Below are 85875 nucleotides of genomic sequence, written 5' to 3'. Positions count from 1 at the left end.
GCTCGACTTGCATGTATTAGGCACGCCGCCAGCGTTCGTCCTGAGCCAGGATCAAACTCTCCATAGAAAAGTTATCCTTAGCTTTTGTACGCTTTCGCTTCGTTCAGTTTTCAAGGAACATCTTTGCTTTTTTGCGACTTTTTTAATTTAACATATCGCTTTTTTTGTGTCAAGAACAATTTTCTTATATTTTTTATTGTCGCACTATAACAGCGACGCTTTAAAATATAACACGTTCTTTTTTAAAATGCAACCACTTTTTTTAAATTCTTTTTACATGTTTTCCGAACATATACACTCCTATTCCCACAATGATAAAAAAAGAGCCGATTGCTTGCGATAAATAAATTTTTTCACCTAACCATATATAAGCTAATACAATTGCTCCAATCGGTTCAAATAAAATAGCCATCGACACCATTGCAGCATTTACCCATTTCATCGCCCAATTAAAAAGAGAATGGCCAAACAATGTTGGGATTACAGCTAACAAAATAAAATAACTCCAGTCATCCACATCATATGAAAAAAATGAATATCGAAATAATACTACATATCCACTTAATACAATGGAAGCAATACCATAGACGATATACGTATATGTAATTAAGGAAAGTTGCTTTCGTAAATGTTGACCAACTAGCCAATAACCTGTTACCATAGCACATGCTATTAATGCAAGCATATCCCCATAAAGCGCTTTGCCACTTATTTGAAAATCTCCCCAACTAATAATGACACTACCTACAATTGCAAGTAGCGCACTTACCCATTCACTTATTGTCATTTTTTCTTTAAAAAAGAGAAACCCACCAACAAAAGCGAATAATGGTTGCAACGTCACTAAAACAACTGAACTTGCGACTGATGTGTAACGAAGTGATTCAAACCAAAGAATAAAATGAAACGCAAGCAACGTTCCAGATAGGGTAGCGAAAGCCCAATCTTTTCGATTCATCCCTTTTGTTTCTTTTCTGTGCCTTACAACAAACAGCGGTGTCATCAAAACAACTGCAAAAAAAAGACGATAAAAAGCTGTAACGGCTGATGGGGCATCTGTAAATTTTACAAAAATAGCTGATGTAGAAATTGAAAATGCCCCAATAATTAATGCAATATATGCTTTCATGCCCATCATCCTTTCGAATATACTTATTGAAAAAAGGGGGAGTGTCTCGTGGATGCTCATGTGTTTATGAAACTTGGAATCTCTGCCATCCTTGGACTTATTATCGGTTTAGAACGGGAACTAAAAAGAAAGCCAGTCGGTCTTAAAACATGTCTTGTCATTTCGATTGTGAGCTGCTTACTAACAATCGTATCAATCGAATCAGCATATACATTTCCAAAAGCCGAACATATTAACATGGACCCGCTTCGCCTCGCAGCCCAAATTGTATCAGGTATCGGTTTTCTCGGAGCAGGTGTTATTCTTCGTCGTGGAAACGACAGCATTTCTGGTTTGACAACCGCTGCGCTCATCTGGGGAGCGGCGGGTGTCGGCGTTGCTGTCGGAGCAAATTTTTATATTGAAGCCATTCTCGGTGTTGTCTTTCTTATCGCTAGCGTCGAGCTTATCCCGCTCGTAACAGCCGTTTTTGGTCCAAAACAACTGAGGGAAAAAGAACTCCTTGTCAAACTGATCGTATTAGACGCAACAAAAATTTCAGACGTAATACAAGTTATTAAACACCAAAATATTCGCATTAAAACCGTGCGCATTAAAGATTTAGATAACGGGAACCACTTCGTTGAATTGAAAGTATCTGTCGATCAAAAACGAGCAACAACAGATGTATACGAGTTTATTCATCAAATTCCTGCTATTCGTGGGGTGGATATCGAGAACTTTTAACTTGAAAATCATTATCATTTAAGCTAGCATATATGGTGAAACTTACAATCAAATCAAATAGGTGGCGAACTACATGTCCTCTATTATAAAAAATATGGAGCTTTGCTTTCTCATGCGCCAACTCTCAGCAAAGGACGAGCTCACTTTTCTTCATTCATATCGCGTGACAAAAATTGCTCTGTCTTTTGCTTCGTTTTTAAAATTAGCCGATGAAAAAAAACGTGAGCTTCAATTTGGAGCACTTATTCACGATATCGGCAAATTGCACGTTCCTGCTCATATTTTAATAAAAAAAGGGAATTTATCAGAAGAAGAATTTGCTGAAATAAAAAAACATCCGCTATTTGGCATACATATATTACAAAATTATCATGTTTCACCTGAAATTTCCCATATCGTTTTATATCATCATGAACGATGGGACGGAAAAGGATACCCACACAAAAAGAGAGGAGAGAATATTCCGTTTCTTGCTCGTCTCGTCGCTTTAGCCGATTCACTCGAAGCAATGACTGGTATTCGACCATATCGTGCACCTCTTACATGGGAGGACGCTTATAAGGAAATAGGAAAAGGAGCAGGTACACAATTTGATCCACGATTGACAACTTCCTTTTTGTTATGGATGGAAAATCATGTGATTCCAATTGAACAAAACACAGAAACAATCATACAAACAATCCCGATCATCTCATAACATCCATTGACGAAAAAACAAAATGTTTTTACAATAAGAGAGAAAAGGGGCATTAGCTCAGTTGGGAGAGCGTCGTGCTGGCAGCGCGAAGGTCACCGGTTCGAGCCCGGTATGCTCCATAAGAAAAACCCTTGCGTTGCAAGGGTTTTTTCGTTTTACTCCTCCGTTAATTCTTCCACTGGAACGATGTGGCGTTCATGTTCCCGCCCACGCATATGTACGGTAGCTGTGCGCCTTGATTCATCGTACCCATCAATCCAAACAGATTGACCATGATAAGATACACGAATATCGTCCGGCGAAGAAATGATTTGTTTCACGCGATTCATATCCAATATGACTCCCTCCTTTCATTTATATCGTTTGTTTTTATAAAGAAAAATATGTAAGAAATTGCACCATCTCGTCTACAATGAATAAAAACAGGAGGGAAAATAAATGAGATGGTATGAATTTCTCGCTTCATATTGGCGGCTTTCCCCGCTCGTACGCATCATTTTAACAATTACAACCATTATTTTTTTATTCGGGATCACTATTCATATCGTTGAACCAAAAACATTTTCAACCGCATTTGACGGCGTATGGTGGGCATTAGTGACAACGACAACGATTGGTTATGGTGATTTCGTACCGCAAACAACGGTAGGGAAACTTGTCGCCATCGCTCTCATTTTAATCGGTACTGCATTCGTCTCTGCTTATTTTGTCGCACTATCTGCCAAAGCCATTTCGAGAGAAAACGCTTTATCTGCTGGCGAACTTCCTTACACAAAAGGCAATCATGTCATTTTAGTCGGTTGGAACGAACGCATTCGCCAGCTGCTTGCTTTCATACCTTCTAACATGCCATGTCTCGTCATCGACGAGACACTAAAACGTTGGGATGTGCCAAAACATATTCATTTCATTAAAGGAAATCCGACTCATGACGATATATGGGAAAAAGCGAACGTGTTTGAAGCTCACACCGTCATCATTACCGCCAATCAACATAAAAATGAAACAGAAGCAGATTTAGCGTCCATCGTCACTCTTTTGACAGTAAAATCGCTTCATCCATCCGTATATACCATTGTAGAAATATTGACCACACCACAAGTCGATAATGCGAAACGTGCTGGAGCAGATAAAATTATTGAGACAAATAAATGGACAAGCTTTTTAATGGCAAATTGCCTTTCATCTCCAAGTGTGTTAAACGATATTGAGGAATTCAAAAAACATCCGTTAAAACGTTTAACTGTGCGCGAAGAATGGATCGGTATGTCTTTCGCCTCCATGCTGACTGAATTAAAAAAAGAAGATGTATTACTAATTGGTATTGCAAACGATCAACACATCGCAATTAACCCGCCATCGCATACAATCATTCAGTCGAAAGATGAGCTTATCGTATTAGTGCAATAGCCGTTCTTCTAAATCTTTGATTAGTGTTTTTGCCATTGCTACATATTGATTAGGCACCGTTGCATCCGGGTCTTCTGGTTCAGAAAACTGATTAAACGACGCAGTCACATTTCCAATATGCACGTTGTCGTCTAATCCGCGCTGATATTTATGACATAAGACGTATGGGCGTTTCAATTCAACTGTTGTTCCATACGAATCAAGCTGCCCATCTACAGCAACAAATGGAAGACGCAAAAATTGATAGCCGACATCATCTGCCATTTTATAATCAAACGAACCGTGATCATAATCCCAATTTCCACCGATTACGTAACCGAGCGGTTTTAATTGTTGTTCTAACACGTTTAACAAAAATGCTTTTCCTTCTAATCTAGACGGAATTTCAATCATGTTTATCACTCCTCCTCTGCTTGTATTATGTCCAAAAAAGAGCTTTCCCTGCATTCAAGGAAAGCTCTTTCTCGTTGCGAAACGACTGTAAACTATTGAAAATGTCTCACTTCAAAGACAATACCTCGATTACATTTTCTGTATGACTTCTCTTTACTTCAATCGTTTTTCAAGTTCTGCTTTTTTCTCTTCGTATCCAGGCTTGCCAAGAAGGGCAAACATATTCACTTTGTACGCTTCAACACCCGGTTGGTCAAACGGATTGACTCCAAGTAAATATCCGCTCATGGCGCACGCTTTTTCAAAGAAGTAAACGAGATAACCAAACGTATATTCATCTAAGCGCGGTAGTGTAACGACTAAATTCGGTACACCTCCATCTGTATGCGCCAACAATGTACCTTCAAACGCTTTTGTGTTGACAAAGTCGACTGTTTTTCCTGCTAAATAATTTAAACCGTCTAAATCGTTATCTTCTGCATCAATCGTCAACTCATGACGCGGTGTTTCTACTTTTAGCACCGTTTCAAACAAGTCGCGACGTCCTTCTTGCACGTATTGACCTAATGAATGGAGATCTGTTGAAAAGTTTGCTGAAGCTGGGAAAATACCTTTTTGATCTTTTCCTTCGCTCTCACCAAACAATTGCTTCCACCATTCCGCAAAATATTGTAATGCTGGCTCGTAGTTAATGAGCATTTCAATTGTTTTTCCTTTGTTGTATAGCACGTTACGCACCGCAGCATATTGATAAGCGATGTTTTCCTCTAACTCCGATTTACTGAAATCTTCGCGCGCTTGTGCCGCACCTTTCATCATCGCTTCAATGTCCGCCCCACTTACAGCAATCGGCAATAATCCAACCGCTGTTAAAACGGAGTAGCGTCCACCGACATCATCTGGAATGACAAATGTTTCGTATCCTTCTTCTGTCGCTAACGTTTTTAACGCTCCGCGCGCACGGTCTGTTGTTGCGTAAATGCGTTTACGCGCTTCTTCTTTTCCGTATTTTTCTTCAAGAAGCTTACGGAAAATACGAAAGGCAATCGCAGGTTCTGTCGTCGTTCCTGATTTCGAAATGACATTGATCGAAAAATCTTTCCCTTCAAGTAAATCCATGACATCGCGCATATATGTAGAACTAATATTGTTACCAACGAAAATAATTTGTGGCGTTTTCCGTTTTTCTGTTGGAAGCGCATTGTAAAATGAATGTTGCAACATTTCAATTGCTGCACGAGCGCCTAAATAAGAGCCACCAATGCCGACAACTAACAGGACATCAGAGTCTTCTTGAATTTTTTTCGCTGCTTGTTGAATGCGAGCAAATTCTTCTCGGTCATATGCGATAGGAAGATCAATCCATCCTAAAAAGTCGTTCCCTTGTCCTGTTTTTTCATGAAGCGCATGATGTGCTACTTTTACTGCGTCACGCAAATACGTTAGCTCATGTTCACCGAAAAAAGACAACGCTTTTGAATAGTCAAACTGAATATGCGTCATGTACGTTTCCTCCTCAATGATAGTATCCTCTTTCACTTTAGCGAAACAATTAGCGAGAATCAAGTTGACAGAAATGATGTAAACGGATTCATTATGACATTTTTCGCACTTTACAACGAGGCTTGTAAAATCGTCATGACATCGTGATGATGCAACTTTTTAAAATTGCCAAACGGCCCGAATGCCATTGCTTTTTCAGCGATAAGTGGCAATGAGTCTTCACCAATGTCATAATCGGCTAATCGGCTCGGAGCGCCTAAGCTATTCCAAAATGCACGAAGCTTTTCAATTCCTTCTAACGCGATTTCACGGTCTCCTTTCCCTTCTGGATACACGTTAAACACGCGAACAGCTAGTTGCTTAAACCGCTCGACATGTTCATCAAGCACATGTTTCATCCAGTTCGGGAATAAAATAGATAGTCCACCTGCATGTGGAATATCGTGCACCGCTGATACAGCATGCTCAATATTGTGCGTTGCCCAATCGCCACGTAGCCCCATGCGTAAAATCCCATTTAAAGCCATCGTTCCACAGTATAAAATCGTTTCACGATGATCTACATTTTTTAAGTCTTCGATAAGTTTTGGTGCTGTTTCAATAACCGTTCGTAAAATCGCTTCACACATTCGATCTTGTAGTGGTGTATTTGGGGCATGATGGAAATATTGTTCTAATACGTGTGACATGATATCAACGACGCCGTATACTGTATGATCTTTCGGAACAGTTGTTGTATACATAGGATCTAAAATCGAAAACTTTGGAAAAACAGCTGGGCTACTCCAACCGTATTTTTCTTTCGTGTCCCAATTAGTAATGACAGAATTTGCATTCATTTCTGACCCTGTCGCAGCTAACGTTAATACCGTCCCGAGCGGGAGAGCCTGCTGGACCGTTGTCTTTCGCGAAATAAAATCCCAGGCGTCTCCATCGTATAAGGAACCAGCTGCGATCGCTTTAGCACAATCGATGACACTTCCGCCACCAACCGCTAAAATGAAATCAACGTTTTCTTTGCGACATATGTCAATACCTTTTTGCACCGTAGATAAACGTGGGTTTGGCTCAACTCCTCCTAACTCCGACCAAGACTTGTTCAATGAACGCAAAATAGATACGACATCATCATATACTCCGTTTTTCTTAATACTTCCCCCACCGTATACAATTAAAATGTGTTCATACGCAGTGAGTTCTTTCTTCAATTGCTCAATTTGTCCCTTACCGAAAATTAATTTCGTTGGATTATGAAAAACGAAATTTTCCATGTTGATCCCTCCTTCCTTTCATTATTTCCAAAAGAAACAAATAAGTAAAGAAAATTGTATTTTTTATGTATACTTCTCTAACAATGATTCATTCTATAAATGAATACGATGTTTTAAAGGAGGATGAACATGAGTACGTTACAACGAATCGCACTATTGCTTACTGTTATTGGAGCACTTAACTGGGGGCTCATTGGCTTTTTCCGCTTTGATCTTGTTGCAGCCATTTTTGGTGGGCAAGCATCAGCATTTGCTCGCATTGTTTATGCTCTCGTCGGCATTGCAGGGCTCATTAATCTCGTACTTCTGTTTAAACCGACGGAAGAGCTCGGACGTACAGAGCCAAAAATGTCAAGAACATAAACATAAACGAACAACTCACCGATCGCTCGGTGAGTTGTATTTTTTCTTAGCTTCCGCAATCCATTTTTCAAGTTGGATTTTTAACGGTTGAAATCCTAAAGGGGTCTCGATATGTGTTGTGTCATGATCGACGTCCCGTAACGATAAGCTAATTCGCTTTGTTTTTTCATCAATAGCGATAATTTTTACCCGAACAGACTCCCCTACATTTACATAGTCATAAATATTTTTTACATACCCATCGGTAATTTCCGAAATATGAATAAGCCCTTGTGTTCGTTCATCAAGCGATACAAATATACCGTATGGCTGTATTCCTGTGACAATGCCAGTAACGATCGCACCCTCTTTCCAATTCAAATGAAACACTCCTCGTTTTTTGAAAAATTGTAACATAATTCGCTTAAAAAGTGTTAATTTTGTAGGTGAGTATAAATCAGAACATGGTATGATAAACATGTAAACGAATTTCGGAGAGGTGGGAGAATAAATGAGCACAATTGGTGAAAATATTCGCATGTACCGTGAACAGCGAAATATGTCACAACAAGAATTGGCGATGAAAGTTCGTGTAGGGGTAGCGACGATTCAAAAATATGAGTCAGGTGAGCAAGTTCCTGACACGCCAACGATTTTAAAACTTTGTACTGCTCTTGATGTTCCTGCATCAGAACTGTTAGAACGGGCAGATTTATCCAACTCATCTAGTCTTGACCCAGAAATTGAATACTTAATTAAAGAAATTGGCATTAAGCGCGCAAAACTCATTTTACGAAAAGCAAAAGAATTTAGCGAGGAAGATTTTTTGCGCGTCATGCAAATGTTATATGAACTCAAATACAATAAAGAAAGCTGACGATCGTGTCAGCTTTTTTATAGTCGCTCAAGAAATCGCTTCATGCGCCGAATGGCCTCCTGCAGCTGTTCGAGCGATGATGCATATGAACAACGAATATATCCTTCTCCACTTGCTCCAAACACATGGCCAGGAACAACAGCAACTTTTTCCTCTAACAATAAACGCTCAGCAAACTTTTCTGATGTCATGCCTGTTGACTGAATGGACGGAAATGCATAAAATGCTCCACCTGGCATATGACAGGAAAGGCCAATTTCATTTAATGATTGAACAAAAAAGTTGCGTCGTTGTCGGTAACTTTTTTTCATTTCTTCGACATCTCCTGCTCCGTTTTGCAACGCTTCAATAGCTGCATATTGAGCCATCGTTGGGGCGCACATCATTGTATATTGATGAATTTTTAACATGGCTGTCGCTAAATCTTTCGGTGCCGCGATAAAACCTAGTCGCCATCCCGTCATCGCAAATCCTTTTGAAAATCCATTAATTAAAATCGTCCGTTCTCGCATATGTGCAATGGCAGGAAAGCTTGTGTATTGTTCGTCGTAACATAACTCCGCATAAATTTCATCTGAAATGACAAGCAAATCATGTTTTGCTACGATGCGTGCGATTTGTGCCAGCTCTTCCCTATTCAGTACCGTTCCTGTCGGGTTGTTTGGAGAACAAATAATTAATGCTTTTGTTTTCGGTGTCACGACTTGTTCAATTTGTTCAGGCTGAAGCTTAAACTGATGTTTTCCACTCGTTTGAATTGAAATTGGCACACCTCCTGCTAACGCAACAAGCGGTGCGTACGAAACGAAACTCGGCTCAACAACAATGACTTCATCCCCCGGATTCAAAATCGCTCGAAGAGAAACATCAAGCGCCTGACTTGCTCCGACCGTCACAATAATTTCATTCGCTGGATCGTATAATACTTCAAAACGACGCGCTAAATAATCGCTAATTTCTTTTCGTAATTCCCATAAACCTGCGTTTGCTGTGTATGATGTATATCCTTGTTCTAATGATAAAATACAAGCTTCTCGTACACTCCAAGGGGTAATAAAATCTGGCTCACCAACCCCTAGTGAAATGACTCCTTCCATGCTTGCTGCTAAATCAAAAAAACGACGAATACCGGATGGTTGTAAACGCGACACGGTATCAGATACGTACGTCTTCGTCTTTTGCATCACGGAGCCACCACGATTCTTCGATCTTGATCACCTTGTTCGAATACGGTGCCATCATGTTTATACTTCTTCAAAATAAAATGAGTTGTCGTTGAAATAACGGAGTCAAGCGTTGATAATTTTTCAGAAACAAAATGAGCGATCTCAGACATGGAACGTCCTTCAATAACAACCGATAAATCATATGCACCCGACATTAAATAGACGGATTTGACCTCCGGGAAGCGATAAATACGTTCTGCTACTTCATCGAATCCGACACCTCGCTTTGGTGTTACTTTCACATCAATCATAGCCGTCACACCTTCATGCCCATCAACTTTTCGCCAGTCAACGATCGTTGCATATTGCACAATGACTTTTGCTTCTTCTAGCTTTTTTATAATATGCTCCACTTCCGAAACAGAAAGAGACACCATTTTCGCCATTGTATCGATCGGCAATCGTGCGTGTTTTTCTAGCAGTTCAACAATTTCAAGTTCTTTTTCACTTAGCTTCATATGAATCCCCCCTGCCATAAATTTTCACATAATTTAGAAAAAAATGCACGCATTTTTTCAAAAAAAGAAGCAAGACGACACCGCTTGCTACTACCGTTTTTTTATGATACCGCATGCGATTCGCTTACCTGCATTTCCTGCTGGCTGAGACATCCCATCATCTTTCCCTTCATGGATCACAATGGATGTTCCTTCTTTTGTAAATAGACCATTTTTCTCTTCTGATAAATTGACATTTGGAGCTATTAATTGTACTTTGACCGTTCCATCTTCTTTCACGATCAAATTCGGTAAATCACCTGCGTGCGCCCCTTCTGGATGAAGAAGACCATGTTCTTTTCCTTCTGGATTAAAATGTTCCCCCGCTGATTTAAATTCAGGCGGTTCGCATGTTCCTTTGTCATGAATATGCATCGCATGCTCCCCTGGTGGAAGTCCTTTTAAATCAATATCTAATTTTACTCCTTGAGGTTGTTGGGACATTTTAATCGTTCCAAGCGAGTCCCCGTCTTCATTAATCATATTGACATTGACGTTTTTTACTTGTTGTTCCATACAACCGCTTATAAGTAATAAAACGAAACATACAATGACTTGGCGCACAATAAGCCCCCCAACTACATATTTACCACTTATTATGCCCCTTCTGTGTTCATTTAATCGTCTACTTGTTGTTTTTTCAACTGTTCTTCTAATTGTTTCGCTTTTTCCTCTTGACGCTTTGAAATTTTTATAATCAGTCTCATCGTCAACACCGCAGCGATAAAAAATGCTGTAAATGAAATCGCCGCAGGAATGTATTCTGTTTTATCTTCTGGAAAGTATAGAAACAATCCAAATATGATGTTAGCCATACGATCAACCTCTCCATATGTCATCTCACTCATTATATCATAAAGGCAATTGTATCACTTTGCAAAAAGGAATATAATTGGATTCGTAAACAAAAAAGGGAGGCGTATTCGTTTGAAAAACGTCGTAATCCACAAAGTCATTACATTTGTATTCACAGAGGCACAATTGAGGGGGTATTGGAACGAAAAGAAACAAAAAATTCCATTTGAATCTTTAACAAATGAGCAGTTGATGGCATTAGCTGAAGACATGTTAGCAAACTCTTCTCATAGCCAGCTCGAGCAACATATTTTAGATCATGGCTGGCGTGTAAAAGAAGAAATAGAAGGACAAGTGCTTGCAGAAGATGACTCACGTGAACATGTGCATGTGGAAGTGATCGATACAACGAAACAAGGGTCGCCATCGACGAAATTGTTTATCGATCGTTTATCACAAATCGAATGTTCACAATGTGGATTTTCTTTTTATGTTCGCAATGTAAACGCTGACACAACACATTTAAAATGTCCAAGCTGCCTTCAGCTACTAAAAAACTGAGAGAAGAAAGGAATGACAGATCGTGCATGAGGCAATGACTCATGAAGTAAATAACTTCCAATATTATGTGGCCATTGCAATCTTTTTGATTACATACGCCATTATTATTTCAGAAAAAGTGAACCGAGCTGTGATTGCTTTATTAGGTGCCGCTTTTATGATCATTTTCGGCATTGTCGATTTACATCAAGCGTACACGCATCATATCGAATGGGGAACGATTACGCTTTTAATCGGAATGATGATTCTTGTTAGCATTACGAGTAAATCAGGCTTTTTCCAGTATGTTGCGGTCAAAGCTGCAAAAATGGCAAAAGGAAGCCCAATTCACATTTTAGTCATTTTATCATTGCTAACAGCTGTTCTTTCTGCCTTTCTGGACAATGTTACAACTGTTTTATTAATCGTCCCGGTTACATTCTCTATTACACGCATGTTAGAAGTAGAGCCTGTTCCATTTTTAATTTCTGAAGTCCTTTTCTCAAACATTGGCGGAACAGCGACATTAATTGGAGATCCACCAAACATTATGATTGGCTCTGCCAATAAACATTTGACGTTTAATGATTTCTTATTTAATTTAGGTCCTGTTGTGTTAATCATTATGCTCGTTATTGTCGTTATTTTGTATGTCTTTTATCGCAAACGCCTTCAAGCAAATGCGGAACTCATCGAACGGCTGATGAAAATCGATGAAAAACAATATATTAAAGACGCGGTCCTATTGAAAAAGTCTGTTTCTGTTCTTGCGTTAACCATTTTAGGTTTTACACTTCATTCAATCATTCACGTTGACGCAGCCGTCATCGCGATGACGGGAGCTGTCTTTTTGATGCTTATTGGGGTAAAAGAGCACGATTTAGAGGAAGTATTCGCTTCTGTTGAGTGGACAACCATTTTCTTCTTTGCCGGATTGTTTACACTCGTCGGTGGGCTTGTTGATATTGGGCTGATTAAAAGTTTGGCAGAGAAAGCTTTAGAAGTCACAGGGGGCGATATTCACTTCGCATCTTACTTAATTCTTTGGGTATCTGGCATCGCTTCTGCAACGATCGACAATATCCCATTCGTTGCAACGATGATCCCGCTCATTCAAGATATGGCTGTTGGCATGGGGTTATCGCCCGACTCTGCACAAATTGATGTATTATGGTGGTCATTAGCACTTGGCGCTTGCTTAGGCGGAAATGGAACGTTGATCGGAGCATCAGCAAATGTGATCGTAGCAGGAATTGCGTCACGTGAAGGACACGGGTTCAGCTACTTTGATTTTCTGAAAATTGGAGCGCCACTTACGCTCATTTCTTTACTGATTTCACACGCTTATATTTTCATTCGTTACTTATAAAACGCTCGCCTTTGAGCGTTTTTTTCTTTTTGTCATATACTGCTTGCAAGGAGGGAAAAAGATGTATCCAAATGTTGATATTACGCAATTTACACAATCGGCAAAAGCGATACAAAAGCTCTTTAAAGACGCGACTGCTATTTCTACAAAAATTGAAAAAGATCCGACCTTTGCAAAACAATTGATGGAGAAAGCGCAACAATCAAAACAAGAAGAAGTACAGAAACAACTTCAATCTATTGGCATCGAATCAGAAATAAAAATTTCTTTTAATCCAAATACAATCCATATTACGCTTTCTCCAAAAAAAGGAGAGTCGCCTTGTTGCCAACTCACCTTTTTTCTTTACTGGCGATAATTCGGTGCCGCCATTTGTTTTTCACCAATATACGCTGCATCGCGCAAATCATGCCCATCATCTGTTTCGCTGACATGAATAATATCTTCTTTTGCACCTAATCGATTTGCGCGAAGCAGTTGTTCTTCTTCTCTCATTTTCATCCCTCCATATCGTTATGTTGTACAAGTACATCCCACTTATGTATTGACTTGTTTTGTTTTATCATATACCATTTCGTTAACGAATAAAAAAAGGGGGTTAACAAATGCGTGCGAAAGATTTAACGTTTATTGCTATGTTTGCAGCATTAATGGCGATTGGAGCAAATATTACATCATGGGCTCCTTTTCTCATCATCGGGGGCGTTCCGATTACGCTACAAACATTTTTTTGCGTATTAGCCGGCGCCATTCTCGGAGCAAAACGCGGCGCGATCGCTATGACGGTTTATATGCTAATTGGATTGTTCGGCGCACCTGTTTTTGCACGTTTTAGCGGAGGATTTTCAACAGTGATCTCTCCAACATTTGGATTTATTCTTTCTTTTATTCTCGCGGCATACGTAACTGGCTTACTTATTGAAAAAAGCAAAAATCGTTCGATCGCGCGTTTTGTGATCGCAACAATCATCGGTATGGTCATTAACTACATATTCGGCACAAATTGGATGTATATGGCATTTAAATTATGGGCTGAAGCACCTGAAGGTTTCTCGTATCCAATGGCATGGAGCTGGATGCTCGTTCCGCTTCCAAAAGACATCATTTTATCAATCGTCGCAGGCGTCATTGCACCACGTATTTATCGAGCGTTAAACGATCAACAAACATATAACAAATATGTTGCCTAAAGAAAAAAGGAAGTTCGGTTATAGCCCGACTTCCTTTTTCTTTATATATTGTTGTCGAAACACTTGCATCGATTCATTTTCGTTTAGTGCGATCATCTCTTGCTCCGATAATTTTCCGTCTCCACGTTTAACAACATACACGTTTACTTTTTTCTTTCCCCAATGCTTATACACATCATCTACCGTTTCGTAATACAAATCAATTTTATGGCCTTTAATTGCCGAACCCGTATCTGCAACGACACCATATCCGTATCCCGGGATAAATAAAATCGTTCCAATGGGGAAAACATTCAAATCTGCAGCAATCGTCGAATACAAATCACGTTTCACACGCACACCCGAATATGTAATGCCGTAACTCGGGTGATCGGGCGTTTTTCCCGTTGACTCCACTCCTGCTGTATATCCTGTCGCTACAACCGTAACAGACGGATATTGTGACCAATCAAATGCTTCTTCTAACGTCAGCGATTCGTTCGTTGTTTGTCTTGACGATAGCTGTGTCACTTGCTTTTCATGTTTTCGAAAGCGATCGGTGACATATTCATACGTATGTGATGAAAATAACGATTTAAACGAGAAAAAAGAAAAACGTGAAGGTGAAAACCAATCAGATAACATCTTTGCTTCAACGCCCGATATAGATTGAAATGTCGTCATGAATGCACACAAAAACAGCACAACCATGGTCGTTCGTCTTAACCATTTTATACCCATTTATTCACTCCTCCCACGGTTGTATTTCTTTCCAACATTCAAAAAAAATATACATCAACCGTGAGGGAAATAAAAAAACCTCCACAACTGTGAAGGTTTAAAACATCCGGTATCCTTTTTTTCGTAACGTCTGAATGACAACACCTGAAACAATGGCACCAACAATACCGCTACTTAAAATCATTAAATCAGCACCCGCTAACGATCCAATGCGCTCTTTCACATGCGCAAAGGAAGCAGATGGATTTGTCACGTAGTCCATTACAGAAATTTGATCGATCCACAATAATAAAACAAATGGGCTTAATATCGCCATCGTCCACGTTGTTCGCAAAATCATATTTAATAAAAAGCCAATGCCGAAAAATAAAACGAAAAACAATAAAATAGAAATGAATAAAACCGGGATGCTCATCTCCATACGTTCTCACCTCCAATACACCATTTTAAGTGTACTGAAAGCGAAAACACGAGTCAATTATTGCTTTATCACCACTTCATCTTTTTCTATCCCCGTTCCCTCGCAATAGTGACACGTTTCCGAACCACCGACTGCAACATGAACATAACCGTTCCCCGAACAATATTGGCACGTTGTTTTATTCATAACACTTTCCTCCTTTTCTTAATTTTCTGATAATTATACATAAAGATAAATGATTTGTAAAGAAAAAACGAGCGAAACATTACTTCGCTCGTTTTATAGTAGTTTGAATTTCCCTTTTTTCGCAACAAGTGTTGGGCCACCAATTAAGTAAAGCGCACGGTTGTCAATGACTTTTTTCATGACGCTCGCTTTTGTACCCCAAATTTTCTTGCCAAATACGACACCAATCGCATCGTCATGACCAAGCGAACATACTGTTCCTTTTAAGTCTGGTTTAAACGGTTGTAGTTCACCTTGACCACGAATTAATACAGCTAAGTTTTTCGCGCAAACTTCCCCTTGTTGCATCGCAATTTGGGCTGTTGGAGGGTATGGACGGTTCGTTTCTTCGTTAATCATTAACGCACAGTCCCCGACAACAAATACATCTTCATGTCCTGGGGCACGTAAGAACGGATCGACTTTGACACGACCGCGCATCGCTTCAAAACCCGATTCGTCAATGACGCGACTTCCACGTACTCCAGCTGCCCATACAACCGTTCCGGCCTTAATTTCTTCAACTTGGTCATCTTTGCTAACGATAATGCCTTCCGGTGTACATTCTTTAATTGCTGTGCCGATTTTAAACTCAACACCTTTTTTCTCAAGAACATTTACCGCATACTCAACAAGTTCTGGATCAAAGCCAGGAAGAACGGTTGGAGCCGCTTCTACGCAAATGATGCGCACTTTATTCGGATCGACATCATATTCACGGCAAAGTTCAGGAACACGGTTAACTAGTTCCCCTAAAAATTCGATTCCTGTAAATCCTGCACCACCAACTACAATCGTCAAACGCTCATCACGTTTTTCTTCTTCCGTGCTATATGTCGCAAACTGATACTCAATATGCTCGCGAATTTGACGAGCGGCATTGACATTGGCAATTGAAAAAGCATGCTCTTTCAGTCCTTTAATGCCAAACGTTTCTGATTCAAAACCAAGTGCAACAACTAAATAATCATACGTTAATGGCTCATGATTTTGAAGCAATACTTGTTTTTGTTCTAAGTTAATTTTTTCAACCGTATCTTGAATGAATTTGACTTTACTTTGGTCAATGACATCAGCAATCGCATAGCGGACACGTTCATGATGCAACGTTCCTGCTGCCGCCTCATGCAACCATGTGGATTCATAATGGTAATCATTTTTGTTAACAAGCGTAATGCTTGCTTCATTGACGCCAATCATTTTTTGTAAACGCGTCACTGTCATTAATCCACCATAACCTGCACCTAATACAACGACATTTGGCTTCTTCAAGCGAATCACTTCCACCTTTTCTTATTTTTTTTAGCTTGTACTTTTTGAACGATTTTTATCGTTTAGAAAGTTTGTGAATTTATTCACGAAATAGACCAAAAAAATACAACGTTTTGTAACAAAGTTGTCATTTCTACGTTAACATCTTATTCTTTTTTTCTCTCTTTTTCAAGAGGTATTTGTTCAATTTTTGGCCATAATTTTTGTCGAGCGTATGTCGAAATTTTCAAAACAACAAAAGCGCGCAACCAGTTTTTATGGTATGATAATACATGAAAATTTGCGTTTTAGGAGGAATGAACGTGAAAGAAGATCAAAAATTATACGATATTACCATTATCGGTGGTGGACCTGTCGGCTTGTTTACAGCGTTTTATGGTGGTATGCGTCAAGCGAGCGTCAAAATTATCGAAAGCCTTCCACAACTTGGCGGACAACTTTCCGCACTTTACCCTGAAAAATACATATATGACGTAGCTGGTTTCCCGAAAATTCGCGCACAACAACTGATTGACAACTTGAAAGAACAAATGAGCAAATTTAACCCGACCGTTTGCCTAGAACAGTCTGTTGAAAAATTAGAAAAACTAGAAGATGGTACATTCAAACTAACAACAAATAAAGAAATTCACTATTCAAAAGCGGTCATCATTACTGCTGGAAACGGTGCATTTCAACCTCGTCGGTTAGAACTCGAAAGCGCAGCACAGTACGAAGGTAAAAACTTACATTACTTCGTTGATGATTTAAATAAATTCGCGGGTCAAAATGTGCTCATATGCGGTGGTGGCGACTCTGCAGTTGACTGGGCACTTATGCTTGAACCGATTGCTAAAAAAGTGACGATCGTACATCGTCGCGATAAATTCCGCGCACATGAGCATAGTGTCGAAAATTTAATGAACTCATCTGTTGATGTAAAAACGCCGTTCGTTCCTGTCGAATTGATCGGAGATGAAAACGGGATTAAACAAGTCGTTCTAGAAGAAGTAAAAACGAAAACACGCGAAACGATGGACGTTGACGCAGTCATTGTTAACTATGGGTTCATTTCTTCACTCGGTCCGATTAAAGAATGGGGACTTGAAATTGAGAAAAACTCCATTAAAGTAAATTCCAAAATGGAAACAAATATTCCAGGAGTATATGCTGCAGGCGATATTTGCACATACGAAGGAAAAGTGAAATTAATTGCTTGCGGATTTGGTGAAGCACCAACAGCAGTCAACAATGCGAAGTCATACATCGATCCAAACGCAAAAGTGCAACCACTTCATTCTACATCAATGTTTGAGTAACTCGAAGCCCCTCTCTTAAGAGAGGGGCTTCGAGTTATCATTTTGATTTGTCACATTTTGAATCGTCGTAGCTATTTCCTCATGTAGCACGGAAGATGCTCGTAATTGCTCCATCTCTAACTGTAACTTTTTTGTATAATTTCTCATCTTCACAAACTTCCATCCACCAACTAGAAAAACGATAAGTGCTCCAAGAGTAACGGAGCCTAAAATAACAATAACTAATGGGGTCTCGAAATAACCAACAATATAATTTACTTCAACATTTTGGATGTTTGCGATAGAAAATAGCGCGACAAGTAATGCAAACATAAGAGCAAAGATAATATTTCTTTGTCCTTTCATATTCTGTCCCCTCCTAACATTCTTCCGGCGTTCCAGCATGAGTCGCTGTACGGAACGATGAACCGCAGCCACATGAAGCAATAGCGTTCGGATTATGAATCGTAAATCCCCCACCCATCGCTCCTTGTTCATAATCAATCGTCGTTCCTTTTAGTACAAGCGCGCTCTCTTTATCGACTAATATACGTAAACCATCCTTTTCAAACTCATGATCATCTTCACGCTTATGATGATCGAATCCCATCGCATAGGATAATCCGCTACATCCTCCACCATAGACGCCAACACGGAAATAAGCGTTTTCTTCTCCGCTTTCTTTCATCATCTGCTTCACTTGCTCCACTGCTTTTTCTGTTAACAACACGATTTGTTCCATTCGACTTCACTCCTTTTTAATAATAGTATACACCTGTACAAATCGTTTCTGCAGCACCGCGCATCAACACATCTCCATTTTCCTTCCATGTAATATACAAATCGCCACCAGCTAAATGCACAACCGTTTCTTCATTTCGCTTCGTTTTTCCGTTTAACACAGAGGCCACAACCGCTGCACACGCCCCTGTTCCGCACGCTTGTGTCACACCCGATCCTCGCTCCCATACACGAAAATGAAGTTCACGCTCATTGACCACTTCCACAAACTCGACATTAACCCCTTCTGGAAAGCGAGCATCTTTCTCAACAATCGGTCCAAGCGTTGTAACCGGCGCATGTTCGATATGATCAACATAAAACACCGCATGAGGATTTCCCATTGATACACCTGTCACATAATACATATGCCCTTCAAATTCGATTGGTTCGCTAACAACAACGTCATCCTCTTTTCCTATCATCGGTATTTCGGCGCGAGATAAACGAGGCTTTCCCATGTTTACCTCTACACTATTGACCTTCCCATCTTCAACAAAAACACGAGCTTCGACAAGACCTGATAACGTTTCAATTATAAACTGTTCTTCTTGAACGATTCCGTGTTCATATGCATATTTCGCTACACACCTCAACCCGTTACCACAGTTTTTTCCTTCTGATCCATCGCTATTAAAAATACGCATTTTCACTGGAGCCACATCGGACGGACAAATTAAAATGAGCCCATCTGAACCAATTCCTGTATGCACATTTGATACACGTTTTGCAATATACGATAATTCCTCTTCTGCTAAACGCTCTTTGAACATATTTACATAAATATAACTATTTCCAAGACCATGCATTTTTGTAAACAAAAAACTTCTCATACTTCCCCTCCGCATACATCTTTAATAAAACTATACATCGTCATCATAACCGTGACAACTTTTTTACAAATACATAAAAAGTCACAGTCCATATAAGAAACATATAGTATAATGTTACTATCAAACAATATAAGGCAGGGAACATCATGGACATTTTGTATGATCGTACCGTCACGTGTCTTGTTTGCAAACAAACATATACAACGAAAAAGGTTCGCTCACGTTTCATCCGTCCGATTCAACATGACACTGACTTTTGTTCATATTATGCAAGCGAGGAAGCAAATCCTCTTTTGTATTACGTTCATGTTTGTCCACACTGTGGATTTGCGGCAACAGAGGAGTTTTCGACATATTTCCCACCACAAACATTGGAAGCAATCCAACAAAATATTTGCGCCAATTGGCGTGGGAAAAACTACGGTGGAGCTCGAACATTTGCTGAGGCGATTGATACATACAAACTCGGTATTTATTCAGCCACATTGAAAAAAGAAAAACATATTGCACTCGCTGGACTTTATATGCGCCTCGCATGGTTGTATCGTTCAAAACAACAACATGAAGAAGAACAACGATTTATGCGATTAGCGCTCGAGCAATACAGCGCTTCTTATGAAGCAGACGATTTTGTTCACACGCATATGTCCGAAGTACGCTTATTGTACTTAATCGGAGAGTTATATCGTAGACTAGGAAAAGAAAAACAAGCAATTATTTACTTTTCACGCGTAATCGCTCGAAAAAAAGAGACGATTGAACAAGGGATCGTCAACATGGCTTACGACCGTTGGCAAGAAATTCGCGAAGAAAAAAAGGGGGCACAGTAGCCCCCTAAAACATTGGATTTTCCTCAATGTATGCATACACTCGTTCCACAAGTTGTTCCACATCTTCTGCTGTAACAATATCCCCATTTACCATCGCAAACAACGTATTGGCGCATTTCCCACAGTACCCTAAACACCCATATTCAATAATATCTAAATTAGGATCTTTCTCCAATTGCTCTAGTGCACGTTGAGATCCGTTTGCTAAATTGCTTATACAAAATTCAACGATTGGTTTTAACAATGTATTCACCTCAATCCTAATATTATAACACTTTTAATAAAAATGATGTAATATTGACATGTAAAAATCAGCTTAATTATTCATGCTTCTCGAAAAAATGTTGTTATTTTGTCACAATTTCGTTATACTTTTAATGGTCGAATTTTATCAAAAGGGGAAAGCTTCCATGAGAAACCTCGTGCTACTTGGTGGCGGATACGGAAATATGCGCATCTTGCTCCGCATCCTTCCAAATTTACCAGAACATATTCATATTACATTAATTGATCGCGTTCCATACCATTGCTTAAAAACAGAATATTACGCTTTAGCTGCTGGAACAATTAGCGATCAACATATTCGCGTCCCGTTCCCAGAACACCCTCGCCTATCTTACGTGTTCGGTGAGGTCAAAAAAATTGATTTACATCATGAAGTTGTGCATCTTCAAGATGGGACATGTATTCCATACGATGACTTAGTCATCGGTTTAGGCTGCGAGGATAAATATCACGGTGTGCCGGGTGCAGACATTTTTACTTATAGCATTCAAACAATCGATAAAGCAAGAGAAACGTATCAAAAACTAAGCAACCTCCCACCGCATAGCATCGTTGGTGTCGTTGGAGCTGGATTAAGCGGTGTAGAACTGGCAAGTGAATTAGTTGAAAGCCGTCCAGACTTACACGTAAAACTATTTGATCGAGGCACACGTATTTTATCCATGTTTCCTGAACGACTAAGTCATTATGTAGAACAATGGTTTCATTCACATGGTGTTGAACTCATTCGTCAATCAAACATTACAAAAGTCGAAGAACATACGCTGTATAACCACGATGAAGCAATCCACTGTGATGCGATTGTGTGGACTGCTGGTATTCAACCGAATCGTGTCGTTCGCGAGCTGAATGTTGAAAAAGACAACCAAGGTCGCGTCGTGTTAACACCGCGACATCATATTCCGAATATAGAAAATGTATACGTTGTTGGGGATTGCGCGAGCTTACCGCATGCCCCGAGCGCTCAACTCGCTGAAGGTCAAGCAGAACAAATCGCTCAAGTATTGCAAAAACGGTGGAAAGGCGAAGAACCACCGAGTGAATTTCCACCAATTAAATTAAAGGGTGTTTTAGGGTCATTAGGTAAAAAACATGGATTCGGTCTTGTTGCTGATCGTCCACTAACCGGGCGTGTCCCACGCCTTCTTAAATCAGGCGTTTTATGGATGTACAAGTACCATAATGGATATTAATTCGACGCACCGTTTAAGTCAAATCCATAAGGGCGAGTTACTTCGCCCTTTTTTCAATCGCTTCATAAATATTTTTCAGTCTCGGGTTTCCTTCGTCAACGATCTCACCATTGATGACAACAACAGGGTAAAACAAGTCCTCATCAATGACCTTTTGCGCAAATTGACGTTTTTCTTTATCTTCGGGTGGCGAAAAAATATCGACATACACGAACTGAAATGAATCATCTGGATATTTGCGTGAAATAGCCGCTTGAAGCCATTCATACGTATCTTTTGATGATGGTGCACCGACACAAGAAGGACAAATGATATCCGCCCCATACACACATATTTCGATCATATTCATTCTCTCCTCTGGAAAAAAGTTAAGTAACGTGAATAGATTTTTTTTATCATGATGATTATAATAAAATTAATGAAAGGAGTCGATGAAAATGGCAGATCAAGATATTAAACAACAAGTACAAGAAGTATTAGATAAACTTCGTCCATTTTTACTTCGGGATGGCGGAGATTGTGAGTTAGTCGATGTGGAAGATGGCGTTGTTAAACTTCGCCTTCTCGGTGCATGCGGAAGCTGCCCAAGCTCAACGATTACACTAAAAGCCGGCATTGAGCGCGCATTGCTTGAAGAAGTTCCTGGCGTCGTTGAAGTTGAACAAGTGTTTTAATAAGAAAAGGGTGTCCCAAAAATGCTTGGGCACCCTTTTTATTTTTCTAACGCCATCCGATATACACAGCTACCTGTCGTCTCTACGGATAGTATGCGAACATCGCAATGCGGAAAAGCTACTTGTAACGAAGCATATACTTCTTTTCCTCTCCCTCGTTCTGCAAAACAGAGCACCGTCGGACCAGCGCCACTTAACGCAACACCAAACGCTCCATTCCGCTTCGCTACTGTGCGCACATGTTGCAATTCAGGCACGAGACTTTCCCGATACGGTTGATGAAATACATCTGCATCCATCATTTCACCAACAAGCGACCAGTTGTGCGTTAACAATGCAGCGACGAGCACGTTACTAATGGCGCTTGCCTCTACTGCCTGTTCACGCATAAATACACTCGGAAGAACGGTGCGAGATTTTTTCGTTTCCAATTCATATGTTGGAATGACAGCAATTAAATCAAGGGGTATGTGCGGAATATGCACGACATGTGTACGTTCTTCTAAATGGCTACCAATAACTAATCCCCCGTACAAAGAGGCACCAACATTATCAGGATGACCTTCATACATGCTAGCTACCCGCATTTTTTCCTCTTTCGACAAACCGAGACGTCCAAGCTCATTTGCTAGTTCAATAGCCGCTACAATCGCTGCAGCACTGCTGCCAAGCCCGCGAGTAAACGGAATATTACTTGAGACAAATACGTGACAAGGCGGCAACGTCACACCATACTCGCTCGCTAATTTGCTTGCTACTTGATAAATTAAATTGTTTTCCCCTGTTGGAATGCTTTTTACTTCATTTGTTTTCGGTATAAATTCCCACGATTCTGCACGCACGACTTCCAACGTTAAATGTAGCGATACAGCTAATCCGATCGAGTCAAAGCCAGGACCGAGATTGGCTGTGCTTCCTGGCACGACAATTTTTAACATCTCCCCATCATTCATTGAAGAACAGCTCCTTGAATATGTGCAAACACCGCTTCTTCATCATTCGGCAAAACGATCGGCTGTATATTCGTTGCTTCCATCGCGACATTCGGATCTTTCAATCCATTTCCTGTAAGAACAGCAACAACACGGCTTCCTTTTGCAATTTCCCCACTTTCTACTTGTTTCATCACACCGGCGACAGATGCGCACGAAGCAGGCTCTGCAAAAATTCCTTCTTCGCGTGCAAGTAAGCGATATGCATTTAAAATTTGTTCGTCTGTTACTTCATCAATTTTTCCGCCCGATTCGTTGGCGGCTTGAACAGCATATTCCCAACTCGCTGGGTTACCAATTCGAATTGCTGTCGCAATCGTCTCAGGATTTTCAATCACTTCATTGCGTACAATCGCTGCTGCTCCTTCCGCTTCAAACCCGCGCATTTCTGGTAGCTTCGTCCCATGCTTTTCATGAAATTGCTTAAACCCTTTCCAATATGCTGTTATATTCCCTGCGTTTCCTACTGGAATCGCAAGAATATCAGGCGCTTGCCCTAGTTGTTCACAAATTTCAAACGCTGCTGTTTTTTGCCCTTCAATCCGATACGGATTGACCGAGTTGACAAGCGTGACAGGGGCAATCTCACTCAAACGACGCACCATTTTTAACGCGTGATCGAAGTTTCCTTGAATCGCAACAATTTCTGCCCCATACATGACCGCTTGCGCCAACTTCCCGAGCGCAATTTTCCCATCAGGAATAACGATAATACAACGCATATTTGCCCGAGCAGCATATGCCGCTGCTGCTGCAGACGTGTTACCTGTTGAAGCACAAATAATCGTATCGCTTCCTTCTTCCTTTGCCTTAGCTACAGCCATCACCATTCCGCGATCTTTAAACGATCCTGTCGGGTTAGTTCCTTCTGTTTTGACGTATAACTCGACACCAAGCTTTTCGGACAAATGAATAAGCGGAATGAGAGGCGTATTTCCTTCATTTAACGATAACATCGGCGTTTGATCTGTCACTGGTAAATAGTCACGATAATGATGCAGCAACCCTCTCCACATTACAATGCACCTTCCCCTTCTACCCGATACGAACTTTTCACTTCTTCAACAACTTCTAAATCACGCAACTGCTGCAATACATCACGATAATCTTTTAAAGAGGCTTGATGTGTAACGAGCACAATTTCAGCTAAGTCTTTTTGTTTTAAAGGAAGTTGTAAAATTTTTTCAAAACTCACTCCCCGTTCTGAAAAGAGCGATGTAATTTTCGCAAACGCCCCCACTTGATCTTTCACATGGATGCGTAAGAAATATTTAGAGTATATTTCGCTATCGTCTTTTAAACACTTGTCATATTGCGGAGTAACCGCACTTCTTCCGTTCACACCGAGGCGCATATTTTTCATAACAGCAACTAAATCGGACACAACAGACGTTGCTGTCGGCAAGCTTCCTGCCCCCGGACCGTAAAACATCGTCTCTCCGACTGCTTCACCGTAAACGTAAACCGCATTATATTCATCGTTCACAGACGCAAGTGGATGCGTTTCAGGTAGCAATGTTGGTTGTACGCTTACTTCTACTTTGTCACCATCTCGATGAGCAATACCAATTAATTTCATCGTATAACCGAGTCGTTTACTGTAGTTTAAGTCTTCCTCTGTAATCCCTGTAATTCCTTTCACATACACATCTTGTAAATCGATATGCATCGAAAAGCCGAGCCGAGCTAAAATTGCCATTTTCCGCGCCGCATCTAATCCTTCCACATCTGATGACGGATCCGATTCAGCATATCCAAGCGCTTGCGCCTCCGCCAATACTTCTTCATATGGTCGATTAAATTTGCTCATTTTTGTTAAAATGTAATTCGTCGTTCCGTTCACAATCCCCATCATTTTCGTAATTCGATCGGAAGCTAATCCGTCCACGAGGCTGCGCAAAATCGGAATACCTCCAGCTACGCTTGCCTCATAAAACAAATCGCAACCGTGTTCAGATGCAACCGAAAGCAACTCTGTTCCATATAAAGCCATTAAATCTTTATTCGCTGTAACGACATGCTTTCCATTTTTTAATGCTTGTAATATATGTTGTCGCGTTTCTTCAATGCCCCCCATCACTTCAATAACAACATCAATGTCCGGGTCATTAATCACTTCTTCTACATGTGTTGTTAATACCGCCCTTGGCAAAATGACATCTCGTTTTTTGCTAAGATCACGAACTGCAACCTTTTTTATTTCAACAGGACAGCCAATTTGATGCATCAATTTATCTTGATGGTTTTTAATAATTTTAACTACCCCACTGCCAACCGTTCCTAATCCTAACAATCCAACTGATACGCTTTTTACCATCTTCCCCACCTCTGTTTTTCTGTAATGAACATTTGTTTTTGTATAGTAGACATTATAGAGGATCTCTATTTCTTTTACAATCCTTATTTTCATTATCGTACCACATGAAAACGTTTTATGTTTAAAAATTTTCTAAAAAAAACAAAAAAGAGCCTATTGGCTCTGTATGGCTGTATAAGGTTTCCTCCCTTCTAAGACAGCGATGACGTTTCGACAACATAGCTGCATCATCGCGTATCTCGTTTCTTTCGTTGCGCTTCCGATGTGCGGTAACGCAACAACGTTTGGCAATTGTAAGAGCGGATGATCCGAACGAATCGGCTCTTGTGCAAATACATCCAATCCCGCACCAGCAATACGCTCATGTATAAGCGCCTCATATAACGCTTCTTCGTCAACAACCGCTCCACGTCCGACATTAATAAAGATTGCTGATGATTTCATTTTCATAAATGCCCTACTGTTAAACAATTGATACGTTTCGTTCGTTAACGGAGCTAAACAGACGACAAAGTCTGCTTGTTCTAGCAATTCATCAAACGAACAATACGTCGCATCGAGCGCTCGTTCCGCTTCTATATTTCGCGAACGATTATAGTATAAGACGCGCATATGAAACCCTTTTGCTCGCTGCGCAACCGCTTGACCAATTTTACCCATTCCGACAATCCCAATTGTTTTATGGTGAACATCTGTCCCTGCAAGTAAAAGCGGACTCCAACTTTTCCATTTTCCTTCTTTTATAAACTCAGCTGCTTCAATTAATCTTCTTGCCGTTGTTAACAGGAGAGCAAATGTTAAATCCGCCGTTGTTTCTGTCAATACATCTGGGGTGTTACAAACAATAATCCCTCGTTTTGTCGCTGTTTCTACATCAATATTGTCGTAACCGACAGCTACATTCGCAATAACACGAAGCTTTACACTTTGTTTCAATAACTCCTCATCAATGCGATCAGATAGCATCGTGATCAACGCTTCCGCTTGATTTGCTTCTTTGAACAACACATCGCGCGGTACGGCAAGATGCTCATGCGGCCACATGTTTACATCATATTTGTCGTATAACGGAGCAACAATATCGTCTGGTAGTTTTCTTGTAATAAATACATATGGTCTCCCCATATTTTTGACCCCTTTCGCACATCGTCCTCCGCTTCATTGTAACATATTTATAACCAATCAAGACGAGGAATGGAAACAGTAGTCATGTCATGAAAATGACGAAGCTTTTGTTCATATATATCGATCTCTTCAAACACTTTGCGTAATTGCTGCTCATATCCTTGTCTTATGTCTCCTTCAGCTCCATAATATTTTTCAATCGCTTGAAAATAATGAAGCGGAAAGAGCAAACGAGCATAAATCATTCGCCAAAAAAACTGGCTAAGCGGTTGCACCTGTTCGTACGTTCGTAAAAAAAGGACAATCGTTTCGTCTGATTGTTTCATAAGCCATTGCTTTCGTATCCATTCGGAAACATCGCGACTTGCATGATCAAACACCCAATCCGTCGGTATTTTCCCCATTGCCCATGTTTCAGGAGCAAATTGCTCATGACAAATCGTCGGTAGATCACTACGCAACGGAACTTCATCTAACTGCGTATCCATAACATACTGAATCGCATTTTCAACCAATCCGACATAATACGGAAACGTTTCAATAAACTGTTCGTCTATTTTACTCTTTTCATAAGATCTCACTTGCAATTGCCAAAATTGTTCTAATTGATCAATCCGTTGCCCCCATAGCTCTCCCCATTGCCCAAATCGACTACGCGATGAAACTGCATACGGATATGTGCGTCCACGCTGGTGAAATAATGCGAGCTGGTGTGCAATATCACCCGTTTGCATCCGATTTTCAATTTTCCATACACTCACTTGTTTCCCTTGCAGCACACCAGCAAACCGCCCCGTTTTCGTTGGTAGCAACGTGGCGATCGTGTCGTCACCTTGTGCCCGCATATACATCGCCATGTAATATAATTGTTGCATATCGCTTTCTTTTTCATTTGTTGGCACCACTATATATATGTCATTTCCACTTCGAACAAAAAAACGATCTCCTACTGCCTCCATATGATCAACTTGAAAATAATAATCCATGCACATCCCTCCTTCTTTCATGTATATGTTTAAAAAATACGTATAAACTTCATATGAGAGAAGAAATCAACGCACGTTTCATAAAAATCGCACATACATTGTAAAAAATAAAAAATGAAATAGGTGAAGTTGGAATGGAGGAAAAAAAGATAGGAAAAATGGAGAAAATCGCACGACAATGGCTTGCGGATCGCGGGGTAACAATCGAACATATTGCTGAACTCGTTTATTATTTACAATCGAAATATCATCCGAACTTACAAATGGACGAGTGTATTTATAACGTGAATCGAGTTATTGCGAAACGCGAAGTGCAAAATGCATTATTTACAGGCATCCAGCTCGATATGTTGGCAGAGAAAGGGTTACTACAGGAGCCGCTTCAATCATTTATCGCAAAAGATGAAGGATTATATGGAGTAGATGAAATTTTAGCGCTTTCGATCGTCAATGTGTATGGTTCCATTGGTTTTACGAATTACGGTTATATTGACAAACAAAAACCAGGTATTTTAAAACAATTAAATGATAAATCTTCTGGTTACTGTCATACATTTTTAGATGATATCGTTGGGGCGATTGCCGCTGCCGCTTCAAGCCGTTTAGCACATCGGGCGGCTCACGTTGAATAAATATAAAAGGTGCCTGCACTAGGCACCTTTTATATGCGATCCGTCCATTCTTTTAATGAATCAACGACATACGTTGGTCGTTGCTCATACGTTTGTAACATTTCTCTCGTCGTCACGCCTGTATGAACGAGAAGCGTATCAATCCCGGCATTCATTCCCGCCATAATATCCGTATCGTAGTTATCCCCGATCATTAAAGTCTCTTCTTTCGGCACACCAAGCACTTCAAGCGCTTGTTCCATAATAATTTTTTCTGGTTTCCCAATAAAAATAGGTTTTGTTTGCGTCGACACAGCAACAACCGATGTAAGCGAACCGTTTCCAGGTAAAAGTCCGCGCTCCGTCGGAATCGCAATATCTCCATTTGTCGAAATAAACAGCGCTCCGTTGCGAACAGCTAAACAGGCAATGGCCAATTTTTCATAGTTAATGCTACGATCAATGCCCATCACAACAACCTCGGCATCTTCATTCGCAAATGTAAACCCTTTTTCTTCAAGCGCTCGGCGAATACCATCTTCTCCGATGACATAAACTGAGGCATTTGGCTTTTTCTCATAAATATAATTTGCTGTTGCTTGGCTTGTCGTAAATACTTGATCCTTCGTAGCAGGGATGCCAAATTTCCGTAGCTTTTCAGCCACTTGTTCTGGCGTGCGGGAAGAGTTATTTGTTACAAATAAGTATGGAATACCTTTTTCATAAAGACGATGCACGAAAGCGCATGCCTCTTCAATGCGTTCTGTCCCACGATACATCGTACCATCTAAATCAATTAAATATCCTTTATACGTTTTCACCTTTGCCACTCCTTTTGACAACTTGCACGTTCACACTTTAACGCAAAACAACTGCACTTGTCAAAAAGAGCGCAACGAATGTCAACGATTGTTCATTTTTTTCGCTTAATATGGTAACGACACGCATCATCCCCATCAGCTAAACACGTCTTCGGCACAATTTCTGCCTCGTGAATGAGCGTTTCAAACAAATTTCGTTCGCACTCACAAGCAATCGGATACGCTTGTGCGACTTCTGCGATCGGACAGTTATGTTCCACTAATTCAAATGAACCATCGTCGTATTGTAACAACTCCGACATATATCCATGCTCATTTTGTACCGCTACAAGTTCTTTTATTTTCTCATCAAACGATTTATCGCCAAATTGTTGCTCATATAGCTTTCTCATTCGCTCTTGTCGATTTTGAAACAACTCTGCTACGATTTGTTTTCCGCCCATTTGTTCTAAATCAGCTAAAAAATCAAGCATTGTTTGCTGATAATGGCGCGGAAACCGCTGATGTCCTTTCACGCTTAATTGATACACGTTTGTCGGTCTCCCCATCGGTTGACGAACAAGCGTCGATTCAATGAGTTCTTCACGTTCTAACGCACTTAAGTGACGGCGCACAGCCATTTCTGTAATTTGTAATTGTTCCGCCATTTCACCGACAGTTAACCGCTTTTGTACTTTTAACATTTTCAAAATTTGCTCTTTCGTAGAAGAGGTTTTTTTTCGCATCACTTTTCACCCTCTTCCATTTTATACGATTTTCCCTATACACACAATTTTTAAACATTTTCATTTAAAAAGGCGGACACGGGCCCGAGTTCATTGTGTAAATACGTGCGAATAGCAAGTGGAAATGACTCGAGTACTTGTTTATGTTTCTGCAGTACTTCAAACAATTCGTCATGCGGCACCGCGATGTATTGTTGAACGAGCTTTTTACGAAAATGAATGACTCGTTTTAATGCTTCTCCATCTTCAACTGACAAGACACGTTCATCAACTAAAATGTCAATAATGTCCTCATAACTTCCCGGGTCGCGCATAATAAAACCGTCAATCATTGCGTTGCCAACGTCAATGATCGATTCAATAATAACATGCCCTATACGTTCAAGCGCCAATTTCTCGACCGGTGTATGAAACGATGGTTGTATATAAGAAACGACGTTCTCCATATATTGCAATGTCTTCTCAATTTTTTGACGATCAACAAAATACATCATTCATCTTCCTTTCTGCTTTTTATTTTATTGTAGCATAGCGCTTTCTTTTACACAGCTAACAGAAATTTGTTAAGATGAAGAAGCAAACAAAAACATATGGAGGTTTAAGTATGGAGCGTTTCTTTTTATATGATGATACAGTCGACACAAAAACACGTTTTGTCAGCTTCGTTGGTAAAAATGAGCGATTTGATTTAGCGATCGTCCAAACAGACCGTTTTTATGGAAAAGTGCTTGTGCTTGATTTACAAAGTAATCGATATGCAATTATCGGCTCAGATGACTTACAAGAATCTGGATATATTGAGCACGTATACAACTTAAACGAAGAAGATGCAAATGAGTTGCGAAGCTTCTTACATGAAATTGTCGGTTAAGTGGCACGCTATGTAAAAAAACGAAAGGAAGAGCGTGACATGACCGATGAAACATATCATGATTTCTCAACGGTAGAAGCAAGGAGAAATTTTCTCGTTCCAGAAACATTGCCTGAAGGTCCATATGGTGCGCCACGTGGTGAACATGAACCAGTACAAAACAAAAGTACGCCATGGCAGAAAGGACAACGATATTACAGCGCATTTAATTATGAATACAAATCACTACATCAAGACATTCCGCGTCAAGATCCAGGTGCACATCCTGTTCACGATGACCCAAATAAAAATGGACAACAGCCATATTCATGAAAAAATAGGTCAGCTCGTCTGACCTATTTTTTCACTTTACGCAACACAAAGTATGCACAACCAAAATTGCAATATTCAAATAAATATTCCGATAATGTGCTAATTTTCGTATCATATGTCGCTTTTTGATTGTGATCATCAAAAAACCCACGCAAACGAAGTTGGTTATATCCCCAATCACCAACAATGTAGTCATATTTATTTAAAATGTCTGTGTAGCGGGCACGAAACGCTTCTTCATTGAACCCATTGCGCACATTTTCAACAAGCTCATAACATATATTATGAACGCAAATCATAGTTCTCACCTCTTCTTTCCATTTCTATCATAAAACATGTCTTTCTCCCAAGCAATCACCATTATGATCCTTTCCATAAAACGAATAATAAAAAAGAAGGGGGGAGTTCATTTGCGGAATACGTGGCTTATAACAGGAATCAGCGTCATCTCCTTATTCTCTGGCTGTGCTCAAATGAACGAATCAACATCTTTGTATGAAAAAAGCGGAACAACCATCAATGTTCGTTCACGAAACGATTTATATAACGAACATGGTGTGCGAAATGGGATGGATTCGCGTTTAACAAATTTCGGTTACGTTCGTCATCAGAAAAGTCCGATTCCAGGAGACACGACACAATATGCAACCATTCCTGTGTTAAATCGTGAAAATGTTGCTGATTTAATCAGTAAGTTATGTACACAACTTCCGAACGTTTATGACGTTGGAACACTCGTCACAGATGATACCGTCTTTGTTGTTTACAAAACAGATAGCGCAAATCGCTTTGAAACGGCCGATCAAGTAAAGAAAACGGCTATCTCTGTCGTACCGCGCTATTATCACGTGTACGTTTCGGACAACCCACGCATGTTCCAAGACATTGAGCGGTTCGGCCGTTTAGACGCAAATAGTCAAAATGTTGATCAAATTTTACAACAAACCATTAACGACATGCTGAAATCGCCACAAGGGAGAAAAATAAGTAGCGGTGAAAACGAAAATGGTGTACAACGAGAAGAAATGAATATGATGCAATAAATAAAAAGGATGTCCCGCCTACATGAAAGGGGGCATCCTTTTTTATTTATTTACTCATTCGCTTTTGCCGATTGTACTTGTTCATCTGCATGATAAGAAGAACGAACGAGCGGACCAGATTCACAATGACTAAATCCTTTCGCTAACGCAATTTCTTTTAATTCCATAAACTCATGTGGATGGTAATATTTTTCTACTTTTAAATGCTTTTTTGTTGGCTGTAAATATTGTCCAATTGTTAAAATATTCACTCCGACTGCACGTAAATCGTCCATTGTCTCTAAAATTTCTTCCTTCGTTTCACCAAGACCGACCATTAAGCTTGATTTTGTTGGAATATCCGGTTGCATTTCTTTTGCACGACGCAAAAATTCGAGTGAACGTTCATATGTGGCACGTGCACGAACGCGCGGAGTGAGACGACGAACGGTTTCGATATTATGATTTAAAATATCCGGACGAGCGTCCATTAACGCTTTTAAGTTTTCATATACTCCGCCCATATCAGACGGTAATACTTCAATCGTCGTTAACGGATTTTTACGTCTAATGGCGCGTACCGTTTCGGCAAATACTGCAGCCCCACCATCTTTTAAATCATCGCGCGCTACAGCTGTCACAACGACATGTTTTAAATTCATTAAACGAACCGATTCAGCGACACGTTCCGGCTCTTGCCAATCTAATTCCGTTGGCAAACCTGTTTTCACAGCGCAAAAACGGCAAGCGCGCGTACATACATCGCCTAAAATCATAAACGTCGCTGTTCGGCGAACCGCCCAACATTCATGAATGTTTGGACAACGCGCTTCTTCGCATACGGTATGCAATTGTTTTTCGCGCATCATTTTTTTTAAGCCTGTATAATGTTCATTCGTATTTAACTTTATTTTTAACCATTCTGGTTTGCGAAGGTGTTGTTCTTTTGTTGACATCTTTTTCACGCTCCACTCGTTAATGTACATTACCCATTATACGAGTTATTGACTTATAATACAAAACAGTTTGTTTTTCCAACATTTTTTATTTATGAAAACAGCCGATTACCTCAAACTAATGATATGAATATCGGTGAAAGGAGAAAAAGTGCGTGAAAACATTATGGTGCATCATCCTTCTTCTTTTCATTCCGCTACAATCATTCGCTGCTGCACCAAATGATCTATATAATAAGCGAATGGAGCTTTATAAAAAAGCAGAAGCGATTTCGTTGATCCCATGGTATTATTTTGCAGCGGTCGATCAGTATGAACGAAACATTCGCCAAGCGCGTCGAGATTTGCCAAAATTAACAGGAGTGATTGGCATTTACATTCCTCCTGAGCGCTGGGCAGGACCGCTCAATAAAAATCAGGAAGATCAAAATCCTTTTACCATTAGCCAATTTGGTGGCATCGGCATAGATGGAAACGGGGACGGCATCGCCGATCGAACAAACGATGAAGACGTATTATTCGCATTTGCTCGCTTTTTGCGATCATATGGCACAGACCATACACATATTAAAATGGCGTTATGGGATTACTACGAACGAAGCAAAACCGTCGATATTATTTTAGGGAAAGTAAAGCTATATAAACATTTCGGAACAATAAAACTTGATCAATATGCCTTCCCGATTCCGCGACGATTTGAATATAGTTACCGTAGTACATGGGGAGATGCACGCGGCTGGGGCGGACGACGTATTCATGAAGGAACAGACATTTTTGCCCATTATGGTACACCGGTTCGCTCAACATGTTACGGCATCGTTGAATTAAAAGGATGGAACAAATATGGGGGATGGCGTATCGGTATTCGAGATATAAACAACACGTATCATTACTTTGCACATCTCAACGGATTTGCCAATGGCATAGAAGAAGGTTCCATTGTAGAACCTGGCATGTTAATTGGTTCCGTTGGAAGCTCTGGGTACGGTCCACCTGGAACATCAGGCAAATTCCCACCGCACCTTCATTACGGCATGTACAAAGATAACGGCTATACAGAATGGTCGTTCGATCCATACCCTTACTTAAAACAATGGGAACGACAAGAACGCACGAAAAAAAGATGAGGCTTCTCGCCCCATCTTTTTTACGATTAACGGCTTTTCTTTACCGCATGAGCAACGCTCGCTGCAAAGCCTCCCCAAATAATAATCATACCAACAATCATCATAATGAGTGCACTTGTTTCCATCAGCTCGAAACCTCCTTATCCGTTGGAACAGAAAGTACGCCGTCTTTCCAACGTTTTACTGAAAGAACAAAACCGAGAACGATAACAAGCGCTGCAATCGTCCATCCATACTTCACAACAAATAGTGTATCGTATCCACCATAATTTTCTTTCAAGTTCGTTTTAATGCTATCAAACATCATATAACCTAATACGATTGGTGTAACGACAGAGAGCGAAACTTTCCACCACGCGCCAACCATAATATCCGATACGCTGTTTGCATGCGTTTGAAGCGCGTTCAGTTCTTTTAATACCCAAGCGACTGTAACTACCTCAACTAAACCAACAAGCGCAACGCCAAAGTTGTTGATGAAGTAGTCGACGACATCTAAGAAATATAATCCACCGTTCGAAGCAAATACGAGAGCGATGAGCGCAGCGACTCCACCACCGCCAAGAACCGCTTTTGTGCGTGATATACCGAATTTTTCTTGAACTGCTGAAACGTACGTCTCTGAAATAGAAATAAGCGATGTAAGTCCTGCTAACGTTAATGAAAGGAAAAATAACACGCCGAAAAGCTCATTAAACGCAGGAAACTGATTAATGATTTGCGGGAAGACAACGAACGCTAATCCAACGCCACCCTTAACGACTTCGCTTACTTCTACACCTTGTTGTTGTGCTAAAAAGCCGAGGACGCTAAATACGCCAATACCGGCTAATAGTTCAAACCCAGAGTTTGCAAAACCTGTAATAAATGCGTTATTTGTAATATCAGATTTCTTTGGTAAATAACTAGAATAAGTAATCATAATGGCGAACGCAATCGATAAACTAAAGAAAATTTGGCTATATGCCGCAAGCCATACTTTTCCATTCATAATTTGATCCCAGTTTGGTTTAAAAAAGGCATTTAATCCTTCAACCGCTCCATCTAACGTTACTGCACGAATGACAATGATAAAGAAAAGAACAATGAGCGTTGGTAAGAAAATTTTATTTGCTGCTTCAATTCCTTTACGAACACCTTTATATAAAACCGCCAAGTTAATAACCCAAACAAGAAGAAGTGGAATAAGGACAGCTGGGACTAAACTTCCGAACGTACCTGGTGTTTCTGCTAGTTTCAAATACTCACCGAACAAAAAGTCTCCCGTGTTTTCTCCCCATTTTGATGTAAAAGCAAAATACGTATAAGACATCGCCCACGCAATAACAACAGAATAGTACGTCGAAATAACGAATGAAATGAGTACTTGCCACCAACCAATCCATTCCGTTCCTTTGCTTAGACGAGCGAACGTTAATGGCGCTGAGCCACGATACTTATGCCCGAGCGTAAATTCCAATATAAGAATTGGAATCCCTGCTGTTAATAAAGCGAATAAATACGGGAAGAAAAACGCCCCTCCCCCATTTTCATATGCGACAGCCGGAAACCTCCAAATGTTTCCCAATCCAATTGCCGAGCCAGCTGCCGCTAAAATAAAACCAGCACGCGTGCCCCATTGTTGACGATTTTCCATAGTATAATACCCTCCTTAGTCAGTTTCAATCTTTGTAATATGGAAACGCAGAAAAAATGCAAGCACCTCCTTATTCGATTATTTTAATTTTTCAGACTTTTTTGTTTCATTTTAGTTTTAAGTATATCAACGGACAAGCTTTTTGTCAAAATAATATTTTAAAAAATAAAATTTTCAGAATTTTTTATTATTCAACAGGCAGCTCGATCGATGTATTTCCCTCCCCACCTTGGTTATAAAATTGCGGAACTTCCCCTTGAATAATTTGAATCGCTACAGGGATGTCGTTTTGAATCGTTGCCGTTTTTGTCGCAAATGGAATAATAATTTGCACGTTCACTTCAATATGAATTGCTATTTCTATCAAAGCATTATTAATTCCAAATGAACGGATGTTTTTATTGACATCGGAGTGAACATCGCCAATGACATAAAAACGAACCGGTATACGCGGTCCTAAATTTCCTAGCAATACGTTATTCGTTGCTTGTCCGAGAGGAATGTAATAAATAATTCCTTTTTCCTTTTCTGTTTCAACTTGAACGTCAGGAAACTCAAGCGCCGATAATTTTCCTTCTGAAGCAGCTTTTAAATTTCTCTGTACACGATTTGTCGTTTTTGCTAATACCCGATTTACGACAGTCGCATTAAAATCGATGGCAGAAATTTTCCCTTGTCCATCTTTTTCAATTTTAATGAAATTTTCAACATTAAAATCATCTTCGGCAATTTGTTGACTAATCGCATTATTAATGACCAAGTTCGCTAAACGGCGCGTTTCTTTTTCGGCGATTGCCATAAGTGTCGGCTCGATTCCTCTATTAATAAACCAAAGGCTTCCGACAGTTGAAATGATAAAAAAAACAAACGTAATTAAAAAAATATAGCGGACGGGTAGCGGTTTTCTTCGTTTACGTAGTTGTTGGTACAACAAAAATCCCCCCTCTCACGCTATATGTATGCGATCAAGCAGGGGATTATTATTTTATTTCATAAGAAGCAAAGCGTCTTTTCCTTTCATTCCACGCGAAATACCTAATTGTTCAGCAGCGAATGTAACAGACTCAAGCGGTGCTTCTAATAGCTGGTCAATTGTTCGCACCCCTACCGCTCTTCCTGCGATAATGCCTCGATCACGCAATTTTTCATTTAACAGCGCCACATCTAACGCTCCACACATAATATATCCTTTATCATTGGCAACAGCTAATAGCGTTGTTTTAGGCAATTGAACAGAAATAGCTGTAAAAGGTTCTCCGCTAATCCATAACGGTTTTACCTCAATCATATATTCACGCTCCTTTCCTTTATTCAATGTATGAATAAAGGAACGAAGGGTGCCTATTGTTGATACATGTTTTTTAACTTCCAAGCAAGCACATCACGCAACATTTCTGGCATATAATATTTCTTTTTCGCGCGATATATTTCGGGATATAAGTGACCAAACGTAAACATATCAATCGTCGCTACCGCATACGTTTTTTGCTCTTCAATTGGTTGATGATTAATGAAAATGCGACGCACATGTGCTTGACCATCAATCATTTGCTCTTTTTCAACAGTAATACGATCATACACCATTTGTCCCATGACTTCACCACGAAATCCGAATCCTTTCATCCGTAACTGTTTCATTTGTTCCGTTTCTGCTTGCAAAATGACTTCTTTTAATTCGCTTCCACGCAAATATACTTTGCACGGATTAATCGGATGTGGACAAATGCGATGAATATCTCCTTTTGTCACAACACCTTTCGGGAGCGAAGACAGTAGTACCCCTGCATTCACCATCGCCACATCGCCTTCACACCATTCGTTTAACGCTTGAGCAAGAAGGGAAGCAAATGGTGACGGTGAAAACCAATCGATCGTCAGCGACTCAGGCAAATATACAATCGGTTTTGCTAGCGCATGAGTTGCTTGCCGAATCATATCATTTAACTTTTGCTTCGTTTCCTCGCATGCATATTCAAATACATCCATATGTTGTACATATGCATGTGTATCAACTTTTCGACCGTTTTTATCGATCGTCAATGTTAAACACCCAACATAATGTCCAAATTTTCCAGCTCCACAAAGCAACGTTTCATTCACTCGTTTTCCGTGTTCAAATACATGATGCGTATGACCACCTAAAATCGCCGCTAATTGTGGAAATGTTTCCGCCATTTTTTCGTCATCGTTTACTCCTAAGTGAGATAATAAAACGATCGCATCCACTTTTTCCGAAAGCTCTTCAACAAGCTGAGCGACCGTATCGAACGGATCGGCTACGCGCCATCCAAGTAGCTCATAAAACGTCTGAAACGGAACCGTCACCCCAATAAACGCAACGCGAACGTGCCCAAACGTCATAATGACGTACGGCTTCATCCAGTGCGGACGATCTCCATTTTCATCAAAAACGTTTGCGACAATAACAGGGAACTTGGCATGTGCATATAACGTATTAAGTTGTTCGTGACTAAGTGTAATCCCTTCATTATTTCCGATTGTGACCGCATCGTATGCGGCATCGTTTAAAAGAATGACGTTTGCCTTTCCGTCTGACGCCTCTGTCAGCGGATGAAACCGATCAATAAAGTCACCGATATCAAGTAACACCATATGCTCGCGATTTTTCTTATGCCTTTTTCTCTCGTTTTGTAAATAACGAACAATTTTCGGCCATCGTTCAAAATGGCTATGCACATCGTTTGTATGATAAATATGTATTGTCTCCCTCAACGTCTGCAACACACCTTTCTTTTTACAATCCGAGCCCTTGCATAATTAAACGAACACCGAGTAAAATAAGCACAATTCGCAATAGCGTTACGACCGTTTTTCCTTTTAATCGTCGATTAAACCATGCTCCACATTTCGCTCCAATCCATACGCCCGGAATAAGCGAAAGCGCAAATGTCCATGCAACATTTCCTATAAGCACATGAGTTAGTGAACTAACAATGGAAGATAAAAAAACGATAAACATCGATGTAGCAACGGCTACGTGGGGAGGAAACAAAAACAATAAAATCATCGCAGGCACCATAAGCGATCCACCACCAATGCCGAAAAACCCGCCGACGAATCCAACAACAAATGCAATAAATGTGGCGATGAGCGGATGATACCCGTACGTCACTTCCTCTCCTTCATTCGTAACGTATGTCCGTACAACAGGAAACGTACGTCTGCTGGACGGTGATAGCCGAGATTGAAGCATAAGCAAAAACGAAACAGCAATTAAAAATAATCCGAAATAAAGCGAAAAATGTTGTATATGCACATGTTGATTCACCCATGCACCAAGCATTGCACCTGGCCCACTGCCGATGAAGAAAAATAAACCGCTTTTATAGTCCACCATTTTATGCTTCATATATGTTAAAGTTGATGATAACCCATTAAAAATAATAACGACAAGCGATGTGCCAACCGCTACTTGTGGTGAAATGGCTGGCAATACATGGGCCGCGCTTAAAAAAAGAAGCGTGGGAACGATAATCACCCCTCCCCCTAAACCGACAAGGCTTCCGATCGTTCCTGCTAAAAAGCCGATCACTAAAAGAAATATATATTCCATTTTCATCCCCCATTATGAAAATAAGTCTAATTGCCGCGGTGCTAAGTTCGTATACTCAATGTCTAACATCCGCAGGAGCTGCTTTGCATTATGAGCGGCATCTCCACCCGAGTTATTGTTAAATAAAACGTACATGTGTTCACATTTCGTTTGTAACGTGCGAATATGCTGTACCCATTCTTGTAACTCTTGCTCATTGTATCGATATAAATAACGAACGGCACGCCAATTTTCATCATCTCGTTTATTCCAGCCAGCTACATTTCGGCCATGTAAACGAATGAGTGTTTTATGCGCATCAGTTGGATGAAGAACGGTCGGTACCGATCCTTCCCCTGCTTGCGGTTCGTCACAAATGCTATGAATCCATCGTTCTTCTTCCATAAAGCGTAACGTCTTTTCGTAAAAGGAAGGCGAAAACCACGATTGATGGCGAAATTCAAGCGCCACAGGGACATCTCCCATTCGCTCCCGACACCAACGCAAATAGTGAACATGCTTTTTTTGACAATCGAACCACGGTGGAAATTGGAATAATACCATCCCAAGCTTATGTGCCTGCTGAAACGGCTCAATCGATTGTAAAAATGCTGTAAACATCTCATCTTTATTTGCATACGGAATATCACCACGTTGATGACCCGTCATTCCTTGATACGCTTTAACGATAAATTGAAAACATTCCGGTGTTTCCATCGTCCATTTTTCAACGTTTTGGCGTGGCTGAATCGCATAAAAATACGCATCGACCTCAACGGTTGGAAAATGAGCGGCATACGCTTGTAACTTATCTTTTGACGCAAGCCGCGACGGATATAAACTGTCATGGTCGCCCCATCCCGTTAATCCGACATAAATCATATGCATCACCTACATTTATCTTACCATAACATACAAAAAAAGCCGATGATCTGCCGCACGCAGATCATCAGCTGTTGATTAACCAATACTACCTTCCATTTCAAACTTAATGAGGCGGTTCATTTCAACGGCGTATTCCATCGGTAATTCTCTCGTAAACGGCTCAATAAAGCCCATGACGATCATTTCTGTCGCTTCTTGCTCGGAAATTCCGCGACTCATTAAATAAAATAGTTGTTCTTCTGATACTTTCGACACTTTTGCTTCATGCTCAAGCGAAATGTTGTCGTTTAAAATTTCGTTGTATGGAATCGTATCAGATGTCGATTGATTATCCATAATGAGCGTGTCGCACTCAATATTTGAGCGAGAGCCATCCGCTTTCCGTCCAAAATGAACGATACCGCGATATGTGACTTTTCCACCTTGTTTCGAAATTGATTTTGATACGATCGTCGATGACGTATTAGGCGCTAAGTGGATCATTTTTGCACCTGCGTCTTGATGTTGTCCTTTGCCAGCAATCGCAATCGAAAGTGTCAAACCACGCGCGCCTTCTCCTTTTAAAATGACTGCTGGGTATTTCATCGTTAATTTTGAACCGATATTTCCATCGATCCATTCCATCGTTGCGTTTTCTTCGCAAACGGCACGCTTTGTCACAAGGTTAAAGACGTTGTTTGCCCAGTTTTGAATCGTCGTATAACGGCAATACGCACCTTTTTTCACGATAATTTCAACGACTGCGCTATGAAGTGAGTTTGTCGTATAGACAGGCGCTGTACAGCCTTCCACATAATGAACATGCGCCCCTTCATCAACGATAATTAACGTCCGTTCAAATTGTCCCATATTTTCCGAGTTAATGCGGAAATACGCTTGCAACGGTGTGTCGACTTTTACACCTTTTGGCACGTAAATGAATGAACCACCAGACCAAACGGCAGAGTTCAGTGCCGCAAATTTATTATCTGTCGGCGGAACGACTTTCGCCCAATGCTCGCGAAATAAATCTTCGTTTTCTTTTAACGCCGAGTCTGTATCTTTAAAAATGACACCTAGTTTCTCTAGGTCTTCTTTCATGTTATGGTATACAACTTCTGACTCGTATTGCGCCGATACCCCAGCTAAATATTTTTGTTCTGCTTCTGGAATACCGAGCTTATCGAACGTTGCTTTAATTTCTTCCGGCACCTCATCCCAAGAACGACCGGATTTTTCCGATGGTTTGACGTAATACGTAATTTCATCGAAATCTAAACTTGATAAATCGCCGCCCCATTGTGGCATCGGCATGCTGTAAAAAATATCTAACGCTTTTAAGCGAAATTCGAGCATCCACTCTGGTTCATTTTTCATGCGCGAAATTTCTTCTACAATTTCGCGCGTTAATCCGCGCTCAGCACGGAAAACAGATACATCTTTATCGGCGAAACCGTACTTATATTCACCGATTTCTGGCATTTTTTTCGCCATCTCGTTCGCCTCCTTTTTTATGACTAATCTTGTTGCTCATGCAATCCTTTTTCCATTGCTTTCCAAGCTAACGTCGCGCATTTAATGCGAGCTGGGAATTTTGACACTCCTTGAAGCGCTTCAATATCACCTAAATCGATGGAATCGTCATAATCTTTTCCTTGCATCATGTCGGAAAAAATCGTTGATAGCTTAAGCGCTTCTTCAATTGTTTTTCCTTTAATCGCCTCTGTCATCATCGATGCAGAAGACATCGAAATAGAACAGCCTTCTCCTTCAAACTTCGCATCGACAATTTTCCCATCTTCTACTTTTAATGTTAAGTGAATGCGATCGCCACACGTCGGGTTGTTCATATTTATATCGACGTGCTCCCCCTCTAACACACCACGATTTCTCGGATTTTTATAATGATCCATAATGACTTGTCGATACAGCGTATCTAAATGGCTATTAAAAGACATAGCTAAAATACTCCTTCGTTTTCTTTAATGCTGAAACAAGTGCGTCAATTTCTTCTTCCGTATTGTATAAGTAAAAACTTGCCCGTGCAGTCGCTGTCACGTTCAGCCATTTCATGAGCGGCTGCGCACAATGGTGACCAGCACGAACAGCAATGCCTTCAGCATCTAAAACGGTCGCAACATCGTGCGGATGAACACCGTCAATATTAAATGTCACGAGCCCTGCCCGTTCTTTCGGACCGTAAATCGTTAACCCATCAATCGTTGACAACTGTTCAAGTGCATATTGTGCTAAACGATGTTCATGCTCAGCAATATAATCTAACCCAATTTGTTCAAGGAAATCGATCGCAGCTCCTAAACCAATCGCTCCAGCGATAATTGGTGTACCACCCTCAAATTTCCACGGAAGCTCTTTCCATGTTGACTCATACAAACCAACGAAATCAATCATTTCGCCACCAAATTCAACAGGCTCCATTTGCTCAAGTAAGCGTTTTTTACCGTATAATACGCCAATACCTGTCGGCCCGCACATTTTATGGCCTGAAAACGCATAAAAATCGCAATCGATGTCTTGCACGTTCACTTTCATATGCGGCGTACTTTGCGCCCCGTCAACAACAACAACGGCACCGTTTTTGTGCGCGATTTGCGCAATTTCTTTTACTGGGTTAATTGTACCGAGTACGTTTGATACGTGCATCACAGCCACAATTTTTGTGTTCGACGTGACTGTTTGTTCCACATCTGCTAAGCGAATCGTGCCGTCTGGTTGAAGCGGAATGTATTTTAACGTTGCCCCTGTTTGTCTGGCAACTTGTTGCCATGGGATAATGTTGCTATGGTGCTCCATGTACGTAATGACAATTTCATCGCCTTCACGCACGTTAGCGCGACCGTAGCTTGCCGCCACTAGATTAATCGCCGTTGTCGTCCCGCGTGTAAAAATAATTTCTTCTATCGAGGCGGCACCAATGAAGCGACGCACTTTTTCGCGCGCCCCTTCGTATGCATCGGTTGCCTTCGTACCAAGCGTATGCACGCCGCGATGAACGTTTGAATTGTATTGACGATAATAATTGTCAATCGCTTCAATGACCGACAACGGTTTTTGTGACGTCGCCGCGCTATCTAAATAAACGAGTGGCTTGCCGTTTACTTGTTGATCTAAAATCGGAAATAGTTGACGAAGTTCTTTTACGTTCATCATTTAACTTTCCTTTCGATCACTTCGATTAATTGTTTTTTCACACGTTCAATCGGAATTTCATTGACGACTGGCGCTAAAAAGCCATGAATAATTAATCGCTCTGCTTCCGTTTTCGAAATACCACGGCTCATTAAATAATACAATTGCGTCGGATCAACACGACCGACAGATGCCGCATGACCGGCTGTCACATCATCTTCGTCAATTAATAAAATCGGATTCGCATCCCCGCGTCCTTTTGGGCTTAACATAAGCACACGTGATTCTTGTTCTGCGTTTGATTTCGATGCCCCGTGCTCAATTTTACCAATACCGTTAAAAATGGAAGTCGCTTCATCTTTCACAACGCCATGTTTTAAAATGTAGCCTTCTGTATGCTTTCCGTAATGGATGACGCTTGTCGTAAAGTTTTGTACTTGCTCTCCACGGCTTACCACAACCGTCTTCGTGTCGCCGAATGAGCCGTCGCCAATGAGGCGCGTGACGTTTTCTGAAATCGTATTTCCGTCGTTCATTAAACCGAGCGCCCATTCAATGCGTGCATGACGCCCCGTAATGCCGCGACGGTTCACATATGTCGTTGTCCCTTTTGCTAAACTATCCACGGCGCCGAAAAATACTTGCGCGTCGTCTAATGCAAACACTTCCGCAATGATGTTAACGATCGCTTCGGAACGTTCACATGTTGAAATGTAGTTTTCGACATACGTTACTTTACTACCGACGTCCGCAACAATAATGACATGGTTAAATAACGCTTCCGCTTTTTCATGCACATATACCGCTTGCAACGGCACATTCACTTGCACGTGCTTTGGTACGTATACAAACATTCCGCCGTTTACAAGTGCAGCATGAAGCGCAGCCAGGCGATGTTCGTTTACTTTCACGCCGTCCATAAAATATTTTTGCACAAGCTCGCTATGTTCACGGACAGCTGTCGCTAAGTCTGTAAAAATGACACCTTTTTCTTTTAATTCATCAGCAAGCGATACGTATGCACATGTATGATCGCGTTGCACATATACGTTTTTTTGCTCTTCGTCGATATCGATTAGCACTTTCACTTCTTCTGGCAACTCTTCTAACGAAGAAAGTGGCGCACTTTCAACGAGATGAGTAGAAAATTGCGTGAAATTCCAACGATCAATTTTTGTTTTATCTGGCTTCGGTAAAGGAAGTTGTTCCGCTTGTGCAAGAGCTTGTAAGCGAACATGTAAAAGCCAGTCCGGTTCTCCACGCCCTTCAGAAAAAGAGCGTACATACTGTTGGTCGAATGGTAGTTTCGTCTCAATCATCACAAATCCTCCTAACGCTTACGCTTCTTGCTCAACGACTTCATCTTCAATGCCTAGCTCTTTTTTAATCCAATCGTATCCTTCCGCCTCAAGACGTTGTGCTAACTCTGGACCACCAGATTTTACAATACGTCCTTGCATCATGACATGCACATAATCTGGTGTAATATAGTTTAATAAACGCTGATAGTGCGTAATGATTAAACAGCCGAAGTCGCTGCTACGCATTTCATTAACACCTTTTGCAACAACTTTTAATGCATCAATGTCAAGACCTGAGTCAATTTCATCTAAAATTGCAATTTTCGGTTGTAACATCATTAATTGCAAAATTTCATTTCTCTTTTTCTCTCCGCCTGAAAATCCTTCATTTAAATAACGATGCGCCATATCTGGATTCATTTCTAAAAACGCCATTTTTTCATCTAGTTGACGAATAAATTTCATTAATGAAATCTCGTTTCCTTCTCCACGACGCGCATTAATCGCTGAACGCAAGAAGTCGGCATTTGTCACACCGCTAATTTCGCTCGGATATTGCATCGCTAAAAACAACCCAGCACGAGCACGCTCGTCTACTTCCATTTCTAATACATCTTGACCATCTAATGTAATGCTTCCTTTTGTTACTTCATATTTTGGATGACCCATAATGGCCGCAGATAATGTCGATTTTCCTGTTCCGTTCGGTCCCATAATTGCATGAAACTCGCCGCCTTTAATTTCAAGGTTAACACCTTTTAAAATTTCTTTTCCGTCAATTGCAACGTGAAGATCTTTAATCGTTAATGTTGCCATAAAAAAATACCTCCAGTTTCACTTATATTCATAAAACGTAATTCTCATTTTATTCTCATTACAATTTTATAACAGATGAAAAGTATTAGCAACCTTATTGCAAGCATTTTGATACTTTTTTGTTTCTAAAGTTTGTTCGCTTAATCACGTATGTAAAAAAGGATAGGAGACCTCCCTATCCTTTTAATGCATGCGAGTAAATTCATCAACACATTGCCGAACGAGCGTAACCGCTTGGCTCATCGTCGCTCCACCCGCTAAAGCAGCCGCAACGGCGCACGCTTCAAATATTTCTTCTTCTGTCGCTCCTTCATCAATGCACCCTTTCGTATGATAGATGGTGCAATATTCATCTTGTTTGGCGACGCTAATGCCTAATGCGATCAATTGCTTTTCTTTTTTCGACAACTCACCTTCTGCAAAACATGCTTCTGTAAACGCGTTAAACGTTTGCCCAACTTTCGGCATATGTTGCGTAAACGTTCCTAACCCTTGCTTATATTCGTGCAAAAATTGTTCCATCGACATATGCACTCCTCCTTCCTTTTTATCATGCGTCGTTTTTCAAAAAATATAAAAGGATGCCCGATTGGACATCCTTATTTTGTCGCTGGAATAACTGCGCCATTATACTTTTGTAAAATGAAGTCTTGAATATCTTTTGATTGCAATACTTCTACAAGCGTTTGAATTTCTTTACGTTTTTCGTCACCTTTGCGAACGGCAATAATGTTCACATATGGGTTGTTTTCTGGCGATTCAACCGCAATCGGATCTTTTGCTGGATCTAAACCAGCATCTAACGCATAGTTTGCGTTAATTAATACTGCATCTCCTTCGTTGTTTTTATATACTTGTGGAAGCAATCCTGCTTCGACATCTGCTTCAAACACTAAATTTTTCGGATTTTCAACGATATCATCAACAGTTGCTTTCGTTTTGTCGACACCTTCTTTTAACTTAATTAACCCTTTTTCTTCAAGCATCGATAAAATGCGACCGTGGTCAGCAACCGAGTTGCTCATAATAATTTTCGCACCGTTTGGTAGCTCTTCAAGGCTTTTATATTTTTTAGAGTATACGCCGATTGGCTCAATATGAATGCCACCAGCATTTACAAAGTCATAGCCATGTTCTTTCATTTGTGCTTCTAAATAAGGAATGTGTTGGAAATAGTTTGCATCTAACTCTTTATCTGCTAACGCTTTGTTCGGTAATACGTAATCTTGGAATGTCACAATTTCTAATTCAATACCTTTTTCTTTTAAAATCGGTTTTGCTTGTTCTAAAATTTCCGCATGTGGCACGTTTGATGCCCCAACGACAAGCTTATTCGTCTTTTCTTCCGCACTTTCGCTTTTTCCGCAAGCAGAAAGCGCTAAAACAACCATTGCAACAACAAGTAGAGAAATCCATTTTTTCATCTGTTTCTTCCTCCTTTTTATCGTTTATCTATTTTAGAAGTGACAAAGTCACCAATAAACTGAATAATAAAGACGATGATTAAAATGAGCACTGTCGCAACAAACGTGACGTCGTTATTGTTGCGTTGAAATCCTTCTAAATACGCTAAGTTTCCAAGCCCCCCAGCACCAACAACTCCTGCCATCGCTGTGTAACCAACGAGCGCGATCGCTGTTACCGTAATCCCAGATACAAGGGCAGGGAGCGCTTCTGGAAGAAGCACTTTCCAAATGATTGTTGTCGTCGTCGCTCCCATCGCTTTTGCCGCTTCAATGACACCTTTATCAATTTCACGAAGCGCAATTTCAACCATGCGTGCATAAAACGGTGCAGCACCAATAATAAGCGCTGGTAGCGCAGCATTCGCTCCAAGAATCGTGCCGACAACGAGCTTTGTAAACGGAATGAGCAAAATAATTAAAATAATGAACGGGATGGAACGGAAAATATTGACGAACGATGCGATCACACCGTTAATCAAACGATTTTCCCATATGTTTCCCTTAGACGTTAGAAACAACAACAACCCAAGTAAAATACCGAGCACAAATGTTGCTACAACAGAAATAGCGGTCATATACAACGTTTCCATCGTTGCCGCCCATATTTTTTCCCAAACGACATTCGGAAATAGTTCATTGGACATTCGCCAACACCTCCACTTCAACTTCTTGCTGGCGAATAAAAGCGAGCGCTCGCTCAATTTCTTCATTCGCACCATCTAAGTGAATGAACAACACCCCGTATGAACCGTGATGCGTTTGTGAAATTTTCCCTTGTAAAATATTTATATTCAAATCGAATTGGCGAATAAGTTGTGTAATGAGCGGCTGCTCAGCCGCTTCGCCGACAAACGTAAGTTGAACGACTTTCCCGTTCGGATAACGTTCAAGAAGATGCAACATCGCTTCTTTTGTTTCCTCCGGCTCTGTGACTTGCTGAACAAATCGTTTCGTAATCGGTTGTTCTGGCTTACGGAACACGTGAAGCACTTCGCCCATTTCGACAATTTTTCCGTTTTCCATTACCGCTACACGATCACAAATTTTACGAATAACGTGCATTTCGTGTGTAATTAATACGATCGTTAAGCCGAGGCGTTTGTTAATATCAACAAGCAAATCTAAAATTGAATCGGTCGTTTGTGGATCAAGCGCCGACGTTGCTTCATCACATAATAACACTTTCGGGTTGTTCGCTAATGCGCGCGCAATGCCGACGCGCTGCTTTTGTCCTCCGCTCAGTTGTGACGGATACGCATGTTCTCTCCCTTGCAAACCGACAAGTTGAACGAGTTCATCGACGCGTTTCATTCGTTCTTCTTTCGGCACGCCTGCAATTTCTAACGGAAAAGCAATGTTTTCACGCACCGTTCGCGACCAAAGTAAATTAAAATGTTGGAAAATCATCCCGATTTGTTGGCGCGCTTGACGCAACTGCTTTCCGCTAATTTTCCCCATATCTTTCCCATCAACAATCACTTCACCGCTCGTCGGCTTTTCTAATCCATTTAATAGCCGAATGAGCGAACTCTTCCCTGCTCCACTATAACCGATGATGCCGAAAATTTCTCCTTGTTCGATATGCAAGTTTACATGATCAACCGCCGTCACATGTCCACTTGCTGCTTTGTATACTTTCGTTACGTTTGATAAAGTAATCATGCTGTCACCTTCCTTCCATGAAAAAAGCCTTTCTGCTCAAGAGAACAGAAAGGCGTCATCATCCATTCTGTCTCTTATCTCTCAAAGCAAACGCTTTGTGTGAATTGGCACCATTTCAGCAGCGCTGACGGTTGCCGGGTTTCATCGGGCACATCCCTCCACCTCTCTTGATAAGAGCGCTTTTAAACGCTTTATTCAGTTAACGTTTTAATACACTTAAGAATCTTTTTGAACTACGAATGTGAGTATATCATTGAAAGAAGGACAGTGTCAATAACATTTTTTTAACTATTTTAGCCAAACAATGAGATGAACCGCATATATAACATAGTCAATCATTACTTTTCAGATGTCAAGCGACGAACAGTAAATCGTTTTGTTTTACGGAAATGCAAGGGGCTAATCCAAGACGTACTCACGCCTCTAGATTAGCCCCACAGTCAAAAAAATGAAGTTAAACGCTTTACGAATTATATAATCAACGCTTTAATTACATTCTTCTTTGGTAATTCTAATTGTTACATACAATTTATGAAAAGAGTCATAATAGTCGGCTTGTGCAACACTAGAGGTATACCATTTATCAATTAATTTTAAGTAAGAATCAGTGTTTTCTAAAGAATAAATCCCCGTAATAGTAGAAGTCTTAGTCGTTAGATTTCGATCGTACGTAACTGTCATCGTCACTGTACCATACATTTCTTTATTTCCTCGGACAATCGTATCAAGTGGAGCAATTTTTGATTTTGAATTGCTTAATTTTGCTATTGAACTCCCTACTGCAGGAGTAACTGTAATTGTTACATTCCCCTCTTTATATACTCGTTTCGGGAGCGTACTAGCTTCAGTAGTAATTAACGATCCAAAAAAACCATCTAATAACAGAGTAGCAGTTAGTGCTAGGGTAGCAACTAAAATAAGCCTTCTAAATTGCCTTTTCATTATTTTTCTCCCCCAGAAATGTTCATGTAGTAGTACTAGTTCTTCATTATCTATTAATAACCCGTGGTGCTAGTTGAGCGCTAGCGCTCAACTAGCCCGAGTGTGACAAGCGAATACACCAACAATATGCCATCTAGTGCCACTTCAAACCCTGAAATCGAATGAGCACGAATTTCTGTCATACGATACTGGTCAACGAGGACGGAGAACACCGTTTCTATCACTTTACGCTTTTGTTTGAGCCATTTCTCCCATGATGCCGATGGGCGGTGTTTCTGATTTTTGCGAGATGGAGTCCAAAAAGCGATTTGGTACGCTTTATACAACTTTTTTTGCAATTCGCTACTGATGAATCCTTTGTCACCCAAGTTATAGGGGTGAGGAATTTGAGTCATGACGGTTTCCGCTGCGGTTCGATCGTGACAGGACGCCTCCGTTACCACGTATCCCATAGGTAGTCCTTGGTCGGTCACTTGAAGATGAAACTTAAACCCATAGTACCACTGCTTTTTCGACGTACAAAGTCCGATGTCCGCGATCCCTCGGAATCGTTTGACACGGTACACTCTTGCGGCATGGCACAACTCGATTGGCATACTATCTACTACCGCATAGGCATGGTGTTGACCACGTTTCGCTAGTTCATGACGAATCCATTTGATCGCAAAGCGCAGCGCTCGGCAACGGCGATTGTATCGAGAACGTTCGATAAACTGCCCATCGGTAAATAAATTTCCCTCCACAAAGCGATGCCATGCACGTTCGGAAGAGAAGCCAAGCAACTTTCCCAAAAGATGAATGGCAATGATCACCGCGTCTTCTTGTTTCGCCAAATGACGATTGCGACGTTGAAGATAGAATTGAATTTGTGACAGCTGGGCAGAAACAAAAAAGAAAATGGCTGCATATTGTTTTTGAATCTTTGCTTGATCTGTAGTAAAATGAAAGGTAACTATTCAGCTACATCATAAAGTGAGCTGAATATTTTTTGTATTTCTTGTCTATGATGTGAATATTGATAGACAAGGAGGTGAATCGCATGTTGACGGTACAACAAGCTGTATTTACGGTTGAGAGCTTAATCAGCAAAGTCCAACAACAGAAACAGCTCATTCATCAACTCGTTCAAGAAAATGAACATTTGCGTCACGAAATCAAACAGCTACGCAAAGAAAATGAACAACTCAAGTATCGCGTTCAAGAACTGGAAGCACGCACGAAAAAAAACAGCTCCAATAGCCATTTGCCCCCATCTTCTGACCGTTTTCACACCCATTCTTCTCGTCAGCCATCTGGCAACAAACCAGGCGGACAAGAAGGGCATCAAGGAACGACGCTCCATCAAGTGGAACATCCACATCATCGTGTCGTCCATCGTGTGAACGCGTGTCAAGGATGTGGGGCTTCTTTGTGTGAGGTCAAACCGTTCAAAGTCGATGTCCGTCAAGTGTTTGATCTCCCTCCCGTGACGATCGAAGTGACACAACATGAACGTGAAGTGAAATCCTGCCCACATTGCCGATGTGTTCAACAAGCCGAATTCCCATCCTATGTCACGAATCATGTGCAATATGGTCCACGGCTCACGGCGCTCGCTGTATATTTGCACCATATCCAATTGATCCCGTACAAGCGTTTGAGTGATACAATCGAAGCGTTATATCAACACTCGGTTAGTACAGGAACCCTTGCCAATATGGTGAAACGAGGTCGCCAAGCGCTAGAATCGAATATGGACATCATCGAAGACGCCTTGCTTGACTCTGACATCTTGCATGTCGATGAAACGAGTTTGCGCATCAATGGGAAACTCGCATGGGTGCATGTCGCGTGTACATCGAGATATACATACTTGGCTTCTCACGCTTCTCGTGGAAAGAAAGCGACCGATGATATTGGGATTCTTCCCCGATATCAAGGAACGATGATGCACGATGCGTTCGGTACGTATCCAAAATACATGCAAGCCACCCATGTCCTTTGTCATGCCGATCATTTGCGTGAGTTAAAAGGCTTCATCGAACAGGGGCATACATGGGCATCGCGCATGACGACGTTTCTTTTAGCCGCCAAACAGGCCGTCGAAGTTCATCACGGTGCGCTTTCCGAAAAAGAAGCGAAACGATGGGAACGAGTGTATGATCGCATGCTAGAAAGAGCACAGCACCGATTAGAAACGATGACGCCTCTTCCGAAAAAAGCACTCGCTTTTGTTCGACGGCTTCAGAAACGAAAGGAAGAAGCGCTGCGTTTCTTACGTGAAGTGCATGTTCCCTTTGACAACAACCAAGCCGAACGCGATCTTCGCATGGTCAAAGTCAAAGAGAACATCTCGGGCACGTTTCGCGAAGAAACATTCGCCCAGTCTTTTTGTATCACAAGAAGCATCGTTTCCACACTGACGAAACACGAAAAAAACGTGTGGGATTCGTTATGTCTTCTGTTGACGGGCGACACGCTCGATTGTGTTCTTTCTACCACTTAGGGCACTTTCTATCACAGGGATGCCCTATTTGTGTTGCGCTTTTTTACATACTTCTATCGGGGTGAATAGTTACAATGAAAGTGCTCTTGCATGGGGATTCTCCTTTCGAATGTTGGATCGCACTTTCATTCTACAGGAGATCCACAAGCAAGGGCTATTTTTATGCTTACTCGATTTTATCTAGCACCACGAGTTATTAATAATGAGTTAGGCTTATACATTAACCAACGGAACCATCAGCATTACAATAAAATTCCACACTTACCGTAACCGAATAAGATTGTCCACCTATTGTATATGTCCCCGATACATAAATAACGTAAGTACGACCGCCATCAATTAGCTGGTATTCATATCCCGTTTGTTTCCAGCTTCCAATACCACTTGTTACTTTCGAATTTATAGATTTAATCCCTGCAAACATTTGTCTCTTATGAACATCGCTATATTGTGTTTCAAAAGTCCCTGTAATACTTAACGTTTGAGTAGTTTGTCCTGCCTTAAAACTTGCCGATTTTGTTTTTGAAACAACAGACTGGGGAGTAATATTACCTGCCTTCAGTTTAACAACATTCTGTTGAGGTATGAGCGCGAATGACACATGCTCTCCCCCTAACGCAACGATTGTAGCAAACAATGTCGCTAATACTCCCTTTACCACTCTCCCAACAACTTTACCCCTCATAAAACCATCCTTTCATCGACAATCTACTCATAGCTCCAGTTAAACATCAGCACCATGGATATAATTGAAAATTTTTATTTAGCTGATTACTCACCATAGGTACAACATATTGTATAAAAATCGGACGTTCTTTATCTCAACTTATACATTGCTCATACTCCTCCGCTTCTTCTCCCAAAATTAGCTGATCAGCTATTTTCAATTTACCAAAAATAGAAAAGAAAAAAATCAGTATTTTCCGCCAATTTTTTGGCGAAAATCCGCCAATTTCTTCAAAATAAATGACAAAGTTTATTAAATGAAGTAGAATCTAGTAAAAAATAATGGAGGGGAAATCGCATGACTATTCGTACATTGCTTATTGATTCTGATCCTATCTATTTGCTTGGGTTGGAAAAATTGTTGGAAAACGAAAGTAACATAACAGTTATCGGTTCTGTTTCTTGTCTTGATTCACTAGATACTCTCATACATATACATGTACCAGACGTCATTGTAATAAATGTACACATGCACATAGCAAAAGCATTGGACTGGGTAAAAAATGTGAAGGAGACACATCCCACGATAAATATCATTATGCTATGTAACTATCCACCGCTCGCCTTATCTGCGTACGAAGCAGGTGTATCCGGCGTATTGTCAAAAGAAAAAGTTTCCACTCATTTAGTACATGTGATCCGATACAGCAACGAAGGAGAAAAACTTTTTTTAGCGGATAATGAAACTGCGTATTCAACAAAGCACGGTTTAACAAACATGGAAATCGATATATTACAAATGTTGGCAGACGATCAAACGAGTGCACAAATTAGCGAACTGCTAAATATAAGCAAACGAACATTTGAGCGTCACCTTTCTTCTATTTTCGAAAAATTAGGGGTCTTGTCACGAACAGGAGCGGTTGCCGAAGCGCTACGGTTACAACTCATAAAATGAAAGGTGCTAGTCGAAAAATCTAACTAGCACCTTTCATATTTACACCCACGAATACATCGACCGCACACCTGTTGCGGCTTCGATCGCCTGTTCTAAGTCTTCAATTAAATCGTCCACGTTTTCGATTCCGACTGATAAACGAATCATATCTTCCGTCACACCAGATGCTTGTAAATCTTCTCCGCTTAGTTGCTGATGCGTCGTGCTTGCTGGATGGATGATTAAACTTTTTGCATCGCCGACGTTGGCGACATGCGACCAAAGTTTAACGTTGTTAATCAATGTCGCTCCCGCCTCACGACCGCCTTGAATGCCAAATACAACGACTGCTCCTGCCCCTTTTGGCATATATTTTTTCGCTAGCTCTTTTGCTGGGTGATTGTCATGCTCAGGATATAACACCCAATTGACTGCTGGATGGTTGTCTAAATACTCAACAATTTTTCTCGTGTTGGCAATATGTTCTTTCATGCGTACGTGTAACGTTTCAAGCCCTAAATTAAACTGGAATGCGTTGAACGGGCTCATCGCTGGTCCTAAATCGCGCAATAGTTGCACGCGTGCTTTCACGATATACGCTGCTGCACCAATGTGTGCGTATACGAGGTTATGGTAGCTTGGATCTGGTGTCGTAAACGATGGAAACTTCGGCGAATTCCAATCAAAATTTCCGCCGTCGACAATGATACCACCTAGCGTCGTTCCGTTGCCAAGTAGCCATTTCGTCGCTGAATGAATAACGATATTTGCTCCGTGTTCAATCGGACGGCAAAGATAAGGCGTCGCAAACGTATTGTCAATAATGAGCGGAATGCCTGCTTCGTGAGCAATCTCAGCAACCGCTTCAATGTCTAACACATGCAAGCTCGGATTGCCGATCGTTTCGGCAAAAATGGCTTTCGTTTTCGGCGTAATGGCAGCGCGGAAATTTTCCGGATCGGTCGGGTCGACAAAATGTGTCGTGATGCCGTATTTCGGCAACGTATTTGCGAACAAATTGTACGTTCCTCCATATAACGTCGACGCAGAAACGATGTCATCCCCGGCTTGAGCGACGTTTAAAATCGCCATCGTAATCGCCGCCATTCCGCTCGCTACAGCTAAAGCTCCTACACCACCTTCGAGCTTAGCCACTCGTTCTTCAAATACAGTAACTGTCGGATTATGAATGCGTGTATAAATGTACCCCGCTTCTTTTAATGCAAATAAATTGGCCGCATGCTCCGTATTATCAAACAAATACGCATTGGACTGATAAATTGGCACCGCACGCGCTTTCGTTACTGGATCGGTTTGCAATCCGCCATGAACAGCAATCGTTTCAAATTTCATCGTTTCTCCCCCTGCACGAATAATTGTTGAATATTTTGAATTTTAACACGATAAAAATAACTCGTCAATGAACAAGATCGTACGGTTTAGCAAGAAAAAAGATCGACTCTAACAATAAAATGTGACGAAACGATGCTGTGACGGATAATTCATTTAAGCGAAGCTGTTGTTGGAGTTTTAACGAACCTTTTAATAATGACATCATCGCTTGTGCTGAACCACGAATCGTAATCATTCGCTCCGCATTTACCTCTTCAACACGACGAATGCCCTCTTTTGATATACACAATAATATTTGCTCATTTTCCCATTGTAATTGAATATATAAACAGTCACTCGGCAAAATCGGCGTTAACATGTTCATTCAACCGCCCCCGTCCCATATTTCTCATATCCATTGTTTCCATATGAAGACGAGTAGTTCCTGCTATAAACGGTCGACAAATGTCTTCTTTCCTCGTCAATTTCCCAAGAAATATGTCGAAAGCTGGCTTATTCAGCCAGCTTTCGCAACGTTTCGTATAAGTATGGAACCGAATGAAAGGCGTATATTTTTTGTACAAGTTCGCCATGTTGAAAAATAAGTAAACAAGGAACGCTTTCGATGCACCACTCAACCGCTTTGTCCGGCACATAGTTTAAATCTTGACGCTCAAATGTAACGGTTGGCAACAACTGTTCAAGTACATCAACCATTCGACTTGCCACTTGACATGTGCCGCATAATGGTGTGTACATATAGACAACTTTCACAACGATCACACAACTTTCTACAAATATTGTGCGTGTACATCAATGTTTGCACTTAATAATACAACCGCGATGTGATGCTTCGGAGCGGCTGCCACCTCACGATACATTTTATCAATATATAAATGCTCAGCATGAGGAAACTCTCGACGAAGTTGACGACGCAATTTTTCCCCTGCTTCATCGGAATCAACTAAAATGTACACATCTTTATCGTACAAAGCATCGATTAATTCATCAAGTTTGGTGGTGCTAAGCGTTCCATTTGTACATATAATTTCGACCGGTTCGCTAATGATGCTTTCAATTTTCCGCTTGTCGGAGCGCCCTTCGACAATAATCACTTTTTCTACTTCAACAATCGCCATCGTCATCACCTTGTACATTTATTTATGTATATTATATTCGTGATCGCACACTTTTTCCCCTTTTATCCCATAGAAAAGGACAGCGATGTCGCTGCCCTTAACACCAACCACCTTCTGTATCACAATCGACGTATTTTGCGTCTGGATTTTCAGTAACTGTCACGCTTTTCAATATGCGCCCATTTTGCTGTTCATATCCATGTTTCAACTTAAACTCATTCGTTTCTTGAACAAACTCCCCAATACATTCATTGTCATAAAATAGTTGAAAGCTACCATGTTCATTCAATTTACCGATGACGTGGTGTGTAATATCCATCGTTTTTTGTTTTAGCAAAAAAGACACCCCTGTTGTATAGGGTGCCCTGTAAGTTCTTTTTTAGTCTTCGTTAATCATTTGTTCATATTGTTCGGCAGTTAATAGGTTGTCCACTTCGCTTAGATCGCTTGGCTCAATGACAATCATCCACGCTTTATCGTATGGTGATTCGTTCACATACTCTGGGTTGTCGTTTAACTCTTCATTCACAGCTACTACTTTCCCACTAATTGGAGCATATAATTCAGATACAGTTTTTACTGATTCTACGCTACCAAATGGTTCGTTCGCTGTGAGTTGTGCCCCGACTTCTGGCAATTCAACGAATACGATATCGCCGAGCTCTGACTGAGCAAAATGCGTAATCCCGATACGAACCGTACTTCCTTCGACACGCACCCATTCATGTTCTTGTGAATAACGTAGCTCTTTTGGAATGTTCATCGTTTTCCCTCCAACATATCGTCTTCTTTTTCATCATACACGATTTTTAATATGATTTCACGATAATTTAAACATTTCGTGATATTTTTGTTCGTCAAATCCGACAATGACTTGTTCTCCGTTTGTGATGATTGGACGCTTCATTAACATCCCGTCTGATGACAACAATTGCAACATTTCTTCTTCTGTCATCGTCTTTAATTTGTCTTTTAACCCGAGTTCACGATACTTCATACCGCTCGTATTAAAAAATTTTTTTAAATCAAGCCCACTTTTTTCATATAGCGTCCGCAACTGCTCTTTTGATGGCGGCTGTTCAACGATATGTATAGCTTGTACAGAAATGTTGTTATCGTCTAGCCATTTTTTCGCCTTACGACACGTTCCGCATTTTGGATACCAATAAAATGTCAACATCTTCCCACCTCATCTATATATGATACGAAAGCAAAAGTACCAGACGATGCGTCTGGTACTCCCATTATTACACAACATATCGTTCAGCTTCAATTAATGCTTGTGCTGCTTCGCGTTTTTTCGCAATGACGTTCATTGGCGTGTGACGCGTTAACTTGCGCAATGCCGACAACATCATGCGCAACATGTCACCATGTTCAACAGCAACGATCGTTTCTTTTGCATGTGCTTCAATTTCATTAAACGCTTCTTGGCAGAAAATTTGTGTGTACAATACTTTTTGTTTATTTTTCTCAACACCCGATTGCGCAATTGCTTTTTCCGTACGCAAAAGAGCTGATTCCATCGCATATACGTTGCTGACAATGTCTGCGATATTGACGAGCACCTCTTGTTCTTTTTCAAGTTTCGGACCAAACTTTTGAGCAGCTAATCCTGCGATCATTAAAGCGATTTTTTTCGCATTACGAACAAGATATTTTTCTTGTTCAAGCACGCCATCGCCAACCTCTTCAGGCATAAGCATCATGAGCTCTTCTTGTAATTGTTGTGCTTTTTGTAAAAGAGGTAACTCGCCTTTCATCGCCTTGCGCAAATACATGCCTGGTACAAGGAGGCGGTTAATTTCGTTCGTTCCTTCAAAAATACGGTTAATACGTGAATCACGATACATGCGCTCAATTTCGTATTCTTGCATGAATCCGTATCCGCCGTGAATTTGTACCCCTTCATCTACAACGTAGTCAAGCATTTCCGTAGCAAATACTTTATTCAATGAACATTCAATGGCATATTCCGCAATCGCTTTTGCTGTTTCTTTTCCGTCTTTTGCTTGCTCATCTGTTAGCTGCCCCATACGCGCTTCAAATAAACCGACTGTACGGTAAACGGAGCTTTCTGCCGCATACAATTTGGATGCCATCGTCGCCAATTTTTCTTGTGTTAATGAAAACTTTGAAATTGGTGTTTTAAATTGTTGGCGTTGATTTGCGTATTGAATTGTCACCTCAAGGGCACGTTTTGCTCCCCCAACGGCACCGACACCAAGCTTATAACGGCCGATGTTTAAAATGTTAAAGGCGATGATGTGGCCTTTGCCGATTTCGCCAAGCACGTTTTCTTTCGGAACGAGCGCATCTTGTAAAATTAATGTGCGCGTCGATGAGCTTTTAATGCCCATTTTCTTTTCTTCCGCTCCTGTCGATACGCCAGGGAAATCGCGCTCAACGATAAATGCTGTGAAATGCTCACCATCGACTTTCGCGTAGACGACGAATACATCAGCAAACCCAGCGTTCGTAATCCATTGTTTTTCCCCATTTAAAATGTAATGCGTACCTTCCGCATTCAGTTTTGCTGTCGTTTTCGCACCGAGTGCATCCGAACCAGAGCCTGGTTCTGTTAACGCATAAGCAGCAATTTTCTCACCTGTCGCAAGCGCTGGTAAATATTTTTGCTTTTGCTCTTCTGTTCCGAACAAGACGATCGGAAGTGAGCCAATCCCAACGTGCGCACCGTGTGAAATCGAGAAACCGCCTGCGCGCGCCATTTTTTCAGCAATTAATGCCGAGCTAATTTTATCTAAACTTAATCCGCCGTATTCTTCCGGCACATCTGCGCCAAGCAATCCGAGTTCACCTGCTTGCTTTAAAAGAGCTACCGAGCGATCAAACTCATGGTTTTCTAGATGTTCTAGTTGCGGCAACACTTCATTAACGACAAATTCTTCTGTCGTTTTTGCAATCATTTTTTGTTCGTCTGTAAAATCTTCTGGTGTAAACACTTGAGTTGGTGACACATCTTCAATTAAAAAGCTACCACCTTGTGCAATTTGTAATGCTTTTTCCATCGTTTTCTCCCCCTCTTATAATAATTCAAATACGCCAGCAGCACCCATACCGCCGCCAATGCACATCGTGACAATACCAAATTGTTCGTTGCGACGACGCATTTCATGTAAAAGCGTCAACGTTAACTTCGCTCCTGTACAACCGAGCGGGTGACCAAGGGCAATAGCCCCTCCGTTCACGTTTACCTTTTCTTCATCTAATCCAAGTTCGCGAATGACTTGAATGGCCTGTGATGCGAACGCCTCGTTTAGTTCAATTAAGCCGATATCAGAAAGCTCAAGCCCTGCAAGCTCAAGTGCTTTTGGAATGGCCGCAATTGGACCAATACCCATCACTTCAGGTGGGACACCTGCCACAGCAAATGAGCGGAATTTGCCAAGCGGTTGTAAACCGAGCGCTTTCGCCTTTTCATGATCCATCACCATCACTGCTGCTGCTCCATCGCTCGTTTGCGATGCATTTCCCGCTGTTACTGTTCCGTTGACGGAAAAAGCCGGACGTAACTTCGCGAGCGTTTCCATGTTTGTATCTGGGCGAACCCCTTCATCTTGACTAAACGTGACCTTTTTTTCTACTAATTTATTATTTTCGATGTGACGGACAGTCACTTCGACCGGCACAATTTCGTCGACAAATTTTCCTTCTGCGATCGCTTTTGCTGCTCTTTGATGACTGCGAACAGCAAACGCATCTTGCTCTTCACGCGTCACTCCGTATTTCATTGCTACTTGCTCGGCTGTATGCCCCATCGACATATAATATTCTGGCGCGCTTTCTGCGAGCTTCACATTTGGGCGCACAACATGCCCCATCATCGGAACCATGCTCATCGACTCCACGCCACCAGCAATAATCGTATCTGCATGCCCAAGCATAATTCGCTCTGCCGCATAAGCGATCGCTTGCAAGCCCGATGAACAATAACGGTTAATTGTAATTGCTGGCACCGTATACGGTAACCCAGCAAGCGCACCAATGTTGCGCGCAATATTTAACCCTTGTTCTGCCTCTGGCATGGCACAACCGATAATGAGATCATCAATGTTTCCTTCATAATTTCCTGCTCGTTTCAACGTTTCTTTAACAACGATCGCCCCTAAATCATCTGGGCGGACGTTCGCTAACGTCCCTTTTTTCGCTTTGCCGACAGGCGTGCGCGCCCCGGCAACGATGACCGCTTCTTTCACTTCAATCCCCCCTTAGTTTCTTAACGGCTTTCCTTTGAGAAGCATATGTTGCATGCGCGCTTGCGTTTTCGGTTCACCGACAAGACTTAAAAATGCTTCGCGCTCTAAATCAAGCAAATATTGTTCGTCCACTTCTGTTCCGTACGGCACACTTCCACCAGCGATGACGTATGCAAGCTTTTTCGCAATTTTTAAATCATGCTCCGAAATATAGCCTGAATGATACATGCCTTGAGCGCCAAGCAACAACGTTGCATAACCTGTTTCTCCGACAACCGGAATTTTTTTGCGCACCGGCGGTTTGTATCCGCTCTCATATAGCGCTAACACCGCTTGTTTTGCATCATAAATGAGATGATCGCTGTTGATGGAAATACCGTCTTGTGCATTTAAGAAATTCAATTCGCGCGCTTCTGCTGCCGATGTCGACACTTTCGCCATCGCAATCGTTTCAAACACTTTATTTGCAACCTTTTGTAAATCAAATTCCACACCGTTTGGCATGCCACTTAAATGTTTAATGTATAGCTCTTTATTTCCACCGCCACCTGGAATAAGGCCGACGCCGACCTCAACAAGCCCCATGTACGTTTCTGCAGCTGCTTGAATGCGCGAGGCTGGCAAGCAAATTTCTGTTCCACCGCCAAGCGTCATCGCAAATGGCGCAACGACGACAGGTTTCGAGCTATATTTTATGTTCATCATCGCTTGTTGGAATTGACGAACGACCATTTCAATTTCAAAATAGTTATCGTCTTGCGCCTCCATTAAGATCATCGCAAGATTCGCACCGACGCAAAAGTTTTTCCCTTGATTTCCGATGACAAGCCCTTTATAGTTCCGATCGACTTCTTCTAACGCATAGTTAATCATTTGTACAATGTCAAAGCCAATGGCGTTGTTTGGCGAATGAAATTCAAGTAATGCCACATCATCGCCAAGGTCAATCAAACTTGCGCCGCTATTTTTCTTAATAACCCCTTTTTGCTCTTTTAAGCGCTGAATGTGAATGACTTTTTCGTTTTCTTCAACCGGCTTGTATTGTCCGCGATCGTAATATGATACGCGCCCGTGTTCACGCTTGTAAAACGTTTCGTGTCCGCTCGCAAGCATATCTTCTACCCACGATGGTACTTGACGACCTTCCGCCTTCATTTTTTCAACAGACTGTTTCACACCGATCGCATCCCACGTTTCAAAAGGACCAAGCTCCCAACCAAAGCCCCATTTCATCGCGCGGTCAATGGCTACGATGTCATCTGCGATTTCTCCAAGTAACTCGGCAGAATATAGTAACGTCGGGCTTAAAATGTTCCAAAGTAATTGCCCCGCCCGGTCATTCGCATATACAAGCGCTTTCAATTTATTGGCTGTTCCTTTTGCTTGTTTGCTCATTTCAACAGACGGTGCCTTTAATTTTTTCGTCGGTTCATACTCAAGCGTTTCGTAATTTAATTCAAAAATGTCTTTTCCTTTTTTATAAAAAAATCCTTGACCTGATTTGCTACCAAGCCACCCTTTTTCCACCATCGTTTTCATAAAAGATGGAACAGCAAATACTTCTTTTTCTTCACCTTCTACTTTTTCAAACACGTTGTTGGCAACGTGAATAAACGTATCTAAACCAACGACATCAAGCGTGCGGAACGTCGCACTTTTCGGACGGCCGATTAATGGACCTGTTACAGAGTCAACTTCACCAACGCTATAACCGCCTTTCATCATTTCACGTACCGTCACAAGCAAGCCGTACGTACCGATCCGATTGGCGATAAAGTTTGGCGTATCTTTCGCAAGAACGACCCCTTTACCGAGCACGTTTTCACCAAATTGTTTCATAAACGCCACAACTGCCGGATCAGTATGTTTTGTCGGAATGACTTCTAATAGTTTTAAATAGCGCGGCGGATTAAAAAAGTGCGTGCCTAAAAAGTGCTTTTTAAAATCTTCCGATCGTCCTTCTGCCATCGCTTCGATGGAAATGCCTGACGTGTTTGAGCTGACGATACTTCCTTGCTTTCTGACTTCATCCACTTTTTCAAACACACTTTTTTTCACATCAAGCCGTTCAACAACGACTTCAATAATCCAATCGCATTCTGCTAAGCGATGAAAGTCGTCTTCAAAGTTACCGACTTCGATCAATGCTAAATTGGCTTTTGACATAAGCGGTGCTGGCTTTTGTTTCAACAAACGCTCCACCGCTTGATTAACGATGCGATTGCGTACTTGTTTATGTTCAAGCGTCCATCCTTTTGCTTGTTCTTCGGCTGTCAACTCTTTCGGTACAATGTCTAACAACAATGTCGGAATGCCGACGTTCGCTAAATGTGCCGCAATTCCCGATCCCATGACACCAGAACCGAGAACAGCTGCTTTTTTAATTCGCATGCTCCTTCCCCCTTATCCGAATTGAATGAATGGTCATTCATTTTTCTTTATCTTAAATATAAATTATATTTCAAATTTTCGCAACAAATAAATGTAGTGAATTTTGTCAACGATTCAGGAAATGATACAAAAGGAGGTGAGTTTACGATGAAAATGAAAAAAGACCCGTCTAAAGCAGGTGTGAGTGCCGCAAGTGTAAAAGGAAATGCCGGCCCGACGGTAGAACGTGATGGAGGCGGAAAGAAAACGAGCCAAAATCAACAATATGGAAAAGAAAATATGGGAAATGAATAAAGGTGGGGGATGCCCACCTTTATTTTTTGAATATGCCTTTTAACACAAACGCCACATTGGCTGGACGTTCCGCTAGACGACGCATAAAATAGCCATACCAATCCGTTCCGTATGGAACATAGACGCGCATCGTATAGCCTTCGCGCACTAATTGTTCTTGTCGTTCTGGACGAATGCCGTATAACATTTGGAACTCAAATTGATTGTTTGGAATATTGTGCTCTTTTACCAATTGTTTCGTATATTCGATAATCGCATCATCGTGCGTAGCAACAGCTGTATAGTTACCATTTAACAAATGCATTTTAATTATTTTTTTAAAGTTTTCATCTACATCTTTTTTGTCTGGAAAAGCGACTTCCGACGACTCTTTATACGCACCTTTCACAAGGCGCAAGTTCGGATGATATGCATTTAAATCTTCAATATCTTTTTCTGTCCGATACAAATATGCTTGTAGTACCGTCCCGACATTGTCATACTCTTTTTTCAACTGTTTAAAAATATCAATCGTTTTTTGACAACGAGAATAATCTTCCATATCAATCGTAACAAATACGCCATGTATTTTTGCTTCATCTAAAATACGGCGCATATTTTTCATCACAAGTTCATCGGAAATGTCTAGTCCCATCGATGTCATTTTTAGTGATAGTTGAGAATTTAATTGATTGGCGCCAATCGCACGAATCGCCTCAATCGAATGGTTCGCCATTTCATTGGCCTCTTGTTCATTATCAACAAATTCCCCTAAATAATCGATCGTGACCGCTAGTCCTTTACGATTGAGTTCTTTAATGACTTCCACTGCCCGTTCAATTGTTTCTCCCGCTACAAAACGCGACGCACCGAAACGAAGACCGTACCGTTTCGCCAATTTTGTTAACGTTTTATTTTTTGACAAAAATAAGAAAAAGTCGCGCATCAATTGCTCCATCGTTGATTACCCCCTTTGCAAGCGCATCCACCCGTATTGTAACACGTTTTCATTAGCTTGAATATGTTTTTGTCGAATAATCATATTTTTTGTCTACATACGTATAACTATACAGCACGTGGGTAATATACAGTCGAACATGATTTTATATGGAGGGATGATCATGCAACAGCAAATAAACATGCATCAACATGGAATGATGGCTCAACCGCCTGAAATGATTTCAACAAAAGACGCTCTTTATTTAACGGATGCGCTCTCATGGAATTTGCTTGCGATGAAAAAAGCACATTTTTTCGCTTCACAATGTCAAGATCAAGAAATTAAACAAGCGATTGAACGTGTCGGACAAATGCACCAGCGCCATTATCAACAGCTTTTACATCAATTGCAACCATCTGCCCACGTGCAATAAAGGAGGACATGACATGAAGGTGCAAAATCCTGAAACACAAATTCCAAAAACGCCACAAATGAACGATCGCGATTTTATTAATGATATGTTATCGACTGAAAAATATATGACAGACAGTTATTGTACGTTTTTAAACGAAGCAAGTCATCAACATTTGTATGACGAAATTTTGCATATGTTTACCGAAACACAAAACTGTCAACGTGAATTGTACAACTTAATGTTCAAAAAAGGGTGGTATGCGCTTGAACAAGCGGACCAACAAAAACTGCAACAATCGTATCAGCAATTTCAAGGATATGCGAGCCAATTTCCATACAACAATATGATGCAATGAGAAAAGCCGGCTGCTTATGCAGTCGGTTTTTTTGTATAATGAGGAAAAATGCTTTAGAAATGAGGGATTAGTATGTTCCAACAAAAACAAACGTATGAGCTCGTTCCAGGAGATATTCTTTTACATCCTTTATATCGTCCCGACGGATTATTATTCGTACAAAAACATAAAAAGTTAAGCGAATCGATTATTGAACATATAAAAAAGCAGTTCCCTCGCGACTTTCCATTTCTCGTTGTATCATCTGAACCACAGCTGAACGAGTTTATGCTTGCTGGCGAACATACAAGTCGTGCTTTTATAGAAGCTATGAAACAACTTATTGACATACATAAACAATTTATTCAAGTTCCAATTACGGCAGCGATATATGATATAGAGATAGCAGAAGAAACAAATGTACAGCCGATCTTTTTATCCGAATTAAACATCTTCGCGCCTACATGGGGATTAATTGAAAAAACATTAGATTCTACTCGTCTACTACGGCGAGCAAAAGAGATGGATGAACGGCTAAATCTTATCATTTCAAAAGATAAAGAAATTTTAAATTTATATCAAAAAATAAAACGATATCATGACGTACTAGCCATTCATAGCATTAACACGACATCTATCGCTTTAATGATCGGCTTAACTTTAGAACTGCGTGACGAAGATTTAATCAATCTTTGTCTAGCGACATTATTTGCAGATATCGGTTTTACAGAAGTCCCTAAAGAACAATTTGTTGTGTACTTAAACAATGAAAGAGCAAACAAAGAGTTAATTCAATTACATCTCAAACATTCCATCGAGCTTATTTCAACATCAACATATTGCCGACAGAAGGAAATTATTTACGGAATTCTTGATCATCATGAACATTTTGATGGCGTCCATTCACCGAACAAAAAATCAGGGGAATCGATTCATTTATACGGTCGCATCATCGCCATTGCGCAATATTATGATGAACTTGTCGGCGGATATATTGGTGAAAAGAGTTACACATCATTCGAAGCTTTAGAAGCAGTATGGAACGAACGGGGGAAAAAATTAGACCCGCACATTTTGCGTATTTTTTTAGATAAAACAACTTTATATAAAGTTGGACAATTGATCCAAATCCGTCCGTACGAGTGGGCAACGATCATTGGATTTACAGACTACATTCATACTCCATTACGCCCTATCGTTCAAAAACATGATGGAACAGCGATTGATTTATCACGAAAACGATAAGTCGCCCAACCATTGGACAAACGCCTTGCATATCGTATAAATGTAATGATGAATTTTAGAGGAGGGATGGCTCAATGTATGGTCGCAGACCGTTTTTCGGCTTTTTTGGTGCACCGTTTTTCGGGGGCTTTTTAGGCGGATTGCTCGGTAGTGCATTAACGCCTTATCCATTTTATCCGCCACGCCCACATTACTACCCACCGCGTCCGTATCCGTTTTATCCGTATGGCGGATGGTATTATTAAATAAAGCTAAGGAGCACTAGCTCCCTAGCTTTTTTTCTATGCTTGAAAAGAAAGGGCGACTTCATATGAAAACATTTCATTTCCAAGCACATAGTCAGGACGATCTTTAGACTTATGTTCATGCGCTTTACGAAATGCTTCACTTTTTGTCCAAGCCTCAAAACATTCTTTATTTTCCCACGTAGTGCATACACGTACTTCATCGTGATCTTCAAGCCCTTGTGTAATATGCAATTCTAAGCGAATAAACCCTGGTGATTGCTCAATACCTTTTCTTTCTTTAAATCGCTCAACTAACTGTGGAGCATATCCTTTTTTTACACGAATTGCATTTGTAACAACGTACATCTTTCATCTCTCCTTTTTTATTTTTTTGAAATGACAAAAGGATCAGCTGTGATTTTTTTCTGTGCATATTCAATTGCATATACAACAGATTGTTCCTGATCCGTTTGTAAGATCATTGGCACTGTAATCGTAGCCATTGTTCGATCATCACTTAACGCAATCGTTAACGGCTGAACAACTTGCTCTTCTCCTTTATTAATCGCCATCGTGATCTTCATATCTGTAACGATTAAAGAAGACACTGGAATATCGAAATATAATGTAAGTGTGCCGTTTGTTGCTTCAACATAATCTAACTCGGCTACAGGGGGAGTAATTAAATCGTTATATACTTCTAATAAATTGTGATACTCATTTGTTAAATCTGCTCGGAACGTATCCGATAGCTTTGATAACAATCCCTTCACTACATCAAGCTCTTTTTTCGCTTCGGCAACCTTCCCGTCTTCGAGATATTCATTCGCTTTTAATAATTGCTCGTATACTTTCACATCATTTGCATATTTATCATAGAGCGCTTTACTTTTTGAAAATTCCTCTAAAAGCAGTTTCTGAACATTCGTTTCGAATACATGGTTATATACGCGAAGCTGACGACTTTGCACGTATACTTGCAGCTGTTTATGTGCTGCTTGCAACGCATCCATATCTTCATCAACAATGGCTTGCTCCAAAGCCATTCTCATCTTTTTAGATCCTTCAAACACAATAGAAGCATTCAAATACGGAATGACTCGTTTAGCCATATACGCTTTATACGTACCGTCTAACTCACTCATATATTTTTTCTTCTCTTTCCCAGCGGACTTTTGAACAGCTTGTTTCGCTTGTACATATAACTGATGTGCCTTTTTATACTCAGCTAAAACGGTCGCATGTGGCGGGATGCTCCCTTTTTTTTGAACATATGCTGTATACGTTGTATGGGCTTTTTTCATTTGCGTTTTCGCTTTGTTGACGATTGTTACTACATTCGTTTTCGCTTCTGAAACAATTGGTTGAAAAGAAAGAAGCAAACTAAAAAAGATAAAACCGATGACCGTCATATTTATAAATTGTTTCGTACTCATTGCCCCTCAAGTCTCCCTTCTTCACTTTTATCCACAATTACATGCGTAAAGCGTTCACCGTTTAAATTGACATCAAACGCTTGCCCAAAACCAACAACGTAACGTCCCTCCATCGGAGTAAGTTGAAAAAGCGAAAAATCAATACTTCGCAATAAACGAATCATCGGCTTGCCATGAATGTGCTCAAACTTAGCAAAAATATGATCATTTCCGTTATTGCCAATGTGAGTTGGCTTGCACGTGAATCGAACGCGCTCTCGTGCAAACAAATTGATTGATGCTGCTTCATCGGCAATCAACAATACCGAAACTCGCTCATTACGTTCAATATATTGAAAATGTTCAGCCGTCCGGCTAATAAAAATGTAAAAATGACTTTCATCCATCACAAAGGGAGCATAACTAATAAACGGCTCGTCATGTTCATCTATTGTACTGATCATCATTGTTTTACATTGTTTCACAAACTGCACATAGCGCTCTCTTTTTTTCTCTTCCAATGTTTTCTCACCTTTCCTACGTTAAGCATGACATGTGACACGTTTTTCGAATCGGAATAAAAAACGGCTTATCCCCTTCATAGCGAATATCTACGTCAATGCCAAATATATCTTGAAACATTTGCTTACAAATTACACATTGCGTGCGATCATCATATTGAATTTTCCCGTCTTTCATAACAATCATTCGATCGCTATATTGTGCAGCTTGATTAATGTCATGTAAAACCATGACGACTGTCATTCCTAATTGTTCATTTAACATTCGGATGAGCTCCATCACTTCCAACTGGTGTGAAATATCCAAATATGTTGTCGGTTCATCAAGCAATAGCACTTCAGGTCGTTGCGCCAGCGCCATCGCAATCCATGCACGCTGACGCTCTCCTCCGGACAAAGAATGTAAGAAGCGATATTCATACGATTGCAAGCTTGTCATTTCTAATGCCCAACGAATAACTTGTTCGTCTTCGTTGTTTAACGATTGAAACCAACCTTTATGAGGGTTTCTCCCAAATTCAACAAGCTCCCGAACCGTCATATCCAATTGATGATTGTTCGTTTGTGGCAACATCGCCATTTTTTTAGCGATCGCTTTGCGACTTAACGTATGAATTTCACTTCCATCTAGTAAAACTGTGCCACCGATTGGCTTTAATACATAGGAAAGAAGGCGAAGAAGGGTCGATTTCCCAGAACCATTCGGTCCAATCAAACTGACGATTTCTCCTTTTTGAATGTCAATGTGAACATTTTCGATTGAAAAATGATCGGAATGTTGATATGTGACTTGTTTAGCCGAAAGCACGCACATTCCCCCTTTTATGGAGAATATATAAAAAGAATGGACCACCTAAAAATGACAGTAATAAACCAACTGGTAGTTCAATGGGATCAAACCAACTGCGCGCAATTGTATCAGCAAACACGAGAAACGCCCCGCCGCCTAATGCTGATAACGGCAACACAAATCGATCATCACTTCCAACAATTAGTCGAATTATGTGTGGAACGACAAGACCAATGAAACCAATTAATCCAGAAACACTAACAGCAATACCTGTTAAAAATGTACTAATGACAATTAAAAGGAAACGAGAACGTTCAACATGATGCCCTAAAAGTTTCGCCACCTCATCTCCTAAATGGAGAATGCGGATATGGCGAATAGCAAGGATCGACAAAATAAAGCCTGGGATGCTGTAAAACACAAGCAACTTCGCCTGCTCCATTGTCGCTCCTGAAATGACGCCTGCCATCCAAGGAAGAACAGCTTGCACGCGATCGCTGTACAGCAACATAATGGCGCTCATCGTTGCTCCAATAATCGCATTAATAGCAACCCCAACTAAAATAATTCTTGCAATTGATGAACCACCTTGCCACGCTAGAGCATAAATAAGCATCGCTGTGACAAATCCTCCAACAAACGCGACAAGGGGCAACAGCACGATATATTGTGGCAATACAATTGTAATAATCACAGCCATTAAAGCCGCTCCTGACGATACGCCAATAATACCGGGATCAGCGAGCGGATTTTTCATCACCCCTTGCATAATTGTTCCTGAAACAGCTAAACACATACCGACAATTAAACCAACGATCGTCCTCGGCAATCGTAGATCCCATACGATCGTATAAAACATGGAATCCTTTTCCCCTGTAAGCCCTTCCCAAACTTCATGCAACTGTAGCTTCACACTTCCTGTAATGACAGAATATAAACATACAAATACGATCGAGATGAGAAGGAAAACGAACGTCCATACCCTTCTTTTCGCATAAGGATGTTTTCTTTCTCGTATTTCGCTAAGAAGCGTTTCCATGATTTCATCCCTCATCTATGACTTTTTCATTTTCGCTCTCACTTTTAATAACTCTTTATTCATATGGTCTAATGCATCAGTAATTTTCACACCAGGGCTTGCTGCAAATAGTTCACTCGGTAAAAATACAACATTTTTATTTTTTACGGCATTTAAATTGCGCCATGAACTTGTTGACATTAATTTAATCATTGCTTTTTTTGTTTCTGCATGGTTTGCATGTGTAATCATGAAAATGACATCGGGATTGCTGGCGATAATACGTTCTGTACTTAAGTTGGCGTAACCCGGAAAATCTTTCAGTTGTGAGAAGCTTGCTGCAATATTTTCTCCACCCGCTTTTACTAATACATCACCAGAAAATGATGTTGGTAAAGCAACGAGGGAACTAGCGCCTGAACCGAATAAAATGACAGCACGTACCTTTGTCTTTGTTTTGCTATATTTTTTTACTTTGCTATCAATCTTTCCAACTAACACTTTCGCTTTTTGCGCTTTGTTAAACAACTTTCCTAATAATGTAATGGTTAATTTAATATCATTAACGGAACTACCAGAAGTGATAACGACTTTCAATCCCAATGATTCTGCTTTTTGAATATGTCCTAAAAAAGATGTACTTGCAATAACGACATCTGGTTGTAAACTAACGATTTTTTCAAAGTTTGGTTGATGAATGTTTCCTACCTGTGGTACTGATTGCAAGCTCGCATCAACAGGCGTCGCAGAGGTTGGTCTCCCAATCACTTGTACACCGAGCGCTTGAAGCGTATGTAAATCCCCAGGGCTTAATACGACGACACGTTGTGGTGTGCGATCAAACGTCACCGTTCGCCCTGCTAAATCTTTAATTGTTATGCGTGTTGATGCTTCAGCCGTTCCGCCTGTAAAGGTAAATAAACCGATAAGCAAACATAGCGACAACATATAAGAAAGCAACTTCCTCATTTTTTCTTCTCCTTTCTTTTTAATGATTATCATTATCATTTGCAAGTAATATGATAATGATATTGATAATCTTTGTCAATTATTTTTTGTATTTTAAAGGTATAAACGATAAAAACACACGTAATTTCTAAATCAAAAATAAAAAAACGACCGCGTATGCAGTCGCTTTTATCGTGACTAAATATTATGGAGACGGTGGAAGTAAAACTTCCCCCTACAAACCTTGATTTTTTCAAAGTTTATAGGCTTTCAATTTCCTTAGCGTGCAAAATTTATGCAAAATTATTTTTGGCCGCTGTTTCGTGCAAAAAGGCGGAGCGATCCGCCTTCTTCTCTACTCTGCTGCGTCCTGTATTTTTCTAGAACATCCCGAAAACTTACACACCACCATTGTTGACGAATGTCTCCTACCACATACACTTAGAAATGAGAGTTTTTCAAAAAACGAAGATGATTAAATTTTTCTCGTTTTATTTTCTGGAGTACCTATGGTCACTTGGCCATCATGGAAAAATTCGATTATATACTCTCCATTTGTACAAAGGATAAAGGTATCTGATCCCACAGCAACCACATCATCGATTGCATTTAGAACTTTTTCCAATTTTGTCTGAATGCCAGGACAATAAGAATAGTTCCATAATACTATCACATCTTTATCATTCATTCCCTTTTGTCGTACCCAGTCTGTGATTTCTGATAAATATGTTATTTCTTTTCTTTCAGATACTTTTTCCCAATCAATCCTTCCCCAAGGTAAAATAGGGAATAATGTACACAAATAATCAAAATATTTTTCAGTTTCCTCGTTCGATAAAATCCTCAAATGATCATCCCCAATTGCATGAACACACTCTTCAAATAGTGTCATTGTTCATCCCCCCTTATTTATTGAGATGCTTTAAAAGGGATTCGAATGTTTTTTCATCCCCTTTAAAAGGAATGCATACTTTTATCGCTTGACCTTTCCCATTTCTGTAATCTTCAACGTTAATATGTATCCCTTTCTCCGGATCATAATCTAGTCTCCACCTAACTTTCTCGTCCGCAGACATCCTACCAATCACTTTTCCATATCCTTTGCTATATAAGTTGAATTTTTGTTTTACATCCAGATGATTACCTGCCAAGCTATACCGTATCAGCTCGTATCCAGATGAAAACAGAAACAAAAAAATCAGAAATTCTTTATTGCAACTTATATAGTTTTCAATCTCCCTATTACAGGTTTAGAATTTGATCCTAAATCACCTACAATTTCCAATGCAATGTTTCTTGCTTGTTCAAATGTATCTACTTTTGGGAGTATCACCTCTTTTCCAACAGCTAAAATTTTAGAGTCTATCTTTACAGCAATTTTTTCTCCAACCTTAGACAATTTTATAGCACCATTTAACAGCTTACCAGTCGGAATAAAACTTAAAGCCGCAATAACTTTATCAATTGTATCAGCGCTGGGATTCAATAAAGTTTTAATATCATCCCCAATAATAAAATCGAAACCTAATTTAGCAATTTCTTTTAAAGATTTTTCTACTTCTCCCCATGTAGAATCTTGAGAATGAACCTTGTTTTCCAATGCCTTATACTTATTTTCAATCACTGTCTTTTTATCATAGTAATTTTTTTGTTGCAACATATGCTCAATAGCGTTGTAAGTGATTTTACCGGCTATCCCATCAACTTCTAGTCCGTTTGCTTTTTGAAAACTTCTTACTGCTTCTGTTGTTTGTTTACCGTAAACACCATCAATTGTTCCAATGTTATATCCTAGTCGTTGAAGTTTAGTCTGCAAATCTTTCACCGCTTGTCCCCGGTTTCCTTCTCTAAGTGTCTGACCAGTCCAACGGTCATTGCTGTTCGATGAGTTTGATTGTGCTGTTGTTGTTTCTGTTCTAACATACCTTTGTAAAGCTTGATAAGTTTGTTTTCCTGCAATTCCGTCTGCTGTAATTCCAACCTTCTTCTGAAATTCCTTCACAGCACTTTCTGTATTGCCTCCATAAACCCCATCGATTCCACCAGGATTAAATCCAGCCTTGTAAAGCCAAGATTGCAGCGTCTTCACATAATCACTCTTATCTCCTCTTTTTAGCGTTTGCCCACTCCATAAATCATTTGTGTAGTTAGAAGGATACGTGACTCTACCGACACCATCTACAGCGTACACCTTCAATCCTCCTCGTCATTTTTTGCTTATCATCATATCAAATAACAATCAAAAAAAAATGTCGAAACATGTCGCAATAAACAAAAAATCCCCTGCCAAGTAGCAGGGGGGGTATTTCACACGCAACTTTTGCCCAACACGAATCAAGTCTGGATTTTTAATATTACTAAGCTTCACTAAATTTTGCACGGTTGTTCCATACTTCTTTGCAATTTTAGTTAGGGCATCACCCTTCTTCACAATGTAATGCTCAACTTTTTCTGTTTTAAAAGGCACTTTTAATACTTGTCCCTCCAGAATTAAAACAGCTTGTCGACTTTGTCGACAAGCTGAAACGACCGCATATGCAGTCGCTTTTATCGTGACTAAATATTATGGAGACGGTGGGAGTCGAACCCACGTCCAGAGATATCGCCACTTAAGCGTCTACGAGCGTAGTCGGTATATTTACGTTTCGCTGCATCTTCCGCCTACCGACAGGCATCCGAGCAACTAGTCTGATTGTTCTCTTCCCGCGTCCTCAGACGGCGGACTTGGGCGTAGCCCACTTGTTATGAACCCCTAGGCCGCCACATGGGCGATGGCGGTAGGAGCTAGCCGCATAAATTAAGCAGCTAAAGCGTAGTTTTCTTTGCCAGTTATCTTTAGGTGACGTTTTTACGAGGACGATCCCCTCGGCTCGCAGCTTAAGCTCGATCTACCCCTGTCGAATCCGTAACGTCCCCGTATAAGAGAAACGTACGAAGGAAGCTTAAGCTTTCGTAACTGGCTGACACGTCTTATTATATCACATTTCATCTGTTTTGCAATTGTAACATATTGGATTATTTCTGACGTTCGCGGAAAGCGCGTTCGACTTCGCGTTGGGCTTCTTTCTTTTTCATATCTTCTCGTTTGTCGTATTTTTTCTTTCCTTTTCCAACACCTAACAACAATTTCGCAAAACCGTCTTTTATATATAGCTTGAGCGGGACAAGTGTATAGCCTTGTTCTTTCGTATAACCGATCAACTTATTAATTTCGCGGCGATGAAGCAATAGTTTACGCGTCCGCAGCGGATCATGGTTATAACGGTTGCCTTGCTCGTACGGGCTAATATGCATATTATGCAAAAATACTTCCCCTTTTTCCACTTTCGCAAATGAATCTTTTAAGTTCACCTTGCCGGCGCGGATCGACTTAATTTCCGTTCCTTGCAACACAAGTCCTGCTTCGTACGTTTCTTCAATAAAATAATCGTGGTGCGCTTTTTTATTTTGCGCAATGAGTTTACCTTCCCCTTTTGGCATTTGTTTCCCTCCCTTCAGACAACGAATATTTTAACAAAAATGATAAGAAAGGAAAAGCCTCCGTTCTTGAGGCTTTTCTTATCGTTTTTTCTTTTTCTTCTTTTTCATGTTTGGGATGTCTTCATAAAACTTTTTACTTTTCTTCGTTTTTTTCGTCGGCCATTGTTCTTCTTTTTTCTTTTTCCGCTTTCCTTCAATGACGACTGGAGTAGCTTTCGGTCGTTTGTTTTTTCGCCCTTTCATGCCGACAATCTCAAAATCAACGATGCGTTCTTCTTTATTGACGTTAATGACACGCACCGTAATTTCGTCGCCGATGCGGTACACTTTCCCCGTCCGTTCACCAATCATTGCATAATGTTGCTCGTCGTAATGGTAGTAATCGTCTGTTAAATAGCTGACGTGCACAAGCCCTTCGACTGTGTTTGGCAGTTCGACAAACAGTCCAAAGTTTGTCACCGAGCTAATAATGCCGTCAAACTCCATGCCAATTTTATCTTCCATAAACTCTGTCTTTTTCAAGTCATCCGTTTCGCGTTCTGCTTCTACCGCGCGACGCTCCATATTTGATGTATGCTCCGCAATTTCAGGCAGCTTCTCCGCCCATTTTTGCTGCGTTTGTTCATCCATTTGCCCATGAATTAAATACGTGCGAATAAGGCGATGAACAATTAAGTCTGGGTAGCGGCGAATCGGTGATGTAAAGTGCGTATAAAACTCCGTTGATAGTCCATAGTGACCGAGACTTTCGGCGTCATAACGCGCTTGCTTCATCGATCGAAGCATGACGGTTGATACGACCATTTCTTCTGGCTCGCCACGTACTGCTTCCAACACTTCTTGCAAAGCACGCGGATGAATTTGATTGCCCGTTCCTTTGACGACATAACCGAAGTTTGTAATGAACTCTAAAAAGCGTTGCAATTTCTCTGGTTTCGGATCTTCATGCACGCGATAAATAAATGGGACATTCATCCAATGAAAATGTTCGGCAATTGTTTCGTTCGCTGCTAGCATAAATTCTTCAATTAGTCGTTCGGCAACGGAACGTTCACGCAAGATGACATCATAAGGCTTCCCATTTTCATCGACAAGCACTTTTGCTTCTTTAAAATCAAAATCAATTGCACCGCGTTTCATTCGTTTATTTCGTAAAATATCCGCTAATTGTGCCATTAACTCAAACATTGGCACAAGCGAAGCATATTTTTCTCGCAGTGCTTCGTCACGATCAACGAGAATGCGGTTTACATCAGAATATGTCATGCGTTCGGTTGTGCGAATGACGCTTTGGAAAATTTCATGGCTTACCACTTCTCCGCGATCGTTAATTTCCATTTCACACGATAACGTTAACCGATCGACTTTCGGATTGAGCGAGCAAATGCCGTTCGACAAACGATGCGGAATCATCGGAATGACGCGGTCAACTAAATAAACGCTCGTTCCGCGCTCATATGCTTCGCGGTCAATCGGCGACCCTTCTGTAACATAATGACTGACATCAGCAATATGAACACCGAGTTTATAGTTTCCGTTTTCTAATTTCGTTACAGTCACTGCATCGTCTAAATCTTTTGCGTCTTCCCCGTCAATAGTGACGATCACTTCATTGCGCAAATCACGCCGTCCTTGTAAATCTTCTTCCGAAATCGTATCTGGAATGCTGTTCGCATGTTCAAGGACGTCTTCTGGGAATTGAAGCGGCAATCCATGTTTATGAATGATCGATAAAATATCGACCCCCGGATCGTTTTTATGTCCTAAAATTTTAATAACTTCCCCTTCCGCACTAATGCGTCCTTCCGGATACGTCGTTAAGCGGACGACGACTTTATGCCCTTCGACAGCACCGTTTGCGGCATGTTTTGGAATAAAAATGTCGTTGACGATTTTTTTATCGTCTGGAATAACAAAGCCAAAGTTTTTGCTTTCTGTATACGTGCCGACGACTTCTGTAATGCCCCGCTCAATAATGCGGACGATCGTCCCTTCTTGACGCGCGCCTGTTGGCTGTCCGTTCACGCGCACAAGAACGGTGTCGCCATGCATCGCATTTTTCAATTCCGACGGTGGAATAAAAATGTCATCAAGCGTTGGATCTTCTGGGACGACAAACGCAAAACCTTTCGCATGACCTGTCACTTTGCCGCGAATTAAGTTCATTTTTTCAGGTAGCCCATAACGATTGCTTCTCGTCCGGACGATCAATCCTTCTTCTTCAAGCGCAACGAGCGCTTTCACAAGTTCTTTAAATTCGGCAGCGTCCGTAATATGAAACGCTTCTTCTAATTCTTGCACCGTAAGCGGTTTATACGCTTCATCACGCATAAACGATAATAATTTTTCCTTCATTTACTTCCTCCTTTCGAGGATTACCAATCTAATGATTCTAAAAATGCATAAATGTCTTCATGAAGCTGTTCTTTTTCTTTATCAAGCGTAATGACGTGTCCTGACTCCTCATACCATTTTATTTGTTTGATCGGAGATTCAACGCCGTTATAAATAATATTTGCACTATCTGGGTTAATCATGTCATCATGACGCGCTTGTACAACAAAAACAGGCGCATAAATGAAATCTAAATGATCGCGCACATCAGCAATGAGTTGTTGCAGTGCTTTCAATGTTTTCATCGGCGTTTTCGCAAACTCCGCCATTTCTCGCTCGATTTGCCCCTCGCCTTTTCCTTCTCGCTTTTTATATTCGCGAGCGTATGCTAAAACTCCTTCATACATCGTCTGTTCGCTTTTGATATACATCGGGGCACACATCGGCACGATGCCAACGACAGGAACAGTATAGCCAAGTTTTAACGAAAACACACCGCCAAGCGATAATCCAACAACAGCGATTTTTTCATGGGTTTGTTTTAAATATTCGTAAGCGTTTATCACATCTTGCCACCAATCTTCTGGACCGGTATGAACGAGCTCCTCTGGCGGCACGCCATGTCCTTTATAAATGGGCGCGTGGCACGTATATCCTTTTGATTGTAAAAAACGCCCAAGCATCCGCACATCGGCAGAATTCCCTGTAAATCCATGCAATAATAAGACAGCGCGTTCACCAGCTTCAAAAGTAAACGGTTGTGGTGCAACAAGTTTCACAAATGATTCCTCCTTTCTCCACGAAAAAAGCGATCCACATCGCTGGACCGCTGTTACAGTTCAAAATAAGTGACAGCTACTGTTAATACGAAAAACAACACCGCAAGCACAACAGTCAGACGGTGTAACACCGCATCAATGCCGCGCGCTTTCTGTTTGCCAAACAATTGCTCGGCACCGCCGGTAATCGCACCAGAAAGCCCTGCACTTCGACCCGATTGCAATAAAACAACCGCAATGATTCCAATACAAACAATTACAAGTAACGTAACAAGAAACGCATGCATACTTTACACCTCCAACGACGCACATCACAATAGTTTTATTTTAGCATAACACTATTCATTTGTACAACGGACGAAAAGATACAGGATAAAACTTTATCAAAAACATTAGACAAATCATATGCTAAAAAAACACAGAAAGATTGCAAAATTTGTCAAAAACATCTCGTTGTCCCCCCCCCCATAAATCTCATGTTACAGTAAATGTGTGAAAACTGAGATGATTTCGTCATATGAGGAATGGAGGAACGAGGAATATGTCTTTTTGGGGTTCATTAAATAAATGGGGGCATTCAGTCAGTAAAAAGATCGAACAGACGACGAAACATGTTGCCAACGACTTCAAAAAGGTAGAAAAGACCATACAACAAATAGAAAAGAAAGCGACATCTGTCTCTAAACAAATCGTAAAAGATACGATTCAAATTAGCCAAAAAGCAAAAGAAGCTTTTCAACAAGCAGAGAAACAAATGGAGAAAGCAGGAAAACACATCACCAATGATATAAAAAAAGCAGAAAAATCCGTACATCAAACGATCAACCATGTAGAAAAGAAAGTGGAGCAAATAACGAAACAGGCGATCAAAGACACGCTACATATTAGTCAGAAAGCGCAAAAAGCGTTTCATGAGGCGGAAAAGAAAGCCGAACGAGTGACGAAACATATCGTTCATGATGTAAAAAAAGCGACATCTGAAGCTGTTCGTTCTGTTAAACAAACGTTGAAAGATACAGAAAAAACGCTTGAACACGGTGTTCACCAACTAGAAAAGAAGACAGGACTTGCTGTTAAACAATCTGCTCATGATATAATGAACATAGGACAACGTGCTGAAAAAACTGTTCTGTCCGTAGCGAAACATACAGAACAATCACGGCACAGCTTTAAGAAACATCCGATCGAAAGCACAAAAGAGTTTGTCACAGGTGCAGGCGATGCAGCGTTATCGGATATGACGTTAAACGTTGTACAAAAGCGCTCAGATTACAGGAAACATCCGACAGCGTACAAAGCAGGACAAGCATTTGGACATGCGGTAGCAACCATCGCAGGTGTAATGGAGACGACAGGCTCCGTTGCCATTGGTGCAGGCGGGGTGTTGCTTAACGCCACAGGAGCAGGGGCAGCTTTTGAGATTGCGAAAAACGGAGGAAAGCATTCAGGGTTTTATAAACAATATGTTAACAAGTCTGACGACGAAATTCGCAGAGGAATTCAATCAATTGAAAAGCAAATAGAGGAGCATCGGAATAAAATTAAGGGTCTTCACCATTTTCTGTGATTTCCACTCAATCCCAGAAACATGTTAGCTGGATGAAATGGGTTCATCAGTCAAGATCCTTCTTCCGCATACAGACCGTGAAGTTGGTAGAATGGAAACAGTCAAGTGCTTTCCTTGACGGGTTCCATTCTACCAACTATCATACCGATAGCGGAAGAAGGGAGCGCTTAGGCAGCCTGACTACCTGTAGTGTTCCCTGTACACTCCAGAAATACACGCAAACGAAACCGTTCTCGATTTCGATAGCCATATGCTCGGCGTTTGATGTTTTTGATCTTGTGATTCGTCCCCTCGATTCGGGCATTGGTATATGGGTACAAAAAGTAGGAAAGAATCGGCTCCTTCCACCTTTCAAGCGTGTTGGCTACTTCCTGAAAAGAAGCAAAAGGGCTCTGTTTGGCTAACTGAATCCATTCTTCCAAGCGTTCCTTTGCTTCGTTATATCCATCGGTTCGGTAAAAATCTCTAAACAACTCTTTCAGATAATAGGCAATGGAAAGTACCGGATACTCCTCCAAGATATCGTCTAATCGACGCCGTTGATCTTTACGAAGCTTTTCACAGCCTTTTAAGAGAAGATATCGAGCCTTCTTCAATGGAGAACATTCCTTTCTTGCTTGATCCAAGGCTTGTGTCACTTTTTGAACCACATGGTACTTATCGATGACAATCGAAGCAGATGGAAACAGGGCACGAACCGCCTTATGATAAGGTTCCCACATGTCGAGAATCACCGTTTGGACCCTTTCTTTCGACAGGACATTCTGGCTCAACAAGTGGATGGCGGAGTTACATTGGCGATCGGCATGCATTCCCATGACCGATCCAGCTTTTAGCGTCCATCAATACGGTTTCATACTGATGTCCCTTTTTTACCGCGATTTCATCTAAGCTAAGCACCATCCCTTCCTGACAAGATGCCTCCGTTGCGGTTTGGCGCTCTTTTGCTTTTTTTGATGCGATGGAGTAGTAGATGCGTTCCAATGTCGTATATGGGATGCGCTGCTTTCGACTAACATCTTGAATGGTGGAGCCTTCACAAAGTTCATACAAGTGCTCACAAAATCGATTGGTGTAATGTTGATTGGGCTGAATCGATTCCAAAGAGGCAGAAAACACGTGGGAACAATTCCAGCACCGATAGCGCTTTACCTTGACGAACAAGTACACCGGCTGATGGAAAATCGCCAAATCCCGTACTTTTCTTGTCCGTCTGTCGTGGACAGAGGAAGTGGCAAACCCACAATGAGGGCAGCGTTCCTGTGTCTCTGTTTTCTCTACATGAATCGCATAACCATAGGAATGAAGTTCTTGTTTAATCACTTTAAATTCTGGCAATCCTAGTGGTATCGAAAGCACTTACGAGACCTCCTTAATGTTGATTTCACCACTAACATTATTGCCAGGATCTCGTCAGCGCTTTCTCTTTTTTGTCACTAAATCACAAAATTTGGTGATGAACCTCAAAATTAATGCTTCCAATTCAGCTACCGTTGGCATTCTTTCTAAATCTTCTTGATAAATTTTTTTGATTTCTAAGAGCGTATCACTTAACAAATCGATTGCATCATCACTTAAAACAACTGTTTCCTTGTTCTTTATGCTTTCCCAAAATGACATTGTATCACCAACCATACCATCTTATTACTACTTTTTCTTGAGTCAATAGCTTATCTAAATTGTTATAAAAAGACGACACTGCTATAAAGCAAGCAGGTCGCCTAGATTGGTTCTATCGTACTGTTTGCTTTTGCTTTATTTTTTCAAACCAATTTTCTGCAACATCCAAATATGGTAAAACATTCTTAGCTATTCGAATAAATTCTGTTTCCTCTAAATTTTGGTTTTCGTTATCGAATTTAAACCAATCTTTATCTCCATTTTTATTATTCATTATTCTAAAACGATTGTTTAAGTGAAAAGCATTCATCTTTTGAAATGGTCGAACTATACCATCAACTATCACGTTTCCTTCCTCATTAACCCTTGCTACTCCAGCTTCTATTATAAATCCTCCTCCCCATTTATCAAATTGAAACGATAGCAAATAACCTAACTGACCTTCTTGCTTCCTAAAATGAGGAAAAGCCCCTTTAAATCCCCTGTTTCTTAATTCTGGGACTACTATTTTCTTTAAAGCACCGACCATTTTATCCTTATTAGATAATATAAAGATCCCCCCCTTTACTTGTTAAATTTGAAATAATTTAATACAGTACGTGCCATTAAAGCAAAATAGGATTCAAGCTGGGTGTCTGAATTCTATTTTGTCTACAACAGTCTGATACTCAAACCATCTTAACTGATTTTGAGTCTATATGACATAAGTAACTATGAGCAGTATTTAAAAATATCTAGATGGTGCCGCAGTTGGTCAAGCATATACGGTAATGTAGAAATGTGTATATGCAGACTGCTACTAAAAAAATCCTCGCTGTGTAAATCCTTAAACTGAACCTGAACAATTCCTCCTCCACTATTGTAGATTTGCACTACAACATTTAGTTCCTTAGATTCTGAATGAAAAACTGCTTTACCTTCTTGTTCTCTGTATATTTTCTTTAAACTTTCATAGAAATGAAAGATATCATGATTGTCAAAATGAAAGTGAACCGTTTCAGCTATAAAGCCACTACCTTTTAGCTTTACTTTTCCTGTAAAGTAGCATCCACCAAAAAACGGATCCCCTTCATTTTCAAAGTCCGTGATAATTAGCTCTAGGCTTCGATCTGCGTCTTCCTCACATACAAATACTTTCATGCTTTGCATCCTTTCTACCAGTTATATTCGTTGCTTATATGGCTCATAGTGGAAATGACGTACCCGTTTGGTTCTCTTATTATATACAACTGTTAACTGATATTTTTTATACTTGTAATTTCTGGGATCGCCTATGGAATGTCTTGCTTTTTCTAACTTATGCATGGTTATAGTATATTTATTATAGCCTTTAGCCCCATCTCTGGATTTCTTACCATAGACAATTGCTCTTGCTAAAATCTGTCTCGGAACATAGCGGTCCGAATTTTGCATATGTTTAAACGCCGTGCTATCAAATATCATTTTTTTAGCAATTGGCTTCACTTTATAAGCTCGATATAGTGCCTTACCTGCTTTGAATCCAACTCCCCCGATAAGCCCTACACCTACAGCAATTGCCGCAGCCTTCCATCCAGCTTTTTTAAATGCCTTATATCCATCATAAACCGCAAACCCTGCATTGATGGCCAGCCAGACCCAATGCCCATCCGGATCCACCAACATCACCAGATTGTTGTTCGCATACGCATACCCATTCTGCGTGGGAATATCACCCGCATCCCCTGAGTCTGGATCCAAGGAAGGGAACACACCGTGCCCTAGACAATAAGAAAGCTGCTTAACGGAACCCCATAGGACAAAAAAACAGAAGGACGAATTTGCGTCCTTCTGAAGAAAAATTTTAAACTGTCAATCTGGTGAAAAATGATTCAACTTTGATAATATTTTAGAGCTATTCATTATGCCTCTCTTAATTTTACAGAGGTATAACGCTTTGAATTTTTCTCGTAAAGCGCTATTTCATCATCACTTATCCACATTAAATGACCTAAAAACCTATCGTAAATAAGTTCATCGGGTTCAGTTGACACTATTTTTTTTTCAAGTAATACTTTATCTTTTCTATCTTTAATCACCATCTTTATTGTAAAATCATACAGATCGTGATTACAATGTACCTCAGCTTTGTATTTTTTATTTGGACTTAATTTAGGCTTGTTCCAAATAAACTCATTAATATAGTTTAACTCCTTTACTCTCTCATAAGCTTCTTGAAAAGGATTAGGATCCCAATTTTTTCCTCTAATAACAAAATCGAGGCTATTTTTCAACAGTTCTAGGATCTCTATTTTTTTTTTGTTATCTGGATACTCTAGAAATTCTTGAATATTATATGGCACTAAGACTTGACAAAAACCATCAAAACATCCTAATAGTTTCATCTCGGGGTAATTACCACAATGGAAATTTAACTGCCTACAATCAGCGGTTTTATATTTTTTATCAAAGACCCGTTCATACAATTTGGTAATACATCTAGTTTGAAAAGAAAAACTTTTTTTAACGTCGGATATCCCTTCTTCTCCTAATAATAGAAATGTTTTCAGTAACATAGCTTACCCCTTTCTTTATGTTATCACGGTCTGACATGAAGATACATATTACCCCCAGCTTTTCTCACTGCATAAGCTCTTCCTCTCTCCCACTTTAGAGCTTTCTCTCTTCCATAAATATTTCTCTTAACAATCCGAGCATAGTATCTTTGATACCCCGCTTTTTTATTCCACTTATTGACCTGACGGTTAGCCCTAGGTGATGTACCGTTTTTGTTTAGCTTAGCACCACTAATACCTACTTTAACTATACGTTTTTTACCGTTAACTATTTCATAAATTTCATACCCATGATGAATCCTCTTTGAGAATCGACTATTACCATGCACAGCTTTAATAATTTTACTAGCAGCTTTGAACTTGCCACCAAAACCAACAAAATTGATAGCCGCCGCAGCTGCGACACCTGTCCATCCTTTTCCCGACTTGTACGCCTTATACCCATCATACGCCGCGAATCCCGCATTAATCGCCATCCACACAAAGTGACCATCCGGATCGATCATCATCACCGGATTGTTGTTCGCATACGCATACCCATTCTGCGTGAGAATGTCATCCGCATCCCCTGGGTCTGGGTCTAAAGATAGGAACACGCCATGCGTTGGATGATAGTACCGGGCGATCAGATTGTTTTCTGCAAAGAAAAAATACAGAGTTTCGCAACGAAAAGTGCAGAGAATTACAACTTGACATGGAGCCTCTGGGGGCGTGATGAAAAAGCCAGGAAGCCAGCAATATCAAGGGCTGGCTATGCCTAAAAAGGCTATCACGCCCCCCTCTCCATGTAAAGTTGGCCTAAGCCAAATTCTCTGCAGATCTCTGCATTTTTATTTTGCAATAAACAGATCAGATAGTACAGACCCGTTTCGTTGTCATATTGGTATCCCGCATATCGGTATGGGTTTTCGTCGGCCATCTCACCCGATTGAGAAAGAAGCTGGCCCCATGTGTCGTACTCGTAACGAGCCACCACATTTCCTTGCGCATCGGTTAACGCGATGACATCGCCATGCGCGTTGTAGTGGTAGAAGTACGTCGCCCCGCCTTTTTTCATCGCCAACAGCTGGCTATTTTCTCTGTATACATATGATTTTAACAGAGCTTCACTGACTTTGGTTCCATAGGGAGCATACTAGTCTTATTTCCTTTTTTATATCAGTGGTCTAACTAAAAAGACGACAACGCTATAATATAAAATAAGCGTGTCGTCAAATTTATTCTATCGTACGGTTTGCTTTTGTTTTACCTTTTCAAACCAATCGTCTGCAACATCTAAATAGGGTAAGACATTCTTAGCTATTTCGATAAACTCTGCTTCTTCTAAGTTTTGTGTTTCGTTATCGAATCTAAACCAATCCTTATTCCCATTTTTATGTTCCAAAATTCTGAAGCGATTGTTTAAGTGAAAAGCATTTAACTTTTGAAATGGACGGCTGAGATTATCAATCTTTACAGTTCCTTCTTCATTAACTTTCGCTACCCCAATCTCTATTAAAAATCCTCCTCCCCATTTATCAAATTGAAACGATAATAGATACCCCAGCTGCCCCCCTTGTTTCCTAAAATGAGGAAAGCTGCCCTTAAATCCCCTCCTTTTTAACTCTGGGACTACTATTTTCTTTAAAGCACTAATCATCTTATCTTTATTAGACATAAAATCGCTCCTTACTGGTTAAAAACTTTCACGGTGTATGCTATATGATATACCATGCTTCTTTAAAAGCTTTCTAAGACTTCTACTTGGACCTACTTTACCAGTTCTTGAACTTACATAGAAATTCCAGTGCACCCTTTTCACTTTCCTATTTTTTAATAACCATGTATCTTTTGCAACCTGTGCCCTTGTGAAAATGGAAGCTGAGACTCTTCCTACTTTAACTTCATGTAGTGTACCATTTTTTACAATATCTGCTCGTCTTTTTGTTTTGCCGATATTAAATATTCTTTGGAGATGCGCTGGTTTAGCTCCTAACCTTCTAGCAAGATATTTCTCAGCAGCTAATCCAGCTGACCTAGCTACCTTTAATCTTCCTCCACCAACAAAACCGAACGCAGCGGAAAACGCGACACCTTTCCATCCTTTTCCTGATTTATACGCCTGATATCCTTCATACGCCGCCAATCCTGCGTTAATTAACAACCAAGGAAAATGCCCATCCGGATCGACCAACATCACTGGGTTGTTGTTCGCGTACGTATAGCCGTTCTGCGTCAAGATGTCATCTGCATCGCCAGGATCTGGATCCACGGACAAGAACACGCCATGAGTCGGGTGGTAATAACGGGCAATGAGGTAGTACAATCCGGTCTCTTCATCACATTGATATCCCGCATAGCGATACGGGTTTTCGTCTGCTAGGGAGCCCGTTTCGGAACGAATTTGACCCCATGTGTCGTACTCGTAACGAGCGACCACGTTTCCTTGCGCATCGGTTAAGGTGATGACATCCCCATGGGCGTTATAGTGGTAGAAGTACGTGGCACCACCTTTTTTCATCGCCAACAGCTGGCCGTTTTCCCCGTATATATACGATT

The 85875-nt window shown here is 40.7% G+C and carries 105 protein-coding genes, 1 tRNA gene, 1 rRNA gene, 1 other RNA gene, 4 pseudogenes and 1 riboswitch; of the genes and pseudogenes, 27 read left to right on the top strand and 85 right to left on the bottom strand.

Annotation, left to right across the window (positions count from 1 at the left end):
* Together HNQ82_RS11980 and HNQ82_RS11975 are read right to left on the bottom strand one after the other, a co-directional pair.
* Window positions 1-67, bottom strand: a 16S ribosomal RNA gene (locus HNQ82_RS11980); the annotation flags it as partial.
* A gap of 195 nt (window positions 68-262) precedes the next feature.
* Complete coding sequence (locus HNQ82_RS11975) at window positions 263-1129, bottom strand: DMT family transporter (protein ID WP_246349030.1); 867 nt, start codon at window positions 1127-1129, stop codon at window positions 263-265.
* 48 nt (window positions 1130-1177) lie between these two features.
* Between HNQ82_RS11975 and HNQ82_RS11970 the strand changes: the two genes are divergently transcribed.
* The 3 genes from HNQ82_RS11970 to HNQ82_RS11960 all read left to right on the top strand — a co-directional run bounded on the left by HNQ82_RS11970 (window position 1178) and on the right by HNQ82_RS11960 (window position 2671).
* Entirely contained in the window at window positions 1178-1855 is a 678-nt protein-coding gene (locus tag HNQ82_RS11970; RefSeq protein ID WP_183249885.1) for an MgtC/SapB family protein, read from the top strand.
* A 112-nt stretch (window positions 1856-1967) separates the two neighbouring features.
* Window positions 1968-2552 (top strand): HD-GYP domain-containing protein, encoded by a 585-nt coding sequence (locus tag HNQ82_RS11965; RefSeq protein ID WP_246349027.1) that lies wholly within the window; start codon window positions 1968-1970, stop codon window positions 2550-2552.
* Between the two features lie 46 nt (window positions 2553-2598).
* Window positions 2599-2671: transfer RNA gene (locus HNQ82_RS11960), tRNA-Ala, on the top strand.
* Window positions 2672-2707: 36 nt separating this feature from the next.
* On the opposite strand, the gene HNQ82_RS11955 is transcribed toward HNQ82_RS11960, so the two are convergent.
* The gene (locus tag HNQ82_RS11955) at window positions 2708-2887 is read right to left on the bottom strand and encodes an H-type small acid-soluble spore protein (protein ID WP_183249881.1); all 180 of its coding nucleotides are present in this window, start codon (window positions 2885-2887) and stop codon (window positions 2708-2710) included.
* A 103-nt stretch (window positions 2888-2990) separates the two neighbouring features.
* Between HNQ82_RS11955 and HNQ82_RS11950 the strand changes: the two genes are divergently transcribed.
* A complete protein-coding gene (locus tag HNQ82_RS11950; RefSeq protein WP_183249879.1) occupies window positions 2991-3962 on the top strand; it encodes a potassium channel family protein in 972 nt (323 codons plus the stop codon).
* Here HNQ82_RS11950 and HNQ82_RS11945 read toward each other — a convergent pair.
* The 3 genes from HNQ82_RS11945 to HNQ82_RS11935 form a co-directional block, all read right to left on the bottom strand.
* Entirely contained in the window at window positions 3951-4355 is a 405-nt protein-coding gene (locus HNQ82_RS11945) for a YugN-like family protein (RefSeq protein ID WP_183249876.1), read from the bottom strand. The two genes, HNQ82_RS11950 and HNQ82_RS11945, sit on opposite strands and share 12 nt — an antisense overlap.
* 153 nt (window positions 4356-4508) lie before the next feature.
* Complete coding sequence (locus HNQ82_RS11940; RefSeq protein WP_183249874.1) at window positions 4509-5858, bottom strand: glucose-6-phosphate isomerase; 1350 nt, start codon at window positions 5856-5858, stop codon at window positions 4509-4511.
* Window positions 5859-5968: 110 nt separating this feature from the next.
* A complete protein-coding gene (locus HNQ82_RS11935; protein WP_183249873.1) occupies window positions 5969-7129 on the bottom strand; it encodes an iron-containing alcohol dehydrogenase in 1161 nt (386 codons plus the stop codon).
* Between the two features lie 129 nt (window positions 7130-7258).
* On the opposite strand from HNQ82_RS11935, the gene HNQ82_RS11930 reads away from it, so the two are divergent.
* Window positions 7259-7492, top strand: coding sequence for a DUF378 domain-containing protein (locus HNQ82_RS11930; RefSeq protein ID WP_004892293.1), 234 nt, complete (start codon window positions 7259-7261; stop codon window positions 7490-7492).
* Window positions 7493-7507: 15 nt separating this feature from the next.
* On the opposite strand, the gene HNQ82_RS11925 is transcribed toward HNQ82_RS11930, so the two are convergent.
* Window positions 7508-7852: a CvfD/Ygs/GSP13 family RNA-binding post-transcriptional regulator gene (locus HNQ82_RS11925; RefSeq protein WP_183249871.1), complete on the bottom strand. Its 345-nt coding sequence runs from the start codon at window positions 7850-7852 to the stop codon at window positions 7508-7510.
* 130 nt (window positions 7853-7982) lie between these two features.
* Here HNQ82_RS11925 and HNQ82_RS11920 point away from each other — a divergent pair, with 130 nt between their 5' ends.
* On the top strand, window positions 7983-8348 hold the full coding sequence (locus tag HNQ82_RS11920) for a helix-turn-helix domain-containing protein (protein WP_009362214.1): 366 nt from the start codon (window positions 7983-7985) through the stop codon (window positions 8346-8348).
* Between the two features lie 17 nt (window positions 8349-8365).
* On the opposite strand, the gene HNQ82_RS11915 is transcribed toward HNQ82_RS11920, so the two are convergent.
* From HNQ82_RS11915 to HNQ82_RS11900, 4 genes are all read right to left on the bottom strand, one after another.
* Entirely contained in the window at window positions 8366-9532 is a 1167-nt protein-coding gene (locus HNQ82_RS11915; protein ID WP_183249869.1) for an aminotransferase, read from the bottom strand.
* Window positions 9532-10032 (bottom strand): Lrp/AsnC family transcriptional regulator, encoded by a 501-nt coding sequence (locus HNQ82_RS11910; RefSeq protein ID WP_032101094.1) that lies wholly within the window; start codon window positions 10030-10032, stop codon window positions 9532-9534. The genes HNQ82_RS11915 and HNQ82_RS11910 overlap by 1 nt, the downstream gene beginning before the upstream one ends.
* A gap of 90 nt (window positions 10033-10122) precedes the next feature.
* Window positions 10123-10635 (bottom strand): superoxide dismutase family protein, encoded by a 513-nt coding sequence (locus tag HNQ82_RS11905; RefSeq protein WP_183249867.1) that lies wholly within the window; start codon window positions 10633-10635, stop codon window positions 10123-10125.
* A 53-nt stretch (window positions 10636-10688) separates the two neighbouring features.
* Window positions 10689-10886: a hypothetical protein gene (locus HNQ82_RS11900; RefSeq protein WP_032101096.1), complete on the bottom strand. Its 198-nt coding sequence runs from the start codon at window positions 10884-10886 to the stop codon at window positions 10689-10691.
* A 112-nt stretch (window positions 10887-10998) separates the two neighbouring features.
* Between HNQ82_RS11900 and HNQ82_RS11895 the strand changes: the two genes are divergently transcribed.
* The 3 genes from HNQ82_RS11895 to HNQ82_RS11885 all read left to right on the top strand — a co-directional run bounded on the left by HNQ82_RS11895 (window position 10999) and on the right by HNQ82_RS11885 (window position 13133).
* A complete protein-coding gene (locus HNQ82_RS11895) occupies window positions 10999-11427 on the top strand; it encodes a hypothetical protein (RefSeq protein ID WP_183249865.1) in 429 nt (142 codons plus the stop codon).
* Window positions 11428-11461: 34 nt separating this feature from the next.
* Window positions 11462-12775, top strand: a complete 1314-nt coding sequence (locus HNQ82_RS11890; RefSeq protein ID WP_221261160.1) for an ArsB/NhaD family transporter — start codon at window positions 11462-11464, stop codon at window positions 12773-12775.
* A gap of 61 nt (window positions 12776-12836) precedes the next feature.
* A complete protein-coding gene (locus tag HNQ82_RS11885) occupies window positions 12837-13133 on the top strand; it encodes a YuzC family spore coat inner layer protein (RefSeq protein ID WP_032101099.1) in 297 nt (98 codons plus the stop codon).
* Here HNQ82_RS11885 and HNQ82_RS11880 read toward each other — a convergent pair.
* Window positions 13121-13270: a hypothetical protein gene (locus tag HNQ82_RS11880; protein WP_167338105.1), complete on the bottom strand. Its 150-nt coding sequence runs from the start codon at window positions 13268-13270 to the stop codon at window positions 13121-13123. The two genes, HNQ82_RS11885 and HNQ82_RS11880, sit on opposite strands and share 13 nt — an antisense overlap.
* Before the next feature lie 110 nt (window positions 13271-13380).
* On the opposite strand from HNQ82_RS11880, the gene HNQ82_RS11875 reads away from it, so the two are divergent.
* The gene (locus tag HNQ82_RS11875; RefSeq protein WP_183249863.1) at window positions 13381-13965 is read left to right on the top strand and encodes a biotin transporter BioY; all 585 of its coding nucleotides are present in this window, start codon (window positions 13381-13383) and stop codon (window positions 13963-13965) included.
* Between the two features lie 18 nt (window positions 13966-13983).
* On the opposite strand, the gene HNQ82_RS11870 is transcribed toward HNQ82_RS11875, so the two are convergent.
* The 4 genes from HNQ82_RS11870 to HNQ82_RS11855 form a co-directional block, all read right to left on the bottom strand.
* A complete protein-coding gene (locus HNQ82_RS11870; protein WP_183249861.1) occupies window positions 13984-14685 on the bottom strand; it encodes a 3D domain-containing protein in 702 nt (233 codons plus the stop codon).
* Window positions 14686-14782: 97 nt separating this feature from the next.
* The gene (locus HNQ82_RS11865) at window positions 14783-15106 is read right to left on the bottom strand and encodes a YuiB family protein (protein WP_032101102.1); all 324 of its coding nucleotides are present in this window, start codon (window positions 15104-15106) and stop codon (window positions 14783-14785) included.
* Window positions 15107-15163: 57 nt separating this feature from the next.
* A complete protein-coding gene (locus HNQ82_RS11860; protein WP_183249858.1) occupies window positions 15164-15292 on the bottom strand; it encodes a YuiA family protein in 129 nt (42 codons plus the stop codon).
* A 93-nt stretch (window positions 15293-15385) separates the two neighbouring features.
* A complete protein-coding gene (locus tag HNQ82_RS11855) occupies window positions 15386-16612 on the bottom strand; it encodes an FAD-dependent oxidoreductase (RefSeq protein ID WP_183249855.1) in 1227 nt (408 codons plus the stop codon).
* A gap of 293 nt (window positions 16613-16905) precedes the next feature.
* Here HNQ82_RS11855 and HNQ82_RS11850 point away from each other — a divergent pair, with 293 nt between their 5' ends.
* A complete protein-coding gene (locus tag HNQ82_RS11850; protein WP_183249854.1) occupies window positions 16906-17901 on the top strand; it encodes an FAD-dependent oxidoreductase in 996 nt (331 codons plus the stop codon).
* Between the two features lie 15 nt (window positions 17902-17916).
* Here HNQ82_RS11850 and HNQ82_RS11845 read toward each other — a convergent pair whose 3' ends face one another.
* From HNQ82_RS11845 to dapF, 3 genes are read right to left on the bottom strand one after another with little or no spacing between them, the layout of a single operon-like run.
* Entirely contained in the window at window positions 17917-18246 is a 330-nt protein-coding gene (locus HNQ82_RS11845; RefSeq protein WP_032101104.1) for a LapA family protein, read from the bottom strand.
* A gap of 13 nt (window positions 18247-18259) precedes the next feature.
* The gene (locus HNQ82_RS11840) at window positions 18260-18622 is read right to left on the bottom strand and encodes a HesB/IscA family protein (RefSeq protein WP_032101105.1); all 363 of its coding nucleotides are present in this window, start codon (window positions 18620-18622) and stop codon (window positions 18260-18262) included.
* Between the two features lie 16 nt (window positions 18623-18638).
* A complete protein-coding gene (gene dapF / locus HNQ82_RS11835; RefSeq protein ID WP_183249852.1) occupies window positions 18639-19493 on the bottom strand; it encodes a diaminopimelate epimerase in 855 nt (284 codons plus the stop codon).
* A 146-nt stretch (window positions 19494-19639) separates the two neighbouring features.
* Between dapF and HNQ82_RS11830 the strand changes: the two genes are divergently transcribed.
* A complete protein-coding gene (locus tag HNQ82_RS11830) occupies window positions 19640-20323 on the top strand; it encodes a DUF2225 domain-containing protein (RefSeq protein WP_183249849.1) in 684 nt (227 codons plus the stop codon).
* 4 nt (window positions 20324-20327) lie between these two features.
* Here the strand turns inward: HNQ82_RS11830 and HNQ82_RS11825 are convergent, their stop codons facing one another.
* Window positions 20328-20567, bottom strand: a complete 240-nt coding sequence (locus HNQ82_RS11825) for a YuzB family protein (protein WP_183249847.1) — start codon at window positions 20565-20567, stop codon at window positions 20328-20330.
* A gap of 166 nt (window positions 20568-20733) precedes the next feature.
* On the opposite strand from HNQ82_RS11825, the gene HNQ82_RS11820 reads away from it, so the two are divergent.
* A complete protein-coding gene (locus HNQ82_RS11820; protein WP_183243954.1) occupies window positions 20734-21801 on the top strand; it encodes an NAD(P)/FAD-dependent oxidoreductase in 1068 nt (355 codons plus the stop codon).
* 37 nt (window positions 21802-21838) lie between these two features.
* On the opposite strand, the gene HNQ82_RS11815 is transcribed toward HNQ82_RS11820, so the two are convergent.
* A complete protein-coding gene (locus tag HNQ82_RS11815) occupies window positions 21839-22144 on the bottom strand; it encodes a YuzD family protein (RefSeq protein ID WP_183249845.1) in 306 nt (101 codons plus the stop codon).
* Between the two features lie 94 nt (window positions 22145-22238).
* Between HNQ82_RS11815 and HNQ82_RS11810 the strand changes: the two genes are divergently transcribed.
* Window positions 22239-22475 (top strand): NifU family protein, encoded by a 237-nt coding sequence (locus HNQ82_RS11810; protein ID WP_003398276.1) that lies wholly within the window; start codon window positions 22239-22241, stop codon window positions 22473-22475.
* Window positions 22476-22513: 38 nt separating this feature from the next.
* On the opposite strand, the gene thrB is transcribed toward HNQ82_RS11810, so the two are convergent.
* From thrB to yutH, 5 genes are all read right to left on the bottom strand, one after another.
* The gene (thrB, locus tag HNQ82_RS11805; protein WP_183249844.1) at window positions 22514-23428 is read right to left on the bottom strand and encodes a homoserine kinase; all 915 of its coding nucleotides are present in this window, start codon (window positions 23426-23428) and stop codon (window positions 22514-22516) included.
* Window positions 23425-24483, bottom strand: coding sequence for a threonine synthase (gene thrC / locus HNQ82_RS11800; protein ID WP_183249842.1), 1059 nt, complete (start codon window positions 24481-24483; stop codon window positions 23425-23427). The genes thrB and thrC overlap by 4 nt, the downstream gene beginning before the upstream one ends.
* A complete protein-coding gene (locus HNQ82_RS11795; RefSeq protein WP_183249840.1) occupies window positions 24483-25784 on the bottom strand; it encodes a homoserine dehydrogenase in 1302 nt (433 codons plus the stop codon). Before HNQ82_RS11795 ends, thrC begins: the two co-directional genes overlap by 1 nt.
* 153 nt (window positions 25785-25937) lie before the next feature.
* The gene (locus HNQ82_RS11790; RefSeq protein WP_183249838.1) at window positions 25938-26909 is read right to left on the bottom strand and encodes a 2-hydroxyacid dehydrogenase; all 972 of its coding nucleotides are present in this window, start codon (window positions 26907-26909) and stop codon (window positions 25938-25940) included.
* A 47-nt stretch (window positions 26910-26956) separates the two neighbouring features.
* Window positions 26957-27895 (bottom strand): spore coat putative kinase YutH, encoded by a 939-nt coding sequence (yutH, locus tag HNQ82_RS11785; RefSeq protein ID WP_183249836.1) that lies wholly within the window; start codon window positions 27893-27895, stop codon window positions 26957-26959.
* A 134-nt stretch (window positions 27896-28029) separates the two neighbouring features.
* On the opposite strand from yutH, the gene HNQ82_RS11780 reads away from it, so the two are divergent.
* Window positions 28030-28527, top strand: coding sequence for a phosphatidylglycerophosphatase A family protein (locus HNQ82_RS11780; RefSeq protein ID WP_183249834.1), 498 nt, complete (start codon window positions 28030-28032; stop codon window positions 28525-28527).
* Between the two features lie 29 nt (window positions 28528-28556).
* On the opposite strand, the gene HNQ82_RS11775 is transcribed toward HNQ82_RS11780, so the two are convergent.
* The 3 genes from HNQ82_RS11775 to HNQ82_RS11765 form a co-directional block, all read right to left on the bottom strand.
* Window positions 28557-29327: a TIGR01457 family HAD-type hydrolase gene (locus tag HNQ82_RS11775; RefSeq protein ID WP_183249832.1), complete on the bottom strand. Its 771-nt coding sequence runs from the start codon at window positions 29325-29327 to the stop codon at window positions 28557-28559.
* Window positions 29328-29419: 92 nt separating this feature from the next.
* A complete protein-coding gene (locus tag HNQ82_RS11770; RefSeq protein WP_032101118.1) occupies window positions 29420-30052 on the bottom strand; it encodes a helix-turn-helix transcriptional regulator in 633 nt (210 codons plus the stop codon).
* 50 nt (window positions 30053-30102) lie between these two features.
* Window positions 30103-30543 carry a DUF86 domain-containing protein gene (locus HNQ82_RS11765; protein WP_032101119.1) on the bottom strand — a complete coding sequence of 147 codons (441 nt, stop codon included), beginning with the start codon at window positions 30541-30543 and terminating at the stop codon, window positions 30103-30105.
* Window positions 30544-30656: 113 nt separating this feature from the next.
* On the opposite strand from HNQ82_RS11765, the gene HNQ82_RS11760 reads away from it, so the two are divergent.
* Window positions 30657-30923: a DUF3055 domain-containing protein gene (locus HNQ82_RS11760; protein ID WP_032101120.1), complete on the top strand. Its 267-nt coding sequence runs from the start codon at window positions 30657-30659 to the stop codon at window positions 30921-30923.
* A 39-nt stretch (window positions 30924-30962) separates the two neighbouring features.
* Window positions 30963-31235 carry a hypothetical protein gene (locus HNQ82_RS11755; protein WP_032101368.1) on the top strand — a complete coding sequence of 91 codons (273 nt, stop codon included), beginning with the start codon at window positions 30963-30965 and terminating at the stop codon, window positions 31233-31235.
* Between the two features lie 23 nt (window positions 31236-31258).
* Here the strand turns inward: HNQ82_RS11755 and HNQ82_RS11750 are convergent, their stop codons facing one another.
* Window positions 31259-31534 (bottom strand): YutD family protein, encoded by a 276-nt coding sequence (locus HNQ82_RS11750; protein ID WP_032101121.1) that lies wholly within the window; start codon window positions 31532-31534, stop codon window positions 31259-31261.
* A gap of 111 nt (window positions 31535-31645) precedes the next feature.
* On the opposite strand from HNQ82_RS11750, the gene HNQ82_RS11745 reads away from it, so the two are divergent.
* Window positions 31646-32278: a YhcN/YlaJ family sporulation lipoprotein gene (locus tag HNQ82_RS11745; RefSeq protein WP_183249830.1), complete on the top strand. Its 633-nt coding sequence runs from the start codon at window positions 31646-31648 to the stop codon at window positions 32276-32278.
* Between the two features lie 50 nt (window positions 32279-32328).
* Here HNQ82_RS11745 and lipA read toward each other — a convergent pair whose 3' ends face one another.
* Entirely contained in the window at window positions 32329-33243 is a 915-nt protein-coding gene (gene lipA / locus HNQ82_RS11740; protein WP_342413233.1) for a lipoyl synthase, read from the bottom strand.
* A 125-nt stretch (window positions 33244-33368) separates the two neighbouring features.
* Here lipA and HNQ82_RS11735 point away from each other — a divergent pair, with 125 nt between their 5' ends.
* A complete protein-coding gene (locus tag HNQ82_RS11735) occupies window positions 33369-34340 on the top strand; it encodes a peptidoglycan DD-metalloendopeptidase family protein (protein WP_183249827.1) in 972 nt (323 codons plus the stop codon).
* 26 nt (window positions 34341-34366) lie between these two features.
* Here the strand turns inward: HNQ82_RS11735 and HNQ82_RS11730 are convergent, their stop codons facing one another.
* The 18 genes from HNQ82_RS11730 to HNQ82_RS11645 all read right to left on the bottom strand — a co-directional run bounded on the left by HNQ82_RS11730 (window position 34367) and on the right by HNQ82_RS11645 (window position 50686).
* On the bottom strand, window positions 34367-34465 hold the full coding sequence (locus HNQ82_RS11730; protein WP_183249825.1) for a methionine/alanine import family NSS transporter small subunit: 99 nt from the start codon (window positions 34463-34465) through the stop codon (window positions 34367-34369).
* Window positions 34465-35976 carry a sodium-dependent transporter gene (locus tag HNQ82_RS11725; protein ID WP_183249823.1) on the bottom strand — a complete coding sequence of 504 codons (1512 nt, stop codon included), beginning with the start codon at window positions 35974-35976 and terminating at the stop codon, window positions 34465-34467. Before HNQ82_RS11725 ends, HNQ82_RS11730 begins: the two co-directional genes overlap by 1 nt.
* 187 nt (window positions 35977-36163) lie before the next feature.
* The gene (gene yunB / locus HNQ82_RS11720) at window positions 36164-36910 is read right to left on the bottom strand and encodes a sporulation protein YunB (protein ID WP_183249821.1); all 747 of its coding nucleotides are present in this window, start codon (window positions 36908-36910) and stop codon (window positions 36164-36166) included.
* A gap of 51 nt (window positions 36911-36961) precedes the next feature.
* Window positions 36962-37264 carry a YunC family protein gene (locus HNQ82_RS11715; RefSeq protein ID WP_183249819.1) on the bottom strand — a complete coding sequence of 101 codons (303 nt, stop codon included), beginning with the start codon at window positions 37262-37264 and terminating at the stop codon, window positions 36962-36964.
* Between the two features lie 53 nt (window positions 37265-37317).
* Window positions 37318-38709 (bottom strand): bifunctional metallophosphatase/5'-nucleotidase, encoded by a 1392-nt coding sequence (locus HNQ82_RS11710; RefSeq protein WP_183249817.1) that lies wholly within the window; start codon window positions 38707-38709, stop codon window positions 37318-37320.
* Between the two features lie 22 nt (window positions 38710-38731).
* Window positions 38732-39550: a sulfite exporter TauE/SafE family protein gene (locus tag HNQ82_RS11705; protein ID WP_183249815.1), complete on the bottom strand. Its 819-nt coding sequence runs from the start codon at window positions 39548-39550 to the stop codon at window positions 38732-38734.
* A 12-nt stretch (window positions 39551-39562) separates the two neighbouring features.
* Complete coding sequence (locus HNQ82_RS11700) at window positions 39563-40411, bottom strand: DUF72 domain-containing protein (RefSeq protein WP_183249813.1); 849 nt, start codon at window positions 40409-40411, stop codon at window positions 39563-39565.
* 78 nt (window positions 40412-40489) lie between these two features.
* A complete protein-coding gene (sufB, locus tag HNQ82_RS11695) occupies window positions 40490-41887 on the bottom strand; it encodes a Fe-S cluster assembly protein SufB (protein WP_183243904.1) in 1398 nt (465 codons plus the stop codon).
* Between the two features lie 23 nt (window positions 41888-41910).
* Window positions 41911-42351 (bottom strand): Fe-S cluster assembly sulfur transfer protein SufU, encoded by a 441-nt coding sequence (sufU, locus tag HNQ82_RS11690; RefSeq protein ID WP_183249812.1) that lies wholly within the window; start codon window positions 42349-42351, stop codon window positions 41911-41913.
* On the bottom strand, window positions 42341-43561 hold the full coding sequence (locus HNQ82_RS11685; RefSeq protein ID WP_183249808.1) for a cysteine desulfurase: 1221 nt from the start codon (window positions 43559-43561) through the stop codon (window positions 42341-42343). Before HNQ82_RS11685 ends, sufU begins: the two co-directional genes overlap by 11 nt.
* Window positions 43561-44865 carry a Fe-S cluster assembly protein SufD gene (gene sufD / locus HNQ82_RS11680; RefSeq protein WP_183249806.1) on the bottom strand — a complete coding sequence of 435 codons (1305 nt, stop codon included), beginning with the start codon at window positions 44863-44865 and terminating at the stop codon, window positions 43561-43563. The genes HNQ82_RS11685 and sufD overlap by 1 nt, the downstream gene beginning before the upstream one ends.
* A 15-nt stretch (window positions 44866-44880) precedes the next feature.
* Window positions 44881-45660: a Fe-S cluster assembly ATPase SufC gene (gene sufC / locus HNQ82_RS11675; protein WP_009362262.1), complete on the bottom strand. Its 780-nt coding sequence runs from the start codon at window positions 45658-45660 to the stop codon at window positions 44881-44883.
* A 183-nt stretch (window positions 45661-45843) separates the two neighbouring features.
* Entirely contained in the window at window positions 45844-46188 is a 345-nt protein-coding gene (locus HNQ82_RS11670) for a carboxymuconolactone decarboxylase family protein (RefSeq protein WP_183249804.1), read from the bottom strand.
* A 71-nt stretch (window positions 46189-46259) separates the two neighbouring features.
* Complete coding sequence (locus tag HNQ82_RS11665; RefSeq protein ID WP_183249802.1) at window positions 46260-47084, bottom strand: MetQ/NlpA family ABC transporter substrate-binding protein; 825 nt, start codon at window positions 47082-47084, stop codon at window positions 46260-46262.
* A gap of 17 nt (window positions 47085-47101) precedes the next feature.
* On the bottom strand, window positions 47102-47770 hold the full coding sequence (locus tag HNQ82_RS11660; protein ID WP_183249800.1) for a methionine ABC transporter permease: 669 nt from the start codon (window positions 47768-47770) through the stop codon (window positions 47102-47104).
* Window positions 47760-48788, bottom strand: a complete 1029-nt coding sequence (locus tag HNQ82_RS11655) for a methionine ABC transporter ATP-binding protein (protein ID WP_183249797.1) — start codon at window positions 48786-48788, stop codon at window positions 47760-47762. Before HNQ82_RS11655 ends, HNQ82_RS11660 begins: the two co-directional genes overlap by 11 nt.
* 71 nt (window positions 48789-48859) lie before the next feature.
* Window positions 48860-48965, bottom strand: a riboswitch (SAM riboswitch).
* Window positions 48966-49274: 309 nt separating this feature from the next.
* Window positions 49275-49730, bottom strand: a complete 456-nt coding sequence (locus HNQ82_RS11650) for a hypothetical protein (protein ID WP_183249796.1) — start codon at window positions 49728-49730, stop codon at window positions 49275-49277.
* A gap of 80 nt (window positions 49731-49810) precedes the next feature.
* Window positions 49811-50686 (bottom strand): IS982 family transposase, encoded by an 876-nt coding sequence (locus HNQ82_RS11645; RefSeq protein WP_183249892.1) that lies wholly within the window; start codon window positions 50684-50686, stop codon window positions 49811-49813.
* A gap of 83 nt (window positions 50687-50769) precedes the next feature.
* On the opposite strand from HNQ82_RS11645, the gene tnpC reads away from it, so the two are divergent.
* Window positions 50770-52215, top strand: coding sequence for an IS66 family transposase (gene tnpC, locus HNQ82_RS11640; RefSeq protein ID WP_183249794.1), 1446 nt, complete (start codon window positions 50770-50772; stop codon window positions 52213-52215).
* Between the two features lie 220 nt (window positions 52216-52435).
* On the opposite strand, the gene HNQ82_RS11635 is transcribed toward tnpC, so the two are convergent.
* Window positions 52436-52900 carry a hypothetical protein gene (locus HNQ82_RS11635; protein ID WP_183249791.1) on the bottom strand — a complete coding sequence of 155 codons (465 nt, stop codon included), beginning with the start codon at window positions 52898-52900 and terminating at the stop codon, window positions 52436-52438.
* A 339-nt stretch (window positions 52901-53239) separates the two neighbouring features.
* On the opposite strand from HNQ82_RS11635, the gene HNQ82_RS11630 reads away from it, so the two are divergent.
* The gene (locus HNQ82_RS11630; RefSeq protein ID WP_183249790.1) at window positions 53240-53839 is read left to right on the top strand and encodes a response regulator transcription factor; all 600 of its coding nucleotides are present in this window, start codon (window positions 53240-53242) and stop codon (window positions 53837-53839) included.
* Between the two features lie 39 nt (window positions 53840-53878).
* On the opposite strand, the gene HNQ82_RS11625 is transcribed toward HNQ82_RS11630, so the two are convergent.
* From HNQ82_RS11625 to HNQ82_RS11580, 10 genes are all read right to left on the bottom strand, one after another.
* A complete protein-coding gene (locus tag HNQ82_RS11625; protein WP_183249788.1) occupies window positions 53879-55171 on the bottom strand; it encodes an O-acetylhomoserine aminocarboxypropyltransferase/cysteine synthase family protein in 1293 nt (430 codons plus the stop codon).
* A 64-nt stretch (window positions 55172-55235) separates the two neighbouring features.
* Window positions 55236-55535 carry a sterol-binding protein gene (locus HNQ82_RS11620; RefSeq protein WP_183249786.1) on the bottom strand — a complete coding sequence of 100 codons (300 nt, stop codon included), beginning with the start codon at window positions 55533-55535 and terminating at the stop codon, window positions 55236-55238.
* Between the two features lie 128 nt (window positions 55536-55663).
* Complete coding sequence (locus HNQ82_RS11615; protein WP_032101141.1) at window positions 55664-55933, bottom strand: thioredoxin family protein; 270 nt, start codon at window positions 55931-55933, stop codon at window positions 55664-55666.
* Between the two features lie 8 nt (window positions 55934-55941).
* Window positions 55942-56289: a toprim domain-containing protein gene (locus HNQ82_RS11610; RefSeq protein WP_032101142.1), complete on the bottom strand. Its 348-nt coding sequence runs from the start codon at window positions 56287-56289 to the stop codon at window positions 55942-55944.
* Between the two features lie 97 nt (window positions 56290-56386).
* Window positions 56387-56635, bottom strand: a complete 249-nt coding sequence (locus tag HNQ82_RS11605; RefSeq protein WP_343053490.1) for a YusG family protein — start codon at window positions 56633-56635, stop codon at window positions 56387-56389.
* A 33-nt stretch (window positions 56636-56668) separates the two neighbouring features.
* Window positions 56669-57052: a glycine cleavage system protein GcvH gene (gene gcvH, locus HNQ82_RS11600; RefSeq protein WP_183249784.1), complete on the bottom strand. Its 384-nt coding sequence runs from the start codon at window positions 57050-57052 to the stop codon at window positions 56669-56671.
* Between the two features lie 57 nt (window positions 57053-57109).
* Window positions 57110-57469, bottom strand: coding sequence for an arsenate reductase family protein (locus tag HNQ82_RS11595; RefSeq protein ID WP_183249782.1), 360 nt, complete (start codon window positions 57467-57469; stop codon window positions 57110-57112).
* Between the two features lie 67 nt (window positions 57470-57536).
* A complete protein-coding gene (locus tag HNQ82_RS11590) occupies window positions 57537-59318 on the bottom strand; it encodes an acyl-CoA dehydrogenase family protein (protein WP_183249780.1) in 1782 nt (593 codons plus the stop codon).
* Window positions 59319-59333: 15 nt separating this feature from the next.
* Window positions 59334-60506: an acetyl-CoA C-acetyltransferase gene (locus tag HNQ82_RS11585; RefSeq protein ID WP_183249778.1), complete on the bottom strand. Its 1173-nt coding sequence runs from the start codon at window positions 60504-60506 to the stop codon at window positions 59334-59336.
* A 12-nt stretch (window positions 60507-60518) separates the two neighbouring features.
* Complete coding sequence (locus tag HNQ82_RS11580; protein WP_183249776.1) at window positions 60519-62897, bottom strand: 3-hydroxyacyl-CoA dehydrogenase/enoyl-CoA hydratase family protein; 2379 nt, start codon at window positions 62895-62897, stop codon at window positions 60519-60521.
* Between the two features lie 147 nt (window positions 62898-63044).
* On the opposite strand from HNQ82_RS11580, the gene HNQ82_RS11575 reads away from it, so the two are divergent.
* On the top strand, window positions 63045-63191 hold the full coding sequence (locus HNQ82_RS11575) for a YuzL family protein (protein ID WP_183249773.1): 147 nt from the start codon (window positions 63045-63047) through the stop codon (window positions 63189-63191).
* 19 nt (window positions 63192-63210) lie between these two features.
* Here HNQ82_RS11575 and HNQ82_RS11570 read toward each other — a convergent pair whose 3' ends face one another.
* Window positions 63211-64128: a proline dehydrogenase family protein gene (locus HNQ82_RS11570; RefSeq protein ID WP_183249770.1), complete on the bottom strand. Its 918-nt coding sequence runs from the start codon at window positions 64126-64128 to the stop codon at window positions 63211-63213.
* Between the two features lie 163 nt (window positions 64129-64291).
* Between HNQ82_RS11570 and HNQ82_RS11565 the strand changes: the two genes are divergently transcribed.
* From HNQ82_RS11565 to HNQ82_RS11550, 4 genes are all read left to right on the top strand, one after another.
* Window positions 64292-64543 carry a hypothetical protein gene (locus HNQ82_RS11565; protein ID WP_183249768.1) on the top strand — a complete coding sequence of 84 codons (252 nt, stop codon included), beginning with the start codon at window positions 64292-64294 and terminating at the stop codon, window positions 64541-64543.
* 13 nt (window positions 64544-64556) lie between these two features.
* A complete protein-coding gene (locus HNQ82_RS11560; RefSeq protein ID WP_055441481.1) occupies window positions 64557-64880 on the top strand; it encodes a spore coat protein in 324 nt (107 codons plus the stop codon).
* 72 nt (window positions 64881-64952) lie between these two features.
* Window positions 64953-66104 (top strand): HD-GYP domain-containing protein, encoded by a 1152-nt coding sequence (locus HNQ82_RS11555; RefSeq protein ID WP_183249766.1) that lies wholly within the window; start codon window positions 64953-64955, stop codon window positions 66102-66104.
* Between the two features lie 74 nt (window positions 66105-66178).
* Entirely contained in the window at window positions 66179-66349 is a 171-nt protein-coding gene (locus HNQ82_RS11550) for a hypothetical protein (RefSeq protein WP_183249764.1), read from the top strand.
* Between the two features lie 36 nt (window positions 66350-66385).
* Here HNQ82_RS11550 and HNQ82_RS11545 read toward each other — a convergent pair whose 3' ends face one another.
* The 14 genes and pseudogenes from HNQ82_RS11545 to secG all read right to left on the bottom strand — a co-directional run bounded on the left by HNQ82_RS11545 (window position 66386) and on the right by secG (window position 77903).
* Complete coding sequence (locus tag HNQ82_RS11545; protein ID WP_183249762.1) at window positions 66386-66697, bottom strand: antibiotic biosynthesis monooxygenase; 312 nt, start codon at window positions 66695-66697, stop codon at window positions 66386-66388.
* Window positions 66698-66714: 17 nt separating this feature from the next.
* Complete coding sequence (locus HNQ82_RS11540) at window positions 66715-67767, bottom strand: Surface layer protein (RefSeq protein WP_183249761.1); 1053 nt, start codon at window positions 67765-67767, stop codon at window positions 66715-66717.
* Window positions 67764-68267 carry a HugZ family pyridoxamine 5'-phosphate oxidase gene (locus HNQ82_RS11535; protein ID WP_183249759.1) on the bottom strand — a complete coding sequence of 168 codons (504 nt, stop codon included), beginning with the start codon at window positions 68265-68267 and terminating at the stop codon, window positions 67764-67766. The genes HNQ82_RS11540 and HNQ82_RS11535 overlap by 4 nt, the downstream gene beginning before the upstream one ends.
* A gap of 16 nt (window positions 68268-68283) precedes the next feature.
* Entirely contained in the window at window positions 68284-69075 is a 792-nt protein-coding gene (locus HNQ82_RS11530; protein ID WP_183249757.1) for an ATP-binding cassette domain-containing protein, read from the bottom strand.
* On the bottom strand, window positions 69062-70096 hold the full coding sequence (locus HNQ82_RS11525) for a FecCD family ABC transporter permease (protein ID WP_183249756.1): 1035 nt from the start codon (window positions 70094-70096) through the stop codon (window positions 69062-69064). Before HNQ82_RS11525 ends, HNQ82_RS11530 begins: the two co-directional genes overlap by 14 nt.
* A gap of 15 nt (window positions 70097-70111) precedes the next feature.
* A complete protein-coding gene (locus HNQ82_RS11520) occupies window positions 70112-71044 on the bottom strand; it encodes an ABC transporter substrate-binding protein (protein ID WP_246349021.1) in 933 nt (310 codons plus the stop codon).
* Between the two features lie 454 nt (window positions 71045-71498).
* Window positions 71499-71915 (bottom strand): CDI toxin immunity protein, encoded by a 417-nt coding sequence (locus HNQ82_RS11515; protein ID WP_081207656.1) that lies wholly within the window; start codon window positions 71913-71915, stop codon window positions 71499-71501.
* A 13-nt stretch (window positions 71916-71928) separates the two neighbouring features.
* Window positions 71929-72129 (bottom strand): annotated as a pseudogene (locus HNQ82_RS14620) (peptidoglycan-binding protein); the annotation flags it as partial.
* Window positions 72130-72242: 113 nt separating this feature from the next.
* Entirely contained in the window at window positions 72243-73214 is a 972-nt protein-coding gene (locus tag HNQ82_RS14710; protein WP_343053489.1) for a peptidoglycan-binding protein, read from the bottom strand.
* Between the two features lie 372 nt (window positions 73215-73586).
* Window positions 73587-73939, bottom strand: a transfer-messenger RNA (tmRNA) gene (ssrA, locus tag HNQ82_RS11500).
* Between the two features lie 99 nt (window positions 73940-74038).
* Window positions 74039-74503, bottom strand: coding sequence for an SsrA-binding protein SmpB (smpB, locus tag HNQ82_RS11495; RefSeq protein WP_003399367.1), 465 nt, complete (start codon window positions 74501-74503; stop codon window positions 74039-74041).
* A 78-nt stretch (window positions 74504-74581) separates the two neighbouring features.
* Window positions 74582-76858, bottom strand: coding sequence for a ribonuclease R (rnr, locus tag HNQ82_RS11490; RefSeq protein ID WP_183249749.1), 2277 nt, complete (start codon window positions 76856-76858; stop codon window positions 74582-74584).
* Between the two features lie 20 nt (window positions 76859-76878).
* Window positions 76879-77616, bottom strand: coding sequence for an alpha/beta fold hydrolase (locus tag HNQ82_RS11485; protein WP_183249747.1), 738 nt, complete (start codon window positions 77614-77616; stop codon window positions 76879-76881).
* A 53-nt stretch (window positions 77617-77669) separates the two neighbouring features.
* On the bottom strand, window positions 77670-77903 hold the full coding sequence (gene secG / locus HNQ82_RS11480) for a preprotein translocase subunit SecG (protein ID WP_004892478.1): 234 nt from the start codon (window positions 77901-77903) through the stop codon (window positions 77670-77672).
* A gap of 254 nt (window positions 77904-78157) precedes the next feature.
* On the opposite strand from secG, the gene HNQ82_RS11475 reads away from it, so the two are divergent.
* On the top strand, window positions 78158-79183 hold the full coding sequence (locus tag HNQ82_RS11475; RefSeq protein WP_183249745.1) for a hypothetical protein: 1026 nt from the start codon (window positions 78158-78160) through the stop codon (window positions 79181-79183).
* Between the two features lie 167 nt (window positions 79184-79350).
* Here HNQ82_RS11475 and HNQ82_RS14745 read toward each other — a convergent pair.
* From HNQ82_RS14745 to HNQ82_RS14590, 10 genes and pseudogenes are all read right to left on the bottom strand, one after another.
* A pseudogene (locus HNQ82_RS14745) lies at window positions 79351-80542 on the bottom strand (ISL3 family transposase).
* Window positions 80543-80596: 54 nt separating this feature from the next.
* A complete protein-coding gene (locus HNQ82_RS11465; RefSeq protein ID WP_183249743.1) occupies window positions 80597-80818 on the bottom strand; it encodes a hypothetical protein in 222 nt (73 codons plus the stop codon).
* A gap of 97 nt (window positions 80819-80915) precedes the next feature.
* Window positions 80916-81332 (bottom strand): DUF4304 domain-containing protein, encoded by a 417-nt coding sequence (locus HNQ82_RS11460; RefSeq protein ID WP_221261151.1) that lies wholly within the window; start codon window positions 81330-81332, stop codon window positions 80916-80918.
* 182 nt (window positions 81333-81514) lie between these two features.
* Window positions 81515-81943 (bottom strand): WapI family immunity protein, encoded by a 429-nt coding sequence (locus tag HNQ82_RS11455; RefSeq protein WP_052009605.1) that lies wholly within the window; start codon window positions 81941-81943, stop codon window positions 81515-81517.
* A gap of 21 nt (window positions 81944-81964) precedes the next feature.
* The gene (locus HNQ82_RS14595; RefSeq protein WP_052009606.1) at window positions 81965-82522 is read right to left on the bottom strand and encodes an RHS repeat-associated core domain-containing protein; all 558 of its coding nucleotides are present in this window, start codon (window positions 82520-82522) and stop codon (window positions 81965-81967) included.
* Window positions 82523-82683: 161 nt separating this feature from the next.
* Complete coding sequence (locus HNQ82_RS11445) at window positions 82684-83337, bottom strand: hypothetical protein (protein ID WP_081207811.1); 654 nt, start codon at window positions 83335-83337, stop codon at window positions 82684-82686.
* A 23-nt stretch (window positions 83338-83360) separates the two neighbouring features.
* Window positions 83361-83966 (bottom strand): annotated as a pseudogene (locus HNQ82_RS11440) (RHS repeat-associated core domain-containing protein); the annotation flags it as partial.
* 218 nt (window positions 83967-84184) lie between these two features.
* A pseudogene (locus tag HNQ82_RS11435) lies at window positions 84185-84430 on the bottom strand (RHS repeat domain-containing protein); the annotation flags it as partial.
* Between the two features lie 129 nt (window positions 84431-84559).
* A complete protein-coding gene (locus HNQ82_RS11430) occupies window positions 84560-84994 on the bottom strand; it encodes a DUF4304 domain-containing protein (protein ID WP_183244703.1) in 435 nt (144 codons plus the stop codon).
* An 18-nt stretch (window positions 84995-85012) separates the two neighbouring features.
* On the bottom strand, window positions 85013-85875 hold an 863-nt coding region (locus HNQ82_RS14590), incomplete at its 5' end, for an RHS repeat domain-containing protein (protein WP_281380824.1).

The organism is Anoxybacillus tengchongensis (assembly GCF_014201585.1).
Taxonomy (GTDB): Bacteria; Bacillota; Bacilli; order Bacillales; family Anoxybacillaceae; genus Anoxybacillus; species Anoxybacillus tengchongensis.
This window is presented reverse-complemented; position numbering and strand designations above follow the sequence as displayed.

Coding starts and splice junctions, on each gene's coding strand:
- HNQ82_RS11880 (WP_167338105.1), bottom strand. CDS start 13,270: ATGAGAGAAGAAGAACAACTGCTTCGCGCAAATCGATTAGGTGCAAAA.
- HNQ82_RS11665 (WP_183249802.1), bottom strand. CDS start 47,084: ATGAAAAAATGGATTTCTCTACTTGTTGTTGCAATGGTTGTTTTAGCG.
- HNQ82_RS11820 (WP_183243954.1), top strand. CDS start 20,734: ATGAGAAACCTCGTGCTACTTGGTGGCGGATACGGAAATATGCGCATC.
- HNQ82_RS11465 (WP_183249743.1), bottom strand. CDS start 80,818: ATGGTTGGTGATACAATGTCATTTTGGGAAAGCATAAAGAACAAGGAA.
- dapF (WP_183249852.1), bottom strand. CDS start 19,493: ATGAGAAGTTTTTTGTTTACAAAAATGCATGGTCTTGGAAATAGTTAT.
- HNQ82_RS11655 (WP_183249797.1), bottom strand. CDS start 48,788: ATGATTACTTTATCAAACGTAACGAAAGTATACAAAGCAGCAAGTGGA.
- HNQ82_RS11930 (WP_004892293.1), top strand. CDS start 7,259: ATGAGTACGTTACAACGAATCGCACTATTGCTTACTGTTATTGGAGCA.
- HNQ82_RS11475 (WP_183249745.1), top strand. CDS start 78,158: ATGTCTTTTTGGGGTTCATTAAATAAATGGGGGCATTCAGTCAGTAAA.
- HNQ82_RS11520 (WP_246349021.1), bottom strand. CDS start 71,044: ATGAGGAAGTTGCTTTCTTATATGTTGTCGCTATGTTTGCTTATCGGT.
- lipA (WP_342413233.1), bottom strand. CDS start 33,243: ATGTACATTAACGAGTGGAGCGTGAAAAAGATGTCAACAAAAGAACAA.
- HNQ82_RS11860 (WP_183249858.1), bottom strand. CDS start 15,292: ATGAATAAAACAACGTGCCAATATTGTTCGGGGAACGGTTATGTTCAT.
- secG (WP_004892478.1), bottom strand. CDS start 77,903: ATGCATGCGTTTCTTGTTACGTTACTTGTAATTGTTTGTATTGGAATC.
- HNQ82_RS11950 (WP_183249879.1), top strand. CDS start 2,991: ATGAGATGGTATGAATTTCTCGCTTCATATTGGCGGCTTTCCCCGCTC.
- HNQ82_RS11865 (WP_032101102.1), bottom strand. CDS start 15,106: ATGGAGATGAGCATCCCGGTTTTATTCATTTCTATTTTATTGTTTTTC.
- HNQ82_RS11940 (WP_183249874.1), bottom strand. CDS start 5,858: ATGACGCATATTCAGTTTGACTATTCAAAAGCGTTGTCTTTTTTCGGT.
- tnpC (WP_183249794.1), top strand. CDS start 50,770: ATGTTGACGGTACAACAAGCTGTATTTACGGTTGAGAGCTTAATCAGC.
- HNQ82_RS11455 (WP_052009605.1), bottom strand. CDS start 81,943: ATGAAAGTATTTGTATGTGAGGAAGACGCAGATCGAAGCCTAGAGCTA.
- HNQ82_RS11780 (WP_183249834.1), top strand. CDS start 28,030: ATGGAGGAAAAAAAGATAGGAAAAATGGAGAAAATCGCACGACAATGG.
- HNQ82_RS11875 (WP_183249863.1), top strand. CDS start 13,381: ATGCGTGCGAAAGATTTAACGTTTATTGCTATGTTTGCAGCATTAATG.
- sufC (WP_009362262.1), bottom strand. CDS start 45,660: ATGGCAACATTAACGATTAAAGATCTTCACGTTGCAATTGACGGAAAA.
- thrC (WP_183249842.1), bottom strand. CDS start 24,483: ATGTGGAGAGGGTTGCTGCATCATTATCGTGACTATTTACCAGTGACA.
- HNQ82_RS11890 (WP_221261160.1), top strand. CDS start 11,462: ATGACTCATGAAGTAAATAACTTCCAATATTATGTGGCCATTGCAATC.
- HNQ82_RS11550 (WP_183249764.1), top strand. CDS start 66,179: ATGTATGGTCGCAGACCGTTTTTCGGCTTTTTTGGTGCACCGTTTTTC.
- HNQ82_RS11840 (WP_032101105.1), bottom strand. CDS start 18,622: ATGGAACAAATCGTGTTGTTAACAGAAAAAGCAGTGGAGCAAGTGAAG.
- HNQ82_RS11725 (WP_183249823.1), bottom strand. CDS start 35,976: ATGGAAAATCGTCAACAATGGGGCACGCGTGCTGGTTTTATTTTAGCG.
- HNQ82_RS11870 (WP_183249861.1), bottom strand. CDS start 14,685: ATGGGTATAAAATGGTTAAGACGAACGACCATGGTTGTGCTGTTTTTG.
- HNQ82_RS11660 (WP_183249800.1), bottom strand. CDS start 47,770: ATGTCCAATGAACTATTTCCGAATGTCGTTTGGGAAAAAATATGGGCG.
- yutH (WP_183249836.1), bottom strand. CDS start 27,895: ATGGATTATTATTTTCAAGTTGATCATATGGAGGCAGTAGGAGATCGT.
- HNQ82_RS11430 (WP_183244703.1), bottom strand. CDS start 84,994: ATGTCTAATAAAGATAAGATGATTAGTGCTTTAAAGAAAATAGTAGTC.
- HNQ82_RS11945 (WP_183249876.1), bottom strand. CDS start 4,355: ATGATTGAAATTCCGTCTAGATTAGAAGGAAAAGCATTTTTGTTAAAC.
- HNQ82_RS11515 (WP_081207656.1), bottom strand. CDS start 71,915: ATGACACTATTTGAAGAGTGTGTTCATGCAATTGGGGATGATCATTTG.
- HNQ82_RS11815 (WP_183249845.1), bottom strand. CDS start 22,144: ATGATCGAAATATGTGTGTATGGGGCGGATATCATTTGTCCTTCTTGT.
- HNQ82_RS11460 (WP_221261151.1), bottom strand. CDS start 81,332: ATGGTCGGTGCTTTAAAGAAAATAGTAGTCCCAGAATTAAGAAACAGG.
- HNQ82_RS11620 (WP_183249786.1), bottom strand. CDS start 55,535: ATGAACATGTTAACGCCGATTTTGCCGAGTGACTGTTTATATATTCAA.
- HNQ82_RS11565 (WP_183249768.1), top strand. CDS start 64,292: ATGCAACAGCAAATAAACATGCATCAACATGGAATGATGGCTCAACCG.
- HNQ82_RS11445 (WP_081207811.1), bottom strand. CDS start 83,337: ATGTTACTGAAAACATTTCTATTATTAGGAGAAGAAGGGATATCCGAC.
- HNQ82_RS11610 (WP_032101142.1), bottom strand. CDS start 56,289: ATGGCGATTGTTGAAGTAGAAAAAGTGATTATTGTCGAAGGGCGCTCC.
- HNQ82_RS11670 (WP_183249804.1), bottom strand. CDS start 46,188: ATGTCGATGGAACAATTTTTGCACGAATATAAGCAAGGGTTAGGAACG.
- gcvH (WP_183249784.1), bottom strand. CDS start 57,052: ATGAACATTCCAAAAGAGCTACGTTATTCACAAGAACATGAATGGGTG.
- HNQ82_RS11525 (WP_183249756.1), bottom strand. CDS start 70,096: ATGGAAACGCTTCTTAGCGAAATACGAGAAAGAAAACATCCTTATGCG.
- HNQ82_RS11760 (WP_032101120.1), top strand. CDS start 30,657: ATGGAGCGTTTCTTTTTATATGATGATACAGTCGACACAAAAACACGT.
- HNQ82_RS11795 (WP_183249840.1), bottom strand. CDS start 25,784: ATGGTAAAAAGCGTATCAGTTGGATTGTTAGGATTAGGAACGGTTGGC.
- HNQ82_RS11540 (WP_183249761.1), bottom strand. CDS start 67,767: ATGAGTACGAAACAATTTATAAATATGACGGTCATCGGTTTTATCTTT.
- HNQ82_RS11755 (WP_032101368.1), top strand. CDS start 30,963: ATGACCGATGAAACATATCATGATTTCTCAACGGTAGAAGCAAGGAGA.
- HNQ82_RS11580 (WP_183249776.1), bottom strand. CDS start 62,897: ATGCGAATTAAAAAAGCAGCTGTTCTCGGTTCTGGTGTCATGGGATCG.
- HNQ82_RS11715 (WP_183249819.1), bottom strand. CDS start 37,264: ATGATTGAGGTAAAACCGTTATGGATTAGCGGAGAACCTTTTACAGCT.
- HNQ82_RS11705 (WP_183249815.1), bottom strand. CDS start 39,550: ATGGAATATATATTTCTTTTAGTGATCGGCTTTTTAGCAGGAACGATC.
- HNQ82_RS11555 (WP_183249766.1), top strand. CDS start 64,953: ATGTTCCAACAAAAACAAACGTATGAGCTCGTTCCAGGAGATATTCTT.
- sufB (WP_183243904.1), bottom strand. CDS start 41,887: ATGGCGAAAAAAATGCCAGAAATCGGTGAATATAAGTACGGTTTCGCC.
- HNQ82_RS11935 (WP_183249873.1), bottom strand. CDS start 7,129: ATGGAAAATTTCGTTTTTCATAATCCAACGAAATTAATTTTCGGTAAG.
- HNQ82_RS11650 (WP_183249796.1), bottom strand. CDS start 49,730: ATGAAAAGGCAATTTAGAAGGCTTATTTTAGTTGCTACCCTAGCACTA.
- HNQ82_RS11730 (WP_183249825.1), bottom strand. CDS start 34,465: ATGGAAACAAGTGCACTCATTATGATGATTGTTGGTATGATTATTATT.
- HNQ82_RS11910 (WP_032101094.1), bottom strand. CDS start 10,032: ATGAAGCTAAGTGAAAAAGAACTTGAAATTGTTGAACTGCTAGAAAAA.
- sufU (WP_183249812.1), bottom strand. CDS start 42,351: ATGTCTTTTAATAGCCATTTAGATACGCTGTATCGACAAGTCATTATG.
- HNQ82_RS11590 (WP_183249780.1), bottom strand. CDS start 59,318: ATGGAAAAAGCATTACAAATTGCACAAGGTGGTAGCTTTTTAATTGAA.
- HNQ82_RS11920 (WP_009362214.1), top strand. CDS start 7,983: ATGAGCACAATTGGTGAAAATATTCGCATGTACCGTGAACAGCGAAAT.
- HNQ82_RS11770 (WP_032101118.1), bottom strand. CDS start 30,052: ATGCGAAAAAAAACCTCTTCTACGAAAGAGCAAATTTTGAAAATGTTA.
- HNQ82_RS11830 (WP_183249849.1), top strand. CDS start 19,640: ATGGACATTTTGTATGATCGTACCGTCACGTGTCTTGTTTGCAAACAA.
- HNQ82_RS11885 (WP_032101099.1), top strand. CDS start 12,837: ATGTATCCAAATGTTGATATTACGCAATTTACACAATCGGCAAAAGCG.
- HNQ82_RS11575 (WP_183249773.1), top strand. CDS start 63,045: ATGAAAATGAAAAAAGACCCGTCTAAAGCAGGTGTGAGTGCCGCAAGT.
- HNQ82_RS11545 (WP_183249762.1), bottom strand. CDS start 66,697: ATGTACGTTGTTACAAATGCAATTCGTGTAAAAAAAGGATATGCTCCA.
- HNQ82_RS11625 (WP_183249788.1), bottom strand. CDS start 55,171: ATGAAATTTGAAACGATTGCTGTTCATGGCGGATTGCAAACCGATCCA.
- HNQ82_RS11790 (WP_183249838.1), bottom strand. CDS start 26,909: ATGGGGAGACCATATGTATTTATTACAAGAAAACTACCAGACGATATT.
- HNQ82_RS11750 (WP_032101121.1), bottom strand. CDS start 31,534: ATGATTTGCGTTCATAATATATGTTATGAGCTTGTTGAAAATGTGCGC.
- HNQ82_RS11560 (WP_055441481.1), top strand. CDS start 64,557: ATGAAGGTGCAAAATCCTGAAACACAAATTCCAAAAACGCCACAAATG.
- HNQ82_RS11635 (WP_183249791.1), bottom strand. CDS start 52,900: ATGAGGGGTAAAGTTGTTGGGAGAGTGGTAAAGGGAGTATTAGCGACA.
- HNQ82_RS11765 (WP_032101119.1), bottom strand. CDS start 30,543: ATGTATTTTGTTGATCGTCAAAAAATTGAGAAGACATTGCAATATATG.
- HNQ82_RS11630 (WP_183249790.1), top strand. CDS start 53,240: ATGACTATTCGTACATTGCTTATTGATTCTGATCCTATCTATTTGCTT.
- rnr (WP_183249749.1), bottom strand. CDS start 76,858: ATGAAGGAAAAATTATTATCGTTTATGCGTGATGAAGCGTATAAACCG.
- HNQ82_RS11595 (WP_183249782.1), bottom strand. CDS start 57,469: ATGTTGACATTTTATTGGTATCCAAAATGCGGAACGTGTCGTAAGGCG.
- HNQ82_RS11700 (WP_183249813.1), bottom strand. CDS start 40,411: ATGATTTATGTCGGATTAACGGGATGGGGCGACCATGACAGTTTATAT.
- smpB (WP_003399367.1), bottom strand. CDS start 74,503: ATGCCAAAAGGGGAAGGTAAACTCATTGCGCAAAATAAAAAAGCGCAC.
- HNQ82_RS11845 (WP_032101104.1), bottom strand. CDS start 18,246: ATGAAAGGACAAAGAAATATTATCTTTGCTCTTATGTTTGCATTACTT.
- HNQ82_RS11810 (WP_003398276.1), top strand. CDS start 22,239: ATGGCAGATCAAGATATTAAACAACAAGTACAAGAAGTATTAGATAAA.
- HNQ82_RS11965 (WP_246349027.1), top strand. CDS start 1,968: ATGCGCCAACTCTCAGCAAAGGACGAGCTCACTTTTCTTCATTCATAT.
- HNQ82_RS11900 (WP_032101096.1), bottom strand. CDS start 10,886: ATGGCTAACATCATATTTGGATTGTTTCTATACTTTCCAGAAGATAAA.
- thrB (WP_183249844.1), bottom strand. CDS start 23,428: ATGAATGATGGGGAGATGTTAAAAATTGTCGTGCCAGGAAGCACAGCC.
- HNQ82_RS11570 (WP_183249770.1), bottom strand. CDS start 64,128: ATGGAGCAATTGATGCGCGACTTTTTCTTATTTTTGTCAAAAAATAAA.
- HNQ82_RS11685 (WP_183249808.1), bottom strand. CDS start 43,561: ATGAACGTAAAAGAACTTCGTCAACTATTTCCGATTTTAGATCAACAA.
- HNQ82_RS11975 (WP_246349030.1), bottom strand. CDS start 1,129: ATGAAAGCATATATTGCATTAATTATTGGGGCATTTTCAATTTCTACA.
- HNQ82_RS11915 (WP_183249869.1), bottom strand. CDS start 9,532: ATGCAAAAGACGAAGACGTACGTATCTGATACCGTGTCGCGTTTACAA.